Source organism: Microcystis ichthyoblabe FBCC-A1114, from assembly GCF_050500245.1.
Lineage (GTDB): Bacteria > Cyanobacteriota > Cyanobacteriia > Cyanobacteriales > Microcystaceae > Microcystis > Microcystis ichthyoblabe_A.
Genome location: NZ_CP191408.1, coordinates 571,640 through 686,982 on the forward strand (window position 1 = coordinate 571,640; position 115,343 = coordinate 686,982).

At 43.1% G+C, this 115,343-nt stretch carries 98 protein-coding genes, 3 tRNA genes, 1 other RNA gene and 3 pseudogenes (2 of these 105 running past the window's edge); 58 read left to right on the forward strand and 47 right to left on the reverse strand.

Features of this window, described 5'->3' with window-relative positions; translation table 11 throughout:
- On the forward strand, positions 1 to 252 hold the 3' portion of the coding sequence (locus ACQY1Y_RS02665) for a Uma2 family endonuclease (protein ID WP_430013915.1). 390 nt of this gene lie to the left of the window's left edge; the window shows 252 of its 642 coding nt (coding positions 391-642); its start codon lies beyond the left edge, outside the window; its stop codon occupies positions 250 to 252.
- 35 nt (positions 253 to 287) lie between these two features.
- Here ACQY1Y_RS02665 and ACQY1Y_RS02670 read toward each other — a convergent pair whose 3' ends face one another.
- Complete coding sequence (locus tag ACQY1Y_RS02670) at positions 288 to 860, reverse strand: Uma2 family endonuclease (protein ID WP_159253408.1); 573 nt, start codon at positions 858 to 860, stop codon at positions 288 to 290.
- A gap of 209 nt (positions 861 to 1,069) precedes the next feature.
- Between ACQY1Y_RS02670 and ileS the strand changes: the two genes are divergently transcribed.
- From ileS to ACQY1Y_RS02685, 3 genes are all read left to right on the forward strand, one after another.
- Positions 1,070 to 3,928, forward strand: a complete 2,859-nt coding sequence (ileS, locus tag ACQY1Y_RS02675) for an isoleucine--tRNA ligase (RefSeq protein ID WP_430013916.1) — start codon at positions 1,070 to 1,072, stop codon at positions 3,926 to 3,928.
- 84 nt (positions 3,929 to 4,012) lie between these two features.
- Positions 4,013 to 5,122 (forward strand): DUF262 domain-containing protein, encoded by a 1,110-nt coding sequence (locus ACQY1Y_RS02680; protein ID WP_430013917.1) that lies wholly within the window; start codon positions 4,013 to 4,015, stop codon positions 5,120 to 5,122.
- A gap of 484 nt (positions 5,123 to 5,606) precedes the next feature.
- Positions 5,607 to 5,996, forward strand: a complete 390-nt coding sequence (locus tag ACQY1Y_RS02685; protein WP_002736705.1) for a RidA family protein — start codon at positions 5,607 to 5,609, stop codon at positions 5,994 to 5,996.
- Positions 5,997 to 6,036: 40 nt separating this feature from the next.
- Here ACQY1Y_RS02685 and ACQY1Y_RS02690 read toward each other — a convergent pair whose 3' ends face one another.
- From ACQY1Y_RS02690 to ACQY1Y_RS02710, 5 genes are all read right to left on the reverse strand, one after another.
- On the reverse strand, positions 6,037 to 7,917 hold the full coding sequence (locus ACQY1Y_RS02690) for a DNA-directed RNA polymerase subunit gamma (RefSeq protein WP_149975104.1): 1,881 nt from the start codon (positions 7,915 to 7,917) through the stop codon (positions 6,037 to 6,039).
- Between the two features lie 179 nt (positions 7,918 to 8,096).
- Entirely contained in the window at positions 8,097 to 9,602 is a 1,506-nt protein-coding gene (locus ACQY1Y_RS02695; RefSeq protein WP_430013918.1) for a WD40 repeat domain-containing protein, read from the reverse strand.
- A gap of 42 nt (positions 9,603 to 9,644) precedes the next feature.
- Positions 9,645 to 11,225 carry a photosystem II high light acclimation radical SAM protein gene (locus ACQY1Y_RS02700; RefSeq protein ID WP_190537227.1) on the reverse strand — a complete coding sequence of 527 codons (1,581 nt, stop codon included), beginning with the start codon at positions 11,223 to 11,225 and terminating at the stop codon, positions 9,645 to 9,647.
- A gap of 303 nt (positions 11,226 to 11,528) precedes the next feature.
- Positions 11,529 to 15,059 carry a chromosome segregation protein SMC gene (gene smc / locus ACQY1Y_RS02705; RefSeq protein WP_430013919.1) on the reverse strand — a complete coding sequence of 1,177 codons (3,531 nt, stop codon included), beginning with the start codon at positions 15,057 to 15,059 and terminating at the stop codon, positions 11,529 to 11,531.
- 173 nt (positions 15,060 to 15,232) lie between these two features.
- Complete coding sequence (locus ACQY1Y_RS02710; RefSeq protein WP_002771659.1) at positions 15,233 to 15,502, reverse strand: YciI family protein; 270 nt, start codon at positions 15,500 to 15,502, stop codon at positions 15,233 to 15,235.
- 321 nt (positions 15,503 to 15,823) lie between these two features.
- On the opposite strand from ACQY1Y_RS02710, the gene ACQY1Y_RS02715 reads away from it, so the two are divergent.
- Positions 15,824 to 16,426 carry a hypothetical protein gene (locus ACQY1Y_RS02715; protein WP_430013920.1) on the forward strand — a complete coding sequence of 201 codons (603 nt, stop codon included), beginning with the start codon at positions 15,824 to 15,826 and terminating at the stop codon, positions 16,424 to 16,426.
- Positions 16,427 to 16,445: 19 nt separating this feature from the next.
- Here the strand turns inward: ACQY1Y_RS02715 and ACQY1Y_RS02720 are convergent, their stop codons facing one another.
- Positions 16,446 to 18,182 (reverse strand): IS1634 family transposase, encoded by a 1,737-nt coding sequence (locus ACQY1Y_RS02720; RefSeq protein ID WP_430014637.1) that lies wholly within the window; start codon positions 18,180 to 18,182, stop codon positions 16,446 to 16,448.
- Between the two features lie 277 nt (positions 18,183 to 18,459).
- On the opposite strand from ACQY1Y_RS02720, the gene ACQY1Y_RS02725 reads away from it, so the two are divergent.
- On the forward strand, positions 18,460 to 19,032 hold the full coding sequence (locus ACQY1Y_RS02725) for a vanadium-dependent haloperoxidase (RefSeq protein WP_430013921.1): 573 nt from the start codon (positions 18,460 to 18,462) through the stop codon (positions 19,030 to 19,032).
- Positions 19,033 to 19,324: 292 nt separating this feature from the next.
- Here the strand turns inward: ACQY1Y_RS02725 and ACQY1Y_RS02730 are convergent, their stop codons facing one another.
- The 4 genes from ACQY1Y_RS02730 to psbU all read right to left on the reverse strand — a co-directional run bounded on the left by ACQY1Y_RS02730 (position 19,325) and on the right by psbU (position 23,985).
- Entirely contained in the window at positions 19,325 to 20,398 is a 1,074-nt protein-coding gene (locus ACQY1Y_RS02730; protein WP_069474661.1) for a glycosyltransferase, read from the reverse strand.
- Between the two features lie 9 nt (positions 20,399 to 20,407).
- Positions 20,408 to 21,511 (reverse strand): HEAT repeat domain-containing protein, encoded by a 1,104-nt coding sequence (locus ACQY1Y_RS02735; protein WP_430013922.1) that lies wholly within the window; start codon positions 21,509 to 21,511, stop codon positions 20,408 to 20,410.
- Positions 21,512 to 21,717: 206 nt separating this feature from the next.
- Positions 21,718 to 23,385 (reverse strand): L-aspartate oxidase, encoded by a 1,668-nt coding sequence (nadB, locus tag ACQY1Y_RS02740; protein ID WP_430013923.1) that lies wholly within the window; start codon positions 23,383 to 23,385, stop codon positions 21,718 to 21,720.
- A gap of 192 nt (positions 23,386 to 23,577) precedes the next feature.
- The gene (gene psbU / locus ACQY1Y_RS02745; protein WP_104395577.1) at positions 23,578 to 23,985 is read right to left on the reverse strand and encodes a photosystem II complex extrinsic protein PsbU; all 408 of its coding nucleotides are present in this window, start codon (positions 23,983 to 23,985) and stop codon (positions 23,578 to 23,580) included.
- 478 nt (positions 23,986 to 24,463) lie between these two features.
- Between psbU and ACQY1Y_RS02750 the strand changes: the two genes are divergently transcribed.
- The 5 genes from ACQY1Y_RS02750 to ACQY1Y_RS02770 all read left to right on the forward strand — a co-directional run bounded on the left by ACQY1Y_RS02750 (position 24,464) and on the right by ACQY1Y_RS02770 (position 29,494).
- Entirely contained in the window at positions 24,464 to 25,099 is a 636-nt protein-coding gene (locus tag ACQY1Y_RS02750; RefSeq protein WP_002735346.1) for a peroxiredoxin, read from the forward strand.
- 591 nt (positions 25,100 to 25,690) lie between these two features.
- Positions 25,691 to 25,993, forward strand: coding sequence for a ferredoxin (locus ACQY1Y_RS02755; RefSeq protein ID WP_430013924.1), 303 nt, complete (start codon positions 25,691 to 25,693; stop codon positions 25,991 to 25,993).
- 134 nt (positions 25,994 to 26,127) lie between these two features.
- Positions 26,128 to 26,212, forward strand: a tRNA-Tyr gene (locus tag ACQY1Y_RS02760).
- Positions 26,213 to 26,220: 8 nt separating this feature from the next.
- Positions 26,221 to 26,292: transfer RNA gene (locus ACQY1Y_RS02765), tRNA-Thr, on the forward strand.
- A 193-nt stretch (positions 26,293 to 26,485) separates the two neighbouring features.
- Positions 26,486 to 29,494, forward strand: a complete 3,009-nt coding sequence (locus ACQY1Y_RS02770; protein WP_430013925.1) for an alpha-mannosidase — start codon at positions 26,486 to 26,488, stop codon at positions 29,492 to 29,494.
- On the opposite strand, the gene psbN is transcribed toward ACQY1Y_RS02770, so the two are convergent.
- Positions 29,491 to 29,622 carry a photosystem II reaction center protein PsbN gene (gene psbN, locus ACQY1Y_RS02775; RefSeq protein ID WP_002761150.1) on the reverse strand — a complete coding sequence of 44 codons (132 nt, stop codon included), beginning with the start codon at positions 29,620 to 29,622 and terminating at the stop codon, positions 29,491 to 29,493. The two genes, ACQY1Y_RS02770 and psbN, sit on opposite strands and share 4 nt — an antisense overlap.
- Before the next feature lie 168 nt (positions 29,623 to 29,790).
- Here psbN and ACQY1Y_RS02780 point away from each other — a divergent pair, with 168 nt between their 5' ends.
- From ACQY1Y_RS02780 to ACQY1Y_RS02795, 4 genes are all read left to right on the forward strand, one after another.
- Complete coding sequence (locus tag ACQY1Y_RS02780; RefSeq protein WP_002775894.1) at positions 29,791 to 30,639, forward strand: carbonic anhydrase; 849 nt, start codon at positions 29,791 to 29,793, stop codon at positions 30,637 to 30,639.
- Positions 30,640 to 30,721: 82 nt separating this feature from the next.
- Positions 30,722 to 31,738, forward strand: a complete 1,017-nt coding sequence (gene glsA, locus ACQY1Y_RS02785) for a glutaminase A (RefSeq protein ID WP_002736106.1) — start codon at positions 30,722 to 30,724, stop codon at positions 31,736 to 31,738.
- Positions 31,739 to 32,128: 390 nt separating this feature from the next.
- Positions 32,129 to 32,488, forward strand: a complete 360-nt coding sequence (locus ACQY1Y_RS02790; RefSeq protein ID WP_430013926.1) for a YtxH domain-containing protein — start codon at positions 32,129 to 32,131, stop codon at positions 32,486 to 32,488.
- The gene (locus ACQY1Y_RS02795; protein ID WP_002735843.1) at positions 32,489 to 32,854 is read left to right on the forward strand and encodes a hypothetical protein; all 366 of its coding nucleotides are present in this window, start codon (positions 32,489 to 32,491) and stop codon (positions 32,852 to 32,854) included.
- A gap of 206 nt (positions 32,855 to 33,060) precedes the next feature.
- Here the strand turns inward: ACQY1Y_RS02795 and ACQY1Y_RS02800 are convergent, their stop codons facing one another.
- Positions 33,061 to 35,478: a COR domain-containing protein gene (locus tag ACQY1Y_RS02800; RefSeq protein WP_430013927.1), complete on the reverse strand. Its 2,418-nt coding sequence runs from the start codon at positions 35,476 to 35,478 to the stop codon at positions 33,061 to 33,063.
- A gap of 574 nt (positions 35,479 to 36,052) precedes the next feature.
- On the opposite strand from ACQY1Y_RS02800, the gene ACQY1Y_RS02805 reads away from it, so the two are divergent.
- Both ACQY1Y_RS02805 and ACQY1Y_RS02810 read left to right on the forward strand, forming a co-directional pair.
- Positions 36,053 to 36,859, forward strand: a complete 807-nt coding sequence (locus tag ACQY1Y_RS02805; protein ID WP_012266581.1) for a TPM domain-containing protein — start codon at positions 36,053 to 36,055, stop codon at positions 36,857 to 36,859.
- A 444-nt stretch (positions 36,860 to 37,303) separates the two neighbouring features.
- Entirely contained in the window at positions 37,304 to 38,008 is a 705-nt protein-coding gene (locus ACQY1Y_RS02810; RefSeq protein ID WP_103111668.1) for an LmeA family phospholipid-binding protein, read from the forward strand.
- Positions 38,009 to 38,396: 388 nt separating this feature from the next.
- Here ACQY1Y_RS02810 and ACQY1Y_RS02815 read toward each other — a convergent pair whose 3' ends face one another.
- The 3 genes from ACQY1Y_RS02815 to ACQY1Y_RS02825 all read right to left on the reverse strand — a co-directional run bounded on the left by ACQY1Y_RS02815 (position 38,397) and on the right by ACQY1Y_RS02825 (position 41,364).
- The gene (locus ACQY1Y_RS02815) at positions 38,397 to 39,635 is read right to left on the reverse strand and encodes a DUF445 domain-containing protein (protein ID WP_430013928.1); all 1,239 of its coding nucleotides are present in this window, start codon (positions 39,633 to 39,635) and stop codon (positions 38,397 to 38,399) included.
- Positions 39,636 to 39,670: 35 nt separating this feature from the next.
- Positions 39,671 to 40,369, reverse strand: a complete 699-nt coding sequence (gene ubiE, locus ACQY1Y_RS02820; RefSeq protein ID WP_430013929.1) for a bifunctional demethylmenaquinone methyltransferase/2-methoxy-6-polyprenyl-1,4-benzoquinol methylase UbiE — start codon at positions 40,367 to 40,369, stop codon at positions 39,671 to 39,673.
- A 125-nt stretch (positions 40,370 to 40,494) separates the two neighbouring features.
- Positions 40,495 to 41,364, reverse strand: a complete 870-nt coding sequence (locus ACQY1Y_RS02825; protein WP_430013930.1) for an MBL fold metallo-hydrolase — start codon at positions 41,362 to 41,364, stop codon at positions 40,495 to 40,497.
- 135 nt (positions 41,365 to 41,499) lie between these two features.
- On the opposite strand from ACQY1Y_RS02825, the gene ACQY1Y_RS02830 reads away from it, so the two are divergent.
- Entirely contained in the window at positions 41,500 to 42,729 is a 1,230-nt protein-coding gene (locus ACQY1Y_RS02830) for a class I SAM-dependent methyltransferase (protein WP_430013931.1), read from the forward strand.
- Here the strand turns inward: ACQY1Y_RS02830 and ACQY1Y_RS02835 are convergent.
- The 5 genes from ACQY1Y_RS02835 to ACQY1Y_RS02855 form a co-directional block, all read right to left on the reverse strand.
- Positions 42,706 to 43,692 (reverse strand): DMT family transporter, encoded by a 987-nt coding sequence (locus ACQY1Y_RS02835; RefSeq protein WP_430013932.1) that lies wholly within the window; start codon positions 43,690 to 43,692, stop codon positions 42,706 to 42,708. The two genes, ACQY1Y_RS02830 and ACQY1Y_RS02835, sit on opposite strands and share 24 nt — an antisense overlap.
- A gap of 67 nt (positions 43,693 to 43,759) precedes the next feature.
- Positions 43,760 to 44,803 carry an AI-2E family transporter gene (locus tag ACQY1Y_RS02840; protein ID WP_430013933.1) on the reverse strand — a complete coding sequence of 348 codons (1,044 nt, stop codon included), beginning with the start codon at positions 44,801 to 44,803 and terminating at the stop codon, positions 43,760 to 43,762.
- Positions 44,804 to 44,832: 29 nt separating this feature from the next.
- Complete coding sequence (locus ACQY1Y_RS02845; RefSeq protein ID WP_043997319.1) at positions 44,833 to 45,693, reverse strand: shikimate dehydrogenase; 861 nt, start codon at positions 45,691 to 45,693, stop codon at positions 44,833 to 44,835.
- A 277-nt stretch (positions 45,694 to 45,970) separates the two neighbouring features.
- Positions 45,971 to 46,348, reverse strand: coding sequence for a hypothetical protein (locus ACQY1Y_RS02850; protein WP_002754350.1), 378 nt, complete (start codon positions 46,346 to 46,348; stop codon positions 45,971 to 45,973).
- Positions 46,349 to 46,596: 248 nt separating this feature from the next.
- On the reverse strand, positions 46,597 to 47,592 hold the full coding sequence (locus ACQY1Y_RS02855) for an amino acid ABC transporter permease (RefSeq protein ID WP_430013934.1): 996 nt from the start codon (positions 47,590 to 47,592) through the stop codon (positions 46,597 to 46,599).
- A gap of 85 nt (positions 47,593 to 47,677) precedes the next feature.
- Between ACQY1Y_RS02855 and ACQY1Y_RS02860 the strand changes: the two genes are divergently transcribed.
- From ACQY1Y_RS02860 to ACQY1Y_RS02870, 3 genes are all read left to right on the forward strand, one after another.
- Positions 47,678 to 48,193, forward strand: a complete 516-nt coding sequence (locus ACQY1Y_RS02860) for a single-stranded DNA-binding protein (RefSeq protein WP_024970685.1) — start codon at positions 47,678 to 47,680, stop codon at positions 48,191 to 48,193.
- Between the two features lie 243 nt (positions 48,194 to 48,436).
- Complete coding sequence (locus ACQY1Y_RS02865; protein WP_002736449.1) at positions 48,437 to 48,688, forward strand: UPF0175 family protein; 252 nt, start codon at positions 48,437 to 48,439, stop codon at positions 48,686 to 48,688.
- A 337-nt stretch (positions 48,689 to 49,025) separates the two neighbouring features.
- Positions 49,026 to 49,844 (forward strand): PEP-CTERM sorting domain-containing protein, encoded by an 819-nt coding sequence (locus ACQY1Y_RS02870; RefSeq protein WP_430013935.1) that lies wholly within the window; start codon positions 49,026 to 49,028, stop codon positions 49,842 to 49,844.
- 116 nt (positions 49,845 to 49,960) lie between these two features.
- Here the strand turns inward: ACQY1Y_RS02870 and ACQY1Y_RS02875 are convergent, their stop codons facing one another.
- On the reverse strand, positions 49,961 to 51,532 hold the full coding sequence (locus ACQY1Y_RS02875) for a Na+/H+ antiporter (RefSeq protein WP_430013936.1): 1,572 nt from the start codon (positions 51,530 to 51,532) through the stop codon (positions 49,961 to 49,963).
- A 135-nt stretch (positions 51,533 to 51,667) separates the two neighbouring features.
- On the opposite strand from ACQY1Y_RS02875, the gene ACQY1Y_RS02880 reads away from it, so the two are divergent.
- Together ACQY1Y_RS02880 and ACQY1Y_RS02885 are read left to right on the forward strand one after the other, a co-directional pair.
- Positions 51,668 to 52,207: a DUF3038 domain-containing protein gene (locus tag ACQY1Y_RS02880; RefSeq protein WP_430014638.1), complete on the forward strand. Its 540-nt coding sequence runs from the start codon at positions 51,668 to 51,670 to the stop codon at positions 52,205 to 52,207.
- Positions 52,208 to 52,336: 129 nt separating this feature from the next.
- A complete protein-coding gene (locus ACQY1Y_RS02885; protein ID WP_430013937.1) occupies positions 52,337 to 53,674 on the forward strand; it encodes a DUF4335 domain-containing protein in 1,338 nt (445 codons plus the stop codon).
- A 152-nt stretch (positions 53,675 to 53,826) separates the two neighbouring features.
- Here the strand turns inward: ACQY1Y_RS02885 and ACQY1Y_RS02890 are convergent, their stop codons facing one another.
- Together ACQY1Y_RS02890 and lexA are read right to left on the reverse strand one after the other, a co-directional pair.
- Positions 53,827 to 54,090 (reverse strand): TIGR02450 family Trp-rich protein, encoded by a 264-nt coding sequence (locus ACQY1Y_RS02890; RefSeq protein ID WP_430013938.1) that lies wholly within the window; start codon positions 54,088 to 54,090, stop codon positions 53,827 to 53,829.
- A gap of 129 nt (positions 54,091 to 54,219) precedes the next feature.
- Positions 54,220 to 54,834, reverse strand: a complete 615-nt coding sequence (gene lexA, locus ACQY1Y_RS02895) for a transcriptional repressor LexA (protein ID WP_002737392.1) — start codon at positions 54,832 to 54,834, stop codon at positions 54,220 to 54,222.
- Between the two features lie 904 nt (positions 54,835 to 55,738).
- Here lexA and nifJ point away from each other — a divergent pair.
- The 3 genes from nifJ to ACQY1Y_RS02910 all read left to right on the forward strand — a co-directional run bounded on the left by nifJ (position 55,739) and on the right by ACQY1Y_RS02910 (position 61,977).
- Positions 55,739 to 59,293, forward strand: coding sequence for a pyruvate:ferredoxin (flavodoxin) oxidoreductase (gene nifJ / locus ACQY1Y_RS02900; RefSeq protein ID WP_430013939.1), 3,555 nt, complete (start codon positions 55,739 to 55,741; stop codon positions 59,291 to 59,293).
- Between the two features lie 2 nt (positions 59,294 to 59,295).
- On the forward strand, positions 59,296 to 60,321 hold the full coding sequence (locus ACQY1Y_RS02905) for a dihydroorotate dehydrogenase-like protein (RefSeq protein ID WP_430013940.1): 1,026 nt from the start codon (positions 59,296 to 59,298) through the stop codon (positions 60,319 to 60,321).
- A gap of 447 nt (positions 60,322 to 60,768) precedes the next feature.
- Positions 60,769 to 61,977, forward strand: coding sequence for an ATP-dependent 6-phosphofructokinase (locus ACQY1Y_RS02910; protein ID WP_430013941.1), 1,209 nt, complete (start codon positions 60,769 to 60,771; stop codon positions 61,975 to 61,977).
- Between the two features lie 219 nt (positions 61,978 to 62,196).
- Here the strand turns inward: ACQY1Y_RS02910 and ACQY1Y_RS02915 are convergent, their stop codons facing one another.
- The 5 genes from ACQY1Y_RS02915 to ACQY1Y_RS02935 form a co-directional block, all read right to left on the reverse strand.
- Positions 62,197 to 62,412, reverse strand: coding sequence for a type II toxin-antitoxin system HicA family toxin (locus ACQY1Y_RS02915; protein ID WP_002738249.1), 216 nt, complete (start codon positions 62,410 to 62,412; stop codon positions 62,197 to 62,199).
- 2 nt (positions 62,413 to 62,414) lie between these two features.
- Complete coding sequence (locus ACQY1Y_RS02920) at positions 62,415 to 62,723, reverse strand: type II toxin-antitoxin system HicB family antitoxin (RefSeq protein ID WP_430014639.1); 309 nt, start codon at positions 62,721 to 62,723, stop codon at positions 62,415 to 62,417.
- Positions 62,724 to 63,337: 614 nt separating this feature from the next.
- Positions 63,338 to 66,967: a hypothetical protein gene (locus ACQY1Y_RS02925; RefSeq protein ID WP_430013942.1), complete on the reverse strand. Its 3,630-nt coding sequence runs from the start codon at positions 66,965 to 66,967 to the stop codon at positions 63,338 to 63,340.
- Between the two features lie 65 nt (positions 66,968 to 67,032).
- A complete protein-coding gene (locus ACQY1Y_RS02930) occupies positions 67,033 to 67,428 on the reverse strand; it encodes a hypothetical protein (protein ID WP_103111654.1) in 396 nt (131 codons plus the stop codon).
- Positions 67,429 to 67,454: 26 nt separating this feature from the next.
- Positions 67,455 to 67,877, reverse strand: coding sequence for a hypothetical protein (locus ACQY1Y_RS02935; RefSeq protein ID WP_430013943.1), 423 nt, complete (start codon positions 67,875 to 67,877; stop codon positions 67,455 to 67,457).
- Positions 67,878 to 68,362: 485 nt separating this feature from the next.
- Between ACQY1Y_RS02935 and rplS the strand changes: the two genes are divergently transcribed.
- The 7 genes from rplS to ACQY1Y_RS02970 all read left to right on the forward strand — a co-directional run bounded on the left by rplS (position 68,363) and on the right by ACQY1Y_RS02970 (position 72,137).
- A complete protein-coding gene (rplS, locus tag ACQY1Y_RS02940; RefSeq protein ID WP_002754314.1) occupies positions 68,363 to 68,725 on the forward strand; it encodes a 50S ribosomal protein L19 in 363 nt (120 codons plus the stop codon).
- A gap of 101 nt (positions 68,726 to 68,826) precedes the next feature.
- Positions 68,827 to 68,899 (forward strand) — tRNA-Trp (locus ACQY1Y_RS02945).
- A 124-nt stretch (positions 68,900 to 69,023) separates the two neighbouring features.
- The gene (gene secE, locus ACQY1Y_RS02950; protein ID WP_002737505.1) at positions 69,024 to 69,260 is read left to right on the forward strand and encodes a preprotein translocase subunit SecE; all 237 of its coding nucleotides are present in this window, start codon (positions 69,024 to 69,026) and stop codon (positions 69,258 to 69,260) included.
- Positions 69,257 to 69,874 (forward strand): transcription termination/antitermination protein NusG, encoded by a 618-nt coding sequence (gene nusG, locus ACQY1Y_RS02955; protein ID WP_002735925.1) that lies wholly within the window; start codon positions 69,257 to 69,259, stop codon positions 69,872 to 69,874. The genes secE and nusG overlap by 4 nt, the downstream gene beginning before the upstream one ends.
- Before the next feature lie 3 nt (positions 69,875 to 69,877).
- Entirely contained in the window at positions 69,878 to 70,303 is a 426-nt protein-coding gene (gene rplK, locus ACQY1Y_RS02960) for a 50S ribosomal protein L11 (RefSeq protein ID WP_002735897.1), read from the forward strand.
- Positions 70,304 to 70,358: 55 nt separating this feature from the next.
- Positions 70,359 to 71,072 (forward strand): 50S ribosomal protein L1, encoded by a 714-nt coding sequence (rplA, locus tag ACQY1Y_RS02965; protein ID WP_002737132.1) that lies wholly within the window; start codon positions 70,359 to 70,361, stop codon positions 71,070 to 71,072.
- A 141-nt stretch (positions 71,073 to 71,213) separates the two neighbouring features.
- Entirely contained in the window at positions 71,214 to 72,137 is a 924-nt protein-coding gene (locus tag ACQY1Y_RS02970; protein ID WP_430013944.1) for a bifunctional riboflavin kinase/FAD synthetase, read from the forward strand.
- On the opposite strand, the gene ACQY1Y_RS02975 is transcribed toward ACQY1Y_RS02970, so the two are convergent.
- The gene (locus ACQY1Y_RS02975) at positions 72,134 to 72,406 is read right to left on the reverse strand and encodes a hypothetical protein (protein ID WP_036386450.1); all 273 of its coding nucleotides are present in this window, start codon (positions 72,404 to 72,406) and stop codon (positions 72,134 to 72,136) included. The genes ACQY1Y_RS02970 and ACQY1Y_RS02975 overlap by 4 nt on opposite strands.
- A 6-nt stretch (positions 72,407 to 72,412) precedes the next feature.
- On the reverse strand, positions 72,413 to 72,931 hold the full coding sequence (locus ACQY1Y_RS02980) for a hypothetical protein (protein WP_430013945.1): 519 nt from the start codon (positions 72,929 to 72,931) through the stop codon (positions 72,413 to 72,415).
- Between the two features lie 253 nt (positions 72,932 to 73,184).
- Between ACQY1Y_RS02980 and ACQY1Y_RS02985 the strand changes: the two are divergent.
- The 3 genes and pseudogenes from ACQY1Y_RS02985 to ACQY1Y_RS02995 all read left to right on the forward strand — a co-directional run.
- Positions 73,185 to 73,334 (forward strand): annotated as a pseudogene (locus tag ACQY1Y_RS02985) (AAA family ATPase); the annotation flags it as partial.
- A gap of 128 nt (positions 73,335 to 73,462) precedes the next feature.
- Positions 73,463 to 73,753, forward strand: a complete 291-nt coding sequence (locus tag ACQY1Y_RS02990) for a hypothetical protein (RefSeq protein WP_430013946.1) — start codon at positions 73,463 to 73,465, stop codon at positions 73,751 to 73,753.
- Positions 73,754 to 74,024: 271 nt separating this feature from the next.
- A complete protein-coding gene (locus ACQY1Y_RS02995; protein ID WP_430013947.1) occupies positions 74,025 to 74,588 on the forward strand; it encodes a hypothetical protein in 564 nt (187 codons plus the stop codon).
- A 402-nt stretch (positions 74,589 to 74,990) separates the two neighbouring features.
- On the opposite strand, the gene ACQY1Y_RS03000 is transcribed toward ACQY1Y_RS02995, so the two are convergent.
- The gene (locus ACQY1Y_RS03000) at positions 74,991 to 75,395 is read right to left on the reverse strand and encodes a type II toxin-antitoxin system VapC family toxin (protein ID WP_016515662.1); all 405 of its coding nucleotides are present in this window, start codon (positions 75,393 to 75,395) and stop codon (positions 74,991 to 74,993) included.
- A gap of 6 nt (positions 75,396 to 75,401) precedes the next feature.
- Entirely contained in the window at positions 75,402 to 75,698 is a 297-nt protein-coding gene (locus ACQY1Y_RS03005) for a hypothetical protein (RefSeq protein ID WP_430013948.1), read from the reverse strand.
- A 254-nt stretch (positions 75,699 to 75,952) separates the two neighbouring features.
- Between ACQY1Y_RS03005 and ACQY1Y_RS03010 the strand changes: the two genes are divergently transcribed.
- A complete protein-coding gene (locus tag ACQY1Y_RS03010) occupies positions 75,953 to 76,237 on the forward strand; it encodes a hypothetical protein (RefSeq protein ID WP_002792456.1) in 285 nt (94 codons plus the stop codon).
- Positions 76,230 to 77,006 (forward strand): class I SAM-dependent methyltransferase, encoded by a 777-nt coding sequence (locus ACQY1Y_RS03015; RefSeq protein WP_430013949.1) that lies wholly within the window; start codon positions 76,230 to 76,232, stop codon positions 77,004 to 77,006. Before ACQY1Y_RS03010 ends, ACQY1Y_RS03015 begins: the two co-directional genes overlap by 8 nt.
- On the opposite strand, the gene uvrA is transcribed toward ACQY1Y_RS03015, so the two are convergent.
- Together uvrA and cysE are read right to left on the reverse strand one after the other, a co-directional pair.
- Entirely contained in the window at positions 76,963 to 79,875 is a 2,913-nt protein-coding gene (gene uvrA / locus ACQY1Y_RS03020; protein ID WP_002776102.1) for an excinuclease ABC subunit UvrA, read from the reverse strand. The two genes, ACQY1Y_RS03015 and uvrA, sit on opposite strands and share 44 nt — an antisense overlap.
- Before the next feature lie 97 nt (positions 79,876 to 79,972).
- Positions 79,973 to 80,746, reverse strand: coding sequence for a serine O-acetyltransferase (gene cysE, locus ACQY1Y_RS03025; protein ID WP_002754289.1), 774 nt, complete (start codon positions 80,744 to 80,746; stop codon positions 79,973 to 79,975).
- 157 nt (positions 80,747 to 80,903) lie between these two features.
- On the opposite strand from cysE, the gene ACQY1Y_RS03030 reads away from it, so the two are divergent.
- The 3 genes from ACQY1Y_RS03030 (at position 80,904) to ACQY1Y_RS03040 (ending at position 82,344) form a co-directional block, all read left to right on the forward strand.
- Positions 80,904 to 81,371, forward strand: a complete 468-nt coding sequence (locus tag ACQY1Y_RS03030) for a choice-of-anchor I domain-containing protein (RefSeq protein WP_430013950.1) — start codon at positions 80,904 to 80,906, stop codon at positions 81,369 to 81,371.
- Positions 81,362 to 81,655, forward strand: a complete 294-nt coding sequence (locus tag ACQY1Y_RS03035) for a choice-of-anchor I domain-containing protein (protein ID WP_430013951.1) — start codon at positions 81,362 to 81,364, stop codon at positions 81,653 to 81,655. Before ACQY1Y_RS03030 ends, ACQY1Y_RS03035 begins: the two co-directional genes overlap by 10 nt.
- A 251-nt stretch (positions 81,656 to 81,906) precedes the next feature.
- Positions 81,907 to 82,344, forward strand: a complete 438-nt coding sequence (locus ACQY1Y_RS03040) for a DUF29 domain-containing protein (RefSeq protein WP_002776095.1) — start codon at positions 81,907 to 81,909, stop codon at positions 82,342 to 82,344.
- Positions 82,345 to 82,821: 477 nt separating this feature from the next.
- Here ACQY1Y_RS03040 and ACQY1Y_RS03045 read toward each other — a convergent pair whose 3' ends face one another.
- The 3 genes from ACQY1Y_RS03045 to ACQY1Y_RS03055 form a co-directional block, all read right to left on the reverse strand.
- Positions 82,822 to 84,165: a TldD/PmbA family protein gene (locus ACQY1Y_RS03045; protein WP_430013952.1), complete on the reverse strand. Its 1,344-nt coding sequence runs from the start codon at positions 84,163 to 84,165 to the stop codon at positions 82,822 to 82,824.
- Positions 84,166 to 84,278: 113 nt separating this feature from the next.
- Entirely contained in the window at positions 84,279 to 84,854 is a 576-nt protein-coding gene (locus ACQY1Y_RS03050) for a DUF456 domain-containing protein (RefSeq protein WP_430013953.1), read from the reverse strand.
- Between the two features lie 2 nt (positions 84,855 to 84,856).
- Complete coding sequence (locus ACQY1Y_RS03055; RefSeq protein WP_002735204.1) at positions 84,857 to 86,326, reverse strand: TldD/PmbA family protein; 1,470 nt, start codon at positions 86,324 to 86,326, stop codon at positions 84,857 to 84,859.
- 184 nt (positions 86,327 to 86,510) lie between these two features.
- Between ACQY1Y_RS03055 and ACQY1Y_RS03060 the strand changes: the two genes are divergently transcribed.
- From ACQY1Y_RS03060 to ACQY1Y_RS03095, 8 genes and pseudogenes are all read left to right on the forward strand, one after another.
- A complete protein-coding gene (locus ACQY1Y_RS03060; RefSeq protein WP_002735666.1) occupies positions 86,511 to 86,975 on the forward strand; it encodes a hypothetical protein in 465 nt (154 codons plus the stop codon).
- 268 nt (positions 86,976 to 87,243) lie between these two features.
- Positions 87,244 to 87,634, forward strand: a transfer-messenger RNA (tmRNA) gene (ssrA, locus tag ACQY1Y_RS03065).
- Between the two features lie 9 nt (positions 87,635 to 87,643).
- Positions 87,644 to 88,810 (forward strand): pyridoxal phosphate-dependent aminotransferase, encoded by a 1,167-nt coding sequence (locus tag ACQY1Y_RS03070; protein ID WP_430013954.1) that lies wholly within the window; start codon positions 87,644 to 87,646, stop codon positions 88,808 to 88,810.
- A gap of 53 nt (positions 88,811 to 88,863) precedes the next feature.
- Positions 88,864 to 89,014 (forward strand): annotated as a pseudogene (locus ACQY1Y_RS03075) (pyridoxal phosphate-dependent aminotransferase); the annotation flags it as partial.
- A 120-nt stretch (positions 89,015 to 89,134) separates the two neighbouring features.
- Positions 89,135 to 90,127: a glycosyltransferase gene (locus tag ACQY1Y_RS03080; RefSeq protein WP_125730336.1), complete on the forward strand. Its 993-nt coding sequence runs from the start codon at positions 89,135 to 89,137 to the stop codon at positions 90,125 to 90,127.
- Positions 90,128 to 90,175: 48 nt separating this feature from the next.
- A complete protein-coding gene (locus ACQY1Y_RS03085; protein ID WP_024968556.1) occupies positions 90,176 to 90,850 on the forward strand; it encodes a class I SAM-dependent methyltransferase in 675 nt (224 codons plus the stop codon).
- Between the two features lie 61 nt (positions 90,851 to 90,911).
- Positions 90,912 to 91,655, forward strand: a complete 744-nt coding sequence (locus ACQY1Y_RS03090; RefSeq protein WP_133158918.1) for a glycosyltransferase family 2 protein — start codon at positions 90,912 to 90,914, stop codon at positions 91,653 to 91,655.
- 106 nt (positions 91,656 to 91,761) lie between these two features.
- A complete protein-coding gene (locus tag ACQY1Y_RS03095; protein WP_002735344.1) occupies positions 91,762 to 91,893 on the forward strand; it encodes a hypothetical protein in 132 nt (43 codons plus the stop codon).
- A 115-nt stretch (positions 91,894 to 92,008) separates the two neighbouring features.
- Here ACQY1Y_RS03095 and rsmH read toward each other — a convergent pair whose 3' ends face one another.
- From rsmH to ACQY1Y_RS03115, 4 genes and pseudogenes are all read right to left on the reverse strand, one after another.
- Positions 92,009 to 92,890 carry a 16S rRNA (cytosine(1402)-N(4))-methyltransferase RsmH gene (gene rsmH / locus ACQY1Y_RS03100; protein ID WP_159253363.1) on the reverse strand — a complete coding sequence of 294 codons (882 nt, stop codon included), beginning with the start codon at positions 92,888 to 92,890 and terminating at the stop codon, positions 92,009 to 92,011.
- Positions 92,891 to 92,920: 30 nt separating this feature from the next.
- Complete coding sequence (ilvA, locus tag ACQY1Y_RS03105) at positions 92,921 to 94,432, reverse strand: threonine ammonia-lyase, biosynthetic (RefSeq protein ID WP_430013955.1); 1,512 nt, start codon at positions 94,430 to 94,432, stop codon at positions 92,921 to 92,923.
- A gap of 35 nt (positions 94,433 to 94,467) precedes the next feature.
- Positions 94,468 to 94,677: pseudogene (locus ACQY1Y_RS03110) on the reverse strand (hypothetical protein).
- Between the two features lie 232 nt (positions 94,678 to 94,909).
- Positions 94,910 to 96,319 carry a protein kinase domain-containing protein gene (locus tag ACQY1Y_RS03115; protein WP_430013956.1) on the reverse strand — a complete coding sequence of 470 codons (1,410 nt, stop codon included), beginning with the start codon at positions 96,317 to 96,319 and terminating at the stop codon, positions 94,910 to 94,912.
- 627 nt (positions 96,320 to 96,946) lie between these two features.
- Between ACQY1Y_RS03115 and ACQY1Y_RS03120 the strand changes: the two genes are divergently transcribed.
- Positions 96,947 to 98,626, forward strand: a complete 1,680-nt coding sequence (locus tag ACQY1Y_RS03120) for a DnaJ domain-containing protein (protein WP_430013957.1) — start codon at positions 96,947 to 96,949, stop codon at positions 98,624 to 98,626.
- A 383-nt stretch (positions 98,627 to 99,009) separates the two neighbouring features.
- On the opposite strand, the gene ACQY1Y_RS03125 is transcribed toward ACQY1Y_RS03120, so the two are convergent.
- From ACQY1Y_RS03125 to ACQY1Y_RS03140, 4 genes are all read right to left on the reverse strand, one after another.
- Complete coding sequence (locus ACQY1Y_RS03125; protein ID WP_430013958.1) at positions 99,010 to 100,290, reverse strand: HhoA/HhoB/HtrA family serine endopeptidase; 1,281 nt, start codon at positions 100,288 to 100,290, stop codon at positions 99,010 to 99,012.
- Positions 100,291 to 100,647: 357 nt separating this feature from the next.
- A complete protein-coding gene (locus tag ACQY1Y_RS03130; protein WP_430013959.1) occupies positions 100,648 to 102,231 on the reverse strand; it encodes a serine/threonine protein kinase in 1,584 nt (527 codons plus the stop codon).
- A gap of 580 nt (positions 102,232 to 102,811) precedes the next feature.
- A complete protein-coding gene (locus ACQY1Y_RS03135; RefSeq protein WP_430013960.1) occupies positions 102,812 to 103,816 on the reverse strand; it encodes a serine/threonine protein kinase in 1,005 nt (334 codons plus the stop codon).
- Between the two features lie 231 nt (positions 103,817 to 104,047).
- Entirely contained in the window at positions 104,048 to 104,815 is a 768-nt protein-coding gene (locus ACQY1Y_RS03140; protein WP_110580364.1) for a DUF6816 family protein, read from the reverse strand.
- Positions 104,816 to 104,850: 35 nt separating this feature from the next.
- Between ACQY1Y_RS03140 and era the strand changes: the two genes are divergently transcribed.
- The 5 genes from era to ACQY1Y_RS03165 all read left to right on the forward strand — a co-directional run bounded on the left by era (position 104,851) and on the right by ACQY1Y_RS03165 (position 109,412).
- A complete protein-coding gene (era, locus tag ACQY1Y_RS03145; RefSeq protein WP_430013961.1) occupies positions 104,851 to 105,807 on the forward strand; it encodes a GTPase Era in 957 nt (318 codons plus the stop codon).
- A 180-nt stretch (positions 105,808 to 105,987) separates the two neighbouring features.
- Complete coding sequence (locus ACQY1Y_RS03150) at positions 105,988 to 106,665, forward strand: uracil-DNA glycosylase family protein (RefSeq protein WP_193979988.1); 678 nt, start codon at positions 105,988 to 105,990, stop codon at positions 106,663 to 106,665.
- Between the two features lie 3 nt (positions 106,666 to 106,668).
- Positions 106,669 to 107,214, forward strand: coding sequence for a 16S rRNA (guanine(966)-N(2))-methyltransferase RsmD (gene rsmD, locus ACQY1Y_RS03155; protein WP_149106465.1), 546 nt, complete (start codon positions 106,669 to 106,671; stop codon positions 107,212 to 107,214).
- A gap of 511 nt (positions 107,215 to 107,725) precedes the next feature.
- Positions 107,726 to 109,030 (forward strand): threonine synthase, encoded by a 1,305-nt coding sequence (gene thrC / locus ACQY1Y_RS03160; protein WP_002750866.1) that lies wholly within the window; start codon positions 107,726 to 107,728, stop codon positions 109,028 to 109,030.
- 106 nt (positions 109,031 to 109,136) lie between these two features.
- Positions 109,137 to 109,412, forward strand: coding sequence for a MoaD/ThiS family protein (locus ACQY1Y_RS03165; RefSeq protein WP_130758501.1), 276 nt, complete (start codon positions 109,137 to 109,139; stop codon positions 109,410 to 109,412).
- Positions 109,413 to 109,801: 389 nt separating this feature from the next.
- Here the strand turns inward: ACQY1Y_RS03165 and ACQY1Y_RS03170 are convergent, their stop codons facing one another.
- Positions 109,802 to 110,269, reverse strand: coding sequence for a DUF29 domain-containing protein (locus ACQY1Y_RS03170; RefSeq protein WP_016514586.1), 468 nt, complete (start codon positions 110,267 to 110,269; stop codon positions 109,802 to 109,804).
- 210 nt (positions 110,270 to 110,479) lie between these two features.
- Here ACQY1Y_RS03170 and ACQY1Y_RS03175 point away from each other — a divergent pair, with 210 nt between their 5' ends.
- The 3 genes from ACQY1Y_RS03175 to ACQY1Y_RS03185 form a co-directional block, all read left to right on the forward strand.
- Positions 110,480 to 113,242 carry a class I SAM-dependent DNA methyltransferase gene (locus ACQY1Y_RS03175; RefSeq protein WP_430013962.1) on the forward strand — a complete coding sequence of 921 codons (2,763 nt, stop codon included), beginning with the start codon at positions 110,480 to 110,482 and terminating at the stop codon, positions 113,240 to 113,242.
- A gap of 190 nt (positions 113,243 to 113,432) precedes the next feature.
- The gene (locus tag ACQY1Y_RS03180) at positions 113,433 to 114,596 is read left to right on the forward strand and encodes a pyridoxal phosphate-dependent aminotransferase (RefSeq protein ID WP_430013963.1); all 1,164 of its coding nucleotides are present in this window, start codon (positions 113,433 to 113,435) and stop codon (positions 114,594 to 114,596) included.
- Between the two features lie 305 nt (positions 114,597 to 114,901).
- Positions 114,902 to 115,343, forward strand: the beginning of a protein-coding gene (locus ACQY1Y_RS03185; protein WP_016514798.1) for a fatty acid desaturase. The gene runs 596 nt beyond the window's last position; 442 of the gene's 1,038 nt are visible here — the first part of the coding sequence; it begins with the start codon at positions 114,902 to 114,904; its stop codon lies beyond the right edge, outside the window.

Below are 115,343 nucleotides of genomic sequence, written 5' to 3' on the forward strand. Positions count from 1 at the left end.
GCTATAGAAGTGGATTTTACTTCTCTGACTGATGTAGCAGCTTATCAATTGTTGAAAATACCCGAATTGTGGGTTTATCGTCGGGAAGAATTAAAAATATATCTGTTCAGAGAAGACGGTTATCAAGAAAGCGAAAATAGTCGTCTCTTTCCCGATATAAATATCAAGAAACTTTTCCCCTATTATGTTGAATTAGGCTGGAATCAAGGTTCTAGTCTTGCCTTACGTCAATTTGAAGCTTTAGAGAATTAGGGACATAAAAGTGCGATGTCAAAAAAGAATTGTAATCATACCAAACCGGGGACTTTGCGATAGATAGAAGCGATCGATCCCCGGAATCCTACACTGGTGAATTCTACCTCATCCCCGGCTTCATAGATCTGTTCTTGCCAAACTCCCGAATCCTCGCGACGGTGACATTCAATTTTCCTCTGGTTTTGATGAATAAGAATGTATTCTTTTAGGGTGGGACAGGTTTGATAATCGCTGAATTTATCACCCCTATCAAAGGATTCCGTAGATTTCGATAATACTTCAATAATCAGAACGGGATAGAGAATAAAATCATCGGTATTGTTAATCTCTCTCTCGTCACAAACCACCGCAATATCGGGATAATAATAACAATTTGCCTCCTCTAACCGGACTTTGATATCGGAAGTGAGAACAAGACAGGGACTATCATCGAGATGATTACCTAAAACCTTGGCTAAATTGGCCGATAAAACGATATGCGGCTTTTTTGCGCCTACCATCGCATAAATCCGTCCTTTTCGGTACTCGTGCTTGATCGGACTGACTCTTTCCCCTTCTAGATACACTTCTGGAGAGACATAAAAAAAATTAGGATTCGTCACCATCGTCCTCATGCTCCCTATTCTCGAATAACTAAATTATAGCCTTTGGGAATCATCGCTCTTGGACACAATCTCGCTAGACTTATAGATCAATGATTGTCACTTGTAATATTTATATTACAGTTATGTGACAGACTAGAGATAACGACTCTCAAAGGGACGTTATTTAGGAATGAATCCCGAAAACGATTGATATCCATAGGTTTGCTAGAATGTCCAACGCTAAAAGTTACAAAGATACCGTTAATTTGCCTCAAACTGACTTTGATATGCGAGCAAATGCCAGTAAACGTGAGCCAGAAATCCAGAAATTCTGGCAAGATGAGCAAATATACGAGAAATTAGCGCAAAATAACCCCAAAGAATTATTTATTCTCCACGATGGCCCCCCCTACGCTAACGGGTCCCTGCATATCGGTCATGCTTTAAATAAAATTCTCAAAGACATTATCAATAAATATAAACTGCTGCAAGGCTACAAAGTGCGCTATGTGCCTGGTTGGGATTGTCACGGGTTGCCGATTGAACTGAAGGTTTTACAAAGTCTCAAAAGCTCGGAAAAAGAGGGTCTAACCCCTTTGAAATTACGTCAGAAAGCCCACGATTTTGCCCTTCAAACGCAAAAAGAACAGTGTGAAGGTTTCAAAAGATATGGAGTCTGGGGAGACTGGGAAAATCCCTATTTAACCCTACAACCTGAATACGAGGCCGCTCAAATTGCCGTATTCGGAAAAATGGCCCTAAAAGGTTATATTTATCGGGGACTAAAACCGGTTCACTGGAGTCCTAGTTCTCAAACCGCTTTAGCTGAGGCAGAATTAGAATATCCCGAAGGTCACACTTCCCGCAGTGTCTATGTTGCTTTCCCAATTACGTCAGTTTCAACCCCGGTTTTAAGGCCATTTTTGCCTAATTTATCCGTGGCTATCTGGACGACTACCCCCTGGACTTTACCCGGGAATTTGGCCGTCGCATTAAACCCAGAATTAAACTATTCAGTGGTGGAAACTAGCGAGTCTAATTATCTAATTGTAGCGACGGATTTAGTCGAAAAATTAGCCGACACTTTGAACAGGACTTTGACGATTAAAGCAACGGTTAAAGGTCTGGAATTAGAACATACTAAATACCGTCATCCTTTGTTTGACAGAGAAAGTGCGATTCTCATCGGTGGGGATTATGTCACCACTGATTCCGGCACCGGATTAGTTCACACGGCCCCCGGCCATGGTCAGGAGGATTATATCGTCGGCCAACGTTACGGTTTACCGATACTTTCTCCCGTGGATGATAAGGGAAATTTCACCGCAGAAGCGGGACAATTTGCGGGTTTAAATGTCTTGAAAGATGCTAATGAAGCAATTATTTTAGCACTGACAGAAAAGGGTGCCTTACTCAAAGAAGAAGCATACCAGCATAAATATCCCTACGATTGGAGAACCAAAAAACCGACAATTTTCCGCGCAACAGAACAATGGTTTGCTTCCGTGGAAGGATTCCGGGAATTAGCTTTAGATGCAATTGATTCGGTGCGTTGGATTCCTGCAACGGGTAAGAATCGCATCACTTCTATGGTTAGTGAAAGAAGCGATTGGTGTATCTCTCGTCAGCGCAGTTGGGGGGTTCCTATTCCTGTTTTTTATGACGAAGAAACGAATGAACCTCTGTTAACCGAGGAGACGATTAATCACGTTCAAGCTATCTTCGCAGTCAAGGGTTCTAATGCTTGGTGGGAGTTATCCGTAGAGGAATTATTGCCTCCCAGTTATCGCGATAATGGTCGCAGTTATCGCAAGGGAATGGATACTATGGATGTGTGGTTTGATTCTGGTTCTAGTTGGAATGCGGTGGCTAATGCTCGACCAGAATTAAGTTATCCTGCGGATATGTATCTAGAAGGATCGGATCAGCATCGGGGATGGTTTCAATCGAGTTTATTAACCAGTGTCGCTGCTAATGGTATTGCTCCCTATAAAACGGTGTTAACTCACGGTTTTGTTTTGGATGAACAGGGACGAAAAATGAGTAAATCTCTGGGTAATGTCATCGATCCCAATGTGATCATTAATGGTGGTAAAGACCAGAAAAAAGAACCTGCTTATGGGGTGGATGTGATTCGGTTATGGGTGTCCTCGGTGGACTATACCAATGATGTGAATATCGGTCAAAATATTCTTAAACAGTTGGTAGATATCCGTAATAAAATCCGTAACACTGCCAGGTTTTTACTGGGGAGTTTAAATGATTTTGATCCCCTTAAGGATGCGGTAGCTTATGAAGAGCTACCGGAGATTGATCGCTATATGTTACATCGTATCTCGGAGGTGTTTACGGAAGTTACGGCAGCTTTTGAAAGTTTCCAATTTTTCCGCTTTTTCCAGACGGTACAGAATTTTTGTGTTGTCGATTTATCTAACTTTTATATCGACATTGCTAAGGATCGTTTATACATTTCTGATCCTAATTCTTTCCGTCGTCGCAGTTGTCAAACAGTTTATGCTATTGCCTTAGAAAATCTCGCTAAAGCGATCGCTCCTGTCCTGTCTCATCTAGCGGAAGATATCTGGCAATTTCTCCCCTACAAAACTCCTTATTTATCGGTATTTGAGTCAGGATGGCTAAACATCGATCCTGCTTGGAATAATCGCGAATTGGCCGATAAATGGGCCAAATTCCGGCAGCTACGCACCGAAGTTAATAAGGTGATGGAAACTGCCAGAAATGATAAGGCGATCGGTGCTTCTTTAGAGGCAAAAGTTTTACTTTATGTTCCCGATGAAACCTTACAACAGGAGTTAGAATTATTCAACAATTGTGATAGTTTAACGGGGAATAAAGTTGATGAATTGCGTTATCTATTTCTCTCTTCCCAAGTGGAATTAGTTAGTGATATTAGCGCGATTCAAACCGCAGAATATAAAGGAGAATCGGACTTTGTTTCGGTGGGAATTGTCAAAGCAGACGGCGAAAAATGCGATCGCTGTTGGAATTATTCCACTCAAGTGGGAAAATTTGCCGATGATCCCACTATTTGCGAGCGCTGTAATGCCGCTTTAAAAGGAGAGTTCTAAGCTAAATTAAAAGGGTGCTTTATTGTCGAATAAAGTACCCTTTTAACTGTGAAAATTTTATAGATATTAGGACGGATAAAAATTATGGTTAATTATCTCAGTCAAGAAGAGAAATTACTAGCAGCCGAAGAAGAAAAGTATCTAGAGGAAGAAGATGATGTGGATTTTCCTCCTGCGGATATTATTGCTTACAATGAGCAGCGATCCTGCTCTGATCTAGTTAGAATGTATCAAAAAAAACAATTGGTTATCGATCCAGATTTTCAAAGAGATGTGGTATGGACTGATCCACAACAAACTCGTTTTATTGATAGTTTAATGAAACAGTTACCGATTCCTAGTATGTGTATTAGTCTTGACTATAAGACAGATAAACGCTATATCATCGATGGATTACAACGAATTAGTACCATCGTCAAATTTTTAACTACTGAAAATTGGAGGCTATCAAAATTAGCTGATGTAGATTCGTCTATTTCTGGAAAAACAGTTGAGGAAATAAAAACTCAGCATGAAGAATTATATGAACGCGTAGAAAATATGACTATTCCCATCACCATGATTCGCTATGACTCCAGCAAAAAAACTCATAATAATTATATTTTTAACATTTTCCATCGCTTAAATACCGGTGGAGTAAAACTCAATAATCAGGAGATCAGAAATTGTATCTATAATGGCGAGTTTAATAGTTTTTTAAAAAAATGCGCTCAATATGAAAACTGGCTTTTGCTGATGGATCGAAAGCAGAAAAAAGCATCTCGGTTTGAAGATGAAGAATTAGTGCTTCGTTTCTTTGCTTTTTATGATGGATACCAGAACTACAAGGGGAAATTGACCAGATTTTTAAATGATTATATGTATAAACATAGATTGGCTCATGAAGATTTTATTCAAGATAAAGATGAATTATTTAAGCAAACTGTTGACTTGATTTATGATAGAATCTTCAAAGAGGAACCTCTCAAAACCAGTAAAGTTATTGCTGAGGGAGTTCTGTTAGGAGTTGCCAAAAATTTAGATACTTTAGTCAATCTCTCCAATGGTGAATTACAAGACAAGTATTCTAGATTAATAAAATCTGAACCATTTTTGACTAAAAATTTAGCTAGTGGTATTTATCAAAAAGATAAGGCTTTAGAGAGAATTAATACATCTATCAAAATTTTTTCATCTACTGGTAATGATTACTAAAGATTATTTACTCAAGACGTTAAACTGGCTTGATCAACTCTATAATGACCCTACAGCTGATAATCAAAAAACTTCTTCTTATTCCAAACTAGCTCTTATAGAATTATGTGGCTGGATCGAGGAAACTATGGATGATATAGTTTTAAGATGTGCTAAACGATGCTTAAAGTCCGAAGCTAACAAAAAATTCATCGATAAGACTATTAGTGGTACTCATAGTTTTGAATATGAACCTTTTAGAAAAATGTTGATGATGGTTATTGGTTTAGCAACATTAGAAAAAATCGAAAAAAAGTTAGAAAAAACTGGTAAAATTAGTGCTTTAAAAGGTTATCTTGGTAATCTAAAAGATAGTCGCAATCGAGCGGCTCATACTCATACTAAAGGTACTTTGAGAACTTATGACGCTCCTTCTAAAACTAAACCTGATTTTGATAAAATATATGGTTTGTTAAAAGAGTTAGATGCAGAATTGCAACGTCATATGAATAATCAGGTCATCCGTACTGATAAAGCTCCGGCCCCTGTGGGTCCCTATAATCAAGCGATCGCCGCTCCTGGTCCTTTTCTCTTTGTTGCGGGACAAATTCCCCTAGATCCCGTCACGGGTGAAATCGTCTCCGGGGAAATTAGCTCCCAAACCGAACAAGTTATGGCCAATCTAGAGGGCATTTTAACCGCTGCCGGGGCTAATTGGTCAAATGTGGTGAAAACTACCGTCTTTCTCTCGGATTTAGCCAATTTCGGGGCGATGAATCAAGTTTATGCCCGTTATTTCCCCCCGGAAACTGCCCCGGCCCGGGCCTGTGTGGAGGTGGCCCGTCTTCCCAAAGATGTGCTAGTGGAAATAGAATGTATTGCCGCTTTAGCCTAAAAATTAAGGTGGGCAATGCCCACCCTAACCTAATCTCTCTCTAGACCACCAAAGCCTCTAGAATCGTCTTATTGTAGATAATTCGCCCTACAGTAGTACGCACATACTGAGAAATTATCTCACCATCCTTCTCGCGGGTTTTGCGCTCCCGATAATATTTCCAGATGCTGCCATCGGGGAGAGTTTCCGTTTCCAGGACTTCCTCATCGGGTTTATTGGTTTTCACCTTTTCTCCCACTGGTAAACGCAACCACACAGAAGCGTGCAGATCCACCAATCCCTGATCAAAAGAGCGAATAGCGTCATCCATGCTGGCGAAATAACGACCCCCACCCTTTTGGGCCTTGGGATTTTCGGCCGTGAGATAATAACAACCCAAAACCATATCCTGAGAAGGGGCAACAATCGGGCGACCGGTCGCCGGTGAGAGAATATTATGACAGGCCAACATCAATAAGCGCGCTTCCGATTGTGCCTCCAGGGAGAGGGGAATATGTACGGCCATTTGGTCCCCGTCAAAGTCGGCGTTAAAAGCGGGACAGACGAGGGGATGTAACTGAATCGCCCGGCCCTCCACCAATATCGGTTCAAACGCTTGAATGCCCAAACGGTGCAGGGTAGGAGCGCGGTTTAACATCACCGGGTGTCCCGTGATCACTTCATCCAAGACGTGCCAAACATTGGCATCCCCCCGTTGGATCATTTTCTTGGCTGCCTTGATATTATTGACGATGCCTAATTTAATTAAACGATGAATAACGAAGGGTTGGAACAATTCGATCGCCATTTCCCGGGGTAAACCGCATTGATAGATCTTCAATTTCGGACCGACAACGATAACCGAACGTCCCGAATAGTCAACCCGTTTACCGAGGAGATTTTGACGGAAACGCCCCTGTTTACCCTCGATAATATCCGATAAAGACTTCAGGGCGCGATTATTCGCCCCCACCACCGTGCGACCGCGACGACCGTTATCAATTAAAGCATCGACGGCCTCCTGTAACATCCGTTTTTCGTTGCGGACGATAATTTCGGGGGCGAGAATTTCTTGCAGACGGGATAAACGGTTATTGCGGTTAATCACCCGACGGTAGAGATCGTTCAGGTCAGAGGTGGCAAAACGGCCGCCGTCCAACTGCACCATCGGGCGTAAATCGGGAGGAATCACGGGAATTACGCTTAAAACCATCCATTCTGCCTGAGAACCCGTGGCGATAAAGTTATCGATTACCCGGAGACGTTTAATTAATTTTGCCCGTTTTTGCCCTTTACTTTCGACAATTTCCGTCCGCAGTCTTTCCGCTTCTTCTTCCAGGTTAATTTCCTGTAAGAGTCTTTGGATAGCCTCGGCCCCGATACCCACTTCAATGCCGACTAATTCCGAATCCTCCGCGTAGATTTCTTCTTCGATCTCTAACCATTGATCTTCGCTGAGGAGTTGTTTATAACTAAGATTGCCTGCGTTACCCGGATCGAGAACCACATAGGCATTAAAATAGACGATCTGCTCCACGTCCCGCAGGGGCATATCGAGCAGGATACTGAGATAACTGGGAATACCTTTGAGATACCAAACGTGGGTGACAGGGGCAGCTAATTTGATAAAACCCATGCGATGACGACGTACCCGGGACTCGGTGACTTCTACCCCGCAACGTTCACAGACAATTCCCCGGTGACGGACGCGTTTGTATTTACCGCACCAACATTCCCAGTCTTTGGAGGGGCCAAAAATTTTCTCGCAGAATAACCCATCCATTTCCGGTTTGAGAGTCCGATAGTTGATCGTTTCTGGTTTGGTTACTTCTCCGACGACTTGACCGTTAGGTAGGGTTCTTTCTCCCCATTGCCGAATTCTATCGGGGGACGCTAAACCGATTTTGACGTAATCAAATCTTTGATCTGTTGGAGTCTTCATTCTGAATTTTTTACTATGGGTAATGATCTGGGATAAGCGATCGCTCTCGCGTTCTCGATGCCCCGATGACAACTATTGGGCAGAAACGACAATTAACTCAGTCACTTTTTCTTGGGGTCAAACTGGCCCGATCGAGTCCGGGACATTACATTATACAATTTTTCTAGTTCGATCGACCATTAAGTGATATTTTCCCAGATGGTGATGCTGCCGTCGGCCGCGGCCGCTGCTAGGTGACAATAATCGGGGCTGAGAACTAAACTGGAGATCGGCGATGATCGCCCATTGTCGGTGCTGAGAGTTGCGATCGCCTGTTGAGAATTGGCTAACCAGATTTTAATCTCTCCGTCGGTTCCCCCGGTAAATAACCACTGACCCTCCTCTGCAAATACCAAGCTTGTCACCTGACCATTATGGGCATTTATCACCCGAATTGGCGCAAAATGACCGCTTTTCTCTGGGTCGTATTGCCAGATTTTCACCGTCCCATCCACACAACCGGCGGCAATAATCTGACTATCGGCAGCGATCGCCAGACTCTGCACCGAAGAAACGTTACCGGATAGGACGGCGATTTTTGCTCCCGATCCCAATTGCCAGAGGGTGACAGTGCCATCACCCCCAGCTGCGGCGATAAAATCTTGATTAGGAGCCACTGCTAGGGCATAAATTGCCCCCAGACTGTCATAGGAGCTAAATTCTTCGGTTTCCTGCTCTAAATTCCACTGTTTTAGGGTTTGATCGTAACTACCGCTCACCAAAAAATGCCAACGGGGGGCAAAATCTAGGCCGTGAATCGAACCGAGATGACCGAGGAAAATTTGATTTAATTCCAGATTACTGCCATCCCTGGCTAAAGTCCATAATTTAACGGTTTGATCGAATCCCCCCGTCGCTAGATGATAATCGCCGTTTCCGGTGACTGCTAGGGCTAAAATGCCCTGATCATGAGCTTCCACCGTATTAATCAGGGTTCCCCTCGCAAAATCCCAGATTTTTAGGGTACGATCCCAACTAACGCTAATTAAAAACCGTTGATCCTCGGTAATTGCGATCGCTGTAATCATTTCCCGATGGGCGCTCAGACGGCGATAATAGTGCCAATGGGGGACAGGGGGGGAAGTGGGAGTTAAATTAAGGGTAGGTAGGGTGATTTGTGGCTCATTTTCCGCTTTTATGGCGTTAATATCTGCTGATTCTTCCTTAAGCGGCAAAATCTCTCTTTGTAAGCGACTGTAGGATTTTTCCAGATGTTCGATGCGTTCCAGCAGCCCGTTACGGTTGATATATTGAATAATTTGATTGTATGACTGTTCGAGGACGAGAATATTCTCCTCTAATTCTGCGATGGCACTGGCGTTATCCCTGGCCACCGAGGGAGTGAGGGACTGTATTTGGGCCGATAAAGCTTCTTTTTCTTCTTCCCACTGCTCCTGTAAATGACCGGTTATCTCGGTTAAGCGTTGAAGTTGCCTGGTTCTTTCTCGGAGACGATTGAGAATATTTAACCCGAAAGTCACGACTAGGAGGAACAAAGGCAAAAACCCCGCACCCATGGCGATAAGGGTAAGCAGGGTTAATCCTAGGGCGATATATTCCGCTAATTCTAGCCCATGGAGGCGATGGTCGGTCATTTTGCAGTTACCGGTAAAGGGATTTTGATCATCTCCTGATTTCAGACTCATGGTAACGCTAATTGCCGCCTTCGGATTGACTAAAATTAATTTTTAAGCAGGAGTTAAGACTTTTTTCTTAGTTTCTATCGGTGCGGTTAAAGCGGACTCTAAATCGGCCTTCCCTAGTCTTGCTTCCAAGATTTTCAGCACTTCCCGTCCAAAATCATCGGGATTTTGTCGCCATGCTTGCAGACAAACTTCGCCAAAGAATGACCCCAAAGGTTCGGGATTCCAGAGCAGTTTTTTGGCTGTCCAGGGCATTAAACTCATGGGATCATAGTCGGGTTTAATAATTTCCTTTTTGAAGGCGTATTCTTCTAGATGGGTGTGGGGTTGTAGTCCGATAAAAAAGATGGCTGGTTCCACTTTATCGACTCCAAAAATATTTTCTAATTCCCGATGATAGGTGATAGTTTGACGAATAGTTTCTAGGGTTTCATCAATAACATTAAAGGAATAATTTACCGAAACTAGATCATTAAAACCTGCCGCTTTTAAGTCTCGACAATTTTGCAGAACTGTCCGCAAATTATAGCCCATACGCATTTTTCGGACTAATTCCTGAGAACCACTGGTGATGCCGATTTCAAAGTAGTTCATGCCTGTTTTTACCATTAAATCGCACAGTTTTGGGGTAAGATTATCGGCGCGAATATAGGCAGCCCAATGGATATCTTTCATCCCATCGGCGAGGATTTTTTCTAATAGTTCTTCTACATCGTTGATAAATTTTCTGGTGGGGATAAATTGGGCATCGGTAAACCAAAAATTGCGAATGCCGCGGTCGTATAATTGGCGCATTTCCTTAACTACTTCATCGGCGGGATTAATGCGTACTTGTTTCCCTTCGACGACGGTATAGATGCAGTAGCAGCAGTTATGGGGACAGCCGCGCTTGGTTTGTACCCCGATATAAAAGTCGTTTTCTTGGAAATAGTAGGAAAATTCCGGCCAAATACTGGCGATGTAATCGTAGTTACAAGCGGATTTTTCTAAGGGGGTGGGGGATTCGTGGATTAAACGCGGCCGGGGTGTGGTTTCTCCGACCACATAACAACGTTCATCGCTAAAGTCCCGGCCGGAGAGGAATTTTTCTAGCAGGGTTTCCCCTTCTCCCACTGATACAATTGTTCCTGTGGGCAGTTTGGTTTTTAGTTGTTCGTAGAAAACACTGACGGCACCACCCCCGACGATAACTCGCGCTTCGGGATGGTATTTTCTGGCCCGCTGCAACCCTCGGCGAATTAGTCCCTGATTGCGCCATAATTCCCCGTAGTAGGCCGTTGTCACCTTTAAACCCCCTAAAGCACCTCGCAGCTTGATTAGGGGGTTTTTAGCGTAGTAAAATTCAAAGGCGTTTTGTAGGGGATTACCACCGCGACCACCGACGGGGGCATATATTTGAATATCCCGCCAGGAGAATACTAGCAGGGTGGGCTGAAATTCGTCAACACAGCGATCGAGTGCCTGGTTAAAGTCTAAGGGGGGGACGGTGCCAAGGTCAAAGATCCTTTGTTCGATGTCGGGGAAGAGTTTATGAACGTGGTCGGAAAGATAAACCACACCGATGGGGAAAATGGGGTTACAGGGGAGTCTAACGTAGAGGATGCGTTGTGCTTGCGGTTGAGTCATGAGATTTCTGAATGGGACGGGGACGCATTCTGAGTAATCTTAATATAACTTAACTTTGCTGGGCTTGTCTGGCAGTTATCAGTTATCAGTTATCAGTTATCAGTTATCAGTTATCAGATGTGAGTTTTCAGTTCACTGTTTACTGAAAAGCTTCCCACACCCCACACCCCACACCCCACACCCCACACCCTACACCCTACACCCTACACCCCACTTCCCACACCCCACACCCCACACCCTACACCCTACACCCTACACCCCACACCCCACACCCCACACCCCACACCCCACTTGCGTCTAAGGTTAAACTTTAATTCCTAGTACCTGTGTATGGGTTCCCCGTGCTTGGGTGACACCGATGGTTCTTTCCGATGCTTCAATCATCGGCCGACGCAAACTAACAACAATAAATTGGGCTTGTTGTGCTTGTTTTTGAATCATTTTGGCCAATTTCTCCACATTTGCCCCATCTAAAAACATATCCACTTCATCAAAGGCATAAAAGGGAGAAGGACGATATCTTTGTAGGGAAAAAATAAAGCTTAAAGCGGTTAAAGATTTCTCCCCCCCAGACATGGAACTTAATCGCTGTACGGGTTTTCCTTTCGGATGGGCCACCAGATTTAAGCCACCATTAAAGGGGTCATTTTCGTCTTCTAGTTGTAAGTAACCGTCGCCATCGGACAGGGTGGCAAATATACTCTTAAAGTTTTCGTTAACGGCAGTAAATGCTTCCTGAAAAGCATTAAATCTGAGGGTGGTAAAGTTTTCTATGCGTAAAAGTAGTTCGGTTCTTTCTCCCTCTAGAGTTTGCAGTTTTTCTGATAGTTCATCTAATCTCTCTTTAGTTTTTTGGTGTTCTTCTAAAGCTAACATATTCACAGGTTCTAAAGCTGCTAATTTCTTTTGTAACTGCCGAATATCGCTTTGAATTTTCTCGAAATCTCGCTCGCTTTCAGGAATTTCAGGCAAGGGATTGGGTAAGTCGCTTTCTAGTTGACTAATTTCTGTCTGTAAAGTGGTTAGTAATGCTCGTCTTTCCTCTTGATTGTTGACTAACTTCTCCGATTGCCAGATAGCCTGTTGTTGTTGGTTTTGTTGTTGTCGCAAAACTGTCTCTAATTGGTCTCTTTTTTGCTTGGTTTCCCCTAGTTGTTGCGATAATTGCTGTAAAGCTTGATTGATTTCTAAAATATGGTGATCAAGTTTTTCTATCTCCAGATTACCGATATTTCTCTGATTAACTGCATCGGTAATTATTTTCTCAATCTCAATAATTCTATCCGCAGACTCTTGACTTTTTTCCTCTAGTCTGATTTGTTGACTTTGTAAATCTTTTAACTGTTCGCGGACTGTAGCGAGGTGATTTTCTTGGGTTTGTAACTCTAATTCTTGAGCGCGAATTATTCCCTGTACCTGTTGCCATTCGCTATGGGTATGATTGGCCTCTAAAGCAGTTAATTTCTCCTGTTCTTGCTGTAAGGATAACTCTAACTGAGGAATTTCTCTGGTTAATACTTCTAACCGTTGACGAGAAATAGTCATTTCCTCTTGCTGTCCCGATAATTGACGGGTTAAATCCTCTTTTTCTGTGGTTAAACGTTCTAAATCCTTGCTTAATTGTTGTAGAGATAATTGATTTTCCCGATGACTTTGACGGGTTTCGGTTAACTGTTGGGTTAACTGACTGATAAGATTATTAACTTGAGTAATTTTTTCTTCGTTGCGGGTAAGAATGCGATCGATTTCTGCTAATCTTTCCCGTAGAGATTCCGCTTCACTAGACTCCTTCGGAGAAATTTTACCAAAACGCAGCCCTGATCGCGTCGGTTGGCTGCCTCCAGTCATAGCGCCAGTCATCTCTAATAACTCGCCATCCAAAGTAACGATGCGATATTGATTGATATAATAACGGGCAGAATCTATATCCTCGAAAACCACCGTACTGCCAAAAATATAGTTAAAAACCTCCCGATACTGGGATTGAAACTTAACTAAATTCACCGCTAAATCCAGATAACCCCGCGCGTGACGCAGAGAGGAAATATCCTGGGGACGGGGAGGACGAATTTTATTCAGGGGTAAAAAAGTGGCCCTACCGATGCGACGCTGTTTTAGTAAGGCAATTCCGGCAGCCGCAACGCTATCATCTTGGACGACTACATGACCTAAACGACCTCCGGCGGCGATTTCCAGAGCAATTTGATAACGTTCTTCTACTTCGCCCAATTGTGCCACTAATCCGCAGATTCCGGGCAAATCTGACTGTAATAATATTTGAGTGGCATAGGTTCCCTGGGCCTCCTGTTGCGCTTGCTTAGTCGCTTCCAGTTTATCTAATTCCCTCTGTTTGTCCCGTTGTTCCTTGAGCAGACGTTTTTGGGTGTCCTGACTGATAACGCGATTTTGTTCAGCAATGGTGAGTTTTTGGGCTAAATTTTGGATATCTGGTTCCGATTGATTAATTTTTTGTAATATTTCTTGACTTTCTTCTGTTTTTGTGCTAATAACTTGCTCTAATTCTTGCAGACGTTGACCAGCTTCTACTATATTAGTTTGCAATCGAGCGCATCTTTCGGTCAATTGGGCCCGTTGGCTACGGTAGGGGTTTAATTGTTCCTGAAGACGGGTAATATTGCGGGAAAGGTCACTTTGTTCTTTTACCCAAGCTTCTGACGCTTCCGCGAGACTACTTGCTTGCAGACGATAGTTTTCTAGGGTTTCCCTTGCGGTTTGGGTTGTCCGTAGGAGATTGGGTAAAATTTCAGTTTCTAAACGGCTTTTTTGGGCAGTAATCTGATTTAATTCGAGATTGTAGCGATTAATTTCCTCTGAAAGCCTGTTTTTCTGTGCCTGAGATTCTTTTTCGAGGTTTTCTAACTCTTTTTGTCGTTGTTGCTGTTGTTGTCGTTTGGCCTGTTGACTCGCTAATCGGGAAGTCAGGGACAGGTGTTCATCTTCCCCGAAAGCTTTAACCTGTTGATTGAGTTTCTCTAATTCTTGACTATTTTGGGCGATTTGTTCGGATAAATTGGCGATAGTCTCCGTTAAAACCTGTTTTTCCCTTTCCCCAGCTTGAATTTGTCCTTGTAATTGCTGGCAGCGCTGCTGGAGATTTTGCCAATGGAGGACAATTTCCCATTGTTGCTTTTCTTGGACTTGGGCCTTGAGTTTTTGGTATTTTTCGGCTTTAATGCGATCGAGTGCTAATTTCTCCAGAGATTTTTGCAATTCTGTGGCAATAATTTGGCAGCGTTCTTCTCTTTCTTTAACCGAATCGATATTCTCCTTAGTTTTCTCAATTTTGCGGTCAAATTCGGCTACTCCTGCCAATTCGTCGATAATTTCCCGTCTTTCCTTGGCATTCATGCTGATAATTCGGGTTACGTCCCCCTGTAACACCACGTTATACCCTTCGGGATAGATGCGTAAACGGTTTAATTGGTCGTGAAGTTCGCTAACCGTACAGGTTTCCCCATTGATATAGTAGGTAGAAGTATAGCTGCCACCCTTAGCCACTTTTAAGCGTCGGGAAACCGTCCAATCCCTATCGGTTGCGTCAGGAATATCGGCAATATCAAAAGTCACCGAAACACTCGCTTCTGAGCTATGACGTTGACTGTTATAGCTATGATTGACTAAATCTGGTAATCTTTCGGCCCGCATTCCCTTGGAAGTAGCTAATCCCAAGCAAAATAGCAATGCGTCGAGAATATTCGACTTTCCCGAACCATTTGGACCAGAAACCACCGTAAACCCCGGTAAAAAGGGTATAGGAGTCGTTCCCCCGAAGGATTTGAAGTGTGAGAGTTCGACCTTTTTGATGTAAACCATGGCAATAAGCAAAAAGTAGGCAAGCTATCAGCTGTCAGCTGGAATCGATAAGGGATAACTCCGGTTTATCCTTGACAATATCCTCAGACTTGACCGGAGATGAGTTTGATTAGTTGCGTAGTTGGAAAATTTTATGACAACACCCTTATAGAAAAATATAGCTGATAGCCCCCTTAGATGGCTTGAATCCATTCCTTGACTTGGTACTCTGTCCAGATGCCATTTTGCCAGTAGGGATCCGCTTCGATTAATTCTCGCACTTCCGACTCGCTGGCTGCCTGATAAATTGCGAAAACTTGGCTTAAATCTGCCGTTGGTCCGATAGTAATGAGAATTCCCCGTTCTTTCTGTTGATTTAATCCCTCTAGATGCGCTTGACGATAGGGTGCGCGTTTTTCCAGCACATTTTCACAATAACTACCCCAGACAACAAATTTCGGCATATTTGACCTGTACTCTCTTGATCTGTTGCTATTCTACGATCGAATCGTCAATCAGACTAAATCGCTATAGAAAAGTGGCAAGTGGCAGGTTTTTCGGTTATCAGTAAACAGTCATCAGTGAACTGAACAGTCAAATCTGATAAGTAATAACTGCAATAGTTAATTTTTGTAAAAAGTAGTTGACAAATTGCCAGTGCTTTAAAGTGGGATTTACGTCACTTAACTTCTTGTTAATAGCCTAAACTTCTATGGTTACTATTGAAATTATTCAATAGACTGGGGCTGTTAAGTCAAAGTTGCGATATTAAAGGAGGTAACGATATGAACGTAATTATCGAGTGGAATGACGTTTTTTTAGAAACTATTCGGAAAATTGGTGGCGGTCCGACACCGATTGCCCGGGCGGGGGCGATGTTACAGGTGGCGATGTTTAACGCCATTAATGCCCTTTCGGGGAATTTATACAGTCCCTATCCTAGCAATTTAAAGTTAAAGCCTGATCCCGGTACTTCTCCTGAAATAGCGGCGGTTTATGCGGCCCATCGTATTCTTAGCCGGATTTATGTCAATCTGACCATGACTTTTAATACTGCTTTGGATACATCCCTGCAAAGATTAAACGTGGTTAAGATGTCCGATGCCGATACCAAAGGTAAAACCTTTGGGCAGGCCGTGGCCGATTCCATTCTCACCCTGCGTCAGAATGACGGTTCTGACCAACCTCCCCTGTATAAACCGGGTAATCAGCCGGGGGATTGGCGACCGACAGGATCCGGGGATGCGGTTGCCCCCCAATGGCCGGACGTGACTCCCTTTGTCATGACTTCTGGGAGTCAATTTCGGCCGCCCTTTCCGGGTAACTATGCTAATAACTGGACTTCCCCGTTGACAAAAGGCCATAACCTATGCTGTAGGAGGGATTAAGAGAATTTCCGCCGCCCCGTTACTGGGTACAAATCAGGGAAACTCCCAATAAATCTAACGCTTTTTGTTGCAGTTGGGTCGGTCGAGTTATCTTAGAAAAACGATAACTTCCCTCCCTAATCGTACATTCCACTGTATTCAAGCAAATTGTCCCCAGGTCTTCCAACAAAGTCCGAAAGCTATGCACAGGGAGGTTCTCTTGATTCCGTTTTTTTCTCTCTTTAGACTGAGCGGATTCACTGCGACTCGCTTTAATCACATTCAGAGAACCATCATCAATTTCTTCATCCTCAAATAACAAAGGAGCCAAGCACTGTTTTAAATGCCATTCCACATAATAAGCCAACATACATAAAAAGATATGAGCTTTGACTCTATCACCCTGATAATGATATATAGGACGTACCTTTAAATCAATTGACTTATAACAGCGAAATGCCTCCTCCACTTGAGACAAACTTTTATAAGCTTTAACCGTCGTCGCTGCATCCATCAAAGTTGACTCCAGAGAAGTTCTTAACACATACACACCATCCAAAGCCGTTTCTTGAGCGATTAATTCCCGCTGACGCTGATAAGAAAAGCCTTCCTCTGTTATCTCTAAGTTATAGTATTTATTGACCTTAAACTGATTAAGAACCTTGCCCACTCTCAAAGCTATCTTATCTTGACCCTTTAAAGCTCTTTTCTCCCTTTGAGTCGCCTGAACAATCAAATCTAGTTCCTTCTCTACCGCTTCTAATAATGCCTCTCTTTGTAGTTGATTTTTCTGGGCGATTAAGGGATTCCGACAAGCAATTAATCTTTCATCGGGATAATCTTCACTCTCAAATTCCACCAAGTTTACCTGATCAAATAATCCTAATTGAATCACTTCTACCTCAGCCAGTTTCCGAATTTGAGGCTTAGTTAAACCAGTAATATAGTCTAATCCTTCTATGGGTTTTACTAATTCGTTGATTTTCGAGTTGGTTAAAATTCCTCTATCGCTTACCCAGACAACATTCTCAATCCCCCAACCCTTTCTGACTTTCTCAATTTGTCCGCTTAAAGTAGCACCGTCTGAAGTGTTTCCTTCAAATACTTCTACCGCTATCGGACAACCCTTAGCTGAACAGAGCAGACCAAAAACTATCTGAGTTTTCCCTTTCTTTTTATCTCGGTTATAACCATATTTTCCCAGTTCACAACCATTTCCTTCTAGGTAGGTAGAAGTGACATCATACAAGACTAATGTTCCTGATTCTAAGTGTTTAATTGCTAGGTGCTTCTCAATTTTCTCTTGTTTTTCTAATAACCAATCTAAGGCGTTATATAATTCGTCTTCATCGGCTTTCTCTAAGTCTAACAATTGTCCTAAACTCTGACTACAAGTCTCGCTATTAAACCCTCTCGCTGTGGCTAGTTTCGATTTAGGATTGATGATTCTTGCCACAATCATCGCCACCACTAAGTTTCTGATTCGTGAGGATTTTTCACTGATTATTTTATCTAAACCTAATTTTTTAATCGTCTCTAAAATAGCCATTACATGACCATGAGGAAGACTTCTAATCACTTCAAAATGATTGGGAATGCCTTCAGTCATGGACAGTGTTGCGCCTTTAAGAGCCAGTTTCAGATTGTCGATAATATCATCGGGTAATTTTGAGAGATTCGCCAGGGTTCTTTTTTTGACTTGATCTCCTTCTCGGTAGGACTCCCGAAGAAGAACGGCGGGGGGGGAATTACGGTTAGGAACTTTTTCTATATACATGGCTATCATTCTAGCAAATAGAGAGAATTCTTGTCCATTAAGAAATGTTACAAATTACATGGGTACATTAAGAAAAGTTAAGGGGCGTATCCATTGATGGATAAGGGTTTTCGGCTATTATAGTATATATGTATGGGGGAAGTTCAGTAATAAAATCGACCTTCTCCGTAGTCCTGAATATGCGGCCCAGTTTAACGAAGTCAAACTGTTAGGGGCGGCCAATTCCTCTGCGCGTACTGCTGCACAGACTAGAATTGCCTTTTTCTGGGCGAATGATGTGGATGGAACCTATAAACCCCCCGGCCATCTGTTCCGCATTACCCAAATTGTTGCCCAACAAAGAAATTTATCTCTACTGGAAACAGCGCGTTTATTTGCCCTAGTGGGTTTAGTCATGGGTGATGCCGCTATTGTCGCGTGGGATGCTAAGTACCGGCTGCCGATTAATCTCTGGCGACCGGAAACAGCGATCCGTCTGGCCGATCAAGATGGTAATCTTTTAACCGAAGCTGATCCCAATTGGCAACCCCTATCAATTAATACCGCCGGTCAGCGTTTTAGTCCCGCTTTCCCTGCCTATGTTTCTGGTCATGCCACTTTTGGGGCGGCCCACGCTGGGATTATGCGTAATTTCTTTGGTACTGATAACGTCACTTTTACCGCCGACACGGACGATCCTAACGCCGAGGGGATTAAACGCACCTATAATAGTTTTAGTTCGGCGGCTTTGGAAAATGGTCGCAGCCGTGTTTATCTGGGAGTTCACTTCCAATGGGACGGTGACCACGGTTTCTGGTCGGGTACACAGTTGGCTGATTTTGTCTATGCCAGAGTTTTACAGAGAGTTTAGGTAGAGTAATCGATAAACTACGCCTACCCATTAGTTTGAGGTAGGCGTTTTTGGCTCTTCTAGGTTCTGTGTGATAAGTTTAATACCAATTCTCCAAAGTCTGACTACAGAAGTTTAATCCCCCTAAATCCCCCTTAAAAAGGGTGACTTAAATTCGATGTGTAGTTTTCATTTAGAGAAATGGTATAACTTATCATAGGATCGATCAATCTTTGTGTTCTTTGTGTCTCTGTGGTTGATCCCGAACCCTTCTGGGATAAAGATTTAACCAGACTAAACCAAGAGAGCCTATTTATTTTTGACTGCGAGCAAAAATTTCTTCAAACCAATTAATAGCTCGATTTCCTAAAGCTTCTAGGGAATATTTTTGCTCCACTACTGCACGACAAGAATATCGATCGATCCGGTCTAAATTTTTAATTCCCGTAACTAATCCCTCGATACTATCGGGTTCAACTAAAAAACCAGTTTTTCCATCTTCAATAATTTCTACCGGACCACCACGACCATAGGCAACTACGGGAACACCACAGGCCAAAGCTTCAATAGCTCCGTTACCAAAAGCCTCAACCCAGCGCGGGGTCATCAACAGGCCAAAACAGTCCCCTAGCTCTTTTTGTAGGCTCCTGGTGGGCAAAAACCCACGATAATCGACTAAATCGAAACTATAGTTATCCTGTAAATTTTGCCAGTAGAGAGGATCGGAAATATGACCGAAAACGCGTAAAGGTACGCCCAACTGTTGACAAGCGGCGATCGCATCTTCTAGAGCTTTTTCCGGGGCAATCCGTCCCACCCAGGCCAGAGAGGGGGACGGATTGGCCCGAAACTGATACAAAGATACGTCTAAACCATTAGCCAAACAGCGATAGGGGGGAGATATTGAGAAAGTTTCTGCTTGGACGACGGTGTGAAAAGCGAGTAAATGGGGAAAACTGCGGTAGGTTTTTTGAATAATATGATCCATCGCCAAAGAAACGGAAGCCATGCTGACTAAATGGGCGACGGGAGTAGCAAAAAAAGGAGTGAGATAAAAAGGGAGCCAATCGTAGGCAAAATTAACAATTAAATCGTACTCATTTTGTACCTGTTGGGCGTAGTGCCACATATTGGCCAAAACGGCATTTTCGGGCATTAAAATCGGGGCTTCCCTGCCTTGACTTTGGGCGGAAATCTGGGCATTTCCTGCTATAGTAATCAAGGGGATATCATGCAATTGCGAGGCTTCTGGAGCCACTACCCGCACCGCGTACCCTTGCTTATTCAGAGTGCGAGCGAGATTATAAATAGTTAGTTCTACGCCACCGCCGTCCCCCGATCCCAAAAATCCCACGGGGGTGGAGATAAATAACAGTTTTCGACTCAATTTTGCACCTCAGTTGGGTGTAGTTTCGGTGAAGGTCGGTGTGGTGTCGGTGAAGGAAGTATCCTGTACATCGTCATCTTCTGGTTCACCAGTAGTTTCTAGGGGAGCAATATCTAAACGGGGAGCTAATTGCAGATTTAACTGTCTAACTGCCCAGCGTGCTGTTTCTTGCACTTCCTCATCGGGATCATCGAGGGCATGACAAATTAATTGACTGATCTGAGACATGATATCGTAGAGTCTGGTTAAATCCCGAATGGCATTTTTCCGCACCTGGGGATTTTTATCCTGGAGAGAGATAGCCAAAGCTTGGTTCATCGGTCGCAGGGAGCGGGTGCAGATTTGAGCGAGAGCTTCTAGGGTTAAACTGCGTTCGTAGGAATCTCCATCCACCATGCTATCGACTAAAGGCTGCATTGCCCTAGAATCGGACACCTGTGCCAGCTTCCAAACCGCCCTTCTACGGGTACGGGGATCGTTATCGCGAAGACTTTCAATTAAACGCAAGATTAAATCTACGTTCGGGATGCGGGAGGTAGCTTGTACGGGCAAAGAAGGGTCGAAATCCTCGTCACCACTGCCATTAATGTCACTGTCAGTTTTGGTGTCTGCGCCGAAGGGATTGCCATTGCCCCTGGAAAAGTTGTCGAGTGGGTTTTTAGGATTGGCGTAAGTTGTCTTTTCGCGCCGTTTTGAGGCTTTGCCCTTGGGACGATATTGGAAGAAAAGCGATAGTAAAGCTGCCAATAAAGCGATGGATAACAGGGCCGAGCCAGCAATTAATGGTATTGGTGAAGCCGCATTTTCGGCGCCAGCGTTGGCAGCCCTGGTGGTTTGACCTAGATACTTCTTCGTATTAGCGATCGCATTTTGAGCAGAGGGGTCGTTCGGAAGTTGTGCCAGAGCTTGTTGAAATTTTTCCACGGCGAGTTGATAATTCTTTTGGCTTTTGGCCTCGTAACCAGCTTTCATCAACTGCTCGTAAGTGGCGAAAGTCTGGGTTTGCTCTAACCCAGGTAAAGTTTGAGCGTTAACCTTGGATAAAACCTGAAAATCATGACCCCAACTGCTCACACCGATAGCTAACAACAATAAAAAATTAGGTTTGATCATAGAATTTATGTAACTGCTTGGGGGTTGGTAAAAGTATGATAGCCTAAAAGCTATAGATGAGAGGCACTCAACTCCAGAGATGGGTCATAGACTAGGATGATTGGGAAAAGCCCCCGGTCAGCGTCAGACCAATAGTGCCGCTGCTGGGATCGGAGATAGAGTCCACTGTTTAACGCTGAGGGATTATCTGTGAAAAACTGGCTCAATTAAGCTTGTACCGGAGTTTTGTGCCAGGTTCGGCCTTGAATAGTCGTGTGTAATTGCCAATTAGCTACGATTTCTGGATAATCGCCCCGATAGTGACCACCTCGGCTTTCTGCCCGTAATAAGGCACTTTCCAGAATTAAGTCGGCGATATCTAAAAGATTTAATGTCTCGATCGCTATTCTTATTTCTAACTGCACCGAGGGACACAAAAATAATTGTCCTTTGTCGGGGAGAAGATTCTGGAGAAATTGGCCTATCTTTAAGGAATGTAACTGTTGTTTCCACTGTTGCACCCGTAGGATAGCAATTTCTAACTCATTTTGAAATCGGCAAATTCCCGCATTTTCCCACATTAAAATCGGTAATTCTCTCCGTACTTTTTGCCAGTCTTCCTGTTCTTCCTGCCAGTTTTCCGCAATTTCTAAGGGTTTTTCGGGTCTTTCCCCCAGAAAGTTTTCTGGCTCCAGACCTATTGCAGCTAAACTTGCCGCAAAGACAATACATTCCAAGAGAGAATTACTAGCTAAACGATTAGCCCCGTGAACACCTGTACTAGCGGCTTCGCCGATCGCATACAAACCAGATAGAGAAGTGCGGGCGTTTAAATCTGTGGCCACTCCTCCCATCCAATAGTGAGCGGCGGGGGCGACCGGAATCACATCCTCAAACACATTAATGCCCCATTTTTGACAGATGCGGATAATATTGGGGAAACGATAACGCAGACGCTCCGGTTCGATTGGTCTTAAATCTAGATATACTTTGGCATGGGCGGGATCGTCGGAGGTTTTCTGCAAATGGCTAAAAATCGCCCGACTCACCACATCCCGGGGGGCCAATTCTCCGGCCCGATGATAATCGAAGACAAAACGCCGCCCCAGAGCATCAATTAAATGCGCTCCTTCGCCGCGCACCGCCTCACTAATTAAAAACCGCGGTGCCCCCGGCACAGTCAAAGCGGTGGGGTGAAACTGAAAAAATTCCGGGTCGCGAATCACTGCCCCAGCACGCCAAGCGAGGGCGACTCCATCCCCCGTGCTAACGGCGGGATTAGTGGTTTGGGCATAGACTTGACCGCCGCCTCCCGTAGCCAGAATGACTGCTTGCGCTCGCAGCCAACAGAGATGATCTTGATGGAGTAAACAAATACCTTGACAGCGTTGCCCTTCCGGGTCAAGCCAGAGTTTCAGGGCGATCGCTTGGGGAATAATGGTAATATTGGGCCGCTCGGTCACTTTTTCCATCAGGGTACTGACGATCGCTCTCCCCGTGCGATCGGCTGCGTGCAGCACCCTGGCCTGGGAATGGGCAGCCTCAAGAGTGCGGGCTAAGTCGTCTCCGGAGCGATCAAAACTAACCCCTAACCGCAGCAAATCAGCGATCGCTTGGGGGGCCTTCTCGACTAAAAACTGCACAGCATAGCGATCGCATAAGCCCGCTCCGGCTTTCAGGGTATCTTCTAAATGGAAAACGGGGGAATCTGCCGGGGAGGTGGCTGCCGCAATTCCTCCCTGCGCCCAATCACTAGCCCCAGTTTTTAAATCTTCTTTGGTAATTAAACCCACCTTTAAGTTAGGGGGTAAACACAGTGCGGCATACAATCCCGCCGCTCCCGATCCCACCACTAACACATCTTGATAACTCGGCAGTTGCGAGGAAACGACCATGTAGGAGTTAATTGATAAATTCTATTTATTCTAGCATTTCATTTCTCTATAGTTCTGGCAAAAATCCCCGGTTTTTAGCTTGGGGCAGTATGCCAGATTCTTTCTTTTGCCTCTTGCCTTCAGAAGCTGATCACTGAAAAAGGTGAGCGATCGCCCACCTAGAAATTTTTTTAAAACCGTAATTAACTAGATTTAGTAAACTCCGGGGTTAAAACGGTCATCACCCTCGATAAATTCTTTAGAAGGCTCAGTAACGGTAAATTTCTCCAGATTAGCCTGTAAACGCTCTTTTTGAGTATCCGAGAGTCCGGGGATATTGAGGACATCTTCCACTTCTTCGTAGGGGGCGTTTTTGATGATTTTACCGGCTAAATTGGGATAGAACCCTCTCAAGTCCCGGAAATCGCGAATATCACTGTTATTGAGGTCGATTTTCGCCCCAAATTCTGTGGTTAGTTTGGCATCAGCCGCATTTAAGACCGCCACGGGATGAGAGGGAAGGGTGATCGAGGTAAGATTGAGAGCTTGAGCGGGAACTTTGCCCCAAAAACTCCCGATAATCAAGGCAATTACCGCCAGCAGACGAACAAGATTCTTCATTGCAGTTGTGGTCTCCTAAAACCAAGGCAAATTAACGATCAGGACAAGAAATTAAGCCGTCAGCTTTCCGACTAGGCATAGGGTGGGTAGTTGAGATTTGCCACCGCAGCCTAGCTATTAGCTGAACGCTGATAGCTAGTTAAAAAAGTTATATCATGCCATTAGACCAGATCATAACCTAGTTTGCCCCCCTAGGGGAAGGGTTTTGCGGTTTTGGGGTTTGATCACAAAGAACAAGTTGGTTAGGACAATCTAAATCGCTAAAACCCTTTTCTGGCAAGGATTTTCCTGATGCCATCTGGCTGCTGCTACAGTTGAATTTCCCTATTTCCCTATTTCCCCACTTCCCCCATTTCCTCATTCCCCTATCCCCTAACCCAATTATTATAAATCCCTAAAATTATCGCTGACGAACAGCACTCCTATGGCATCATAGACTGTTGCTTGTCTTGAAATACATAATAAGGAAGACACAATTATGGCTCTCCAATTGGGTGATATCGTTCCAGATTTTACACAAGATTCTAGTGCAGGTCCGATTTCTTTTCACCAGTGGGTAGGAGATAGCTGGGTGGTGCTGTTCTCCCACCCGGCTGATTATACCCCCGTTTGTACCACGGAATTAGGTACGGTGGCTAGTCTTAAGTCAGAATTTGAGCGACGTAATGTGAAAGTGATCGCTTTGAGTGTCGATAGTGCCGAATCCCATCGGGGTTGGATTAATGACATCAACGAAACTCAAAACACTACCGTTAACTATCCGATTATCGCCGATGGCGATCGCAAGGTATCCGATCTCTACGGCATGATTCACCCCAATTCCCTCAATAATCTGACGGTACGTTCGGTGTTTATTATCGATCCCAACAAAAAATTACGTTTAACTATTACCTATCCTGCCAGCACGGGACGCAATTTTAACGAGATCCTGCGGGTAATTGACTCCCTGCAGCTCACCGATAACTATCAAGTGGCTACCCCGGCTAACTGGACCGACGGTGGCGATTGTGTGGTGGTTCCCTCTATTCCCACTGAAGAAGCTCGTAGCAAATTCCCCAAAGGAGTTGAAGAAATCAAACCCTATCTACGCATGACTCCCCAACCTAATAAGTAATTAGGGTTTGCTAATCGGTGAACCAGATACTGGAAAACTGACAATCCGAAAACCAAGAAATCGTCAGGGAGGGTTAGCCATCCGTTTTAACGGATGCTACCCCTGGCAACAGGGGATTTATCTCCCTATATCATTTATTGGTTTGATTGTCAATATATTTTTTCCTAGTTTCCCTAGATGTGTTAGCGGCAGTAGTGCCGAAAAGCAATTTCTTGGCTGGGTTAAAGACAATTCATCGACATCTATCTTAACCATAAGTTAAATTAATATTTAATAAAAATCGGCTCAAGACGAAAAAAACGATTAGCATTATAGCTCCAAATGCTTAGTAGTGGTTAGTTTAGCTAGATTGTAGAGGGATGAAATTATCTAGAGATCGAGCAAGTATCCTCAAGAATTCTGGGTTAGATATATAAGTAAATTTTATTTTAAGTTTATTTAAGACTGTCATTACTAATGCAAGGCTGAGTCAGGCAGATTTTCCCGTAGTATCAAAAATGAAACTCGCTCGCATCGTTCACTCTGAGGACGGGCGAGAGGCAATTGTAGAGACTGCCGCTTTCACTAGCATTTAATTAAGAGGAACAACCGATGCCAATTTATAAAGTCACCCTGAAAAATGAATCTGAAGGACTTAATGCTACAATTGAGGTTCCCGATGATGAGTACATTCTCGATGTAGCTGAAGAGCAAGGACTGGACTTACCCTATTCCTGCCGTGCGGGAGCTTGCTCCACCTGTGCAGGTAAAATTGAATCTGGTACTGTCGATCAATCCGATCAATCCTTCTTAGATGACGATCAAATTGAAGCGGGTTATGTCCTCACCTGCGTCGCCTATCCTACCTCTGACTGTGTGATCCTCACCCACAAGGAAGAAGACGCTTTGAAGTAATCTTCAAGATTATCAGAAAACTCCCATTAAAGCCATGGCTTTAACGGGAGTTATTTTATGGCTCAAAAATTTTTTTCCCTAAACACTTGTGGGTTTTAGCTAAGGGTGCTATGATTGTTAATCGTGGAATTAATGGGTCGGTGCCCGAGTGGTTAATGGGGGCGGACTGTAAATCCGTTGGCTACGCCTACGCTGGTTCGAATCCGGCCCGGCCCACCACGATCAATGCCCGTGTAGCTCAGTGGTAGAGCACACCCTTGGTAAGGGTGAGGTCATGAGTTCAATCCTCATCACGGGCTTTCTCTAAAACCCTCTCCCCAAAGAGGTTTTCTGCCTAATACTAGGTTTTTGCTTTCCCTGCTCATTCTCAATAAACCGTTGAAGGATGAGATTGAGTAAGTCTTCAGCAGTATTGCGTTAACAAAAGTTCTCTTCTAGGGCAATTAGTCCTCGATCGCCTAAAATAGTCAAAATTAACTTATTTGTTGGCTCATGTCTCCCCTCGACAACATCGCTAAACTGTCTCACCTCACCCGCAGAGATGTTCAGAAAAATTGGTTGATCGCTACAGCAGCGGGAAAACCAATTCAACCCGTCACCCTCAATGAAAAACAATACATTATTTGGCCGGCCGGCAGACAAATCCAATATCTAACTCAAAAAATTATTGTCCCCGAACATTTAGCCGGTTATCCTTTAGAGGGAATGGAACTGAGATTAATCCTAACTTGGTGGGCGGAAGATGTCAAAATTTATGTTAATAATCAATTTATCCAAGCAGGAGATCTCTTTGATTCTTCCACGCGCATTTTACTTTCTAACTCGGTCTCTACTGGTCAAGAAATTCTTGTTACTCTGCGTTTAGTCAGTCCCAATCATGATATTGGTGGTTTGATGAAATCCCAGTTAATCTATGAATATAGCCAAGCGATCGATCCTAGTTTTGTCGCTGATGAATTGACCATTCTCCATAATTATCTGCAAACTTTTTATCCTGAAAACTTAGCAGCTTTTACCGCTACTCTCGATAATATTGACTGGGATAATGTCACCAACAAAGATAGATTTAATCAATCCCTAGAATCAATTCGTCAATCCCTACAACCCCTCGCTCAACCTCTCAAAGAACGCAGTTTTCATCTTCTCGGTCATGCACATTTGGATATGGCTTGGTTGTGGCCGTTGGCAGAAACTTGGCAAGTGGCAAAAAACACTTTTATCTCGGTTTTAAACCTGCAAAAATATTTTCCTGCCCTCATATTTGGTCATTCTAGTCCCCTAATTTACGAATGGATAGAAAAACATCATCCTGACCTGTTTAAAGCAATTCTAGAGGCATATAAAGGGCAATCCTGGGAACTTTTGGGCGGGATGTGGGTAGAACCAGAAGTCAATTTAATCTCTGGGGAATCCCTATTTCGACAGCTGCTTTATGGACAAAAATATTTTCAAGAAAAATTTGGACAAATCACTAAAACTGCTTGGCTGCCGGATACCTTTGGGTTTCCCTACCAATTGCCACAAATTCTTAAATCCTTTGGCATCAAATATTTTGTAACTGGGAAACTACATTGGAATGATACGACTAAATTTCCCCACGGTTTTTTCTGGTGGCAATCTCCCGATGGCAGTAAAATTCTTTCCCTAATGTCTCCTCCTAATGTTGCCGGAGTTATGGATACTAACCCAATTATTATGACCGATCATGCTCTCAATTGGGAACGGCAAACCGGCTTAAAAGATATTTTTTGGCTGCCCGGTGTTGGCGACCATGGCGGCGGTCCGACTCGTGATATGTTAGAAGTGGCACAACGTTGGCAAAAATCTCCTTTTTTCCCCCAGTTAAAATTTAGCCAAGCAACAACTTATCTGGACAGTCTGGAGACAAGTAATCTTCCTATCTGGGATGATGAATTATATCTAGAATTTCATCGCGGTTGTTATACTAGCCACGCTGACCAAAAAGCCTATAATCGTTACTGTGAAATCCTCTTGTATCAAGGGGAATTATGGTCTTCTCTGGCTAATATCTTACTAGAGATTCCCTATCCGAAAGTTGAGATAGAATCCGCATGGAAAAAGGTTTTATTAAATCAGTTTCATGATATACTGCCCGGTACTTCGATCCCCGAAGTATTTAGGGATGCTAATCAGTTATGGCGGCAAGTTATCACCACAGGTGAAGCAATTTTAGATCAAGCTTTACAGGCAATTGCCAATCAAATTAATTTACCTAATCCCCCCCATCCCCAAGCAAAACCTTTTCTAGTTTTTAATTCTCTTAACTGGGAAAGATTTCAGGTTATCTCTTTAGCTATAGAATCTGTAAATTACTCAGTTTATGACTTAAATAATTGTCTCTGTCCTTCACAATTATCCCACAACAATCAGCTATTATTTCTCGCTGAAAATATTCCTTCTGTGGGTTATAAGTTATTTTGGTTAGTTCCCAATCAGCAAGCAGCCAAGCAAAATTTAACTAACTGCCAATTTACTTTAGATAATGGCTTGCTTAAAGTTACTATTAACTCAGAAACGGGGGATATAGATAGTATATTTGATATAATTAATCAAAAAGAAATCCTGCAAGCTGCTGGTAATCAATTACAGGCATTTAAAGATCAAGGACAATATTGGGACGCTTGGAATATCGATCCGAATTATCAACAATATACCTTACCTAAAACAGTATTAAAATCGATCGAATGCTTAGAATGTGGTCCCTTGCGCTGGCAGATTCGCGTGATCAGAAGTTTAGGTGATTCGCAATTTTGTCAAGATTATATCTTAGAAAAAGATGCTCCTATTCTCGAGATTAAAACTATTGTTAATTGGCAGCAAGAACATACTTTAGTAAAAACCGCTTTTCCTCTTACCCTAAACAGCGATTTTACCACCTATGAAATTGCCTGTGGTGCGATCGAGCGTGATCACGAACCAGAATCGCCAAAATGGGAAGTTTACGCCCATAAATGGGCGGATTTAACCGATACAGAGGCAAACTACGGGGTAAGTCTTTTAAATAATAATAAATATGGCTATGATGCTACTAACCAGCAACTGCGATTAACTCTGTTGAGAAGTCCCCGATGGCCCGATCCCGAGGCGGATCTGGGAAACCAAGAATTTACCTATGCAATATATCCCCATCAAGGTAACTGGAAAACGGCGAAAACTGTCCATCACGCTTGGCAGTTAAACTCACCTGTCAACGTTATTTTTATTAATAATTCTTCTCGATCAACCCAGTTGCCACCCGTGGCACAATGGTTAAAATTCTCGGCCGATAACTTAATTTTAATGAGTTTCAAACAAAGTGAAACAGCCTCTCGGGGTTGGGTAATGCGCGTTTATGAATGTCAGGGAGAAAACGCTGTTATTGATTGGCAAAATCAATTACAATTAACAATAAAAGAATCGATCGATGGTTTAGAAAGAGCGATCGATCCTATGGAGCAAATTTCTCCTTGGCAGATAGCCACATGGTTATTAAAGAATTAATCTTCGTGATCTTCAAAAGGATCGCTTAATTCTGCTGCCGGCGGTCCAAAAGCGGTATAAAGAGCTAAAGCGGTAATTCCTACCAAAGCGGCAGCGATCGAAATCCCCAAAATTGTTGCAGTTTCCATAGAATAAAATTTGCTTAGATACAGTCTGTATCTTATCTTAACAAAATATAACCGATCTCGCAGCCGATAACGATCGCTAATCTGGCCGGTTGCATTGCTGTTATCTCATGCCCGATAATGCTGAAAGGATCGACTCAATAGCGATCAAACTAAACCAGAAAAATTATTATGAAGAAACTCCTACAGGGACTAGAAAAGTTCCAGAGTGGTTATTTTGATGAACATCGGCAATTATTTGAGCAACTCTCCCACGGACAAAAACCGAGAATCCTGTTTATCACCTGTTCCGATTCCCGTATCGATCCTAACCTAATTACCCAAGCGGAGGTGGGGGAATTATTCGTAATTCGTAATGCGGGGAATATAATTCCTCCCTACGGAGCAACCAATGGTGGTGAAGGTGCATCTATAGAATATGCTATCAACGCTCTCGGCATCGAGCAAGTGATTATCTGCGGTCACTCCCATTGTGGAGCGATGAAAGGTTTGCTAAAATTGCAGAGTCTGGCCGATGAAATGCCTTTAGTTTACGATTGGTTAAAACAAGCAGAAGCCACTCGACGTTTAGTTAAGGATAATTACAAAGAATTAGAAGGAGAAGAACTGATCGAGGTGACAGTAGCAGAAAATGTTCTCAATCAGTTAAGTAATTTGCAAAGCTATCCAATTATTCGTTCCCGATTACATCAGGGTAAATTATCTCTACACGGTTGGATTTTTCGGATTGAAACTGGTGAAATTTTAGCCTATGATCCCATCCTACACGATTTTGTCGCTCCTCATAGTAAAATTGCCCATGCCGAAGCAGCAGACAATTTACCCTCTAGTCGTCATCTTCCCAATAGTCATCCCTTCAAGATTTCTGAGGATTATATCAGGACTCACGCGGAGGTAAAAAAAGCCACTCCTGCGGTTAATACTGTGGCCAAAAAGAATGGCTCCTCGACCCAAAAACCGGGCTATAATTATTTAGAACCCTCCCAAGCTGATCGCATTTATCGCGGTTCGAGAAGTTAATTAGGGATTACAGAAATTCTCTAGAGATGTGCTTATTAACGTCTCTAGAGTGGCAATTAAACGATAACTGCTATACTCCTCTATGGCTTCCCCAAAAGATTTTATTAGTCCCGTCAATTCCGAGCAAGAGTTAGTCTATCCTTTTCGGAACTATCTTAACTATCTTCACGCAAAATACTCTGATTTACAGACGGGTCATATCGCCGATTATATTCCGGAATTAGCCCTAGCAGCTCCAGAATGGTTTGGTATTTCCGTAATTAGCACTGATGGTCAGATTTTTGAGGTGGGAGACTGTCAGCAAACCTTTACAGTACAATCGATTTCTAAAGCTTTTGTCTTTGGATTAGCTCTAGAAGATCACGGAAGAGAATACGTTAATAGTAAAGTCGGTGTTGAACCCACCGGAGAAGCTTTTAACTCGATTATTCTCGATGAAAAAACCAATCGTCCCTATAATCCTATGGTTAATGCTGGTGCGATCGCTACTACGGATTTAATCACCGGACAGAATGCCACGGAAAGGCTAAAACGTATTTTAGAAATGTTTAAACGCTATACGGGTAGGGATCACGAGATTAATGTCCCCGTTTTTCTCTCGGAAAAATCTACCGGCAATCGCAATCGGGCCATGGCCTATCTAATGCTAAATTTTGGCATGGTCAGCGATAAAATTGAAGAAACCCTCGATCTTTACTGTCAACAATGCGCCATTCTCGTCCATGCTCACGATTTAGCCCTCATGGCTGCTACCTTAGCTAATGGAGGTGTCAACCCAATCACAGGAATACGGGCGATCGATGAACACTACGTTCAAGATGTGATCAGTGTTATGCTTACCTGTGGAATGTACGACGCTTCGGGAGAATGGGCCTATCGAGTAGGATTACCAGCAAAAAGCGGTGTCGGTGGCGGAATTACGGCAGTAGTCCCCCATCAGTTGGGAATTGGGACTTTTTCGCCCCTTTTAGATGAAAAAGGCAACAGCATCAGAGGAGTGAAAATTTGTCAAGATATTTCAGAGGATTTTGGTTTACATTTATTTAATGTGGCTAAACCAGAACGAGATTTGAAAACGTGGCTTGAAGGCAATAGTTGATATTGATAGCTGTCCCCGACAAGAGCGCCTAACGGCCCTGGGAAATTAATTTGGCCAGAGGTCTGTGGAAAAAATTTCAGAAACCTCTTGACAAAAGCAGTGGGTTGTGTGTAATATGAATATTGTGTGAGGAGTATAAGTTCAGCATAAGAAGAACCTTTGGGGTCGAAACACGGCAAGACTCCCAGAGGTTCTTCTTTTTCACTTCCTTATTGGCTCAAAGTCAGCCATAAAATCAGGTTTTTCCCGATCGCTAGTTTTTTCTCAATTTATCCCTTCTAGGTCTGTTTTTCTTTACCAAGAGCAACAGGTCAAAATTTTTGCCGAAGAAACTGCACAAGAGAAGTGTAATTGCTCGTAAAATTGGGAATTAAGTACAAGGGCAATCCTATGGCAGATAACAATAACGGTAACGGTGGCTTATTCGTCGTCGGGGTTTTAGTGGGCAGTGCGATCGGGGCAGTGGCGGGTTTATTAGTAGCGCCCAGATCTGGAAAAGAAACCCGTCGAATTCTGCGAAAATCCGCCCAGGCTTTGCCTGAATTAGCCGAAGATCTGACCACGACGATGCAATTGCAGGCCGATCGCCTATCGGAATCGGCCCGGCGTAATTGGGATGATACTTTAATCAGATTAAAAGAGGCGGTGACAGCCGGAATCGAAGCTAGTCAAAGTCTAGCCACAGACAATCCCTCCCCTGACTCGCAAGAATCCCCCCAAGGCGATAATCAACACTCGAATCACTATTAAATGACCGAACCTATTTTCTGGCTAGGATGTTCTTTACTGCTAGTCGCCGTTAGTTTAACGGCGGTTTTCATCGCCGCTTTACCTGCCCTGCAAGAGTTAGCCCGGGCAGCCCGCAGTGCCGAAAAATTATTCGATACCCTCCATCGGGAATTTCCCCCGACTCTAGAAGCAATTCGCCTGACAGGGGCGGAAATCAGCGAATTAACCGACAATATCGATGAAGGGGTCAAAAGTACCCGCCAAGTTGTCCAAGGAGTCGATCGCAGTCTCGGTAGTGCTAAAGCTGGTCTTAGCAAGCTTGATCGTGGCAGCCGTCGCCTCCTGATCGGTTTTAAAGTCGCTTGGAATACTTGGAAACGCAGTTAAGGAGATGGGGCAGTGGGGTGTAGGGTGTGGGGTGTGGGGTGTGGGGAAGGAAACCTCTTTCATCTGTGGGGGTGAAAATTTTTTCATCGGGACTGACTCCTGACTCCTGAATCCTGAATCCTAACCCCACCAACAAACTTTTTCAGCAAACCCTAAATATTTGTAAACTTTTTCGTCTAAGTTACCTTTCTGTGGTAAGCAAATCTTTACTGCTCCGATTTGGGGGTTTCTTGGGGGGTGTCATCGTTGTTGGTTTTTGGTTCTTGTCCTTTAAAAGTAGGGATAAATCGCGACAAAACTTCAAAAAGCTGATTAAAGGTCGTTTGATTGATTTTACCCGTCAAGAGCAATAACACAAAGACAATAAAAGCAAAGATAAAAATAATTGTCAAAACGCTGGTAATATGCTTTGAATCTGGCACAAAATGGGCAATCACCGCAACTATACAAGCAACCACAGCTAAAACCAGCAACAAAGCGAGACTAGGTTTCAGGAGATTGGGAGTTTCTGGCGTTTTGGGACTCATAGGGCGATTTTCTCGGCTTTTGCGGCTACGTTCCTCCCTTATATCGAGATCTCTTGCTCTTTCTGTCTTAGATTCCACCCCTTCTAAGATATCGCGGATATTATATTTGCCGCGCAAACCGGGGAGAATTGCCTCCACGCTGCCTTGGTGATCGAGTTCTATCAGATGGAGATAATCGACGGGAACTTCTACCCCGGTGGGTTGTTCCCCTTGCAATTCTCGAATCACTAACCTTTCCTGTACGGCTAAATTAGGGATAGTAGCGTGAATTTTGTCAAAATCTGTCTTAATAATAGCTAAAAGCGCACTAGCACGGGAACCCTGGGCTTTTATGCTGATGTAGTTATCTTCCTCGTCGGCACGCACCAAAGCTTTATTAAGATCCATTGTCAGAACCACACCACTACGCCAACGCATGGTTTTATAGATCATCTGGTGATTACGGACGATAAAGCGGGAAATAATGCTACCGGGCAGGATATCATAACGGTACTGGAAGTGTAAAGGTGCGTTTTCGTAGATATCCACATCCGGTTCATCGATGGGTAGAAGATCGGTGATTAGATAGCGATCGGGACTGTAACCATCAAGGGGAAAACAGAGTTCAAATTTTCCCATCAAATCCATCAAAAATCCGCGTTTATTTTCGGGATAACGTTGGGTTTGTTTGAGAATATTTTCCAGATCTGGCAGTGAAAGAATGCCCTTTTTTTGCACCATCAAATCGTGATTATTGAGAATATCATAAACACCGCTAGTTACCCATTCCGGGTTCAGGACATTGGTTTCATTCAGTCGCGGATCATCTTGGTAGTTGAGGACAATACCGAGATCGTGGAGAAACTGCACTAAACTTTTTTGATCGCTGGCCTCTTTAATCTCGGCTGTCTGACACATTTCCTGATACTTTTCGTAGGAAATAAAGTCATAAGTCTTTTGCATCGCTTCTAGTTGAGTTTTGATCTCAAACCAACTATTAGGCAATAAATCTTTGATATGGGGAATAGCATCGATTTGAGAGGCGATTTCCTGTACAAGTTCCTCGATTCCCACACCGGTTTTACAGGAAGTGGCGATTAGCTTGGTGATTTGGGGATATTTTTTCCGGAGGGTGCGGATCTTAACTTGCGGGGGATTTTCATCGGCACAATTACCCACGATAATCACGGGAGAATTGCCTCCGTAGGTTTCAATGAGTTTTAACCAGTATTCCAGACGGTTTTGCTGTTCATTTTTGCGGTTGTCGAGGACAAGCAGATAAAGACTGCGTTTAGTCAGAAAAAACTGATGGGTGGTTTGCATCACTTTCTGACCGCCAAAATCCCAGATATTGAGGCGAATATCGGGTTTTTGGGGCAGTGGCCACCTTTCAATATTAATGCCGGGGGTCTTGGGTTCTCCGGAATTAAAGGTATTGTGCAGTAACCGCTTTAACAGGGAAGTTTTCCCCACATCCCCCTCCCCCACCAATAAAACTTTAAGCTCATTAAGAGGGCGTTTAGCTTTATTCTTGAGATAATTAAAAATCGCCTGCGGATTGCCATCATCCAATATTGTTTTACCCCATCCCTGACGAATAATTTCCGGGGGAACGTTGGTAATCGGGTTATTTTCGAGGACTAATCGCTTCAGGTTGACTAGGTGAGTGAGCGCTTCTGGAATCTCCCTGATTTGGTTACTGTAGAGATAGAGGTATTGCAGGGAGGTGAGGTGAGCGAGCGCCTCTGGTATCTCCCTGATTTGGTTATTGCTGAGGTCGAGGATTTGCAGGGAGGTGAGGTGAGCGAGTGCTTCTGGTATCTCGCTGATTTGGTTACTGCTGAGATAGAGGCGCTGCAGGGAGGTGAGTTGAGCGAGCGCTTCTGGTATCCCCCTGATTCGGTTAATGCTGAGGTTGAGTTCTTGCAGGGAGGTGAGTTGAGCGAGTGCTTCTGGAATCTCGCTGATTTGGTTAAAGCTGAGGTTGAGGAGTTGCAGGGAGGTGAGGTCAGCGATTTCGGGGGGAATTTCTGTTAAGTTTTTGATGGACAGATCCAACTCCCCCGCTCTTTCGTCTTTTGCCCGTTGAATCAACTCTAATACTTCCTGTGCTGTCATTGACCATCCCCCCGCTACTATATTTACTCCATTTTGGCAAAAGATCCAGTTAATGCCACTGGTTGAGACCTCATCAGCTTGAGTTGAGTTTCTGGAGAGTGAACTGAAAACTCGCATCTGATGACCGATAAGGGACTTGCGTGGGAATAATATCCTAGCCAGAAAATCGCTCTGTAGAAGAATCAGGCCGGCCAGATGGCATATTATCAAAGTGCAAGTCCCTTAGCTGCGGGGACTCTCAAAGGCTCTCCCCCTACTTAGGGTGATCAGCAAACCTGGGCGATCGGAGGGCGCAGGTTCCTTGCGCCCCTACAGTAACGGATTTTGTCCACAATGTAGGGGCGAACTGCGTTCGCCCAAAAGGTACATTAATGTAGGGGCGAACTGCGTTCGCCCAAAAGGTACATTAATGTAGGGGCGAACTGCGTTCGCCCAAAAGGTACATTATCAAAGCGCAAGTCCCTAACTGGGTGACTAAAGTTGAGAATTCCCTTAAGATAAAGTAAATAAGTGTAAAGAAACTGAAAGTTAGCCTACACCCTTGCTGAAAAAATTCTCATTGTCTAGAAGTGCTATGCTCAATCGTTTTTGCCGAGGAATCTCGATCGCTCTTGTAATTGGTGTCATTAGCTGTCTGGGTTGGATTATCTGCCCAAATCAAGCTCTAGCGGTGAATAATCCCGAATTACTGCCCAATCAAGCCACTCCGATCGTTGATTTAGCCAATTATCTACCCGCAAAACAGGAAGAGGCATTAATCCGAGATATCGAGACATTTCAAGGGGAAACCGGCTGGAAAATGCGAGTTTTAACCCAATATGACCGCAGCCCCGGCCGGGCAGTGATTAATTTCTGGGGATTAGATGATAAAAGTATTCTCCTAGTGGCCGATGGTCGCGGCGGTAATCTACTATCTTTTAGTATTGGTGATGCCGTCTATGAATTTTTACCCCGCACTTTTTGGATCGAATTACAGGCCCGTTTCGGTAATATGTATTTTGTTCGGGAAAATGGCGAAAATAATGCGATCGTACAATCCTTGGACACGGTAAAAGGCTGTTTAGTTAAGGGTGGTTGTGCGGTGGTCCCCGGTTTACCGAGGGAACAGTGGATTTTAACTTTAATTACCTCAATTGTCGGCGGTTTAGTCTTCGGTTTTGCCGGTATTCCTCGCAAAGAAGGACAGGTTTTCGCTTGGCAATGGGTTTTAATTGTCTCTCCCCTCTGGTTTATCCTCTTTGTTGCTTTTGGCATCGGACCGGTGGTTACTCGCACCAGTGAATTACTGCCCCTTTTCCGCAATTTAATCGGTTTTGCCCTCGGGGTTTTAGTCGCCTATCTTTCCCCTCGTTTTAATTCCCTCAACGCCTCAAAAACCTAAGAATTAGGGGCTTGTCAGTGATCAGTGATCAGTAATCAGAAAGTAGCGAAGTTTTTACCTATAACTGATACCAAATCCAGTTATTAAGTTGTTGGTTATAATTAAATTAAAAATGAATTTTAGGTTCGATCCCCCCTTAATCCCCCCTTGATCCCCCCTTGATCCCCCCTTGATAAGGGGGGTGCCGATCCCCCCTTCCCCCCTTGATAAGGGGGGTGCCGATCCCCCCTTCCCCCCTTGATAAGGGGGGCATCTGATAATTTTTAACGCCTACCTAGTTAAAAACTGATTATTTATTCCCTTTTGCCTTTTGCCTTTTGCCTCTCCTCATAACTCGCCTCTACTCAACGGATTTAGTATGATAGCTGACGGCAGCCCCTCATGGTTCGATCGATCTAGCTCTGTTACAATTAGAAACATTGTGGAGTGAGTGAGATAACGTTTATGTGGGTCAATACTCAAAGTGAGATTATTAGTAAGGTTTTGCCGCCAGCAGTACGTCTGTTCTTAAGAACGCAAGTAGAACAGATAGAAGATTTAGAAATGCAGCTGCAAGGTCATGATCGGCAAATTTTGCGCGGTTATATCCCCGGGGTATTTTTAGCCGTAGGAAAAGCGATTTATCAAGGTTTACATCTGGGTAAAGCGCAATTAAGAGGGGAAAATATTCGTCTTAATATTGGGCAGGTTTTGCGAGGGAAACCCCTAAAAATTTTGGAACCTATTCGGGTTAGCGGTGAGGTGGAAATTAACGAGCAGGATTTAAATAATTCGATCGCCTCGACTATTTTGGTTAATGCTTTTGCCGATTTACTAATTTTTTCCCTAGAAAATAACGGAATTGTTAACGCCAGAGAAATTATCTCACAACAGCGTTTTAACTGGAAAAATGTTCTCTTAAATCAGGGTTATTTCTCTCTTCTCGGCCATAGAGAAACGGGTGCAGAAGTAATTTTTAGCGCTGATATTACCCTAGAAGATGCTCGCACTTTAGGGATTAGTCCCCGACAATGGCAAGGTTTAGCCCCAGATTTATCTATTGATTTGCAACCTTTTACCGTCGATTTAGGCAAAGATGTGGAGATTAAATCTTTTATTCTCGACGATCAAACTCTTTTCTGTCAGGGAAGTTTTTTGATTTTACCTTAAAAATAAACGGGATGATTCCGGTGGGTTAACTTAGTTTAACCCACCTAATTAGGGCTTGCTGAATAAAGGTGAAATGTAGGCAAGGTAAGGGTTTTGTGGCTTTTCTCGCGAAACAGGTGCAAGATTTTGAGAGAATCGTGCTTCAAAACCTTGCGTCTTCATCGGCCCGCGTCCTGTAGGGGCGAAGCATTCGGATAAAAAATCTACGGTTTCACCGATAGGTTATTGCCCGAATGCTTCGCCCGTACTTTTTGCCGCAAACCCTAATTAGGGCTTGCTGAATAAATCTAAAAACCTTGTTAGATTAAGGCTTTTTCAGGGGGAAAATTCACACCCCACACCCCACACCCTGCCCCCACCAACAAACTTTTTCAGCAAACCCTAATTATTACCCCGGATTCTGTGCAATTAAAATAATTGTTTGCATTAGTCCGACTAGAAGACCGAGAATCCCACCAAGATTAACAATTCCCTGTAATTCCTGTTTAACAATGCCTTGAATAGCATTTTCCAGATCGGCCGGGGAAGTGGCATTTACCCGATCGCGGATCACTTGATCGATGTTGAGAATTGGGATAATTTGGGCGACTAATTTCTCTAAATCTTCCTCTAGATAACGCTCTAAAATTAACGCTAACTCTTGACTAATTACCCCTAATGATGTAGTCATTGACTCCGAAGATTGCAGACGATTAATAATTAAATTAGCGATTTGATCCCAGTCGATCGTTTGTCCAAAATCTTGCAGAAATTGTTCGCCACTTTCTTGAATATAAATTCGCACCGTATCCCTAGTGGTTTTACGCAATTGTCTGACGGTGGAGATAGGTAAATTTTGTAAAGAGATACTTTTTAACCAGTCTTTCAGACGATTACGCATCTCTAAAGATAGTAATAATTCTTTGATTCTGGTATTAGCTAAATCCTTTTCATCAAGGCAAAAAGTGCGTAAGCGAGCGAGGGCATTGCGTAAACCGAATAAATTGGCTACTACCCAATAGGTTCCACTGGTTTTTTCTCGAAATCCTTCATCGATAACTTGAATATTGCGATCGGTTAAAAAATCGATTAAAGCTAGACGGATAACATCAGCAGGTAGGACGGTTTCTAATAGCCAATCGGAGAATTGTCGCGCCTGTTGTTCACTGAGAGAAAATTCTAAGACTAGGCGATCAAAAATTTGATTGATCTGTTTTTCTAAAAAGTCCTGCCGTCGGGCTAAAACTTTTAGTAATCTCGCTAAAGATGCCCCGAATAAATCGTGAAGAATCGCCGCCAAAATCTCGGCGGTTTTTGCTTGCCGATCGCCTTTTATTTGTTTTAAAGCTAATTGTAACAGCCAGAGTATCGCCCCCTGTACCCTTTCCGTGTCGAGGAGTCGTTTAGCCAGTTTTTGTAGTTCCTCGGGGGTTAACAGGGAACCCATGATCGTATCCGATACCCGGACAGCTAATCGATCTTGATTGCGAGGAATTAGCCCCGGAGTGAAGGGAAGAGGACGCTTACCGATATAAATCGCCTTGTAGGGACGAAATAGCATTTTTATGGCTACATCGTTCGTAAAATAGCCAATAATTGCCCCCGCGATCGGCGGTAATATCCATGTCCAAAGAGTAGGGAGATTCAATTTAGCAGCAAAAAATAAACGGAAATGTCAGTAGGTTATTTCTTCAAGACTAACACTCCCATCAGTCCTGCTAGGAGTGGATAGTGAACAGCGCTGGAAAATCCCGACTGATAGCCTAATTTTACCTGTTCTGGGCCCATGGGAAAGCGATCGATACTGGGACTAATATAAGCGTACTGGTCAGTTAAACCGTAACGCTCGGCAGCGGGAACGACGATATGATCGAGATACCAGTTTTGGAATAGTTTGGCGATGGTTTGGGTGGGTTGATGGAAGTCCAGAATCGCCGCTTTAGCACCCGGTTTGAGGACTCGGTATAATTCCCCCAAACATTGGGCAATATCGACCACATTGCGTAATCCATAGCCGATAGTGGCACAATCAAAGCTAGAATCGGCAAAGGGTAAATTGAGGGCATCCCCTTCCATCCAGTTAATATTAGTGGCGCTAAAACGTTGACGGGCGATTTTTAATTGTTGTGGGGAAAAATCTAGTCCGATCACTTGGCCGGTTTTACCCACTTGTTTTGATAATAGGTTAGTCAGGTCGCCGCTGCCACAACAGACATCGAGGGCAAAGTCCCCTTTTTCGGGTTGACACCATTTGACTGTCATTAATTTCCAGATATGGTGTAATCCTAAACTTAATTCCTGATTGAGGCGGTCATATTCGGGAGCGATCTGATCAAAAATTGCTTGTATTTCTGTGGAGTTAGGTGAGGATTGATTGGACATTTTTATAATATAGCACCAGAGAAAATCCCAGATGAAGTTATATCATTCTATCCTATCTCCGCCCACGGGGATAAGCTGTTGACCATCTACAGCAGTTATCTTCATGGTGAGAACAGTAGCTTAGGTTACGCTTCATCTATCCGAGAACCTTCCGGTCGTAATTTGATCGAGAGTCCTTCCCGGGCGAGAATAGTTTGAGGCAGAATCTTTCTTACCTGTTCCCCAATGCGATCGAGAAAATCGTCATTATGGGCGGGATCGTGATGAAATAGAACTAACTGCTTAACTTGCGCTGCCTGGGCGATTTTGACTGCCTGTTGCCAAGTGGAATGACCCCAACCCACCTTAGAATACTTAGGATCGTTGTATTCCTCATCGGTGTAGGTAGCATCAATAATCATCACATCCGCTTGCCAGGCCAAAGCCAGAACGTTATCATCAAAGCGATCGGGAAAATGTTCGGTATCGGTAATATAAGCTGCCGATAAACCCTGCCAATTTACCCGATAACCCACCGCTTCCCCGGGATGATTTAAAGGACGGGTTTCGACGGTGAAATCGGCACAGTAGAGGGTTTTGCCCATTTCTAGATTATAAAATTCTAAATCAGCCCGCATAATCTGCAAAGGCACGGGAAAATTAGGGTGTGACATCTGATCGTGTAATCTTTGCTTGATGGTTACTCCGTTGGCAGAGGGAATCCCATAGATTTTAAAAGTATTGCCCCTGATAAAAGCGGGGATAAAAAAAGGAAAACCCTGAATATGATCCCAATGGGAATGGCTGAAAAATAAATGGGCTTTCACTGGACTTTCTGTCATCAAAGACTGTCCTAGGATGCGTAACCCCGTACCACCGTCGAAGATTAATCTTTCTCTACCGACTTGCATCTCGACACAGGAAGTATTACCACCATAACGAACGGTTTCCGAACCTGGACAGGGAATGCTCCCCCGCACTCCCCAAAATTTGATCTGGAAGCATTTGTAGGGCATATTAGAAGCTCCTCTACTTGTGCTAATAGGCTAATAGTTAGATTAGCACTCTTCCACAATTAAGTCTGTGACCTGATGACAAGCACGATGATTTACGATATTGGAAAAGGATTATAGTTTTCGGGAAAGCAAGGTATGGATTTACAGAAATTCTTAGAAAAACTGCCCCAACAGTATCAGGATTGGGGATCGGCTTTAATGTCGCCTATTTCCGAGCAATTAACCCTTTTAAGCGAAAAAACCGCCTCTTATCCTGATCGCAATCTCTTTCCCCTGCTCAATCTAGCCGTTGCCTGTCTGCAACCGGACGAGGTTTACTGTCAGGTGGGTTGTTTTCGTCGCGGTAGTTTAGTCGCCGCTTTCTGGGATAATAGCGATCGCTGCGGTTATGGCGTGGAAGCTTTTTTTAAATACGATCCATCGGGAGAAAAGCTAACTATATTATCTGAGGATTTGGAGGATTTTCAACTATCAGAACAGATATTTTTAAGCGATCAAGAAACGGAAAACTTTTTCGATGATCTGGAAGAATTAAACAGTGAAGAAAAGCTGGGAGTTTATTACTACGATGCCGCCGAAGACTATCGATCCCTCTTCATCTCGTTACTTTTCGCCAAAAAATTCTGGTCTGATTCCGCTTTAATTATCATCAATAAATGTCAGCATCCTGCTCTCCAACAGGCCATAAAAGATTTTACTAAAACCCATCCCCAAGCTCAGATAATTTTAGATGATCAAGTAGCTAATCACGGTTTGCTTGGTTTGACAAATATTTGTTTATTAGCTTGGAATGCTCCCCCAGGGATAACAGCGCTAAAATCCCCGAAAAAACTGGTTTTAAATGTGGGTTGCGGTCCCTATAATCCCGAAGCCTTACCCCAACTATTCCGCGATGGCAATTGGCAAGAAATTCGCCTCGATATCAATACTGCTGTTAACCCCGATATTTTAGGAACGATTACCGATTTAAGTGCCGTTCCCGATAACTGCGTCGATGCGGTTTTTTCTAGTCATAATCTAGAACATATTTATCATTACGAAGTTCCCATCGCCCTAGGGGAATTTAAACGCATTCTTAAACCCGAAGGCTTTTTAATGATCGTAGTTCCCGATATGCAAACCGCCGCCGAATTTGTCGCTAGAGGCGATATGGAAAATGAACCTTTATATATTTCTCCTGGAGGTCCCGTGCGGGCTTTATGGATGTTTTACGGCATGGGAACAGAAGTCCCCGGAATGCCCTATATGGCTCATAAAACAGGTTTTACTTCTCAAAATCTTAACCATAAATTACAAGAGGCAAATTTTGCCAGAGTCGAGGTAATTCGCAGGGAATTTGATTTAGTTGCTTTTGGGTATAAGTGAGGAAAGATTAGCAAAAATTGCCCGCACTTGTGGGGATATTTTTTCCCTTTGATTGATTAAATAAATACTAACGAGGGTTAAAGATACCCCCACCCATTGCAATACACTTAACATCTCACCGAGGAATAAATTCCCGAAAGTGAGGGCAAAAACCGGAGTTAAAAAAGTCAAAGAACTTAAACTGGTTAAATTGCCCTTGGCGGCTAAATAAAAGAATATTCCATATGCGATCGCACTACCAAAAATCGTGGCATAACTTAAAGCTAACCAACCATTTAAATCTACATTTTGCCATTGATGGGATTCGGTGAAACCTGAAGCTAAAAATAGCGGCAATCCTCCTAAAATCATGTGCCATCCGGTGGCGCTGACGGGATCCGCATGACGACAGACAAACCGGATTAACACTGTTCCCACCGCCATGGATAGGGAAGCCAAAAGCATCAGCATTTCGCCGCTATTTAGTAATTCCTGCCAGCTAAAGTCAATATTTACCGCTTTTTGTCCAAAAAAGTCATAAAACCATTGATCGGGCAAGCCGATTAAACTAATTCCCCCAATCCCTAAACCCAATCCCAACCATCCCCAGACACCGATAACTTCTTTAAATAGCCAACTGGACATTAAAGCCACCGCTAGGGGTTGGGAGTCAATAATTACCGATCCTAACCCCGCCCCGGTGCGATTTAACCCCAATGCCAGAAAACCTTGAAAAAGAGTGGCATCCATGAGAGCAAAAAGGGCAATCCATAGCCATGCTCGCAGGGTTTTGGGCTGAGGACGACCTAAAAACCAAGCTACCATTAAAACTAACATTCCGGCGGGAACAAGGCGAATTGCCGCCATAAATAGGGGGGTAGTATGGGGGATAACACCCTTCATCGCTACCATCGCTGTTCCCCAGAGAAAAAACGGTGAGATAAATAAGAGGGGCGAGGATTTCTTTAAATCTAGGTTTTCCATAGGTAGCGATCGAGTGTTGTGGATAACAAATTTCTCTAATTGTATAGTAGAAACTGGGGATCGGCTCTTAATTCTCCTGACTTTCTTTTAACTGATTTTCCTCTAAATCTGTTATTGGTTTTTCTTCCCCGTAACTGATCCAGATCGCAATCATTCCGGCAATAGGAATGGAGAGAAAAATACCTAATAATCCCGCAATTCTTTCGCCGATAAAGAGGGATAAAAATAAAATTACCGGGTTTAATTCTAGGGCATTGCCCATAACTTTAGGGCGAATAATATTATCTTGAATTTGTACCAAGACAACACAGACAATAAAAGCTTTAACGGCAATTGTTAGTCCTTGGGAGGTAAAAGTCAAGATAGTTACCAACAAAATGCCCAGGGTTGCCCCGATACCCGGGATAGCATCGATAACACCAAGAATACCCGCTAAAATTAGCCCATATTGAATTCCCAATAGGGAAAAACTTAAGAAACTCGTCACCGATAAAAAGAGCATTAATAACAGTTGCCCGCGAATAAATCCCAGAAAACTTTGTCGAAAAGACTTGGCAAAACGCTCCCGGTATGCTGGGGGGAGAAGTTGCAAAAAACTTCGCCAGAGTTTATCACCGTCGATGAGCATATAAACACTGATCACCGCCCCGAAAACGCCGGTAAAGACACTGGAAAAAACTCCTTGTACGACCGATAAACCTGTGGCTAAACCAGTTTGTAGGGTTCCCACCATTTTATTCCAATCTAATCGATCGAGAAAGTCTTGAAAGGGTAAAAAATCTTGTTGACCCAGGGCATCGGTAAGATTGAATATTAGTCCTTTCCCCTGACTAACTGCTTCTAATCCTATGCCTGTGACTAATCTAAATAGGAGGATAAAAGCTACTAGGGTGGTAATAGCAATGGCTAGTCCTCTCGGTAGATAACGAGATAACCAAACCACGGGATAATTTAATAGAGCGGCCAGGACTGCCGAACCAGTAAAAATAGCGATTGTCCCGTAGAAATAGTTAATTAAGATAATCAGACTCCAGCCACAACCAAATAATAATAGATAGCGCACTAGAATCGAGTTATTCAGAGTTTTCCAAAAGGAGCTAGAAGGGGTCATAAATCAAGCCAGAAATAGGATTTTAGCATTTAGAATTGTTTTAACAAAGCTTCCCGCATGACCGAGACGGGGACGGGTTGACCTAACCAGATTTCTAGTGCGATCGCTCCCTGATTAACTAACATTTCTAACCCATCAATAATTCTTATCCCTCTAGTCCGGGCCAACCGGAGAAATTTGGTCGGCCGGGGATTATAAATTAGATCGTAGGCGATCGCCGATGAGGGCAAAAGGTCTAATAATTCTAACTCAACAGGGGATTGTTCGCCCTGGGGGGACATTCCGATGGGGGTAGAATTAATCAGAAGTTCTGTGGTGGGTAGCAGCCCCTCTAATTCGTCCCAGCCATGCACTTCTAGGAGGTCATAGAGGCTGGTATTCGCCCAACTTTCTTTAAAAGGATCTAATTTCTTTTGATTGCGTCCTACCACATGAATTTTGCCACAGCCCAACTGGGCGCAAGCCACCACTACCGCCCGGGCAGCGCCGCCATTACCTAAAATAACTGGATTCACCCGACTCCAATCTTTGTCAAGGGATTTCAAGGGTGCGAGAAAGCCATCCACATCGGTATTCGTTCCCTGCCAGCCAGTTTTCGTGCGCCAGACGGTATTAACTGCGCCTACTAGCCTTGCTTTCTCGGTAATTTGCGATAATAAGGGAATAATTGCTAATTTATGGGGAATTGTGACGCTAAAACCCTCTAGATCGATGGCGGACAAACCAGCGATCGCAGTTGCTAAATTTTCCGGGGCGATCGGTAGGGGAAGATAGACATAATTTAGCCCCAAGGCATCGATAGCGGCATTGTGCATGGGGGGAGAAAGAGTATGGCCGATGGGATCGCCGATTACGCCTAATAACTTGGTTTTTCCGTTAATAATGGTCATAAAAAAGGTGGGCTTTCCCCACCAAAGTTTAATCTCAAGGGTAGCCAATGCTCACCTTACTATAGTAGGGTTTGCTGAAAAAGTTTTTCCTGGGGGCAGGGTGTAGGGTGTGGGGTGTAGGGTTTTACCGATTTTGAGGGGGTCAATTACCTAATTTTCAGGGAAAAAGTCCAGGGATTTTTCCCCCGATCACTCCCAGATCCATTACTTTTTGATGGCCAAAAGGTCTAAAAGTTTTACCCAACAAGGTTTTTAGATTTATTCAGCAAACCCTATACTATTTCTTGATTTCGCGGGCCATTTTCAGGAAAGGATTGATATTGTCATCGTTAGCGCGACGAACGTTATCATTAGCAGCGTTAGCCTTACTATTAGCCTCGGAAGTAGCCGATTTTGCCACAATACCGTTATCGGTGACTTTGCTGACTTCCATAGAAGAAATCTGTTTAATCGATTCGCCACCCTTTTTATTCGAGGCAGTTTTCGGGAAAGTACGTCGGATCGTGATCGGTGTCCGCATAAAGTCGATATTACCGAGAGTTTTAGCGTCATCGGGTTCCAAGTAAAAAGCCTCTTTCGGTTCCGGTGCGCTCATATCCATCGGTTCATCGACGTATTTCGTCTTATTGCCAAACAGGCCAAAGAATCCAGCCATTTTCTCGCTCTCCTAAATAAATATATTTACCATAAATTGCTGCTGATTGTTAAATCATATCAATATTTATGACAAAAAGCCAGGTAGCCATCTATCAGTTATCAGTTATCAGTTATCAGTTATCAGATGTGAGTTTTCAGTTCACTGATTACTGTTTACTGTTTACTGGACGGCTACGCCGTGCCTTTGGCAACACTGAAAAGCTTCCCACACCCCACACCCCACACCCCATCACCCCATCACCCCAATCAACGCTGTTCTAACCTATGACTGGCTAGGGACATAGAATAACAGAAAATCCAGTAAATAAACGCCAAAAATAGATAAACCTCTGGATAATCGCCGATAAATTTCGGATTAGCTAAAACCGAGCCTGCCATACCCAAGAGGTCCACCAGCCCCACGATCGCCAGTAGAGAAGTATCCTTAAATAAACTGATAAATTGACCAACAATAGCGGGAATGACCGCTTTTAAAGCTTGGGGTAGAACGATCAATAATAAAACGAAAATCGGTTTTAAACCCAAAGCCCTGGCCGCTTCAATTTGACCTTTGGGAATCGCTTGTAAACCACCCCGAACATTTTCGGCCAGATAGGCTGCTGCAAAAAGGGTAAATCCGGCGATCGCTCTGATCACCCGTTCTGGTCTGGTCCCGGCGGGTAAAATTAAAGGTAACATCACCTGAGCCATGAATAAAATTCCCAACAAAGGTAAACCGCGCAATAATTCGATATAGCCAATAGATAGCCAACGAATTGCCGGTAATTCACTCTGTCTCCCCAGGGCCAATAATACCCCCAAGGGAAAAGATAAAATCATACTGGCGATCGCTACTAATAAAGTTAAGATTAAACCACTGAGATCATCGAGGGGAATTGTCGTTAAAAATAATCCCCCCAATAGTAACCAAGCAATTAAAGGTAAAGTCAATAACCAGAGCAATCCCCACCAGCGTTGGAGAAAAGCGGGGCAATTGGGGAAGCGACCCCGGTTTAATTGCCAAGAAAACAGCGATAAAGCCGCAATTATCGTTAAAATCAGCCAAATTCGCCATATTGACTGTTCTGGATAACGACCGACCACAAATAAACCGAGATTTTCCGTCACTACAGCCCATTTTGCCCGATTTATCGCCCAATCGAGAAAACTTAAGCCCCCCCAGAGGCTGAGAAATAGACCCGCAAGGGTTAAGATGACGTTGTACCAAGTGTTAAAGAGATTTTTTCTTAACCAGAGTCCCATAAAATTCCCCAACCTCCCCAGTGGTGATCCTTGTACTTTTTCAGTACAATGGTGCTATTAGAAAAATTCAGACTGATTTTCGACCATGAACAGTTGCATTTTAATGGCTAAAATTGTCCGTCGTCCCGAATTACGTTATACCCAAGATAATCAAACTCCCTACGCTCAAATGTTAGTCGAGTTTTCTCCCAATCGTGCCGAGGCAACCCCAGCTAATTTAAGGGCCGTAGCTTGGGGAAATTTGGCCTCAGAAGTTGCTCAGAACTATAATGAAGGCGATCGGGTAATTTTAGAAGGTCGTCTCTCCATGCAGACGATCGATCGTCCCGAAGGTTTTAAGGAAAAACGGGCCGAATTAGTCATTAGTCATCTCTATCATCTTGACGGCAGCGTGAGTAGCGGTGAAATGACGGCCCCGACTCCGGAAAAAGTCGTGCCAATCAATACCCACAAATCGAATAAAACCCCGGTGGAAAAACCCGTCGCACCTGTCTCCCCCGGGGACTTTGAATACGACGCATCCTATGAACTTTCTAATCCTTCCGCTTGGCAACCTAGCGACACATCGGTGGAGGAAAATTTAGACGATATTCCTTTCTAAGTACCCCAACAGAATTAATGGCTCTTCTCGATTTTGTCTGATAATTTTTGCTTATGGAATCGTGAAATGCTGATCGGGCAAGACTTTCAGCACTATTTTGACGTTCGGCGATGCTCATTCGAGCCGAGGAAGAAACTATCAGTATAGACCTCGTTTTCACACAGAAACCAGAAGAGCCAAAGCTTTAACTGAGATATGGCAGGCTAGAGAAAATAATAAGTATTAGCGCGTGAGGATGTCTTAATGCAAATTACCCTGAACCTACCGGATAACCTCAGCCAAGCCGAAACCTTTAACCAAGGCGACTGGCTCCGGGAGATTGCCATTGCGCTGTTTCAGCAAGAGCGGATTTCCCTCAGTCGCGCCAGTAAAATTGCCGGGATGGAAGTCATGGACTTTCAAAAACTGCTGGCAGATCGCGATATTTGTGTTCACTACGATGTAGAAGACTTTGAGCAGGATGTTCAACATCTGCGCGATCGAGGCTGGCTATGATCGTGGTCAGCGATACCTCCGCCCTTGCCAATCTGGCGATCGTCGATCATCTCTGGTTGCTAGAGTCAATTTACCAAACCGTGTTAGCGAAATTTTGAACCCTATTACCGAATCTGACACACCGCGCCACAATCCCTCACGGAAGGCGATCGGTCGCCTGAGAAGCAGTAAAACAGGGGAAAATACCTGAAACTCTTTCCCCTATGAATCCCTAAGCTAGGGAGAAGAATATAAAGATTTATTAAATTGTAGTTTTTGATACAGTTGTGGGGGGGGGAGTGTGTACCGTCAAAGTTGTTCCTCGTCGAATGTAATTAGCAAAAAGACAATTTTAAACATGAAAAACCGAATTTTTTTCCTGATGACTGGACTCGCCGTCAAAGTGCCAGTTGCTGCTGGAACAGTATTTATAACTTTAGAAACGATTGGCTTACAATCAGTAAATGCGGCTGTTTTAGCACTGAATTCGTCATTAGATTTACAAGCTACAGCCGACGCTGGAGGTGGATTAGTGACCGATACTGACTCCTACAGTCAGGGAAATACAATAAATCCTTTAAGTGCATCAGTCAGTGCCCTCGCAACTTCTGGTACAGCTTCGGTTTTATCTAAGGCAACAGCAACTGCTTCATGGCTCAATACCTCTCAAGGTCAGGTAGTTTTCTCTGACGTGGGCTGGGAAACATTTAACTCTAATGGACAGGCTACACTTTTCGGTGGTACAGACTGGACTTATACCTTTTCTTCCGATACAGATGGTATTTTTACTCTTGACTATAATATTCCTGTTTCTACTGACACAACAAGTAGTTTTGGCTTGAATGGCTTTAACTTTATTTGGTCTGGCTTTGAAGGTGGTGAATTTTTAAATTTAAATTCATCTGGCACGTTGACACGAACAATTACAGCGGGAGACACTTTCACTGTTAATATCAAAAATCAAGCCAATATCTTCTTCGGTGGTAATTTAACTAGGAAGGCATTTATGGACGGGATTTTTACGTGGAATATACAGACGACTACCGTTCCAACCGTTCCCGAACCCTCTACCATCCTCGGCCTCCTCACCCTCGGCACACTCGGCGCAGCTTCCACCCTCAAGCGCAAACTAAAACCCTCCCAATCCACTGAAAAAGAAACTACAAAAGTCTCCTAAAATCCCCCATAAAACCCCACAAAAACCCCTTCATTAATTGGAGGGGTTTTTGTCATAAAACCCAGTCGTTGATCGTTAGGAGAATTGAGATTGATTGTATATACCCCAAAGTAGTCCTACTGATCAGTAATTTTACTTTCAGCGAGAATTTCTTGGAGGACGGGGGATAAATTGCTAGTTAAACGGCCGGCTCGAATAAATTCAGCGTAGGTATCAGCTTCGATATCTAGGAGGGTTTCCCGAAGTTGTTCCATTGTTAATAGCTGTAATTGGGGATAACTATCGTTGAGAGATTGAATTTCCGCTTCTACGGTCTTTAACTTTTCTTTGACGAGATGCTGCTCATAACTAAAAAATTCGGGGGCAACATCGGGAGATTTATCTAACTTAGAAAGATAGTCTAAAACTCTTTTTAAAGCTACCCGTCGGGCTAAAAGTTCCGCATAGTTTTCTCGAATTGGTTGATCACCGATCAAGTCTAATCTCGATAGGAAAGTTTGAATAGTTAATCCCTGAACCAACAGGGTAAAGAGAACAACTCCGAAGACGATATCGATGATATCCTGACGATTGGGAAAAATAACCGGCACACTTAAAGCTAGGGCAATAGAAACGGAACCGCGCAAACCTCCCCACCATAAAACCGTTTTTTCTCGCCAATTAATTTTAGTTTCCATCAAGGCATTACTAACAGTTGCTAAAGCAAAGGTAGCCAGAAAACGGGCCGCTACCACGGCGGCGATCGTGATAAAAATTAAATTGAGATTATCGGCTAAACTGGAGAGACGAATCTGATCGCCGATGAGGAGAAAAACGATCGAATTGACAAAAAAAGCGAGAAACTCCCAGAATTGCGTGACTAATAGGCGGGTACGGGGACTCATACTAATTCTAGAGCCAAAATTACCTAAAATAATCCCCGTAGTCACCACTCCGATTACCCCCGAACCCCCGAACTCCTCGGTTAATAAATAAGCACCGTAGGCGGACACAAGAGTTAAAGACTGTTCCACTAGGGGTAAATCGAGACGTTGAGTCAGATAGGAAATACCAAAACCCACTAAACAACCCACTGCCACCCCGATACCGATAAAAGCCGCAATCCGGCTAATGGTTGTCTCTAAGGATAGACCACTAGCACCGAGGGGAATTTCCACCAAAAGAGCGAAAGCGACGACAGCAACCCCATCATTAAATAAGCTTTCCCCTTCCAAAAGCACGGTGAGGTTTTTACTGGCCCCTAATTCGCGAAAAAGAGCGACAACAGCGACGGGATCCGTAGAAGAAAGGCTTGCACCCACTAATAATGCCGTAAATAGGGGTAAATTGGTCAATTCATCTAGGGTAAAACCAACCCCGAAAATCGAGATAATTACGCCGACAATAGCGAAAAGACTGACGGGAATCCAATTATCCTTCAGATCTCGCCAGCGCGTATTCCAAGCGGCTTCAAATAGCAAAGGGGGCAGAAAAATTTCTAGAATCAGTTCGGGGGATAGGTTCACCAGACGGATATCGATAAAAGCTAAACCTAAACCGACTATCACTAACAATAGGGTGTAAGGAATTTGGCGAAACCAGCTAAAAATCCTCGAAACCGTGGCCACACTCAGGGAAACGGACAAAACAATTAGAAATTGTTCCAAATTTTGCTTAATGACTTCATCAGTAGCGGATTCTAAACTCATTGGGTGGGAGGCAATCGGTGAGCGGACGTGCAAGAAAAGAACAATCTAAATTATTATTACACTTTAGAACCAGTGATTTTTTCTCCTAAACCCAAGTTTTTCTGCTGGCAATTCCTTTTATCTATGTCCTTGACTATGCCTCAGTCTGCCGAGTCCTCCACGGGTGAGGATTTACCCCTAGCTATCTCACCCAGTAACGAGCAGTTAGAGAGTATTAATAGCTATTTAAACCTGATTTTGGCGGCTTTAGTCTCTCTAGCTAATTTAGACTCCGAGTCTATCACCCAAGCAGCCCAAGAATTAGCCTTAGATGCAGATACAAGCGATCGCCTAGTTGCCCACCACTGGCAACCCCAGTCAAAACTTTCCCTCGCGGACATCCGTTCTCTAGTTCTCCTCCTCTGTCATTTGGCCCAAAAAAAGCAAGAGTTAATCCGTCGCGCTGTAATTCTCTTGGAACAAGTGGGAACTCAAGGACAAGAACCAGTTAAAACCACACTTTTGGGCAATTATATTGATAATTTTCGCTTAAAATACCCAGAAATATCGGAAAATAATCTCATTGATTCTAGCCTAACTTCCCTAGCCTGGAAATTATTAATCGATTTATTGTTCTACAGCAGCCCCCGCAGTCATCTCCTTCTCTGGCACACCCTTTTAGCAAGTCAAAAATAAAAAGCCTATCAGGAGTCAGTATTCAGGAGTCAGTATTCAGGAGTCAGTATTCAGGCGATTATTTTTTATTTATTCTTCCTAGTTCATAATTCATAATTCATAATTTATAATTCCCACCGATAACTAAAAATGAGTAATCTAATTCGCAAATATACACCTCCCACCTGTACCCTAGAAATTTGGGGAAATAGTTCGCCTCTAGCGGTTTGGTTAGGTAAAAATGTCTTAAACGATGCCCACTTTCAATTGCGCTTTGATGATCCTAGATTGAGTGAGGAAAAACAGGTGACGATCAAAGGCGATCGCACACAATTACAACTACTAGGGGAAATTGTCGCTAATTATGTGCAGAATTTACTCTCTAGTCCCGTTTCTACCCTCTCTTTCGTGGCTAGTGGTTCCCCCGAAAGCCATCTCCCCTCCTTACCCTCTCTCCGTTGTCAGGGACTTCTGCAGCATCAATTATTTTTAGGTTCCCTGCTAACCGATCAGGATAAACAGGAGATCGAATTAACCACATCGCAATTATTCGATCTAGCCAATGCTTTAGGGGAGTATAACCATGAAAGCCCCCTAATACCCCCTTTAATTCGCCAGAAAACCCGAAAAAATGCCCTGATCTGGACGGGATTAATCGCCTCAGCCCTAATAACTATCGGGGGAATAGCGATCGCATTTTATCAACAGCAACAAGTGGCCAACAATGATTTAACCATCGATCCCAATAGTGCCAAGATTCCCCAACCCTTGCCAACGCTGCCTTTACCCCCCACGGGAACAGCCGCCCCAAACCCGCAGTTACCGGCAAATTTGGGCAATAAAACCCCTTTACCGCCACCGCCCCCCGTGGGAACCGTTCCAGCCCCAGTTCGTCCCTCTAGCGTCCCCCTGGTGATTCCGCCGTCCACTTTACCGCCGCCACCAGTCACAGGTTCGCTTCCCGGCGGCACGGCGATCGTAATTGAACCGAATAATCAGAACATCCCGATTACTGCCCCCCCCGTCACTGGCGCTCAGGGTACAAATGCACTGGCAAATCTTCCCCCCACCACGATGAATCCGAGTCCAGCACCGCCAAAATTGCCCAATTTACCGCCTATAAGCCCTGTTAACCCCGAAAATGTCAATTTAGACCCCAAACCGTCCACAAGTACCGCTAAAGCCCCAGAGACGAACTTACTAGATACAATTCCCCAAGTGGCAGAAACCAGAGAATATTTTCAGTCCCGTTGGCAACCCCCGGAAAGTCTTAAGCATACTCTAGAGTACCGTTTGGTCTTAAATCAGGATGGTTCCCTAAAACAGATTATTCCCCTGGGACAGGCGGCGAAAATCTATCTCGATCGCACTAATATGCCCCTGCTTAATCAACCTTTCGTTTCTCCCCTCGATATCTCTGGTAATCCCCAATTGCGTCTAGTTCTTGGTTCTGATGGTACGGTGCGGACTTTTATGGAACAGCAATAGGGGACTTGCGTGGGAATAATATCCCAATCGATCGGAGGGCGCAAGCTTTGCGCCCCCACAGTAACGGATTTTGTCCACAATGTAGGGGCGAACTGCGTTCGCCCAAAAGGTACATTATCAAAGCGCAAGTCCCTAGGCTGTACTGCATTTAATTAACAAATAATCTCGTCGGTGCTGTCGGGTTGGTTCATTTCCGTTAGAGTTTGCCAACCGGATTGCCAGAGATTCGAGTCTTGCAACTGTTTAGCATTAATCCAGAAGCGGACAGTCGGATCGCAGGAAGCGACTAATTCAGCAAAAACCCATTGACCGCGATTTTGACGATTGACCACTTGAAAATGTCGCCAGCCCCATGTTTTTTGTTTTGCCGTCCATTTTGACCCCAAGAGATGGGGATACTTCTGTTTTTTGGGCATAAAAGTTAAAACACCTGAGTGCGGGATAGGCTAAAACCCTTATATTATCCTAGTTTGCCAACCCGATTCTTTTCCAGAAGCCAAGGAGAGGAAAAATGATCGGGGCGCTTAAGTGCGCCCCAGTTTTGGCTAATAACCGCGCCAAACACCAACCAAAACCCCTTGCACCTGTACTTGTTCAGTATTGGCTGTAATTGGTTGATATTTTTGATTGGAGGGTTGGAGAGTGATGATTTCGCCTTCTTGGTAGAAACGTTTTAAAGTAGTACCGTGGCCTTCGACTCTAGCGGCGACGATTTCCCCATTGGACACCCCTTCATTGCCGGTGAGAGAACGCATAATCACCAGATCCCCATCGGCAATATGGTCCTCGATCATACTGTCTCCGGAAACGCGCAGAGCATAACAGTCTTGACTGCGTTGCAACAGGTTAGAAAGATCGAGTTTTTCTTCCACATCGGTGAAGGGTTCCACTAAACCACCAGCAGCGATCGCACCCAGAACCGGTAAACCTTGCACTGGTTGTTTAAGAATCCGCAGGGTGCGTGCTTTTCCTTCTGTCCAATCAATATAGCCTTTGGCGCGTAAACGTTCTAAACGGCTTTGAATCGGTGCGGGAGAGCGTAAATTCATTGCTCGCATCATTTGCCGGATGGAAGGGGCGTGCTGAGTAGTGCGAATGTACTCAATTAGCCAGTCGTACAACTCCTGTTGCGCTTGAGTAAGGGATTCGAGGTTAGTCATGATCTATTTTCCTATCCTTGGGTTAAGATAATTTGTACTTTAGTTCATTTGTGTTTAACCTAGTACATCTTAACTTCATCGGCTGACTAAATCAACTGGTTATTAGATCTCTTGCAAAAATCAAAAATTGTCGTGCTTGGTTAGGAGACTCCGAGACAGCCTTGAATCAGTTATCAGTTAGGGACTTGCGTGGGAATAATATCCCAATCGATCGGAGGGCGCAAGCTTTGCGCCCCTACAGTAACGGATTTTGTCCACAATGTAGGGGCGAACTGCGTTCGCCCAAAAGGTACATTATCAAAGCGCAAGTCCCTTATCAGTTATCAGATGCGAGTTACAGCGTTTCTCAGATAGATGAGGTTCGTTCTTGCGGCTACCATACTTGATTAGCAAGGGTTAATCTGTACTTCACATTTACGAGAAAGGCCGTATCGGTTCACTGATTACTGATTACTGTTCACTGATAACTAAAAAGTCTCCCTTCTCCCCACTTCATAATTCATAATTCCTTCTCCCTGTTCATAGACAGTCTTAACGAGTAATTTAGATAGTCAACAGCTTATCTTCTGACCTAGCACTTTTTTTTTAAAAGTATCATTAATTTTTATCTCAATTCTGAATATTAATTAACCCCAGGGTCGGTTGCTGGCAAACTCAGCAGCGTATTAAGAAAAAATAACGAATTGCTAGAAAGCCCAGAATCTGGATAATGATCGAGGTGGAGACAGAAAAATTGCTCTACTTAAGCCTGTCTGCCGTAAGCGTCCAATAGTAGATAGGGAGTCAAAAGCGACGCTCAAGAAAATCCTTCGGTTGTCAGGGAAACGAGAGGATATTTAGTGCGAAATTGAGCCGTAAAAAAACTTAAAATCCCGACAAATATCGTAAAAACTAAGGGGAACACATGACCACAAAAACCTATGCAACCATAGATGGTAACGAAGCTGTTGCACGCGTTGCCTATCGTCTCAGTGAAGTGATCGCTATTTATCCTATCACTCCCTCCTCGCCTATGGGTGAATGGTCCGATAGTTGGGCAGCCGAACGGAGAGCTAATCTCTGGGGAACCATTCCTTCCGTAATCGAAATGCAGAGCGAAGGTGGGGCAGCGGGAACCCTGCACGGAGCGCTACAAACAGGCTCTTTAACTACTACTTTCACTTCCTCCCAGGGATTATTATTAATGCTCCCCAACTTCTACAAAATTGCGGGGGAATTAACTTCTTCAGTAGTCCATGTGGCAGCCCGTGCTTTAGCAGCCCAAGGGTTGTCAATTTTTGGGGATCATAGTGATGTTATGTCTGCCAGAAGTACGGGTTGGGCTATGTTAGCGGCTAATTCCGTTCAAGAAGCTCAAGATCTGGCGGCTATTGCCACAGCTACCACCCTAGAAACGCGGCTTCCTTTTCTGCACTTTTTTGATGGTTTTCGTACCAGTCATGAGGTGCAAAAAGTCGAATTAATTAGCGATGAAACTCTCAAAGAACTGATCGATGAAGACCTAATTATTGCCCATCGTCAAAGAGCTTTAACTCCCGATCGACCGGTGTTACGAGGCACGGCACAAAATCCCGATGTTTATTTCCAGGCAAGGGAAAGCGTCAATCCTTTCTATCATGCTTGTCCCGATATCACTCAAAAAATTATGGATCGTTTTGCCCAATTAACAGGACGGCAATACCATCTCTATGAATACCACGGTGCGCCCGATGCCGAAAGAGTGATTATGTTAATGGGATCGGGAGGGGAAACCGTCCATGAAACCGTCGATTATCTCAATCAAAATGGGGCGAAAGTTGGGGTTTTAAAAGTTCGTCTCTATCGTCCCTTTGCCGCCGAAAAATTACTGGCAGCTCTGCCCACCACGGTGAAAAAAATAGCCGTTTTAGATCGCTGTAAAGAACCCGGTGCTGGGGGCGATCCGCTATATTTAGACGTGGTAAATGCCTTTATGGAAAACTACGAAGGCAAGCTGCCGAAAATTGTGGGAGGACGCTACGGTTTATCTTCCAAAGAATTTACTCCAGCCATGATTGCTGGCATATTTGATAACTTAAGTCTCGACAAACCGAAAAATCACTTCACTATTGGTATCGTTGACGATCTTACCTTTTCCAGTCTGGAATATGACCGCAGTTTTTCCACCGAACCAGACAAAGTAGTGCGGGCGGTTTTCTACGGTTTAGGTTCCGATGGTACGGTGGGAGCTAACAAAAATTCAATTAAAATTATCGGTGAAGATACTGATAATTATGCCCAGGGTTATTTCGTCTATGATTCCAAAAAATCTGGCTCCGTCACCGTTTCTCACCTACGCTTTGGTCCGGAGCCGATTCGCTCTACCTATTTAATCACCGATGCTAACTTTATCGCCTGTCATCAGTGGGAATTTATCGAACAATTTGACCTGCTAGAAACCGCTAAATCGAACTCAATTTTTCTCCTCAATAGTCCCTATCCACCGGAGGAGGTGTTTAGTCACTTACCCCGCCATCTCCAGCAAACTATCATCGATAAAAATCTGCAAGTTTATACGATTAATGCCACTCAAGTAGCCAAAGAAGCGGGGATGGGCAGTCGGATTAATACCGTGATGCAGGTGTGTTTCTTTGCCCTAGCGGGGGTTTTGTCGCGGGAAGATGCGATCGCACAAATCAAAAAAGCTATCCGCAAGACCTACGGCAAGAAAGGCGAAGAAATCGTGCAGATGAACATTAAAGCCGTGGATTCTGCCCTAGAACACCTCTATCAAGTCTCAATTCCCGCCACTGTCACCCCTGAAGCTTTTGAATTAAGACCACCAATTCCCGAAAGCGCACCCGCTTTCGTCCGAGAAGTCCTCGGCAAAATTATCGCCCGTCACGGGGATGAATTGCCCGTTAGCGCCCTTCCCAACGATGGGACCTATCCCACCGCCACTAGCCAATGGGAAAAACGCAATATTGCCCAAGAAATCCCCGTTTGGGATGCGGATGTCTGTGTTCAGTGCGGTAAATGCGTTCTTGTTTGTCCCCACGCCGTTATTCGCTCGAAAGTCTATGATGAGGCCGAATTAGCCACGGCCCCGGAAACCTTTAAAGTCGCGAATGCCAAGGATCACGACTGGAAAGGGCTAAAATTCACCATCCAAGTGGCCGCCGAAGATTGTACCGGTTGCGGTCTCTGTGTTGATGTTTGCCCCGCTAAAAACAAATCGCAACCACGTCTAAGAGCGATTAATATGGCTCCCCAATTGCCCCTGCGGGAACAGGAACGAGTTAACTGGGATTTCTTCCTTAATTTGCCTAATCCAGACCGATTAAGCCTAAATCTCAATAAAATTAACCATCAGCAAATGCAGGAACCTCTCTTTGAGTTTTCCGGCGCTTGTGCCGGTTGTGGTGAGACTCCCTACGTTAAATTAGTCAGTCAGCTATTTGGCGATCGCATGATAGTAGCTAATGCCACCGGTTGTTCATCTATCTACGGAGGTAATTTACCGACAACACCCTGGGCAGTTAACGCCGAAGGTCGCGGGCCGGCCTGGTCGAATTCTCTCTTTGAAGATAATGCCGAATTTGGCTTAGGATTCCGAGTTTCCATCGATAAACAGGCAGAATTTGCCGCAGAACTGTTAGCAACCCTTGCTAGTGAAATCGGAGAAAGTCTAGCGGCAGATATTCTCAATTGTCACCAAGTGGATGAAGCGGAAATTTACGAACAACGGCAACGGGTAGAGGCCCTAAAATCCCGTTTAGGGGAATTAACCCCGACCACGCAGGTGAAAATGTTGTTATCCGTGGCCGATTATCTGGTCAAGAAAAGCGTCTGGATTGTCGGGGGTGACGGTTGGGCCTACGACATCGGTTATGGTGGCTTAGATCACGTTTTAGCCAGTGGTCGCAATGTCAATATTTTGGTCATGGATACGGAAGTTTACTCGAATACGGGCGGCCAGGCCTCGAAAGCTACTCCTCGCGCTGCCGTAGCTAAATTTGCTTCTGGTGGCAAACCCAGCCCGAAAAAAGACCTCGGTTTAATGGCCATGACCTACGGTAACGTCTATGTGGCCAGCGTGGCTATGGGGGCAAAAAACGAGCAAACTATCAAAGCTTTCCTAGAAGCGGAAGCTTATAACGGGCCGTCGTTAATTATCGCCTATTCTCACTGTATTGCTCACGGGATCAACATGACCACCGCCATGAACCATCAAAAAGAAGTGGTGGAAAGCGGTCGCTGGTTAATGTACCGTTATCATCCCGATTTAGCTAAAGAAGGCAAAAATCCCCTGCAATTGGACAGCCGTGCGCCTAAACTTACCGTAGCGCAAACTCTCTACTCGGAGAATCGCTTTAAGATGTTGGCCACCAGTAAGCCGGAGGAAGCTAAACGTCTGCTCAAAGAAGCACAAGCAGATGTGGATACGCGCTGGCAAATGTATCAGTATTTAGCAGCAAAAGGTACAGGGAGCAACGAATAGTTATGAATCTACACACTACTTACATGGGTTTACAATTGCGATCGCCGCTAGTCATCGGTGCGGCCGCACCCTTGAGCGAGGATATCGACAATATCAAGAGAATGGAAGACTTCGGAGCCGCTGCCGTGGTTTTACACTCCTTTTTCGAGGAGCAGATTAAACAGGAAAGACTGGCTCTACACCATCATTTTACCCACGGAGCCGAGAGTTTTGCGGAAGCTTTGACTTATTTTCCCGAACCGGAGGTTTTTCACGTTGGTTCCGACGAATATCTCAACCATATTCGCAAAGCCAAAGAAATGGTCGATATTCCCATTATTGCCAGTCTCAACGGTGAGACCTCTGGGGGATGGTTGGAGTATGCCATTCAAATTCAACAAGCGGGCGCTGATGCTTTGGAGTTGAATGTTTATTATGTTCCCAACGACCTAGAATTAACCGGAAATCACGTCGAACAAAACTATGTTGATATCCTCAAAATTGTCAAATCGGAGGTATCAATTCCCGTCTCGATGAAGTTAAGTCCCTACTTTAGCAATACGGCCAATATGGCTAAACAATTAGCGGAAGCAGGGGCCGATGGGTTGGTATTATTTAACCGTTTCTATCAGCCGGATATCGACTTAGACACCTTGGATGTTCACCCTAATATTATCCTCAGTAATCCCCAAGCAATGCGTTTACCCCTGCGCTGGATTGCCATGCTTTACGGTCGTGTAGCGACGGATTTTGCCGCTACCAGTGGTATTCATAACGCCATCGACGTGATCAAAATGATGATGGTAGGGGCAAAAGCGACCATGTTAGTTAGTGTTTTATTACGCCACGGTTTGGAGGAAATTACCAAGATCGAACAGGGTTTATTGCATTGGTTGGAAGAAAATGAGTACGAATCGATCGAGCAGTTAATTGGCAGTATGAGTCAAATGAATTGCCCAGATCCGACTGCTTTTGAACGGGTACAGTATATGAAAGCCCTGCAAAGTTACGAACCTGTTTGGAAACGTTTTCAAACCACCAGCAAATAAAAGTGGGAAGCTTTTTTCAGTTATCAGTTATCAGTAATCAGTAATCAGTGAACTGAAAACTTAAGTAGGTAGGCGTTAAAAATTATCAGACACCCCCCTTATCAAGGGGGATCCCCCCGCCTATCGGCACCCCCCTTATCAAGGGGGATCCCCCCGCCTATCGGCACCCCCCTTATCAAGGGGGGCAGGGGGGATCGGCACCCCCCTTATCAAGGGGGGCAGGGGGGATCGGCACCCCCCTTATCAAGGGGGGCAGGGGGGATCGACACCCCCCTTATCAAGGGGGGCAGGGGGGATCGGCACCCCCCTTATCAAGGGGGGCAGGGGGGATCGAACCTAAAATCGATTTTTAATTTAATTATAACCAGCTACTTAACTGAAAACTGAAAACTTACATCTGATCACTGATAACTGATAACTGACAAAAAAATCCAGGAGGATATAACTATGAACGAGAATCAAAGGAAAAAAATCGGTATTCTTACCAGTGGTGGCGATTGCCCGGGGTTAAATGCGGTAATTCGTGCCGTGGTGAAATCATCAAAACTCAAGGGTTGGGATGTGTACGGCATTCCCTACGGGACCGACGGTTTTATGCAGATTGCCGAGGGGAAATATCACCCCCAAGATTTGATCCTGACTCAGCATGGCTATAACCTACCCGGGGTCTTGAAAGGATTAGACGTTTTGCAGTTTCTTAGTGGTAGTGTTTTGGGTTCTTTGAGCAAAGGACATCCCGAAAACCCAGAAATTGCCACGAAAATCCTGCAAGGATACGAAATGCTGGGATTAGATGCCCTGATCGTCGTCGGGGGCGATGGGAGCATCGATATCATCTACGATCTCGCCCAGAAAGGCAATTGGAATATTATCGCGGTTCCCAAAACCATCGATAATGACGTTCCCTATACGGAATGGGCAGTCGGTTTTACCACTGCCGTCGATATCGTTACTCAAGCTTTGTATGATCTCACCTTTACCGCCGCTAGTCACGAAAGGGTGATGATTGTGCAGGTGATGGGTAGAGATGCCGGTCATCTAGCTCTTCATGCTGGGATTGCCGGGGGGGCCGATGCGATTTTTATTCCCGAATTAACCCCGGCTCTCACTCCCGCAATTATCGACGGTTGTTGTCGTCATTTGGCACAATTACGCGCTCAAGGTCGTAAATTCGCTCTCATTGTGATTTCTGAGGGTGTTAAAAACGAAGATAACCAAAAAGAGAAGTATATTGCCGATTATTTAGAAAAATTAATATTTGACAAAACTCGCTCTTTGTGCGTTACCGATCCCGTCTTCTGTTATCTCAATTCCATGGATGTGCGGGCCATGTCTTTGGGACACCTGCAAAGAAGTCGTCCTCCTTTGGCCATGGATCGACTGTTAGCCACGGCTTTCGGCATTAAGGCCGTAGAATTAATCGAACAGGGTAAACTCGATCGCGTGGTGATTTGGCGCGGGGGACAAGTGCGTAGTCTGCCCCTGAAACCAGTGATCAAAATTATCAAACAATGTCATCAAGAGCATCGCTGTGCCTATCCCGTTGATCCTGATGGTTTTATTGTGAAAACAGCCCGTTCTTTGGGAATTTACCTAGGGGAAAATCCCACGACCGAGACGGCAGTAGTTCCGCAAGCTGTGGAGGCGTTGGTTTAGTTATAATAAAGCGAGAAGGGTTGCTCATACTTTCTCGCTTTATTAATTGGTTAAGATATTTAATTCTGCTAATTTTACTTGCAATAATTTACTGTATTTTATGGCTTTTCTCAGTAATCTGTCATCGGTGGTTAACAATACGTCTATTCTAGCATATTCAGCGCAAGCGATATGAAAAGAATCATAAAGATCAAATCCTAAATATATAACCAATACTGTTTAACTGTTGTCCCATTCTTCATCACTAATACCCGCTTGTTTGAGAATTTCCTTAACTAAATCTGTAGAGATTTCTTGATTTCCATGAGGGTTAGGGATGCGAATTTTATGTTGACCCTTTTTCATAAATTGATGTTTACTACCAGAAAAAGGCCCTGTGTAACCTAAAGCTTTCAATTTTCTGATTAATTTTCTGCGAGAAATTGCTGATGGCATAACTAAACTTCTGCAACTGTTGTAACTTTAATTTCTAATCCATCTATGATAGGTAAAGGGTCGCCATCTTGTAATTTTAAAATGATCCATTCTTCTAGAACTTCTAGTAAGTCTTTACGGCATTCTTCAACGGTCAATCCATTTCCCCAAACGCCTTGAAAGCCTTCTATTTCAGCAAACCAAGTACCGTCATTTAGCCTTTTGTATTGTGCTTTTTGTAAAGCTTTTTCACAATAATTGAGTAAGATCATTTTCTTCTCTAAATCTCCATAATATGTAACTATATTATCACTTCTCCTCACCAATCCCATCACACAAATGTCTATCCTCCTCCTTAACGCCAGAATTAGGATTGTGCAAATAAACCCGCACCCAATCGCAACTACGCCCCATTAAAGCGTTTAAGTCCTGCATTGTCCTACAATCTTTCTGTATTGTCCTACAACTCTTCTGCATCGCCCTATAATCCTTCTGTATCCTCACAAAGAAGTCTAAACCAAGATTAACGGGATTTTAGGATTAACTGGATTATTTACTTGGAAACTCCTGACAATCTTTTAAGATTGAGCATCCTGAAAATCCTCTAATCCTCAAAATCCTGATACTGACGATTTACCCCCAATCCCATCACACAAACCCCTATCCTCCTCCCTGACACCAGAATTAGGATTGTGCAAATAAACCCGCACCCAATCGCAACTACGCCCCATTAAAGCGTTTAAGTCCTGCATTGTCCTACAATCTTTCTGTATTGTCCTACAACTCTTCTGCATCGCCCTATAATCCTTCTGTATCCTCACAAAGAAGTCTAAACCAAGATTAACGGGATTTTAGGATTAACTGGATTATTTACTTGGAAACTCCTGACAATCTTTTAAGATTGAGCATCCCGAAAATCCTCTAATCCTCAAAATCCTGATACTGACTATTTACCCCCAATCCCATCACACAAACCCCTATCTTCCTCCCTAACACCAGAATTAGGATTGTGCAAATAAGCCCGCACCCAATCGCAACTACGCCCCATTAAAGCATCTAAATCCCAACCATTGCTTCCATTCCACAGTTTAATTGTGTTATCCCAACTACCAGAAGCTAAAGTCTTACCATCGGGGCTAAAACTTACGCTAGTGACAGACCTATCATGCCCAGTGAGAGTATGAATTTCTTTTCCTGTCTCTACATTCCACAGTTTGATTGTCTTATCATCACTACCGGTCGCTAAAGTCTTACCGTCACTGCTAAAATTCACGCTAAAGACAATGCTATTATCCCCAGAGAGAGTGCGGATTGCTTGACCTGTTGACCCATTCCACAGTTTGATTGTCTTATCATCACTACCGGTCGCTAAAGTCTTACCGTCACTGCTAAAATTCACGCTAAAGACACTGCCATTATGCCCTTTTAAAGTGCGGATTGCTTGACCTGTTTCTACATTCCACAGTTTGATGGTCTTGTCACCACTACCGGTCGCTAAAGTCTTACCGTCAGGGCTAAAACTCACACTATAGACATAGCCATTATGCCCAGAGAGAGTACGGATTTCTTGCCCTGTCTCTATATCCCACAATTTGATTGTGTTATCCCAACTACCAGAAGCTAATGTCCTGCCGTCCCTGCTAAAACTCACGCTAGTAACAGGTTTATTATGCCCTTGGAGAGTGCGGATTTCTTGCCCTGTCTCTACATTCCACAGTTTGATAGTCTTGTCATCACTACCGGTCGCTAAAGTCTTCCCATCACTGCTAAAATTTACGCTAAAGACACTGCCATTATGCCCTTTTAAAGTGCGGATTGCTTGACCTGTTGACCCATTCCACAGTTTGATAGTCTTGTCATCACTTCCAGTCGCTAAAGTCTTACCGTTACTGCTAAAACTCACGCTAGAGATAGGTTTATTATGCCCTTTGAAAGTGCGGATTTCTTGCCCTGTCTCTATATTCCACAGTTTGATAGTCTTGTCACCGCTACCAGTCGCTAAAGTTTTACCGTCACTGCTAAAGCTCACGCTTCTGACAAAGCTATTATGCCCAGAGAGAGTGCGGATTTCTTGCCCTGTCTCTATATTCCACAGTTTGATAGTCTTGTCACCGCTACCAGTCGCTAAAGTTTTACCGTCACTGCTAAAGCTCACGCTTCTGACAAAGCTATTATGCCCAGAGAGAGTGCGGATTTCTTGACCCGTCTCTACATTCCACAGTTTGATTGTATTGTCACCACTACTGGTCGCTAAAGTCTTACCGTCTGGGCTAAAACTCACGCTAAAGACACTGCCATTATGCCCTTTGAAAGTGCGGATTTCTTGACCTGTCTCTACATTCCACAGTTTGATTGTCTTGTCATCACTTCCAGAAGCTAATGTTTTACCGTCCCTGCTAAAACTCACGCTATAGACAATGCTATTATGCCCTTTGAAAGTGCGGATTTCTTGACCTGTCTCTACATTCCACAGTTTGATTGTCTTGTCATCACTTCCAGAAGCTAATGTTTTACCGTCCCTGCTAAAACTCACGCTAAAGACACGGCTATTATGCCCTTTGAAAGTGCGGATTTCTTGACCTGTCTCTACATTCCACAGTTTGATTGTCTTGTCATCACTTCCAGAAGCTAATGTTTTACCGTCCCTGCTAAAACTCACGCTAGAGACACGGCTATTATGCCCTTGGAGAGTGCGGATTTCTTTCCCTGTCCGAATATTCCAAAGTTTGATTGTGTTGTCACGACTACCAGAAGCTAATGTCCTGCCGTCCCTGCTAAAACTCACGCTAGTGACACGCATATTATGTCCTAGTAAGCGATTATGTTCACTTTTTCTGTTGAGAAGTTTCTGCAAAGTATTCATTACTACCCTATCATATGCGTGTTGATTTTGCAGGGTTTTACCCGCTTTAATTGCTTCGACGAAAGCTTCCAACTCCTTATGTTCATTAAACAGAGACACAGAAGAAAAGCCGCGAGAGTGTGCTAGATTGAGTTCTGCTTGTTGCGTTTTTTGCCAAGCCATCCAACCTAAACTACTACTAATTATAACCGCTACCAACGAAACCGCCGTAATCCTTCGCGCTGTTCTAATTTTTTCATTTTTTTGTCGTTCAGCTTGACTAATACTCGCCTTAATAAACTCAATCGCCAAAGCCTCTAAATTAGGCAGAGAATTATTCTTTTGAAATTCAACAATTTTAGCTAACTTAGAACCTCCCCAAAGCTCACTACTCGCTTTTACTGCATCTTGCTTCTGTAAATCATCCCACTGTTTTGCATCAGCATATAAACGACTTCTGAGAACAATTATCTCCTCTTTTTCTCGAATTAAATTCTGTAACACTTTCCAAGAACGTAATAACGCCTCATGTGCCACCTCAACCGTTGCTTTCCCGTCTTCTCCCTTACTCACCAAAAGACGATTATCTATCAATTGATAGAGAACCTCCCTTTGCATTTCCTCCTGTTCAAAACTCGATTTATCCGCCCTTCTGCTAACCGCTTCTTTCCCTTCTAAACTAATTAACTCTAGAAAAATTTCCTCTGCTGCTTTCCGTTGCTGTTCATTAAATTGACTATAAATTTTATCCGCTTGTTTTTCTAGCGCACCCGTTACCCCACCAATCTCTTGATAAGTCTTAATATTTAAAATCCGCTCTTGAATATGATCTTTTTCCCACAATAAATCTAATGTATATTGTAACAGAGGTAAAGAGCCAGCCTGTTCATAAAAATCCGCAATAATTTGATTAATTAATCCCTTTTCAAAGATTACCCCATTTCTCGCCGCTGGTTCAGCAATAGCTAATCTTAACTCACTTTCATCCATATCCGTTAACATCTTGCTATACTGATCATGGATTTTTCCTAAACTGGGATAAGGACTTAATTTATCTAAAAAATCCGCCCTTATCGTCATCACAATTTTAACTAAACTATCATTCTTTTCAATTAATTTAATCAAACTTTTAATGAAAATATCTCTTTCCGTATTCGGTGTACGAGTAAATAATTCCTCAAATTGGTCAATAAAAATAAACCATAAATCAGAATTATTTTTTAATCCTTCAACCACCTTAATTAAAGTATCTTCCTTAACAGCTTGTGCTAATTTCGCTTGGTATTGTTTATATCTATTTGCCAAAAGACAACCATAAAAAGACTCAAAGGGATTAACATCAGGAACAAAAGTTAAATTAACCAATTTATTCGCGCCAAAATTATCCTTTAACTTAGGAATTAAACCCGCTTGCACGAGAGAAGACTTACCACTTCCCGACGCACCTAAAAGCAATAAAACATTCTTTTGCTTTAAATAATCGGTTAACTCAACAATCCAATTATCTCGACCAAAAAACCTATCCTTATCATCTACTTCAAACTTCCTTAAACCCAAATAAGGTGAACCCGTAATTAAAGTTTGAGCCTGAATCTCAACTCCTGACTTTTGGGTGATAATATATTGATTGATTACACCCCCACTAATATCACCTGCAATTCCCTTAAATTCACCATCACCAATAAGACCTTTAACATCACCCCCTATTTCTAAATAATAACTTTTATCAGTCATTTTTGCTACCCCAAAATTATTCTTTTCAAGTTAACTTTAAATTACAGTTTTAGAATTAGCACTCTTTAAGGACTTCCTACTAAACCAAACAATTTAGCCAAACCGCCTAAAATCGTTACAATTAAAGCAACTAAAATCCCTCGACTGACAAACTCTTGATTCTCTAAGCGCTTTTCCACGCCATCATTTTTTCCCTCTAGACGCTTCTCAATACCATCAATTTTTCCCTCTAGACGCTTCTCGACACCATCGATTTTTTCCTCCAGACGCTTCTCGACACCATCAATTTTTTCCTCCAGACGCTTCTCGACACCATCGATTTTTTCCTCCAGACGCTTAATTTCACCTTTAACTTCACTAAGTTCAATCTTAATATCAGTAACATCTTTTTGAAGATTATCTAACTTTTGATTGATTTGAATTAGAAAATCTTTAAGTTCTACCTCAACAGTAATTGACATAAATTTCCCTCCTAAATAATCCTCAACTAATTAATGTTCTGACTAATATTTCCACCACTAATATCTCCTGCAATTCCCTTAAAAGTACCATCTCCCACCATTCCTTTAATATCATCACCAACATTAATATTATACTTACCTGCGGCAAATTCTTCAGGTTTTAATTGCTTGAGTAATGCTTCTGCTGTCTTAATAACCTCTGCATCTCTATCAATTTTTGCTTCAAGTAACTCTTCTTTGAGCAGTGTTTTTACCCCCTCTGAATCTGGTTTTTTCTCATGTTTATCGACGATATCACTATCATCTGTTTTCCCTTTTTCTGCAAATTTCTTCTTAATCAACGCTTTTAAACCCTCATAAGCATCCTTAACCGCTGTTCCTGCCGTATCCTTAGCAGCAGCAACCGCACCAGCAGCCAACGCAGCGAGAATTAGAGAAATCGGTTCCATTGCCTGAGACTCCAAATTAGATATTGCTGACTCAATCTTAGATCAAAGCAAAGTATCTGACGCGATTATGGCGCAGGTATTGGGCGCAAATGGCTTGCTCGTCGGGGTTGTTGGCTACTACTATAAGCTGGACGTGGGGGACTTGCTTGGGAATAATATCCCAGCCAGAAAATCGCTCTGTAGAAGAATCAGACCAGCCAGATAGCATATTATCAAAGCGTAAGTCCCTTAGCTGCGGGGACTCTCGAAGGACTTCCCCCTACTTAGGGTGATCAGCACACTTGAGCGATCGGAGGGCGCAGGTTCCTGGCACTTCTACAGTAACGGATTTTGTCCACAATGTAGGGGCGAACTGCGTTCGCCCAAAAGATACATTATCAAAGCGCAAGTCCCTAATCCCGTTTAGAGCATATTTCATTTAGACGAGAAAGGCTGTACTTAAAAAAATATGGTATGATGAGAAATTGTCAGTTTTACGAAAGCCAATGAAAACGGAAGAGATTATCAAATCAATCGAAGCCGAGTATCTCAAGAGCGATCTGCCCATTATCCATGTCGGTGACACGATCCGGGTAGGGGTGCGAATCGTTGAAGGAGATAAAGAGCGGATTCAGCCCTACGAGGGTATTGTCATCGCCAAACGCCATGGCGGTATCAACGAAACGATTACAGTACGCAAAGTCTTCCAGGGTGTGGGAGTAGAAAGAGTTTTCCTGCTCCACTCGCCCCGGGTTGCCAATATCAAGATCATCCGTCGTGGTAAAGTACGCCGGGCGAAACTCTACTACCTGCGCGATCGGGTTGGCAAAGCCACCAGGGTCCAAGAACGTTTCGATCGCCCCCTCTAAAAAATTTCCGGCGACAGCCTAACCAAGAAAGTTGCTTAATCGCCAACAACTACGCTATAATAAATAAAGGCCTTAAAAAAGCCCAATAGTTTAGCGAATGGGCGCTCTTAGTTCAGTTGGTAGAACGCAGGTCTCCAAAACCTGATGTCGGGGGTTCAAGTCCTCCAGGGCGCGTTTGGTAATCACCAAGCCGATAATTGCAAAGGACATGATCTAAATGTCTGGGGGTTAGTGTGGGTTGTCCGGTGAAAATGATAAGTTAAGGATAGCTTGAGTATCATTTTAAGGAGTAGCGATCGTGGCCAAAAAAGAAACCCTAGAAAAAGACGCGAGCGACAAGAAAGAGGGAAGCTCCTTTCAGGTCAAGGAATTCGTCAATGAAACCAAAGAAGAACTCGCCAAAGTCGTCTGGCCTTCCCGTCAGCAACTTTTGAGCGAATCGGCGGCGGTGATGTTAATGGTGACTTTGGTAGCCACTCTCATCTATCTAATCGATAAATTCTTTGCCTGGGGTGCGGGGAAGGTGTTCCCATGAATCTAGAAGAAGAGCAGTTTCCCGAAGAACTCAATCTTAGCGGCCTACCGAAAAAACCCCGTTGGTATGCCGTGCAGGTGGCTTCCGGTTGTGAGAAACGGGTCAAAGCTAATTTGGAACAGCGCATCCACACCCTCGATGTGGCCGATCGCATTCTGCAAGTTCAGATTCCCCAAGCGGCCACCGTCAAAGTCCGCAAGGATGGTTCACGGCAACACGGTGAGGAAAAAGTCTTCCCCGGTTATGTCCTGATCAGAATGATCATGGATGATGACGCTTGGCAGGTGGTCAAAAACACCCCCCACGTGATCAACTTTGTCGGGGCCGAACAAAAACGCCACTACGGACGCGGCCGCGGTCACGTCACCCCGCTACCCTTGAGTATGTCAGAAGTTGATCGCATCTTCAAACAAGCTCAGATTCAAGAACCCGTCGTCAAAATCAATATGGAAGTTGGCGATCAAATCTTGGTTCTATCCGGTCCATTTAAGGACTTTGAAGGGGAAGTGATCGAAGTTAGTCCCGAGCGCGGCAAACTCAAGGCCCTGCTCTCCATTTTTGGTCGGGATACCCCGGTCGAATTGGAATTTAATCAAGTCGAAAAACAAAACTAAACCATGGCTAAAAAAGTCGTCGCAATTATTAAACTAGCTTTACCTGCTGGTAAGGCTAACCCTGCTCCTCCGGTCGGTCCTGCTTTAGGTCAACACGGGGTGAATATTATGGCGTTTTGTAAAGATTACAACGCTAAAACCGCCGATCAGGCTGGGATGATCATCCCTGTGGAAATTTCCGTTTTTGAGGATCGGAGTTTTACCTTTGTCCTCAAAACTCCCCCCGCTTCCGTTCTCATCCGTAAAGCGGCCGGTGTAGAAAGAGGTTCCAACGAACCTAACAAGAAATTTGTCGCCACCATTACCCGCGACCAATTACGCGAAATCGCCCAGACTAAAATGCCCGATCTTAACGCTAACGACATCGAAGCGGCCATGAATATTGTGGCAGGAACGGCCAGAAATATGGGTGTCAAGATCTCAGACTAAATCTTATTACGGGGAGAAGTTAAGCTTCGTTATTACCCAAGGAGCAACAAATCAGATGGTAAAAAAAGTTTCACGACGTTTGCGAGATGCCCAGGCTAAGGTAGAAAATAAAGCCTACGAGCCATTAGAGGCACTAACATTATTAAAGGAATTAGCGACGGCGAAATTCGACGAAACCGCCGAAGCTCATATTCGTTTAGGTATCGATCCTAAATATACCGACCAACAACTGCGGACAACGGTAAGTTTACCCAAAGGAACCGGACGCACGGTGCGGGTAGCGGTGATTACTCGCGGGGAACAGGTGCAGGAAGCGAACAATGCTGGGGCCGATATCGTTGGTTCAGAAGAATTAATCGAAGAAATCGCCAAGGGGATGATGGATTTCGAGGTGTTAATCGCCACCCCCGATATGATGCCGAAAGTGGCTAAATTAGGTCGTCAACTCGGTCCACGGGGTTTAATGCCCTCACCGAAAGGGGGAACCGTAACCACGGATTTAACGGGGGCAATCTCTGAGTTTAAAGCGGGTAAATTAGAATTCCGGGCTGATCGCACCGGGATCGTTCACGTTCAATTTGGTAAAGCTTCTTTTAGTGCTGAGGATCTGTTAGTTAATTTGAAAGCTTTACAGGAAACGGTGGACAGAAACCGTCCTTCCGGGGCAAAAGGTCGTTACTGGCGCACAGTTTACGTTTCTTCCTCCATGGGGCCATCGATTCAAGTGGATATTAGCTCCCTGCGGGATCTGAAATTAGCCGAAGGTTAATGACAGTTATTTTTCTTTGAAAAAGCCTCCAAGGGATTGGGGGCCTTTTTTGGCTTGATCGCCCGATTGATATAAAATCAAAAGGCTACACTCAAGATTAATCGCTTGAATTATTCTCTTGTATCTGTTCTTAAAGCCAGCGTGTGGATTGTAGATTCCCCTAATACCCGTATTTTAGCCCCTAGTGCGATCGCTCTTGGTAACTTTGATGGTTTGCACCTAGGTCATCAAACCGTCCTACAGCCAATTTTTCAGGATGAACCCGCTTATCCCACCGTTGTTAGTTTTACTCCCCACCCGCGGGAATTTTTTACGGGGGAAAAATGGCAGTTATTAACTCCTCTAGGGGAAAAGGTAGAGGTTTTAGAGAATTTAGGCGTTAAACAATTAGTTTTACTGCCTTTCTCTGCTCAATTAGCTTCCCTGACTCCCTTGGCTTTTATCGAACAGATTTTAGTAGCAAAATTACAGGCTAAATCGATCAGTGTTGGTCAAGATTTTCGCTTCGGTTATCGTCGTCAAGGTACAGCGGAAGATTTATTACAGATCGCCTCTCAATTTAACATTAAAGTCGAGATTGTTGCTTTAAAAAACTGTGGGACGGGTCGAATTAGTAGTTCCCTAATTCGTCAAGCTTTGGCAGCAGGAAACGTTGAGCAAGCCGGACAAATGTTAGGTCGTCCCTATAGTTTAACCGGTCGCGTGGTCGTCGGGCAACAACTGGGCAGAACATTAGGTTTTCATACCGCTAATCTACAGGTTCCTCCCGATAAATTATTGCCGCGACTGGGGGTTTATTGCGGTTGGGTGCATCTCGATGGTTCTCGCTTACCAGCAGTTATGAATATCGGTTATCGTCCCACGATCGAGGGAAAAACTATCAGTGTGGAAATCCATTTATTGGATTGGTCGGGCAATGTATATGATCGTATTTTAACGATGGATTTAGTGCAATTCCTGCGACCAGAACAGAAATTTAATTCTCTCGATCGATTAAAAAATCAGATCGAGATAGACTGCGATCGCTCTCGGTTAATTTTAACTTCTGTAACCGACAACTTCTAATATTTTTGATATTCTCTTTCTACTTTACCCACCGCTTTCAATAAAGGAGAATCGAGGGGATCGATCCAATCAGCTACTTCTCGCGCTAATCCTAGGGTAACAATGCCTTGAGACGGTGGTAATTGACCAGCTAAAGCCTGACTTTTGATGGTTTTTAGGACAGAAATTAAACCCTCAATCCGAGTCGATCTTTCTGTTTTCGGCATCTGTTCGGCCACGGTAATAGCTTGGTCAATTGATTGAATTAATTCCCTCATGTTCGTTTCCATAATATTCTAGCGACAGGAAAGAGATGTAACCGTTATTGCTCGCCCCTCTCCCCATTGTATATTGGCATCTCGCGAGTCTTTAATAAAAGTTTGCTGACCACCACCGGGATAACAATCAGCCGGATTCTGGGGGGCGACAATTCCTTGATAAACCGTTGTTCCCGCAGGTAAAGTCACCGATACTACTTTGGTCGCTTGATTGGGAGGATTCCACTTTTGATCGAGGGCTAAATTTCTGATCACCTCCACATTGGTGGTATATTGATCCGTGGTTAGAAAACGACCTTTTTTGTAATTTTCGTCACTATAATAACGGAAAAAAGTCTGGGGTTTTTCTAGGGTAACTGCCTGACATTCACTATTGCGAAAAGTGATGGCAAGATCTGGAGGGAGTGGACAGGAAGGAGCCTGATCTTGAGCCAATATTTTCCGAGAATTGAAAGTCAAATTTTCGGGTAAACTATTGGTTAATGTACTGGCAGCGATTCCTAAAACAAGACTAAAAACGAGTGAACTGGCTTTCATCTTCACTGATTAAGAGAAATTCTTCTCGATTTTACCGTACTGAACCGACTTAAAATCTTGATTTCGCCCACTGGCAACAATTCTTAACTAATTTTCTCCATGATCCCAACCCTAACCCTGATTAGCTCCCTAGCAGAAAATTTCCCGCCATTGTCTGTCAACTTTCCTCGCTAGTGTGGGCAAATTGGGAAAAGAATCGTTAAGATAAAAAAAATTAACATTAATCTTCTTGACAAGATACCCCATCTGTACTATGAGAGACGCTATTGATATTTTGATGGAAAATTTGAGCCAGAGCATCGTCGGCCAAACCGAATCGATTCGCATTGTGCTGGTGGCCTTACTCAGTGGTGGCCACGCTCTCCTGGAAGATGTACCCGGAGTTGGCAAAACCCTCTTAGCTGACAGGGGGACAAGCAAGCTGAAAAGCTTATGTAGCACGGAATACAGATACGGACTCCAAAAAAAGATAAGTCATATTTACCATATATGACCTAAATAACGAAAATGATAAGTGAACTATACCAGAAAGTGTTAGAAAATGAACTGGGACGAGCCAGATATCTACTGTTGTTAATGATAGTTGGAACCTTGCAAATACTAAAGCAAGCTAAGTTAGAGATATTAGCAGAAGCACTGCCAATACCAATCCTGTTTGAGAGTCGGAGAAAAAAACTAAAAAGATTTTTAAAACTGGAAATTCTGAATATTGAAAAAAATCTGGTTTCTCTGCTTAAAAGAGATGTTAAAACAGCAGGAGAGATTCACAATAAAAGGATTAGTATATATTGCCATAGACCGAACGAGTTGGGGAGCAATTAATATCTTGATGGTGAGTCTAATTTATGACAAGAGAGCCATCCCAATCTATTGGGAGATATTGGATAAAAAAGGAAGTAGTAATCTCGAAGAACAGCAGCGAGTATTGGGGAAAATATTGACGGTGCTATCAGGTCATAAAATCCTGGTGTTAGGAGATAGAGAATTTTGCTCGGTCAGTCTTGGAAAGTAGCTTCAGAAGCAGAGTTTATACTTTTGCTTAAGACAAAAACAAAGTACAAGTGTCAAGACAAAAGAAGGAATTTATCAAGAAATGAGAGAGTTAGGTTTAAGTCCAGGAACTCAACTATTTTTGAATGATGTCAATATTACAAAAGAGCAGGGATTTGTCCAGTTTAACTTAGCTGGTAAGTGGAAAAAAAACTATGGGGGTTTTCAAACAAAAGAACCTTGGTATATTCTGACAAATTTTGGAGATTTAGAGACGGCAATAATTGCCTATCAAAAAAGATTTGATATTGAGGAGATGTTCCGAGATTTTAAGTCGGGAGGCTATAGCTTAGAAGGTTCTCAATTAGCACCGCAATACTTATCAAAGCTGATAATTGTTATAGCTATCGCCTATACAAGTGCCACACTACAAGGTAAAAAAATTAAGGATATGGGAATCCAAAAATATGTCACAAGACCTGAAAAAAGATATAAAGGTCAACGCAGACACAGCAGTTTTTATGTGGGTCAACATCTCTATCATTGGCTCCAGCTACATCAAATGTTCCCAAAAAATATAGAAGAGCTAATGCAAATTAGCCGCTATCGGTTGAAGGATTACATCAAAGGACAAAGAGCGATATCGCTTGCCCTATCTACCTTCTAGCTCGCTTGTCCCCATCTCAGGCTTCCTCCCACTTTCCTGCTGCTAGTAAGTTATGAAGAAAATAGTAATTTTCTTTCGTTGTTGCCATGATATAGCGCACCTAAATGAAATGTAAAAACCCTCCGTTTGCCGTCTTGCTACACTTGACTTCTAGAGCCTACCCGTTCACAAATCAATTAGGCGCACTATATATGGACTCCTTATCTTTATATTTGTTCTGATCACTTACAATATCTCAGTTAAACGACAATTCAGAAGCGGGTGCGGCAGGACTCGAACCTGCGACTCGCTGCCTAGAAGTGCGATCGCCGATCTCGTAGGGTGCGTTAACATAGTGTAACGCACCCCTTTACTGACTCAAGCTGTTAAAATATGTCGGATGACTTAAAGATTGTGTTCAATTTATAACTCTACCCAATTCTCTAAACTTAATCCTTCAACCCTCAATAAATCACTGTCATTAGAAACAACAATTAAACTTTTAACTATAGCAGTAGCAGCAATTAAAATATCTTCTGTTTGTATGGGTAATCCTCTTAATCTAAGATGAGCATGAATTTCGGCTGCTTTTTCTAAAATAGCTAAATCATCTAATAAAATAATTTGATAATCCTGACAAAGTTGGTTAAATCTTTCTCTTTGTTTAGGTGCAGCAACTGCCAAAAATCCCCTCTTAATTTCAAAATAAGTAATGCAACTGATAAAGATACTTTTTCTTTGAGCTTTGACATCTTCAATTTTTTGATAAATTTCAAGATTACGCTTAATGATCAAAGAGACGATATTAGTATCTAACAAATAACTCATAATTATCTATTTACGCTTAATTGCTTCATCGAAAATAGCCATTTGTTCAGGAGTAAAATCGCCGCCAATTTTTGACAGGATTTCTGTGGACATAATAAAGCTACAATGCTCTTTCAATTCCGCCTCTGACATAGTGTTAAATTCATCAAAAGGTAAATTTTTTTCAAATAATTCAACCAAATGTTTCACTATTTCTGAATAATTAAGCTCCTCTTTAAAGAAAGGACGGTCTTCCATTAAAATAGAAACAACTTGCTCAACTCTCTTAATCATTGATTTTTGTCTGACATCAGTTGATAACATATTTATGCCTCCAGTAAATTTTCAATAATATTTATCAACTGCCAATATATCAAGTTTCTCGTGGTTATGCAACATCGTGAGTTCGATCTCGAAGAGAAGAGATCGGCGTAACGGTGTCTTGAGTGGGATGTATCACCATTCTCATCGGATGGTGGTTTCTGCGATGTCGAACCTGTTTGGGGTGAAGATGTCTTTATGGTTAAAAGACCCCAGGGGACGCACCTTGTCAGACGAGGACATATCACACTATCCTTATGATAGTAGTAACCTTAGCCGAAACCATGAAAACAATTAGTTTTAAAACCCATGTAGGAGAAGATGGAACATTACAAATATCTTTACCGCCTGAACTTAAAACTACAGATTTAGAAGTTACCTTAGTTTATCAGCCAATATCTCTAAAAGAAAAAGAAGAAAAAACTACATTTAGCCAATGGCAAGAAGGCTTTTTTGAAGAAGTAATTGGCGGTTGGGAAGGTGAATTATTAGTAAGAGAAAAACAGCCAGATTATGAGGAAAGAGCGATCGAGAATGATTAAGGATAAAAATCAGCAAACCTATAGAGACCCTAGTATTGTCGGTTATTATGCCCAATTAACCGCGCTACAGCCGGCAGAAAAGACAATTTTAACCCTGCTGCAGGAGCGTTTATCAACGATGAAAATGCTTGATTTAGGGGTAGGTGCGGGACGGACTACGAAGTATTTTGCCCCTCTTGTGGGAGAATATATCGGGGTTGATTATTCTGCGGAAATGATCGCCGCTTGTCGTCAAAAATTCCCCCATTTAGTCTGGCAAGTGGCCGATGCTAGAAATCTAGAACAATTTGCGGATAATTATTTTGATTTTATTCTCTTTAGTTTTAATGGCATTGATTATATTTCCCCTGCTGACCGTTTTCTAGTTTTAGAGGAAATTAGCCGCATCGGTAAAGCGGGCGGTTATTTTTGTTTTTCTAGTCATAATCTTCAGGGAATTATCCCAGAATTCGATTGGAAAAAAAAGATTAGTTTCAATCCTTTTAGTAGCTATGTCAATTTAGTCATCTGGGTGATTTTGCGGGCCTGTAATCCCTCTCTTAGCTACGAACAGTTATTGACTGCTGACTATGCAATTATTCGGGATGAACCCCATAATTTTCGTCTGCAAAATTATTACGCCACCCCCAAAGAACAATTAAGACAGTTAAGGTCTTACTTTCAAGAGATTAAAATTTATTCTTGGAAAACCGGTCAGGAAATTAACAGCGAACAAGAGTTAAATACTAATCTTGATCATTGGCTTTATTATCTCTGTGTTCTTCCCTAATATTATCCCGCTTTTTTGGGGGATATTGAAGTAATGCTTGGGCAAGATAATGACCAGTGTAGGATCTTTCACATTTAGCCACGGTTTCCGGTGTTCCCACCGCGATTAATTCTCCTCCCTTGTCCCCTCCTTCCGGTCCCAAATCAATAATCCAATCGCTACAGCGAATCACGTCGAGATTATGTTCGATGACGATAATCGAATTACCTTTATCGACCAATCTTTGTAACACATCTAAGAGATGATGCACATCATAAAAAGATAAACCCGTAGTCGGTTCATCAATCAAATATAGAGTTTTTCCCGTGGCCCGTCGGGATAATTCGGCCGCTAATTTCACCCTTTGTGCTTCCCCACCGGATAAAGTGGGAGCGCTTTGGCCAAGTTTACAGTATCCTAAACCCACATCCACGAGAGTTTGTAATCTGGTGGTGGCCCGGGGGACATTTTCAAAGACTTTTAATGCTTCCTCGATCGTCATATCTAAGACATCGGCGATCGAATAACCTTTATACTTAACCTGTAGGGTTTCCCGATTATAACGCGCCCCTTTACACACATCACACTGCACATAGACATCGGGGAGAAAATTCATCTCGATGACGTTTACCCCTTGGCCTAAACAAGCTTCACAGCGTCCTCCCTTAACATTAAAAGAAAACTGCCCCGCTTTGTAACCCCTAGCTTTTGCTTCGATGGTTTCGGTGAAAATCTCGCGAATAATGTCAAAAACCCCCGTATAGGTGGCAGGATTAGACCGAGGGGTGCGTCCTATCGGTGATTGGTCAATGACAATTACTTTATCAACCGCGTCCAATCCTTCCACTTTCTCTAATTCTTTGGGGAAGGGAGTTAAACGGGTTAAATGATGTTGTAAAGCTGGATATAATAACTCATTAATTAGGGTGGATTTGCCTGAACCAGATACTCCTGTAATCGAGACTAATTTTCCTAAAGGAATCGTTACATCAATATTTCTTAGGTTATTCTGATGGCAATTTTTTAAAACTAAAGCGTTACCATTTCCCACTCTTCTTTGGGGGGGAGTTTCAATAACTTTGCGTCCCGATAGGTAGGCTCCTGTTATCGATTTTTTCGACTTTAAAAGGGTTTTAAAACTGCCTTGACAGATGATTTCTCCGCCATGAATGCCGGCTTTTGGACCGATATCGACCACATAATCGGCTGCCCGAATCGTTTCTTCATCGTGTTCGACGACGATTAAAGTATTACCTAAATCTCGCAATCTTTGCAGGGTTTCTAACAGTTTACTATTATCTCTTTGGTGTAATCCGATGCTAGGTTCATCGAGAACGTATAATACTCCTGTTAATCCCGAACCAATTTGAGTAGCTAATCGAATTCGTTGGGATTCTCCCCCAGATAAGGTCATCGCTGGTCGATCGAGGGTAAGATAATCTAATCCCACATCGATTAAAAATTGTAGTCTCGCTTTGATTTCTTTGAGAGCTAATTCTCCAATTAATGCTTGTCTTGGGGTTAAATGACAATCATTAATTCTCTGCAAACAATCCCGAATCGGAACTCCGGTAAAATCCGTGACCGTATATTCTCCCAAACGTACTGATAAAGCTTCCGGTTTTAATCTTTTTCCGTGACAAACTTCACAGGTTTGGTTAACAATATATTTTTCTAGTCTTTGTTTAATAACTTCCGAGGTGGTTTCTTGATAATTTCTATCTAAGATATTGATAACTCCGGCAAATTCTCGATAGTAACCGCGACCAGTATCGTAACGGTAATCATCTTCAAAATAGATCGGTTCTTTACTCCCATAGAGAATGATATCCTGCTGGGTTTTTGTTAGTTTCTGCCAAGGAGTTTGAATTTCAAAACCTAAAGCTTGCCCTAAACCGTAGAGGAGAGAAAGATAGTAGGAATTATCCTTATCTGACCAGGGGGCAATAGCAGAATAAACCGGCTGTTTTGGGTCTGGAATGACTAAATCTGCCGAAAATTTCCGTAAACTGCCCAATCCGTGACAGTTGGGACAAGCACCATAGGGAGAATTAAAAGAGAATAAACGGGGGGATAATTCCTCCATAACTGCCCCGTGTTCGGGACAGGCAAATTTTTCAGAAAAGACAATTTCTTTGGTAACTTCGGGATTATCTTCGTTATTTTCATCGAGAATTTCCACAATCGCTACACCGTCGGAATGCTTTAAACAAGTGGTTAAAGAATCCACTAATCTTTCCTGTAAACCCTCTTTTTTGATCAGGCGATCTATAACAATTTCGATATCATGAAGATGTTTTTTATCTAACTCGATGCCCTCGGATAATTCTACTACCTTGCCGTCAATCCGCACCCGGGCAAAGCCTTGGGAGGCCAAACTAGAGATTAATTGCTTATGGGTGCCTTTTTTGCCGCGAATTACTGGAGCTAAGATTTGAAAACGGGTTTTATCGGCTAATTCCATCACTCGATCGCACATTTGATCGATGGTTTGGGGGGCAATATTGCGATCGCAATGGGGACAATGGGGTTCACCGGCACGACCGAACAATAAACGCAAGTAATCGTAAATTTCCGTTACAGTTCCCACACTAGAACGGGGATTGTGGGAAGTGGATTTTTGGTCAATGGAAATAGCCGGACTTAAACCCTCGATCGCATCCACATCGGGTTTATCCAATTGTCCCAAAAATTGACGCGCGTAGGCGCTGAGGGATTCCACATAGCGGCGCTGTCCCTCGGCAAAAATAGTGTCGAAAGCGAGGGAAGATTTGCCCGATCCCGAAACTCCCGTAAAAACAATCAACTGATTGCGGGGTAATTCGAGATCAACATTTTTGAGATTGTGTTGTCGGGCGCCACGAATACGGATTGAGTCAGTTTGAGCCATCGGACGGTGCCAAGTAGTCCTAAACAATCATAGCCTTGACGAATGGGTTTCAGCTACTAAAAAACCAGTCTTCTATCATATCAGAAGATTATCGGGGTTAAACCGCTCTTTCGAGAAACTCGCGCAGATCTCGATCGGCCCCAGGACCACAGCTAGGACTCGCTTCTTCTTCTAAATGGGCTAAAACTGGGCAATTAATCCGATAATCTGGTTCTTTTGACCGTTCTAGCTGCAATTCGTACACTTGTTTTTCCAGTTGTTCAATACGGTCCACCAAAGCGCGAATAGCCACCGCTTCCGAGTCGAGTAAATCACCGTGTTCGAGGGGTTCCACCCGCGTCCCAGCGCGATAGATTAAACGACCGGGTACACCAACAACGGTACAATCGGCGGGAATATCCCGCAGAACCACAGAACCAGCGCCGACGCGAACGTTATTACCCAGATAAATATTACCTAAAACCTTAGCCCCAGCGCCGACGACCACATTTTCCCCTAGAGTCGGGTGACGTTTACCGCTTTCTTTCCCCGTCCCTCCTAAAGTAACTCCTTGATAGATGAGGGCATAATCACCGACAATGGCGGTTTCTCCGATGACCACTCCCATGCCATGGTCGATAAAAACACCCTGACCAATTTGGGCGCCGGGGTGAATTTCAATACCAGTCAGAAAACGGGCAAGATGGGAAATTAAACGGGGAATAAAGGGAATCCCGATGTGATATAGCCAATGGGCGAAGCGATGGCACAGTAAAGCCTGTAATCCAGGATAACAAAACATTACCTCTAACCAGTTGCGGGCAGCGGGGTCACGTTCAAAAATGATCTTGAAATCGGCTAGGAGAATAGATAACACGAGTCTTGATTCCATATTGATCGAGCTTATACTAATCCATGTTATCACTCCGGTAAATGAGCCGTTCAACTAAAAAGCGATCGAATAACCCGTTTTCCTAGTTCGCTTTTACTGTCCTTGGCCAAATTTTGAAGATATCCCTAATTTCCCTCTTGTTTAATCTTCCTTTAACTTGGGACTGAAAAAAGGGGTTAACAGCGTTGCCATCAAAAATGGTATCGTGGCCATGGAAGCTAGTCAGATTACCAATAAGGGCAGTGTGGTTTTTTTCAATACTAATGGTGTCTTTGAGAGTCAGGTGACTGTGGGCACTTTACCAGATATGTTAACCTTCACTCCTGACGGTAATCGGGTTTTGGTCGCTAATGAAGGGGAAGCGAAAGGAGGGATCAATCCCAATAGTTCCGTTAGTATTATTGACCTTAGCATCAGTGTTCTCAATGCCACGGTCAACACTGCCACCTTTACCGGTTTTAATGGTCAAAAGAACACTTTAAGAAATCAGGGAGTCCGCATTTTCCCCGGTCAAACGGTTTCCCAAGATGTGGAACCAGAATACATCACCGTTTCCGACAATGGAACCACTGCGTGGGTGTCTCTACAGGAAAATAATATCGTCCCTATACTTTTGTGGGAATAGAAAGGGCTGGCGGTTTCATGGTTTATGATATCACCAGCCCTAGTCATCCTTTCTTTGTTGATTATATCAACGATTGGCAATTAGGCGATATCTCTCCCGAAGGATTATTATTTATTCCCGCTGCCGATAGTCCCAATGGTACTCCCCTGTTAATTGTGGCCAATGAAGTGAGTCGTAATCTGGCGATTTATTCCGTTGAACCCGTACCCGAACCTAGCGCAGTTTTAGGATTGCTAACCATCGGATTAGCTGGTTATAGTTTGAAAAAAAGAGGGTATTGCTAATTAGGGTTTGCGGCAAAAAGTTTTTCGTGGGGGGTGGGGTGTGGGCTTCAGCGGTGAGCCTGTCGAACCGCCGGGGTCAATTAGCTAATTTTCAGGGAAAAAGTACCTTAATTTTCCCCCCGATCACTCCCAGATCTGATATACTTTTTGAGAAAAAAAGTCTAAAAGTCTTAGCCAAAAAGGTGTTTAGATGTATTCAGCCAGCCCTAGATAGAGAGCCATTTAAGTAATTTTCTATGGAGAGTTAAATTATGTCGTCAACTGCCTACGAAACTGATTATAATCAATGGCTAAAAGAGACGGTAAAACATTTACAAGAGCGCAATTTTGAGCAAGTGGATTGGGATAATTTAATTGAAGAAATCGAGAGTATGGGAAAAAGTGATAGACGAGCTTTAATGAGTCTGTTAACCCGTCTTATCGAACATCTTTTAAAGCTGGCTTATTGGCAAGAAGAAAAAAAACGGTCAGGTAATCATTGGGCGGCAGCAATAGTCAATTTTCGCGCCCAAATTCAGCAGCGTTTAGAAGATAGTCCCAGCTTACGGCCAGAATTAGCAGCCATGTATGATAAATTTTATCCAGTGGCGATTAAATCGGTTTCTCAGCTTTTTTCCCTTAATTCAGACGCTCATATATCCCTCGAACAAACATTAGATGATAATTGGTTTCCCCCAGCGGAAAAATAGTTCTTAATTAGGAGTAATACTAAAGCTGAATAAATGTGAAATATAGACGAGATAAGGGTTTTAGTGTCCTGTTTTGCTCTCACAGGTGCAAGATTTTGAGAGAATCGTGCTTCAAAACCTTGGGTCTTCATCGGCCCGCGTCCTGTAGGGGCGAAGCATTCGGGCAATAACCTATCGGTGAAACCGTAGATTTTCTATCCGAATGCTTCGCCCGTACTTTTTGCCGCAAACCCTAATCAGTTTTTAATAACCAGATTTATACTAAATCCGTTGAGTAACTCACAGAAAACGGGTTTCTCGGAGAAACCCGTTTTCTACTCATGCAAAAGACAAAAAGGGGAATAAATAATCAGTTTTTAATAACCAGATTTAGTATAATTTGCATAGTCAACAGCTTACCCACGACTATAAAATTAACATCCATCTTGCGGGGGTATTACCCTGGTTAATACCCCCTATTTTTGGTCTGGTATAGTGTTAAGCTTCTCCTGTGATTGATAAACCCTCTACCCAAACGTAGGGACAAACACCACTGGGAGTAATAACTGCTTCCGGTTCCAGATAAACAATCGATTTCAGCAGTGTTAAAATATCCCCGGCTACGGTAGCGGAATCGATGCTAACGCGCTCATTTTTGTTCACTAACCAACCATCAAAGGGCAAAGAGAAGGAACCTTGTAGAGAATTAACTCCCGCATGAAGTGCCTGTAAACTATCAATTAACACCACATTTTCTGCTGTTTCCAAAGAATAGCTTTTTGGTTGATTAGCACTAGCAAAAACGTGATAAAAATGGGGACTAACCGTTACTTTTGACCCAATGTTACCGTTGCCAGTTGGTTCCGTATTCATCCGTTTAGCGGTAATCGTGCTATGGAGAAAATTACTCAAAATCCCCTCTTTAATTAATTCCACACGACGGGTGGGAGTGCCTTCACTATCAAAAGTTTCTGCGGCAACATTAGCTGGATGGAGGGCATCATCGCACAAATTTAAGGCAGTAGCGGCGATTTGTGTTCCTAGGGATTCAGGAGTAGAAAGACTCTGTTTATCAAGGACATTTTGGGCATTAAACAGATTAGAAAATGCTCCCATTAGACTCAAAAAGGCGCGGGGGGCAAAAACCACCAAATATTTACCCGTGGTAATCGGTTGATAGTCCAGATGGCTAACAGTTTTGGTAATCGCTTCCTCGATACAACCATCGATATCTAATTTTTCCAGTCCTGGACTCACCCGAAAAGCACCGGCGCTGCGGGGTTTTTTGCCTTCCTGTTCGGTTTTGGTGTATAAATACACACTGGCATAACTACGCGCTTCCTGACGCATTGCCCCCTCGCTATTGAGATAAAAACGTCTGACCTGCTGTTGTCCCAAACCGTTATAGGGAACACTGGCAATAGCTGGATGGGCTGCTAGTAACGATTTTTCGGCGGCTAATAACTTATCGACGAGAGTGGATACAGGTGCTTGATTAGACATTTCGCTGGCCACTTCTGTGGTAGGTGCGGTGGCAGCGGGACTAAAATCGGGGACATTTTCCTTAACGCCAAAAAAGCTGGCTTCTTGGGCGGTTTTCAGGGCTAATTGCAGTCCCACCGGGTCCACATCGGTGGTAGAGGTGACACCGACTTGATTATCCCGATTCCAGACGCGAACGATAACGCTGGAACGATTGGAAGCTTGTACCTGTTTCGGTTCCCCTTGAAACACATCCACATCGGTTTCATCGACCGAGGAACCATAGATGTCGTATTTAGCAATTCCTAAAGCTTGGGCGCTAGAATTAGCGATTTGGGCGATATCTTCAACTTTTGGCATAGATTTGGTCAGAAATGAGATGAATGTAGAATTGAGCGGTCAGCCATCAGCAGTCAGCTAGATAAAAGTGATATTTATCAGAAAAATGGCTGATTAATTGAAAAACAAAGAACTCAAATCTGAAAACTGAAAACTGATAACTGGTAACTGATAACTGAAGAGAGATTGGGCCAAGTAGTGACAATAAAGACGATAACAGCAGCCGTAGCCAGCATAGCTTTGGCAACGTGACCGATAACCGTACCGACGACGATACCGACACAGACTTTTAGGGATTGTTGCAAACGGGGGGTTAATTCCAAATCGCGACGATAGGCGTATTCTCCGACAAAAGCCCCGACCACAGGACCGACAAATAAGCCGATAATCGGGCCGCCAATGGGTAAAGCCGGTAAAAGCCCGAATATTCCCGCTAATAAACCCACTACTAGCCCGATTTGACTCCAATTGCTCGCCCCAACTTTTTGGGCGCCGAGATAACTAGCGAGGAATTCCACCCCCAGACTGAGGAGAAGGATAACAAAGGCCACGGCTAAAGCGACCCCCATCCCTGCGAATTTGGTGACAAAACCCCACACCACCATGGCGATTAAAATCAAACTCATGCCGGGGACAGCGGGCAGCAGTTCGCCAATTATCCCCACTATCATGATGGCGATGAGGAAATAGTAGAGAATTACTAAAGCCATGATTAACGACCGCCAACGGTAATAGAATCGACTTTTAAATGGGGTTGACCAACGGTGACATAAACGCTACCACTGACGGAACCGCAAAAACCCGCCGCTAGTCCTAAATCTTGGGAACACATAGAGATTTTATTCATAATCTCCTTAGCTGAACCGATTAAAGTCGCGCCTTTCAGGGGTTTAGTCAGGTTGCCGTTTTCGATAAGATAAGCTTCCTCGACAGCGAAATTAAATTCACCGGTCGCCCCCACACTACCACCGCCCATTTTTTTACAATAAATGCCTTTATCGATGGAATTAAAGAGATTATCGAGGGTATATTCCCCGGGGGCGATGTAGGTATTCCGCATCCGACTAGCGGCGGCATAGGTGTAGTTTTGACGGCGACCGCTACCCGTGCGCGGATGGCCGGTTTTAATTGAACCGGTGCGATCGGCAATGAAGTTTTTTAGGATACCATTTTCAATGAGGAGAGTACGCTGGGCCGGCATTCCCTCATCGTCCATATCGATAGTACCGAAAGCTTTATCGGATAATCCTTCGTCCCAAGCCGTCAGATTTTCGTGGGCGATTTTTTCGCCTTTTTTATCGAGAAAGGGCGTGGTTTTTTGCTCAATTTGCGTAGTTTCTAGCAAATGGCCACAAGCTTCGTGGAAGATAACGCCGCCAAATTCATTGGCCATGACGATGGGATAACTGCCAGATTCTACATAGTCAGCGTAAAGCATTTTACCCGCCGATTCGGCCACTTCTGCCGCCGATTCCTCGGCATTCCACGTCCGCAGAAAATCGGGATTACTGGTACTACCCACCCGTTTACCAATGCTAGAACGATTGGTCCCATCGGCACAGAGGAGATTATAGCCCACGGATTGGGTGAGGCGAATATCCCGGGCAAAAGTGCCATCACTAGCGGCAACTAAAATTTCTTGCCAATCGCGAAAATAAGCGGCGCGACGAGATTGGACGTGAGAGGCTTTCTGATTGAGGTGAACGTTGGCAGTTAGGAGAATATCACCCATTTCTCGCAAAGAACTGCAATTATTCAGCCAAATATCTTTATTTTTGACCGTGGCATAATCCCGGAACATTTCCAGATTGATTTCGGGAATATACGCGTTAGGACTGGGTAGGTTTAAACCGAGAATCGATAAACCTTTTTCTAGGGCATTTTTTAAGCCTTGGAAGCTTAAATCGTTGGTACTGACATAACAATCGGCTTTACCGCGAAAAAGGCGGATTCCTGCCCCTGTAGATAGTTTCGGTGAGAGACTGGTGATGCTGTCATCTTCGGCTAAACAACTGATATAGTTGACTCTTTCCAGGAAAAATTCGATAAAAGTCGCCCCGGCAGCCCGTCCCAGTCCCAGGAGAGTGGACAAAGGGGCCGCCCAAGAGCTATCAAAGCGCTCCAGACTAGGATTATATTTCAGGGTGGGGAGTTCTTTGGAGATGAGTAGAGTGGGTGACATAAAGCTCGTTTATCAGTTAATCTGCTGGTTTCTAGTCTAACAGTTCTCAGTTTTTTCCGTCTTGGGGTGGGTTAGCGTGGCCCAACCCAGCTAAACTTTTCTCCTTCATATCTCTTCATAAAAACCTTGATTCGATCGCTGATCGCCCGCAAGATTAAATAAAGAGCGACTCAGGATTAAAATAATGGCCACAGCGACACAATTCTTAAACATTTCTGACTTGACAAAAGATGATTATTGTGTATTCGGTTTAGCGATTTGTTTTCTCAAACAGGAGGGAGAATTAGAAAAAGTGGCGGTGTTAGAACCGATTCCCTCGGCAGCCCTAGAGGCAATTGTCAAAGGAATTCCCACTTCCTACGAATTTGCCCGCGCCATGAGTTTAGGAGAGGTATTTCAGGACGATAATCCTCAAATACCCAGTAATTTCCCCGATAATGCCCAATTATGCGAGAATTTTGTCGAAAGGGCGATTGCTGCAACTCGCACCTATAAAAATCAACCCCACCTACAAGGGTTAATCCCCTTGGGCGGCCAAAAAGACGATTTAAACTTTTCCCTAGAGAAAAAACGCATCTTGAATGCTGTTCATGTGGTGCGGACGGAGGATAACGTCAAACAACATTCTCACACCCACAAGGTTTTGTAATCAAGTTTAGTTCGGATTAGGGAAATTTTGCCGTTTTCCCTGATTCCGAACTTAGGTTATCGCAGTGGAGCAATAGCTGCTCAATTAATTGTTTAGTCTCTGGTGATACTAATCGAGGTCAAATATAGGATAATTTCCCCAAAAATCAGCGATAAAAACCTTTTTTCCCATCTAGACTGGCTCTGAAGACTGGGAAGCTCGGAAAAATCCCAATTGAGCCACAATTAGCTTAATCAAAAAATGTGCTATAATCAGAATGTAAGCACAAGGGGCCGTAACGGTTTCGACAGGTTAGCGAAAGCTCCCCCGTGATACAGGTCGAGAGTGAGTCTCCTCTCGTAAATCAAAGGCTCAAACAAAAAGTAAATGCGAACAACATCGTTCCTTTCGCTCGTAAAGCCGCTCCTGTAGCTGCCTAATAGTCTCTAATCGACTCGAGCATTCATAGTTTGACTCCGTTAAGGACTATGGATAAACCCCCAACGGATGCCACGTTTAACTTTCTCTAGTTAGTTAACCGTCTAAGCTTTAACTAGAGCATCCCACTGTCCGGGATAAGTGACAGTCCCCGTTTCGAGGGTAATCGAAACTAAACCTGTGAATGAACGGACAGTCAATACCTAATTTGGACAGCAGTTCGACTCTGCTCGGCTCCACTGATTAGTTTAATGAAAAACCTTCTCTCCCGCATGGACGGGGTGCAAACGCCGATTATTCCCGTGGTCGGTCAATTAATTAAAGCGAACCCCGGCACTATTTCCCTAGGTCAAGGGATTGTTTCCTATTATCCACCCCAGGAAGCGATCGAATCTCTATCTTTATTCTTAGCTAATCCCAAAAATCATCAATATCAATCTGTGGCGGGAATTACCCCCTTATTAACAGTAATTCGGCAAAAACTAGCCGAAGATAATCGGATAGAAATCAGCGATAAACAGGCAATTTTTGTGACGGCGGGCAGTAATATGGCTTTTATGAATGCTATTTTAGCCATTACTTCCCCAGGGGATGAAATTATTCTCAACACTCCCTTTTATTTCAATCATGAAATGGCCATAAAAATGGCTGATTGTCAAGTAATTTTGGTCACCACAGACAAAAATTATCAATTGCATCCGGCTGCCATTGAAGAGGCAATCACGGCAAAAACTAAGGCAGTGGTGACGATTTCTCCTAATAATCCCACGGGAGTAGTTTATCCAGAAAATACCCTAAGAGAAGTCAATCGAATCTGTCAAAAAAAGGGCATCTATCACATTCATGATGAGGCTTATGAGTATTTTACCTATAACCATGCTCGCCACTTTTCTCCGGCGGCAATTGTTGGTAGTGAAGCCTGGACTATTTCCTTATTTAGTCTCTCAAAAGCCTACGGTTTTGCCAGTTGGCGCATTGGTTATATGGTAGTACCAGAACATTTATCTGAGGCGATTAATAAGATTCAGGATACTATTTTAATTTGTCCGCCGGTGGTTTCGCAATACGCGGCCCTAGGGGCGTTACAGGTGGGTAAAAGCTATCCTTTAGAACAGTTGAAAACCATCAGTCAAGTTAGAGAAATTTGCCTGAATGCTCTCGAATCAATCGGCGATATCTGTGATGTTGCCACTGCGGAAGGTGCTTTTTATTTTTTCCTGAAAATTACCACAGACAAGAATGATTTTCAGTTAGTTAAAAGTTTAATCGAGCGGCAGCGGGTGGCGGTGTTACCCGGTTCAACTTTTGGGATAACAGAAGGCTGTTATTTGCGTCTTGCCTACGGTGCTTTATCTCCAGAAACAGCTTTAACGGCAGTAGAAAGATTGGTAAAAGGACTGCGTTATTTTAGTCAGTGATTTTGAAGAATAAATACTGGCTTTCTTTCTTGGTTTTTACTTTACCACAACTGATGAAAAACCTTCTTTCGCGCATGGATGGGGTGCAAACGCCGATTATTGCCGTGGTCGGTCAATTACTTAAAGCGAAGCCTGGTACTATTTCCCTAGCTCAAGGGATTGTTTCCTAATTATCCACCCTGGGAGGCGATCAAATGTATTTCTTGAGACTAGGGGTTTGGCTGGCTGGTTTCCATAATCAGAATTGCTGACCTCTGGAGGGACAATTGACGGCAAAGCGCTTTTGATCTAGACTAGGGGATGCGGAATGCTCTGGCCTGTAAGATGCAAACAATCTATTTTTATGCCCCTGGCGAAATCAGACAAAAAAATATCAAGGAAGACCAGACTCTATGGACAGGCGATCATAGCAATTTTACGGCTTGGATAGCCCAAACCTACTTTCATCTTAAACAAGCCGGCTTTCCCTGTGAAATAGCCAGAGAAATCCCAGAGCAAGGAATTTTAATCGCCGACCGAGATACCCTAGATAATGACTATCCTTTGCTAGATAAGGTCATGTTAATTTGTGTCAAAAGCGACAAAGAATATCACCCTTCGGCTCACCTACACATTGTTTATAATCCGTCTAGTTGGGAGAAGGTTAAGGACTCTATTTGGAACCCCTATCTAATTAGTCATTGGCCGATGCCAGGGTTAGTTCCCAGAGATAGGGAACGGAACACCCTAGTGGAGAATATTTCTTACATTGGCACCAGGGGTCAGTTGGCACCGGAATTAAGGTCGGAAGCATGGCCAGAGTCTTTGGCTACTCTCAATTGCCATTGGATGCCGATTTGGGATAGATTTCAATGGAACAATTATACTAATCTAGATGTGATTGTAGCCGCGCGTAGTTTTGATTCTCGAAATTATCCTAATAAAGGTTCTATTAAGCTAATTAATGCTTGGCACGCGGGTGTTCCCGCTCTTTTGACTCCAGAGTTAGGCTTTTTAGCAGAAAGAAAGACGGAGTTAGATTTTATTATTATTCACTCTCTAGAGGAGGCAATTGAAGCAGTTCGTCGTCTGAAAAGTTCTCCAGAACTTTATCAAAAAATGGTTGAAAACGGTTATGAGAGGGCGAAAGAACACACAATTGAAACCACTTTAAATCAATGGATGTCTTTTTTCAAAGATGTGGCTTTTCCCACCTACGACCAATGGTCTGCTTTAAGTCAATTTGAAAAAAGATGGTTGTTCAGTCAGCGATATTTAGCTTTCAAATACGACAGATTTAAACACAAAATAAACAACCTTGGCAAGTCAAAAGCATAATTCAATTCTCGATCAATTATTTCTCCTTCGTGTAAAAAATAGTTTATCATGACCAACTCTCCAGACATATCTCATAATTTAGACCCATATTTTCTGAATTCTCGCACTAGGTTTGACCTAATAGAGTTAATACCCTATACTCCCAAAAGTGTTCTTGAGGTGGGTTGTGGTATTGGTAAAACTGGCAAAGCTATTGTGGATAAATATGGCAGTAAGGTAATAGGAATTGATCTTAGCGCTGAGGCGATTGAAGTAGCAAAACGACAGGGTTGTTGGGAAAAATTAATTGTTTGTGATCTGGATCGAACTCCTATCCCGATGGAAATCGAAAATTACCGTTTCGACTGCATAATGTATCCCGATGTTTTAGAACATTTGAAAAGTCCTTGGAACATCATTAAAGCCCATCTTGATCTCCTAAATCCAAGTGGTGTGATGATTGCAAGTATCCCTAATATTAGACATATCTACGTCATGAAGGATCTCCTGTTTAAAGGTAATTGGACTTATACAGAAATGGGTATTCTCGATAGAACTCATCTTCGATTTTTTACCAAAAAGACGATGATTAATCTTTTTGAACAAGCAAATTTAAAAGTGACCTGTATTAAACCTAGATCCTTTTCTGGTCCTTCGTTGCTTAAAAGTATCAATCGCTTAAATCATCATCTCTTAGAAGAATTTTTAACGGTTCAATATCTAATTTGTGCTTGCAGGAAATAAGTTCAGAAACATGAAAAACCTTGTAATTATTTCATTCTGGTGTGAGCGGAGTATTAAACCTTTGCTCCACTTACTTAAACAGCTTCAACGTATTGAGTCGGGTTGTCTCTTCGATATCGTGGTCGTCTGTAATGCCAACAGTTTGGGTAATATACCTGATTTACCTCAATTAGATAGCCAAAAAGTCAAGTATTTAATACGAGAAAATACAGGATTTAACATAGGTGCATGGGATTATGGTTGGCGACATTTGCCTCCTTATGACTATTATTTATTTCTTCAAGATGACTGTTTTATTGTCCGTCCGCTCTGGTTAAAAGCCTTTGTTGATCGATTCTGTCAATCTCCCCAAATAGGACTTCTAGGAGAAAGTTTAAACTGGGAATGTACTTGGGAAGAACTGGTGCGATCTAGTTATAATCAAATTAATCGGGATCATTTACTGAATGGTGAACCCATTAAAAGAGTTGATTTTTACCGACATTTTTTAGAGGAACATAAAATCCCTGAAGGGGAAACTGCCGAACACTTACAATCAATTATTATTTTTACATCTCGCTCCATTTTAGAAAAAATAGATGGGTTTATACTTGGCAAAAACTATGGGGAAGCGATCGCATCTGAAATTGCCATTTCTAAAAAGGTTCAAGGGTTAGGCTACCAAATACAAACCGTAAACCCTGATAGCTGTTATCATTATATTGCCCATCCCCAATGGTTTAGACGAAAAAGAAGGCTCGATCGATGGCTCTATACAGTTCGATCGAAAATCATCCCTATTTATAGGCAAGCTACAGATAACTAGGTTATTTGTTGTTTTATGAGTGACAACGCATCTCGAATAATTGACTCTGACTATCGAGATAGTTCCACCCTGGCTTTCCTGGGTATTGTGCTGAAAATATTCATTAGTGGGTCATTTGTTACAAAAACGGAAGTTAGATACCCTGTGGGACAAGCTTTTGAAGCAGACTTTATCTCCAGAAACAGCTTTAACGGCAGTAGAAAGATTGGTAAAAGGACTGCGTTATTTTAGTCAGTGATTTTGAAGAATAAATACTGGCTTTCTTTCTTGGTTTTTACTTTACCACAGCCTTTTTTCTCAAGATAACGACTCCCTAAAACCAGATAGTTTGTACCTCACCATTAAGATAACTGCTATAGGATAACCTCTGATTCGATCTTTTGGGCTATTCTTAGTTTAGCCGAACGAGAACGGGGATTTTTAGCCTGTTCTTCTCGGCTGGGAATAATCGGCTTTTTCGTGATAATTTTCAAGGAATTATCTTCGCGAAAGCCATACTTGATCAGACGATCTTCTAGACTATGAAAACTGATCATAGCGATAATTCCCCCGGATTTTAGCCAGTGGGGGGCTTGATTTAACAATTGTTGCAGAGAATCTAATTCTTGATTAACAGCGATGCGTAGGGATTGAAAAACCCGCGTTGCCGGATGAATACGTCCATAACGGTAACTAGCGGGGACAGAACTAGCGATGACAGCCGCTAATTCTGTAGTGGTAGTAAAAGGACGTTTTTGGACGATCGAGCGAGCAATAGGACGAGATAAACGTTCTTCTCCGTATTGATAAAAAAGATCCGCTAATTCTTTCTCCTGCCAATGGTTGATAATATCGGCTGCCGTCAGGGATTGACAGCGATCCATCCGCATATCTAAGGCTGCCGTGTGGCGAAAACTAAAGCCGCGCTCGCTCTGATCGAATTGGGGAGAACTGACTCCTAAATCGGCGATAATGCCATCAAAACTGCTATTTTGTCCATTATAATCGGCGAAGTTCCCCCACCAGAGGGTTAAACGGCTATCTAGATAGGGGCCAAGACTAATTTTAGCGGCTTCTAGGGCGCTTTGATCGCGATCAATGGCGGTTACTTTCGTTTCGGGATGAGCTTCTAAAAGCAAGCGGCTGTGTCCACCACCCCCTAGGGTAAGATCGAGATAATGCCCCCCGGGTTGAATATTTAAGCCGGCGATTAATTCTTGACTCAAAACGGAAATATGGGGAAAATCTTGATTCATCTGTACTGATAACTTCCTAAAAATGGCGATTTAACCTAAAAATAACTGATAGGCCCGGTTTTGACTTTCATCCCAATAGCGATAGCCGAGAGTATCGAGAAAAGCTTGCCATTGATTCATTTCATCGGGGGGGACTTGTATGCCCACGACGATGCGCCCGTAATCGGCCCCGTTATTGCGATAATGGAAAACGCTGATATTCCAGTGGGGACTCATGGAGGCGACAAATTTCATTAAAGCCCCCGGTCGTTCGGGAAACTCGAAACGATAAAATAATTCATGGTCGGCTAAATGCGATCGCCCTCCCACCATGTGGCGCAAATGCAATTTAGTCAATTCATCATCACTAATATCGAGGGTTTTAAAGCCACAAGCTTCAAAACTCTCGGCTAATTTCTTGGCATCGCTGCGATTTTCGATCTGGGCGCCGACAAAAATATGTGCTTCTTTTTCATCGGCAATACGATAACTAAATTCGGTTAAATTGCGTTTGCCGACACATTCGCAAAAACGCCGTAAACTGCCCGGTTGTTCGGGAATAGTCACAGCATACAACGCCTCGCGCCGTTCCCCTAATTCTGCCCTTTCCGCCACAAACCGCAGACGATCAAAGTTCATATTCGCCCCACAAGCCACAGCAACGAGGGTTTTATCCTCAATTTCTTCTCTTTCTACATAAGCTTTCGCTCCTGCTACCGCTAACGCCCCCGCAGGTTCTAAAATCGAGCGTGTATCTTGAAAAACATCCTTAATCGCGGCACAGATATCATCCGTATCCACGAGGATAATCTCGTCCACATACTGCTGACAGAGACGAAAAGTCTCCTCTCCCACCTGGCGCACCGCCACCCCATCGGCAAATAATCCCACTTGAGACAAACGCACCCGATAACCGGCTTTTAGGGATTGATTCATCGCGTCTGAATCCACAGGTTCCACCCCGATAATTTTAATTTCTGGGCGTAAACGCTTGACATAGGCGGCAATACCTGATATTAAGCCACCGCCACCAATAGCGACAAAAATGGCCTCGATCGGTTGCTGATATTGTCGTAAAATTTCCATACCGATCGTACCCTGGCCGGCGATTACCTCCGGATCATCGAAGGGATGGATAAAAGTTAAGCCTTTTTCCGCTTCTAACTGCCGCGCGTAGGTGTATGAATCATCGTAGGTGTCACCGTGCAGGACGACAATTCCCCCCCGGGCTTTTACCGCGTCGATTTTGACTTGGGGAGTGGTGACAGGCATAACGATAATCGCTTGGGTTCCCAATTGCCGCGCTCCCAAAGCGACTCCCTGAGCATGATTTCCCGCCGAGGCAGCAATTACACCTTTTTGTAACAAATCCCTTGACAAATACGCCATTTTGTTGTACGCGCCGCGCAGTTTAAAAGAGAAAACTGACTGCATATCCTCACGCTTGAGTAAAAGCTGATTGTGCAAGCGTTGGGAGAGATTGGGGGCAAATTCCAAGGGGGTTTCTTGGGCGACATCATAGACGCGTGCGGTGAGGATTTGAACCAGGTAATCGCAGTACATTATTCTTTTTTGGCGGTGGGGATTGGCAAGTCAGGCTAGGATCCAGAATAGATCATCGTCGGTCCGGTTCGCAATAAAGAGCTATCATACTGAATCCTTTGATCATTTTCAACTTTTTCGATGAGTTTTCCTAGTCCGTAATCCTCTAGGATTTATGCAATTTTTTCAAATTCGGCAATGATAATCTTAATGGCAATCAGCTTTTGATCCTCGTCTAATACATAGTTTTTGGTAATTTCTAGCATTTGGAGTTTACCCTAAAATTTCTCTAGATTATTATTGATAAGCTGAATCGTGAGCGGAATAGGTATATCGGTTGGTAGAGAAAAGATAAGCAATTTACAGATAAAGATAGCGGTATCTTTCTGTTTTTTGGTCGGCAAATATCTTCTCCTAGAATTGTGCCAGTTTTGTTATCCCTATTTTACAGGATAGGAGGGTGGTGGTTTATGCTTGCCTAACGCACCCGACTGGACTTTAGATTTTACATTTTGCAAGTCTCCACGCGAGAGAATAAAATAAAGACCCAGTTCCACCACCAACTCCTCCCCAATTCCACAAATCAAAGATTCGGCATGGTAGATGTCCTCTAGGTGCATTTATATCGAAAATAGCTCTGTCGTATCTAATGTTTTTATTATCCTTTCGCCATCCTATAATCAAACCGAAGTCATCCCAGAGCTTATCATTATATTGTTGACCATTATTAAGCTGATCAAATAGTTGTTTTTGAATCGAAAAGCCAAATTTTTCTTGGCTATAATTTAACCATAGTTGATCAATTATTTGTAAGTCTTCACAAGGAAAAATATCTATATCTTCAACTCTTAAAAATCCATGTCTGTTACAAATTCTCAGCATAGTTTCAAAAGTTATTATATCCGCTTCTTTCCATTGCTGCCGTTTTAATAAATCCTCTAAGTTCCGATAATCGATTCCCTTGGCGCTTTTAAGCTGGATAGATGGGGAAGTTTGCGTAATAGTTGTCTGGGGTATAGAGACTGATGTTTTTATCTGCAAAGCTTGCAACACTTCCGAGGCGGATTGATAGCGTTTTTTCGTGCCGAACTCGATTAATTTATCCAGAATATTCCCTAACTCATTACTAACAGGATTATTAACCAACCACTGTCGCCATACCCATTGGTGTTCCCCCCCATCGAATAAATCAAAGGGAGATATTCCGGTTAATAAATAAAGGCAAGTTATACCCAAACTATACAAATCACTGGCATTAACTGCCTTGCCATTTCCCTGTTCAGGGGCAATATATTCGGCAGAACCGATAATTGTTCCTGTAATGGAACGATTTAAATGACTGACAAATTTTGCTGCGCCAAAGTCCACTAAAATCAATTTATTATCGCTTTTTCTGCGAATAATATTTTCGGGTTTAATGTCGCGATGAATTACTTGTTTACTATGAATAAATTCTAGAATCGGTAAAATCTCTGACAAAAGATGTTTAATTTTAGCTTCGTTAAATACTCCTTCCTGTTTTAATTCTTGTTCTAGATTTTGTCCTTCGATATATTCCTGTACGAGATATTGTCGCCCGTCATTAGCGGTAAAATAGGCGTAAAGTTCGGGGATTTGTGGGTATCTTCCCAAACTATCTAAACGAATCGCTTCTTCTTTAAATAATTCTGCTGCTTTTTGTAAAGTTCCTGTTCCCTGCGCTGACGGGAAAAATTGTTTAATTACACAATAGGGTTTTGAGGGTTTATCCTCATCTATCGCTTGAAATGTCTTGCCAAAACCCCCTTGACCGATTAATTTTAGCGCTCGATAACGTTCTCTGAGCAGTAATTGAGAACCGCACTTATGACAGAATTTATCCGTGGGGGTGTTTTGGTGCGAACAATCGGGATTGAGACAGAGACTCATAGCCGTTTGACAAGTGTGGGAAGATTAACCCCTATTATAGAAAAAGAAAGCAAGCTAGAGCGACTCTAGTGGGCAAATTTTCTGATAATTCGCTGAAAATAAGGTGACAGGTATGGTCAATTCACAACCCGCTATACTTTTTCGGTACCACAATTTAGCCATTTTGTCAAAAAAATTTTGACTTTGCAACAAAACTACACAAAAATTAGATCAACGTTGTTGGGGAAAAAAGGGATAATTGGCGAAAGTGTTTGGTTTTGCTCAAGGGAAAAATCTAGATTTAGTAAGGGTTTTAAGACAACCTAGACCATAAAAACCCTAAAAATTACAACAAGAACCATCATAGCATAATGGAAAATTGTACCAGAATCGCTGGAAGTATTGCAATCTCGTAAATAAATAAAAATTATTCTCAATAAATTCTTAAGTAAAAATAAATATTACCGATTGTAAATTTAAATATTTTTAAGCATTGAAGCTATTTATATATAAAATACTTATCATTTTTCCTGATTGCCTCTGACTTTTCCCTCCCCAGAGTAATTTTGGGGAGTCAGTCGTCGATACCAAACTAGGCTAAACTCTATAGGAGAAACCCGATGACTAACTTGATTATTTCGCAAAAATATGGCTAAAAAGCTCGATTTTGTTATTCCCGCCGTCGGTGGAGTCACAGGAGCCAATTTATCTGCTTGTCTGGGAAATATTGGCTTAGTCGGCGGATTTGGCGGTATAAGCGTCGGTTTAGTGGGAATGACGGGGATTGGCATCCTGACAAGTTCGGCAATTTATGCCAGTCTGCAAGGACTAGAAACAAACGATCACAATGTCGGGTTAGCTTTGGGAATAGGAAGCCTTGGCGGAATCGGTATCTACTCTACCTTTGGGGGTGTGGGAGTCGCGGTTAAAGGTACAGCTTTCGGTGTTGGTGTCGGTTCTATGGCGATCGCTGGCGGACTAGTCGGGTTAGGAATCTACGGACTGATGAAAATGTTATCTCCCACCTACTCCGACAATAATTTTTATAGCAATCTAGAATTTTTTGATCGCATTACTAGAGAGTACGAAGAAGCTTTATTTTGGCAAGAAGTTACGGGGAAATATGAAAATCTAGAGGCAGAATTACAGCAACTGTTGGAAGAAGTATCTGTTCAGGAAAATCAACAGTTATATTCTACAGAAATTACTATTCCAGAGCGTTTATCTTGGCAGTGTTTCCAAACTCTTAAAGGTCATCAGGCAAATATTGGGGCGATCGATGTTAGTCCTGATGGTAAAATTATTGCTAGTGCGGGAGAAGATCAAACCATAAAACTTTGGCAGCGAGAAACGGGTAAATTAATTTATTCCTTTGTGGGAGTTAATGAACCGATCCAAACTCTGGCGATAAGTCCTAACGGTAAATCGATTATTGCTGGTGGATTAGATGGCAGAATTAGTCAGTGGCAATTAGACACTAAGCAGTATAAAAGTAGTTTTTTCGCTCGTGTCAATGCTCCCCATAGCCATGATGGTGTCATTTTACAATTAGCTTTTGCTGCCAATGAAAGATTTATTGTTAGTGCTAGTAACGACAAAACTCTGCGAATCTGGGGTTATCATACAGGAGAATTAAAGCGAACTTTAATCGGTCATGAGGAGGCAGTTAATACCTGTGCTATTAGTCCCGATAGCCAAATTATTGCTAGTGGTAGTGATGATAAAACTATTAAATTATGGCGATTTGATCATAGTTATGCTTATCAAACTTTTATCGGTGACAGGGCAGCCGTTAACAGTTTAGCTTTTAGTAATGATGGTCAATATCTAATTAGTGGTGGTAGTGATAAAGTGATTAAAATCTGGGATATAAAGACAGGAGAAATTATTAAAAGTTGGCAGGCACACGAGCAGGCAATTATTAGTATTGCTATTAATCCTCATCGCCATTTAATTGCTAGTGCTTCCCGAACAGAAATTAAAATTTGGCAAGGACAAACAGGAGAATTAATTAAAGTTTTACGGGGAACTGCTCCCTTAAAATTTAGTCCTGACGGTCAATTTTTAATTACAGGTAGTTATGGAGGTAAGGTAAAAATATGGTCAGAAATGTTAGGAGAATTAGAAATATTACCCTCAGATTCCGAGGATTGGTGGGAGGTTTTAGATGTTTCTAAGAATGCCAGTTTTTCAGAAGTTAAACAAAGATATTATCAGCTTGCTCGTCAGTATCACCCCGATCACAATTCCTCCGCCATGGCGATTAAAATTATGCAAAAAATTAATCGAGCTTACGAGCGGTTTTTATTTTCTATCTCCCAACAGTAAAATTGTCAGCGTAGGTTCAAGTATTTAACTATCTTTCGATTCTCCCTTAATCCCACCTTAATCCCCCCTTAATCCCCCCTTGATAAGGGGGGTGCCGATCCCCCCTTGATCCCCCCTTGATAAGGGGGGTGTCGATCCCCCCTTGATAAGGGGGGTGTCGATCCCCCCTTGATCCCCCCTTGATAAGGGGGGTGTCGATCCCCCCTTGATCCCCCCTTGATAAGGGGGGTATCTGATAATTTTTAACGACTACCTACTTATCTCACCATTAAGATAAATGCTATAATTATTCGATTCAAGAGCCAAAAGTAAAACCAGAAATATAGAGAGCTTACTAACAAGCTCTCTATAAAGTTTAGGTCTTTTACCACTTATCTTCCAGACTAAGATCTGTTAGCAGTATTCAAGCTACCCACTTGAATATTCAGATTAATTTTTTGTCCTTCCCGGCTAATTTCTACGGGTAAATTATCGCCGATTTGAGTATTAGCCACAATTTCCTGAACTGCATCGGGATCGGTGACATTCTTACCACCTACAGACTTTAACACATCACCCGATCGCAATCCCGCTGCTGCGGCAGGAGAATCTCTCATCACCCGCACTAACAAGACACCAGAATCATCGGGGATAGTCCAATTATCAGCCATGGGACTATCGGCTAATTGTTCTTTTACCTCTGGGGTTAACTGTACCATTTGAACACCGAGATAGGGATGTTCCACCTTACCCGTGGCGATTAATTGTTCAGCGATTCTTTGGGCAGTTTTAATCGGAATAGCAAAACCTAAACCCTGGGCATTTTGAATGATAGCAGTGTTAACTCCGATAACTTCTCCCCGAGCATTTAACAAAGGTCCGCCGGAATTTCCGGGGTTAATTGCCGCATCGGTTTGCAGGAAATCCACCCGTTTATCACTAGCACCAATTTGGGAGCCATTGCGTTCCTTGGCGCTAATAATCCCCGTGGTGACAGTGTTATCTAATCCCAAAGGATTACCGATAGCGATCGCCCATTCTCCCACCTGTAAACTATCAGAATTACCTAATTTAACCGTGGGTAAATTGCTCGTTTCCACCTGTACCACTGCCACATCAGTTAAAGGATCACTACCTAAAACTTTGCCATCGATAGTGCGACCATCTTTGAGGGTGACAGTCACCTTATCTGCTCCCTCGACAACGTGAGCATTGGTGATAATTTTACCGTCATTACTGATAATAAACCCGGAACCTGTACCCCTTTGAACTTGTTTTTCTCCTCGCTCGGGTATTTGGGAACCGAAGAAGCGACGGAAAACAGGATCGTTAGCAAATTCCGAAAAATCACCGCCTCCATTGACTTCCCTAGAAGCATTAATTCTTACCACCGCCGGCCCCACTTCTTGCACCACAGAAGCGACAAAATTGGTGGGAATAACCAGAGACGAGGGAGCGGCTGCGGCTGCTGTGGAGGGGCGAGGATTATTGGTAGCGGTGGCAATATTTTGGGCTAATTCTAGAGGATTTTGGCTGTAGGCGTAGGTGGCACCGATACCTAACCCGGCACCCAAAACCAGTAAGGAGGAATAGGCAAAAAGTTTTTTCATCGCAGAAGATTTGGAGCGTTTGGGATTACCTTCGTTGCTCGGGGAAATATTATCGTTAAAAATATTGCGAGTCATAGTTTTTATTGTTTAACCATTTTGAGAAGGGAATAAAAGTCAGTCCTAATAATCGTGGGTGTGAGAGGAGTGTTTTGGAAAACGGCTTGGGACTGACTATCTCTAATCTAGGCGGGGGATATGAACTTACTGTGACGCAGACATGAACTTTTGATTGCAAGCTCATTGTTTTATAGTTTTTGACAGCTATAAGCATTAATACGCATGGCACAAGTGAGATGCTCCTCAGCATAATAGACTCACTACTATGGCACAATTTAGTTTTTGGGTTGCATTAATTAACTTAATCTAGGGAAGATAACAATAGAAAAAACGGAATTGTGAGGATAGTTTTATGTTTTGTTAGCCTTTGGAATGCTAGAGAAGACCCAATAACCAACCGCTTGCTAAACCACTTAAATTTGTAACAGCAAGAATCAGAAAAATATTGAAATGACTAAAGTTTTTCTTATCTAAATTGATTGTAGTATAAACCTGAATAGATAATATTACTATGATCATTATTCCCATTACAACAAAATTGTCACGAAATATAAGACTGAGAGTAATACAACCTATCAATCCAGGAAAAACAAAGGACAAGAGAGTATGAAACCAAGCCGTATCTTTCCAGGGATCAAAAATTGAAGTTTTCTCTGAGAGCCAAAACACAGCCCTAGCTACAGCTCCAGCCACAACCCCAGTCGCAACCCAAGCCACAACCACACCCTCAGACCCATACCCAGCTAGAGTGCTAGCCCACAACAGAGCCAGAGCTCCAGCCCAAGCCAGAGCCAGAGCCACAGCCCAAGCCCAAGCCCCAGCACCAGCCACAGCCCAAGCCAGAGCCCCAGCCCAAGCCACAGCCACAGCCACAGCCACAACTTGCCATCGTGCTGAACTGGCAGCTAAACCGTAACCAAATAGACCATAAACAAGAAACACACCGATTAACCAATCCCAGGGAAGAGCTTGGAGTTTTTTCTGAAGAGAATTTTCAGAAGGTTTTGGGTTAACAGGGGCTTTTGTTTCAGCCCTTTTTGGTTCTTTCCTTGGCTGTGGGGGATTAACTATTTCTTGACGATATTGTTTTGGTACAGGAGGCGGTGGTAATTCCAATTGTTGAAGCCAATCGGACATGGACTGAGGGCGGTTTTCTTTTTCTAAAGCCATGCCCAGAGTAATGGCTGTGTTAAGATGATCACTTAAATTAGGATTAATTTCTTTCGGTGATGTTAAAGGATGATTATCCCGGCGTTCCATTGAGGTAGTCGGTTTTTGTCCGGTGACAGCATAATAAAAAGTAGCCGCAAGCGTATAAACATCGACACTAGGTTTACGATTACTTGTAATGTTTTCTAAAGCTCTATCTTGACTTTGAAAGTGTTCTACAATCTGTTCATAGGGGGCAAAATACAAATTAGCTCCTGAATTTGTGGAACTACTACCAGCCGGAATAATCTCTTTAGCAATGCCAAAATCAATCAAGATAGCATTCCCATTGGGTTGAATCATAATATTGCCAGGGTGAGCGTCTCGGTGTACCATTCCTGCTTGATGAACTGCCTCTAATGCGCTGCCAATTTGCCGAATATATTTTAAACATTCCGCTTCCGATAATTTTCCTTGAGTTTTCACCCTTTCCATCAAAGTTTGACCCTGAATAAAATCCATCACCAAACAGGGAACTTGACCTTCAGTAAAAAAATCGGAAATACGGACGATATGGGCATGGGGAGTCTGGGAAAATTTGGCTAACTTGCGCCCTTCCGCCTCAAATTGTCTAACATAATCCTCGTATTCCGTATCTCTTTTCTGCAAAATATCAGGAGTTTTGATCACCACTTCCATGGTGAGTTGGCGATGACGTGCTTTATAGGTCAGGCCAAAACCTCCCCGTCCCAAGACCTCAAGGATCTCGTACTTGCCATTGTGGAGGAGTTGTCCCGCTTGCCAAACCATAGAATTTTGCAATAGTTGTTTTTATCATACCAAAAAATCTGCTTTTGTCTCAAAATTGGCTTATGTTTTGGTATTTGAGTTTGTAGGGGCGAAGCATTCGGATAAGAAATTTACGGTTTCAGCGATAGGTTATTGCCCGAATGCTTCGCCCTTACGGGAGTTTGGTGGTGCTTAAGTTTACACCAATGGCACGTCTTGCATCCCATTGTGGTTAGTGAGTTTATCGAACTGCAATCGCCTTTGATCCCCCCTTAATCCCCCCTTGATAAGGGGGGTTTGATCCCCCCTTGATCCCCTTGATAAGGGGGGTTTGATCCCCCCTTGATCCCCCCTTGATCCCCCCTTGATAAGGGGGGTTTGATCCCCCCTTGATCCCCCCTTGATAAGGGGGGTTTGATCCCCCCTTGATCCCCCCTTGATCCCCTTGATAAGGGGGGTTTGATACCCCCTTGATCCCCCCTTGATCCCCCCTTGATAAGGGGGGTTTGATCCCCCCTTGATCCCCCCTTGATAAGGGGGGTTTGATACCCCCTTGATCCCCCCTTGATAAGGGGGGCATTTGATAATTTTTAACGCCTACCTACTTAGGAGAAGATGGGGGAGAAACTGTCGGAGTTGGTTGAGGTGTAAACTTTTGCTTCATCAATTCTGGTACACCTAAAGCCGTTAATAAAGTAGCAATCGCCGCGACACCAGCCCACACTAATGTCCAATTAATAACAATGGGTTGAGATATTTTAAATTGTTCTGGTTTGGGAATAGACAAACCTAAATCCTTAAACCATGCTTGCACTGACTGAGGACGTTTATCTGCGTCTAATTCCAATGCCCAAAGAATGGCTTTGTTGATATTAGGGCTGATTTTTGAATTGTAGGTTTTCGGCTCAATTAAAGGCGGATGATCAATTTTTCGAGTCATCGCATCTTTTCTAGTCATCGCATTCACTGGAATTTTACCCGTTAAAAGCTCGTATAACACGGCTCCTAAACTATAAATATCGGTAAAAGCTCCGCGTTTATTATTAAGAAAATAACACTCAATAGGCGCAAAACCTGAGGCTAATTCCTGGGTACGAATTTTGGTTAATTCCTCATCAAAATCTAAGGCTAAACCAAAATCAATTAAGACCGCTTCTGGTTTACCAGTCCGAATCATAATGTTACCTGGTCGAATATCTCGATGCAGAAAACGGCGACTATGTACCACCATTAAAGCCTGTCCAATCTGCTCAATGTAGCGTAAGGCTTCTTTTTCTGGTAAAATTTTTGTTGATCGCCGATCTAAGGTCGTCCCATCAATATATTCCATAACCATGCAGTTAGCTTTACCCTCTGAAAATAACTCTTTAACTCGCACGATATGAGGATGATCACAACCTTTTAATTTACTCGCCTCCTGCCAAAAAAGTTTCTGTAAACGCTTAGACTCCCACAATTTAAAACCCACATCCCTGGGCGTTTTGATCACCACTGAATCACCATTGCGATCGCTGGCTCGATAGGTAATGCCAAATCTTCCTTCACCCAATACTTCCTGAATCCTGTACTGGCCATCTTTAATTTTCTTGCCCAGATCCCAAACCATTAACTCCTAGCTCCTCTGCTCACAAACATTAATTAAACTTATTTTAATAGCGATGTCATTTTCCTAGAAGTATAACCTAATGTGGTGTTAACGACCGGCGACCGGCGACTGGCGACCCAATTAGATAAATTTGACCTAATCTTAGGTTTTATGGCTAGGATTATCTCTTGTCTTTTTTCTCCTCCTGTCTCCTCATCTAAGGGAAGATTTTTGATTTTTACAGGATTTCTATTAATCTTTCAGCAATTCTAAGCGATAACGATACAAAGCTACAGGACGATTCGGCGCTTGGAAAAAATCCGGCGATTGGGGAGAAAGATAAATGGCTGTCACCTGATCGCCTAGAATTTTATTAGGAGATAATAACTGATAGGCGGTGGTGGTTTCCACCTCATTAAGATAAGTATTGGTTTCTCCCCGGAAAATTTGTTGACTAATTTCTGTGGCAATAAATTGATTTTGGCTAGGAGTTTCGCTATTTCTGGCAATTACGGTGGAAATTAGTTGATGAGCGCCGCGTAAAAAGGTAATCTGACGATTGGGATTATTAGGGTCAGTTTTTACGGATAATACCGATTGATTACCTAAATAGGCGCGACTAATTGCTAAACCATTAAAGGATCGATCGGCCACAATTGATGGTTTACTGATAATAGTGGATAAAAAGGCAGCATTTATCGGTCTGGAAATAGCTTTCTCGATGAATCTCACCGGAAACTCGATCGATTTTTCTAGGTAACGACGATTACTTTCAAAACCAGGTGTGATAATCTGGGGAGAAAGAGGAGCGGTTAAATCGATTAGGGTACTGGTGACAGTCCAACTGCCCACCATCCAATCGGGATAAACTAAATCTCCACTGGCAAAACTAACCACTGGTTTAGTCATCCAGCGAGGATAATTAGTTAAGCGATCGCTTAAATTTCCCGCTATAGATAATTCTAAATGGTTACTACAGCCTAGAATTAATACTAACAAGAACAAAATTATCCTTTGCATGGGTAAAAATATTTTTTAAGTAATATTCTTTAATTATGAACGATTTGATCAACTCCCAAGCCTTTAATCTCGATTCGGCAGTAATTCCCATCGCACCCACTGGTTTTAAATCGGGTTTTATTGGCATTATTGGTCGTCCTAATGTGGGCAAATCTACCCTGATGAATCAATTAGTGGGACAAAAAATCGCCATTACTTCCCCCATCGCTCAAACTACCCGCAACCGTTTACGTGGCATTGTCACCGACGAGCGCTCCCAGATGATTTTTGTCGATACCCCCGGCATTCACAAACCCCATCACGAATTAGGCAAAGTTTTAGTTAAAAATGCCGAAAACGCCATAAATTCTGTAGATTTAGTTTTATTTGTTGTCGATAGTAGTAATTTTTTGGGCAATGGCGATCGCTATATTGCCGATTTACTGACTAAAAACCAAACTCCCACGATTTTAGGGCTAAATAAAGCCGATCAGCAACCGGAAGCCCCGGAGCCTATCGACGATAGTTATCGCACCTTAGCGGCGGAAAATAACTGGCCTCTGCTCAAGTTTTCGGCACTGGAGGGGACGGGAATCGAAGAATTACAAAATCTGTTAATTGATTCCCTCGAAGTCGGTCCCTATTACTATCCCCCCGATTTAGTCACCGATCAACCGGAAAGGTTTATTATGGGCGAATTAATCCGCGAACAGATTTTACTGCAAACCCGTCAGGAAATTCCTCATTCTGTGGCGGTGGTGATTGAACGCGTCGAGGAAACTCCCGCTTTAACCAAGGTTTTTGCCGCCATCAATGTGGAACGAGCTTCCCAAAAAGGGATCGTCATCGGTAAAAATGGCAGTATGTTAAAAGCGATCGGCTCTTCCGCTCGATCGGCTATTCAAAAGTTAATCGCCGGGGAGGTATATTTAAAATTATTTGTGAAGGTAGAACCGAAATGGCGACAATCTCGCTCACTTTTAGCAGAATTTGGCTATCGCACCGAGGAGTGAATTGGGTTGTAGGGTGTGGGGTGTGGGGTGTAGGGTGTGGGGAGAAGCTTTTTTCAGTGTTGCCAAAGGCACGGCGTAGCCGTCCAGTAAACAGTAAACAGTAATCACTGAACTGAAAACTCACATCTGATAACTGAAAACTCACATCTGATAACTGATAACTGATAACTGATAACTGAAATGACCGATATTAAAACCCTAATTAAACAGGTACACCAAGAGGCAAAAAAAGAGGATTTTCCCATCGATACCCTGATTTACCAAGAGGCAAAAAAAGACCCCTTTGAACCAGTTTTATATGCTGGGAATCTTGCTAGTCAGTTATGCTTTTTTGGCCGGGATTTAGGACGAGATGAAGTGTATGCAGGACAACCTTTGATCGGGGCTGCCGGTAGAATGGTAAGAGAGGGATTTTTTCAAGCTTGGCAGGGGAGAAAATCTCATGATCGTCAAGAGTTATTATCGGTGTGCGATCGAATTTTCTTGACTAATACAGTTCCCTACAAACCTCCGGGTAATAAAGCTTATTCTGGGGAAGTGAAAGATCGTTTTCGTCCATTTATAGAAAAACTGCTCGTTTTTTATTGGCAAGGTGATCATATCATTCCCCTTGGTACGGAAGCTTTTAAATGGTTTGAACCCTACGGTAAACCCAGAGAAGTAGATAAATTCTATCTTGATAAAGAACGCTTTACCAAAAAACTCCTAGTTACCCTTACCGCTACTGATGAAGATGGATTAAAACAGCAAAAGAAAGTGACTTTATTGCCTCTCCCCCATCCTTCTCCTCTCAATCAAAGATACTATGCTCTTTTTCCTGATTTATTACAAAAAAGATTAACTGAATTTGCCTTTTAACTAATGAGAATTTACGGCAATCGTCCCATAAAAACCCTAGCAGGACAATTAACCCGTCCGACGACAGCAAGGGTCCGAGAAGCTTTATTTAATATCTGGCAACATAAATTATCTGGCTGTCGTTGGTTGGATCTTTGTGCGGGTAATGGTTCCATGGGTGCGGAAGCTTTATGTCGAGGTGCGAGTCTAGTAATCGGAATTGAACAATCAGGACGCGCTGGCGAAATTATCAAGGAAAATTGGCGCAATTTAGCAACTTCTCCCCAGCAATTCCAAGTAATTCGGGGGGATGTGCTGACAAAGTTAGCCACTTTAGCGGGGAAAAGTTTTGATTTAATTTATTTTGATCCTCCCTACGAAAGCGGGTTATATTTACCGGTACTAACTGCCATCTCTCAATCTAATTTATTAGATTCTCTGGGGGAAATTGCCGTGGAACATAATCCCAAATCTTGGCAAGCAATTAATCTAGAAGGTTTAACCATTTGTCGTCAAAAACGCTACGGCAATACTACGTTAACTTTTTATCAAAAAGCAGTTATCTCCTGACCACTGACTTGAAAGAGGGTGTAGGGTGTGGGGTGTGGGGTGTGGGGAGAATAAATAAAAGCAATCTCCTGACTCCTGCCGGAAATAGTCAATTTTATTGGGCAGCCTAGAAAAATTATTATTTCTCAACAAAATCACATAATTTGTCACTTTTCTTGACAATTATCCTGAGCAACCCGAGAAACTTTCTGGCAACCGCAGTTAATCGCCCCCTGTTTAAGCTATTTAAAGAAAAATCAGAGCTTATTTCGATAAAATTCGCAGTAAATAGGCTATAGCCTCCTAAAAAACTTAAATCCCTTCTCCTAGTCCTTTTTTTGACCTAAAACTACCCCGAAGTTTCCTGACACGGCAGCCGAACTCTCTCCCCTTAACCCTTGCTGCTCCCCAGAATATCACCTATTTTTGGTATAAATTTATACCCGACTATTTTTATCGGGTATATTTGACACCAAGATTTTGCCGGTGATAGGATGTGTGTAGATTCAGTTGACGGCAAGACAGGAAAATCATGACCCTAGCGACAAACATCAAAACCTCAAAATTCATCCCCACCTTTACCCGCTTGGTTTCTAAGGAAGGAGGGACTTCTTACCCTCTGAAAGCGCTGAATATCTGCGAAGAAACCTTTGCCCCCCTAGAAGTGGACTACGATTACGACCTCATCCGTCGTACCGTTACCAGAGAAAGCATTCAAGCAGGTCCCAATTCCATCTGGCGCTATCGTTCCTTTTTGCCGGTGGAAAGTGAAAATCCTATCGATGTGGGTACGGGTATGACTCCCCTAGTTAAATCCCACCGTTTAGCCCGGCGCTTGGGTCTAAAAAATCTCTACATTAAAAATGATGCCGTCAATATGCCCACTCTCAGCTTCAAAGATAGAGTGGTATCCGTCGCCCTTACCCGGGCCAAAGAATTAGGTTTTACTACCGTTTCCTGTGCTAGTACGGGAAATCTCGCCAATTCCACCGCCGCTATTGCTGCTCACGCCGGTTTAGACTGTTGTGTTTTCATTCCCTCCGATTTAGAAGCGGGTAAAATTCTTGGCACCCTAATCTATAATCCCACGGTAATGGCAGTTAAAGGCAACTACGATCAAGTTAACCGTCTCTGTTCAGAAGTGGGCAATACCTACGGTTGGGGTTTTGTCAACATCAATCTGCGTCCCTACTATTCCGAAGGTTCCAAAACTTTAGGCTTTGAGGTGGCTGAACAATTAGGCTGGAAACTCCCCGACCATATTGTCGCACCTTTAGCCAGTGGTTCCCTCTTTACCAAGATTTATAAAGGCTTCCAAGAATTCGTCAAAGTCGGTTTGGTGGCAGATAAAGCAGTGCGTTTTAGTGGCGCTCAAGCGGAGGGTTGTTCCCCCATTGCCCAAGCTTTCAAGGAAGGACGGGATTTTGTCGCCCCAGTTAAACCCAATACTATCGCCAAATCGATCGCTATTGGTAATCCCGCCGATGGTGTTTATGCCCTTGATATTGCGCGTAAAACCGGCGGTAATATTGAATCCGTCACCGATGCCGAAATTATCGAAGGTATTAAACTTTTGGCAGAAACGGAGGGCATTTTCACGGAAACCGCAGGCGGTACAACCATCGCCGTCTTGAAAAAATTAGTAGAAGCGGGTAAAATCGACCCCGAAGAAACCACGGTCGTTTATATCACTGGTAATGGTCTAAAAACCCAAGAAGCGGTACAGGGTTATATCGGTGAACCCCTGTTAATCGAACCGAAATTAGAAAGCTTTGAACGGGCCCTGGAACGTTCCCGCACCCTCGAACGCCTCGAATGGCAACAGGTTCTCGTCTAGAATTGATGTTCAGGGATGATGGGGCAATTATCCTCTTGCCTCATCTCCACAAGCAATTTAAATTCGCGCGCAGCTTACTGTCCTTTCCACTTTTTCCTTGATATCTATGGCTGTAAAAGTTCTCATTCCTACTCCCCTGCAAAAATTTACAGAAAATAAGGCTACCATCGAGTGTAGTGCTAGTAGTGTCGGTGATTTAATCGAATCCTTAGAAGCAAGTTTCCCCGGTATTAAGGCCCGCTTATGCGATGAAGAGGGCGCACCCCGGCGCTTTTTAAATTTCTACGTCAACAGTGAAGATATTCGCTTCCTCAATGGGACAAAAACCCCCTTAAAAGATGGCGATGAAGTCAGTATCGTTCCTGCGGTGGCTGGAGGTTAACCTCCCCATAAGTTTGTTTTCCGTCAATTGTAATTAAACCCCTAGAAAGTGATGTTTTCTGGGGGCTTTTGTTCAGGTAAGTTTTAGTTAGGGTTTGCTGAATAAATTTGAAATGTAGGCAAAGTAAAGGTTTTGGGGCTTTTCTCGCTCCCACAGGTGCAAGATTTTGAGAGAATCGTCGTTCAAAACCTTGCGTCTTCATCGGTCCGCGTCCTGTAGGGGCGAAGCATTCGGACAATAACCTATCGGTGAAAAGGTAGATTTTCTATCCGAATGCTTCGCCCCTACTTATTCAGCAAACCCTAGTTAGGGTTGCCAGAAAAACCTAATCTTTGTGTCCTTTGTGCCTTTGTGGTTGTTCATATTATTATAAGCTGAGACACATTTGGTCAATTGCCATAGAAGTTCTCATCTAAGATTTGCTCTGGCAAGAAAGGACAAATTTGAGGATAATCATTTTCTGGGGGAATCCGAACACCAAATTGAGCAAGTTTCCCTTCCTTAATTGCCACTTGACGAGCATCTGGATAAGCTTCCTCGATAGCAGTTTCTAGATAGGATTTCAGGGAAGGAGTATCGCGTAAGTTTTTCTCAATTCGCTGGCGATGCTCAATAATAGAACAATACCAGCTATCTTTCATGGATGGCGGTGCGTCGTGCTGTACTTTTAATTTGAGCAAGTGAGCCAAAAGAATCATCAAATTACTTTCTAAAGTTCTTTTTTCCGATTTTCCCAACTCGGTTAACTCCTCAATTAAGTTATCAGTATCCAGTGCGGCAAATTCCCGCTTCTGTAGGTGGCTAATTGTTGTTGCGAGCCATACTTGAAAATCTTGTTCGTAGAGAGTTTTGGACATAGCGATAAGTTGTTCCTTCGAGTCAATAACTAGATTGGTAACTAAGCGGCTACAATTCTCAAGGCGTTACTAATTTCTAGCTTCCCTTGTAGTTTACCAAAAAATCACCTAAAATGGAAACTATCTGTATCCCTTGCTGACTGCATCTGGCTCCCTACACCATTTTCTAGTATCTTTGAGCAAACCCGCGAAAGATAAGGAGTTAAAACTATGCCTTTAAGTTGGAATGAAATAAAAAATCGCGCCATCGCTTTTCAAAAAGAGTGGGAAGGAGAGACTTCAGAAAAAGCAGAATCTCAGTCTTTTTGGAATGATTTTTTTAATGTCTTTGGCATTTCACGGCGTAGGGTAGCTAGTTTTGAGCAACCGATAAAAAAAGCCGATAATAAACAGGGTTTTATTGATTTGTTATGGAAAGGAACGATTTTAGTTGAGCATAAATCGAAGGGAAAAGATTTAGAAAAAGCCACACAACAGGCTAAGGATTATTTTCCCAATTTAAAGGAACATGAGTTACCGCGTTATATTTTAGTCTCGGATTTTCAACGGTTTAAATTATATGATTTAGATTCGGGCAATCAATGGGAATTTGAATTAAGTAATTTTGTTGATAACGTTCATTTATTTGATTTTATTGCTGGTTACGAAAAGCGAGTTTATAAAGACGAAGACCCCGTTAATCTTCAAGCTGCCGAGTTAATGGGAAAACTTCATGATTGCCTCAAAGAAATTGGTTATATGGGGCATAATTTAGAAGTTTATCTAGTGCGTTTATTATTTTGTTTATTTGCCGATGATACGGGTATTTTTAATAAGGGGATTTTCTGGGAATATATCGATCTACATACCAAAGAAGATGGTAGTGATTTGGCGATGCACATTGATGCTATTTTTCAGGTTTTGAATACACCAGAAGAAAAAAGATTAAAAAATCTCGATGAAAATTTAACTCAATTTCCCTACATAAATGGCAAGTTATTTGAGGAGTCATTACCCCTAGCGGCTTTTGATAGCAAGATGCGAGTCATGTTATTAGAAGCTTGTGCTTTTGATTGGGGAAAAATTTCCCCTGCTATTTTTGGCTCTATGTTTCAAGCGGTAATGAATCCAAAAGAACGACGCAATTTAGGGGCGCATTATACCTCCGAGAAGAACATTCAAAAGGTGATTAAACCGTTATTTTTAGATGATTTACACAGAGAATTTGAGAAGATTAAAGGCAATCGCAATAAATTACTAGAATTTCAGAAAAAGATTGCTAATTTATATTTTCTTGATCCTGCCTGTGGTTGCGGCAATTTTTTAATTATTACCTATCGAGAGTTACGCGATTTAGAGATTTTGGTGTTACAAGAGTTAGATAAATTAGATAAAACGGGGCAGTTAGTAACAGATATTAGTACCATTATTCAGGTAGATGTCAATCAGTTTGCTGGTATTGAATACGATGAGTTTGCGGTGAGGGTGGCTGAGGTGGCAATGTGGTTAATTGATCATCAGATGAATATTAAAGTTAGTAATACTTTTGGTCAGTATTTTGTGCGTTTACCATTAAAGAAATCGGCAAAGATTGTTAATGGAAATGCCTTACGGATTGATTGGGAAGAACTTATATCAAAAGAGAAGCTCAATTTTATTTTAGGAAATCCTCCTTTTGTGGGGAAACAGTTACAAAATGCCGACCAAAAGGCTGACATGAATCATGTTTTAGGCGAAGTTAAAGGAGCAGGTGTTTTAGATTATGTGACGGCATGGTATATTAAAGCGTCTGAATTTATTCAAAATAGTTTAATTCGTTGCGCTTTAGTTAGTACAAATTCTATTTCTCAGGGTGAACAAGTTGGTGTTCTTTGGCAAGAGCTTTATCAAAAATATAAAATAAAAATTCATTTTGCCCATCGAACTTTTAGCTGGAGCAATGAAGCAAAAGGAAACGCCGCAGTTCATTGTGTTATTATTGGCTTTGGAAGTTTTAATATAACAACTAAAATCCTATTTGATTATGAAGATATTCAAGGTGAATCATTAGTTGTTCAGTCGAATAATATTAATCCTTATTTGGTTGATGGAAGTGACATCATTATTAATAACCGAAGTTTTCCCTTATCTAATGTTCCATTAATGCGTTTTGGTAGTATGCCAAGAGATGGTGGTAATTTTATTTTTACAGAACCAGAAAAAGAAGAATTTTTTAAATTAGAGCCGAAGGCAGAAAAATGGATTAAACCTTATACAGGAGCGCAAGAATTTATTAATGGTTATAGTCGCTACTGTCTATGGTTAGTTGATATTTCTCCCAGGGAATTAAAGACATTACCAGAAGTCATCAAAAGAGTAGATAGGGTTAAAAATTTTAGATTAAAAAGTAAAGCTGCTGCTACTCGTAAATTTGCGGCGACACCTACTCTATTCTGTCAAATAGCACAACCCGACACGAATTATTTACTTGTTCCCCGTGTCTCATCTGAAAGAAGAAAATATATTCCGATAGGTTTTATGAATAAAAATGTGATTGGTAATGATCAAGTTTTATTAATTCCTAATGCCAATCTATATTTATTTGGTATTCTTACTTCAGAAATGCACATGGCATGGGTTAAATATGTCTGTGGCAGATTAAAAAGCGATTATCGTTATTCAAAAGATATTGTTTATAATAACTACCCCTTTCCAGAAAATATCACCGACAAACAAAAACAAACCGTCGAAACTTGCGCTCAAGCTGTGCTGGATACTAGGGTAAAATATCCCGATAGTAGCCTTGCGGATTTATACGACCCTTTAACCATGCCTCCCCACTTGCTCAAAGCTCACCAAAAACTTGACAAAGCTGTTGATTTGTGTTATCGTCCCCAACCCTTTACCAGTGAATTAAACCGTATTGAATACCTCTTTGAACTCTACGAAAAATTAACCGCTCCCCTACTCCCTACCAGCAAACAAAAACCCCCGAAAAGAAAAAATCCTCAATAACGAAGGCAAAAGGCAAAAAGCAGCTTTGTTCTCCCCATCACCCCATCACCCCACACCCCATCACCCCACACCCATCCCTAAGCGCCGCAATTCCGGAGATTATATAAAAAAACACCCAGAACAATCGGGGTGATGGACAATACTAAAGGTTGTGTAGGTCATCAGAAAAGCCCTTTCAGGGTAAAATACTATGAAACTAGCGTCACGAGTCAATCAAGTCACCCCCTCCCTTACCCTAGCTATCGACTCTCTGGCCAAGGAAATGAAGAAAAACGGCGAAGATGTCTGTAGTTTTAGCGCCGGGGAGCCAGATTTCGACACACCCACTCACATCAGAGCTGCCGCGAAAAAGGCCCTCGATGAGGGAAAAACTCGCTACGGACCGGCTGCCGGGGAAGCGGGGTTAAGAAAAGCCATCGCCGAGAAATTGCTGCGGGATAATCAACTAGCATACAATGCCGATAATGTCATCGTTACCAATGGGGGTAAACAGTCTCTCTATAATCTAATCATGGCGTTAATTGAAGCGGGGGACGAAGTGATTATTCCCGCACCCTACTGGTTGAGTTATCCTGAAATGGTGACGTTAGCGGGAGGAACATCGGTTATAGTCAACACTAGCCTAGAGAATCAGTATAAAATCACCCCCGAACAGCTAGAAGCGGCAATTACACCGAAAACTAAATTATTTGTTCTCAATTCTCCCTCTAATCCCACCGGTATTGTCTATACTCCCGAAGAAATCGCAGCTTTAGCAAAAATTGTGGTTGAAAAGGATATTTTAGTGGTTTCTGACGAAATCTACGAGAAAATCCTCTACGATGGCGCAATTCACCGCAGTATCGCTTCTTTTGGTCCGGAAATCTTTCAGCGCAGTATTATTAGTAATGGTTTTGCTAAAGCTTTCTCGATGACGGGGTGGCGCGTCGGTTACATAGCAGGACCGGTGGAAATTGTCAAGGCTATGACTAAGATCCAAGGTCATAGTACCTCTAATGTCTGCACTTTTGCCCAGTACGGTGCGATCGCTGCTTTAGAGAGTCCCCAAGATTGCATCGAGGAAATGGTCAAAGCTTTTAGCGAGCGCCGACAGTATATTTTAGAACGAGTGCGAGCAATCCCCGGACTCAATTGTCCTACTCCCAACGGTGCTTTTTATGTGTTTATCGATATTAGTCAAACTGGTTTAAAATCCCGGGATTTTTGTCAGAAACTCCTAGAAACCCAAAAAGTAGCCGCTATCCCCGGTATTGCTTTCGGTGCTGATGATTGTATTCGTCTTTCCTATGCTACAGACCTAAAGACGATTGAAAAAGGATTCGATCGCATTGATCAGTTCATCGGCAGTTTGTAGGATGATTACTTTATCTGTTAGGGTGAATTTTGTTCGCCCTTTTTTTGGGTTTTAACGGACTTGAACTATAAAACAGGGAATGTACTTCCTAACGACCCTTCTGGGGACTTTCCCTAGGGGCTTTTGTTAAGTTACATTAAGCCCTACAATAAAATTCCAGTGAGTTAGACGAAATTCGCTCGATCGCTTGGTTTTATCTGCTCCTAGCTGAGATAGAGAAAAGATAGCGCACCGAGAAACAGAAAACTTGAGCTACTCAAGCCTTCGTCAATACTGCCCTGTTATCCATCTTAAGTTATAACCTAGTGTCCCAAACCCTACCTAAACCTGCCCTAAAAAGAGAATTTTTGCCATTTACCCTACAGGATATCCGTCTAGCTATCCCGGCCCGTTGCTTCCAATCAAGCGTTTTTCGCTCTTTAGCCTACTTTTTTTTTGATATTGGCATCATTACCCTGCTTTACTGGATAACTTACCAGATTAATCAAGCATGGTTCTTCCCCCTTTTTTGGTTTATGCAGGGAACCATGTTTTGGGCCTTATTTGTCGTCGGTCACGATTGCGGTCACGGTTCCTTTTCCCGTTATCGTTGGTTAAATAACTTAATCGGTCATCTCAGTCATACTCCTATTCTCGTACCTTTCCACGGTTGGCGCATCAGTCATCGCACCCATCACGCTAATACTGGCAATATCGACACCGATGAAAGTTGGTATCCCGTCACGGAAACCCAGTATAACAATATGG

Bases quoted from the DNA above. Each gene is read 5' to 3' on its own strand.
- ACQY1Y_RS02670 (WP_159253408.1), bottom strand. From the start codon at position 860: ATGGTGACGAATCCTAATTTTTTTTATGTCTCTCCAGAAGTGTATCTA.
- ileS (WP_430013916.1), top strand. From the start codon at position 1,070: ATGTCCAACGCTAAAAGTTACAAAGATACCGTTAATTTGCCTCAAACT.
- ACQY1Y_RS02680 (WP_430013917.1), top strand. From the start codon at position 4,013: ATGGTTAATTATCTCAGTCAAGAAGAGAAATTACTAGCAGCCGAAGAA.
- ACQY1Y_RS02685 (WP_002736705.1), top strand. From the start codon at position 5,607: ATGAATAATCAGGTCATCCGTACTGATAAAGCTCCGGCCCCTGTGGGT.
- ACQY1Y_RS02690 (WP_149975104.1), bottom strand. From the start codon at position 7,917: ATGAAGACTCCAACAGATCAAAGATTTGATTACGTCAAAATCGGTTTA.
- ACQY1Y_RS02695 (WP_430013918.1), bottom strand. From the start codon at position 9,602: ATGAGTCTGAAATCAGGAGATGATCAAAATCCCTTTACCGGTAACTGC.
- ACQY1Y_RS02700 (WP_190537227.1), bottom strand. From the start codon at position 11,225: ATGACTCAACCGCAAGCACAACGCATCCTCTACGTTAGACTCCCCTGT.
- smc (WP_430013919.1), bottom strand. From the start codon at position 15,059: ATGGTTTACATCAAAAAGGTCGAACTCTCACACTTCAAATCCTTCGGG.
- ACQY1Y_RS02710 (WP_002771659.1), bottom strand. From the start codon at position 15,502: ATGCCGAAATTTGTTGTCTGGGGTAGTTATTGTGAAAATGTGCTGGAA.
- ACQY1Y_RS02715 (WP_430013920.1), top strand. From the start codon at position 15,824: ATGAACGTAATTATCGAGTGGAATGACGTTTTTTTAGAAACTATTCGG.
- ACQY1Y_RS02720 (WP_430014637.1), bottom strand. From the start codon at position 18,182: ATGTATATAGAAAAAGTTCCTAACCGTAATTCCCCCCCCGCCGTTCTT.
- ACQY1Y_RS02735 (WP_430013922.1), bottom strand. From the start codon at position 21,511: ATGATCAAACCTAATTTTTTATTGTTGTTAGCTATCGGTGTGAGCAGT.
- nadB (WP_430013923.1), bottom strand. From the start codon at position 23,385: ATGGTCGTTTCCTCGCAACTGCCGAGTTATCAAGATGTGTTAGTGGTG.
- psbU (WP_104395577.1), bottom strand. From the start codon at position 23,985: ATGAAGAATCTTGTTCGTCTGCTGGCGGTAATTGCCTTGATTATCGGG.
- ACQY1Y_RS02750 (WP_002735346.1), top strand. From the start codon at position 24,464: ATGGCTCTCCAATTGGGTGATATCGTTCCAGATTTTACACAAGATTCT.
- ACQY1Y_RS02755 (WP_430013924.1), top strand. From the start codon at position 25,691: ATGCCAATTTATAAAGTCACCCTGAAAAATGAATCTGAAGGACTTAAT.
- ACQY1Y_RS02770 (WP_430013925.1), top strand. From the start codon at position 26,486: ATGTCTCCCCTCGACAACATCGCTAAACTGTCTCACCTCACCCGCAGA.
- psbN (WP_002761150.1), bottom strand. From the start codon at position 29,622: ATGGAAACTGCAACAATTTTGGGGATTTCGATCGCTGCCGCTTTGGTA.
- ACQY1Y_RS02780 (WP_002775894.1), top strand. From the start codon at position 29,791: ATGAAGAAACTCCTACAGGGACTAGAAAAGTTCCAGAGTGGTTATTTT.
- glsA (WP_002736106.1), top strand. From the start codon at position 30,722: ATGGCTTCCCCAAAAGATTTTATTAGTCCCGTCAATTCCGAGCAAGAG.
- ACQY1Y_RS02790 (WP_430013926.1), top strand. From the start codon at position 32,129: ATGGCAGATAACAATAACGGTAACGGTGGCTTATTCGTCGTCGGGGTT.
- ACQY1Y_RS02795 (WP_002735843.1), top strand. From the start codon at position 32,489: ATGACCGAACCTATTTTCTGGCTAGGATGTTCTTTACTGCTAGTCGCC.
- ACQY1Y_RS02800 (WP_430013927.1), bottom strand. From the start codon at position 35,478: ATGACAGCACAGGAAGTATTAGAGTTGATTCAACGGGCAAAAGACGAA.
- ACQY1Y_RS02805 (WP_012266581.1), top strand. From the start codon at position 36,053: ATGCTCAATCGTTTTTGCCGAGGAATCTCGATCGCTCTTGTAATTGGT.
- ACQY1Y_RS02810 (WP_103111668.1), top strand. From the start codon at position 37,304: ATGTGGGTCAATACTCAAAGTGAGATTATTAGTAAGGTTTTGCCGCCA.
- ubiE (WP_430013929.1), bottom strand. From the start codon at position 40,369: ATGTCCAATCAATCCTCACCTAACTCCACAGAAATACAAGCAATTTTT.
- ACQY1Y_RS02825 (WP_430013930.1), bottom strand. From the start codon at position 41,364: ATGCCCTACAAATGCTTCCAGATCAAATTTTGGGGAGTGCGGGGGAGC.
- ACQY1Y_RS02830 (WP_430013931.1), top strand. From the start codon at position 41,500: ATGGATTTACAGAAATTCTTAGAAAAACTGCCCCAACAGTATCAGGAT.
- ACQY1Y_RS02835 (WP_430013932.1), bottom strand. From the start codon at position 43,692: ATGGAAAACCTAGATTTAAAGAAATCCTCGCCCCTCTTATTTATCTCA.
- ACQY1Y_RS02840 (WP_430013933.1), bottom strand. From the start codon at position 44,803: ATGACCCCTTCTAGCTCCTTTTGGAAAACTCTGAATAACTCGATTCTA.
- ACQY1Y_RS02845 (WP_043997319.1), bottom strand. From the start codon at position 45,693: ATGACCATTATTAACGGAAAAACCAAGTTATTAGGCGTAATCGGCGAT.
- ACQY1Y_RS02850 (WP_002754350.1), bottom strand. From the start codon at position 46,348: ATGGCTGGATTCTTTGGCCTGTTTGGCAATAAGACGAAATACGTCGAT.
- ACQY1Y_RS02855 (WP_430013934.1), bottom strand. From the start codon at position 47,592: ATGGGACTCTGGTTAAGAAAAAATCTCTTTAACACTTGGTACAACGTC.
- ACQY1Y_RS02860 (WP_024970685.1), top strand. From the start codon at position 47,678: ATGAACAGTTGCATTTTAATGGCTAAAATTGTCCGTCGTCCCGAATTA.
- ACQY1Y_RS02865 (WP_002736449.1), top strand. From the start codon at position 48,437: ATGCAAATTACCCTGAACCTACCGGATAACCTCAGCCAAGCCGAAACC.
- ACQY1Y_RS02870 (WP_430013935.1), top strand. From the start codon at position 49,026: ATGAAAAACCGAATTTTTTTCCTGATGACTGGACTCGCCGTCAAAGTG.
- ACQY1Y_RS02875 (WP_430013936.1), bottom strand. From the start codon at position 51,532: ATGAGTTTAGAATCCGCTACTGATGAAGTCATTAAGCAAAATTTGGAA.
- ACQY1Y_RS02880 (WP_430014638.1), top strand. From the start codon at position 51,668: ATGCCTCAGTCTGCCGAGTCCTCCACGGGTGAGGATTTACCCCTAGCT.
- ACQY1Y_RS02885 (WP_430013937.1), top strand. From the start codon at position 52,337: ATGAGTAATCTAATTCGCAAATATACACCTCCCACCTGTACCCTAGAA.
- ACQY1Y_RS02890 (WP_430013938.1), bottom strand. From the start codon at position 54,090: ATGCCCAAAAAACAGAAGTATCCCCATCTCTTGGGGTCAAAATGGACG.
- lexA (WP_002737392.1), bottom strand. From the start codon at position 54,834: ATGACTAACCTCGAATCCCTTACTCAAGCGCAACAGGAGTTGTACGAC.
- nifJ (WP_430013939.1), top strand. From the start codon at position 55,739: ATGACCACAAAAACCTATGCAACCATAGATGGTAACGAAGCTGTTGCA.
- ACQY1Y_RS02905 (WP_430013940.1), top strand. From the start codon at position 59,296: ATGAATCTACACACTACTTACATGGGTTTACAATTGCGATCGCCGCTA.
- ACQY1Y_RS02910 (WP_430013941.1), top strand. From the start codon at position 60,769: ATGAACGAGAATCAAAGGAAAAAAATCGGTATTCTTACCAGTGGTGGC.
- ACQY1Y_RS02915 (WP_002738249.1), bottom strand. From the start codon at position 62,412: ATGCCATCAGCAATTTCTCGCAGAAAATTAATCAGAAAATTGAAAGCT.
- ACQY1Y_RS02920 (WP_430014639.1), bottom strand. From the start codon at position 62,723: ATGGGATTGGTGAGGAGAAGTGATAATATAGTTACATATTATGGAGAT.
- ACQY1Y_RS02925 (WP_430013942.1), bottom strand. From the start codon at position 66,967: ATGACTGATAAAAGTTATTATTTAGAAATAGGGGGTGATGTTAAAGGT.
- ACQY1Y_RS02930 (WP_103111654.1), bottom strand. From the start codon at position 67,428: ATGTCAATTACTGTTGAGGTAGAACTTAAAGATTTTCTAATTCAAATC.
- ACQY1Y_RS02935 (WP_430013943.1), bottom strand. From the start codon at position 67,877: ATGGAACCGATTTCTCTAATTCTCGCTGCGTTGGCTGCTGGTGCGGTT.
- rplS (WP_002754314.1), top strand. From the start codon at position 68,363: ATGAAAACGGAAGAGATTATCAAATCAATCGAAGCCGAGTATCTCAAG.
- nusG (WP_002735925.1), top strand. From the start codon at position 69,257: ATGAATCTAGAAGAAGAGCAGTTTCCCGAAGAACTCAATCTTAGCGGC.
- rplK (WP_002735897.1), top strand. From the start codon at position 69,878: ATGGCTAAAAAAGTCGTCGCAATTATTAAACTAGCTTTACCTGCTGGT.
- rplA (WP_002737132.1), top strand. From the start codon at position 70,359: ATGGTAAAAAAAGTTTCACGACGTTTGCGAGATGCCCAGGCTAAGGTA.
- ACQY1Y_RS02975 (WP_036386450.1), bottom strand. From the start codon at position 72,406: ATGGAAACGAACATGAGGGAATTAATTCAATCAATTGACCAAGCTATT.
- ACQY1Y_RS02980 (WP_430013945.1), bottom strand. From the start codon at position 72,931: ATGAAAGCCAGTTCACTCGTTTTTAGTCTTGTTTTAGGAATCGCTGCC.
- ACQY1Y_RS02995 (WP_430013947.1), top strand. From the start codon at position 74,025: ATGAGAGAGTTAGGTTTAAGTCCAGGAACTCAACTATTTTTGAATGAT.
- ACQY1Y_RS03000 (WP_016515662.1), bottom strand. From the start codon at position 75,395: ATGAGTTATTTGTTAGATACTAATATCGTCTCTTTGATCATTAAGCGT.
- ACQY1Y_RS03005 (WP_430013948.1), bottom strand. From the start codon at position 75,698: ATGTTATCAACTGATGTCAGACAAAAATCAATGATTAAGAGAGTTGAG.
- ACQY1Y_RS03010 (WP_002792456.1), top strand. From the start codon at position 75,953: ATGATAGTAGTAACCTTAGCCGAAACCATGAAAACAATTAGTTTTAAA.
- ACQY1Y_RS03015 (WP_430013949.1), top strand. From the start codon at position 76,230: ATGATTAAGGATAAAAATCAGCAAACCTATAGAGACCCTAGTATTGTC.
- uvrA (WP_002776102.1), bottom strand. From the start codon at position 79,875: ATGGCTCAAACTGACTCAATCCGTATTCGTGGCGCCCGACAACACAAT.
- cysE (WP_002754289.1), bottom strand. From the start codon at position 80,746: ATGGAATCAAGACTCGTGTTATCTATTCTCCTAGCCGATTTCAAGATC.
- ACQY1Y_RS03040 (WP_002776095.1), top strand. From the start codon at position 81,907: ATGTCGTCAACTGCCTACGAAACTGATTATAATCAATGGCTAAAAGAG.
- ACQY1Y_RS03045 (WP_430013952.1), bottom strand. From the start codon at position 84,165: ATGCCAAAAGTTGAAGATATCGCCCAAATCGCTAATTCTAGCGCCCAA.
- ACQY1Y_RS03050 (WP_430013953.1), bottom strand. From the start codon at position 84,854: ATGGCTTTAGTAATTCTCTACTATTTCCTCATCGCCATCATGATAGTG.
- ACQY1Y_RS03055 (WP_002735204.1), bottom strand. From the start codon at position 86,326: ATGTCACCCACTCTACTCATCTCCAAAGAACTCCCCACCCTGAAATAT.
- ACQY1Y_RS03060 (WP_002735666.1), top strand. From the start codon at position 86,511: ATGGCCACAGCGACACAATTCTTAAACATTTCTGACTTGACAAAAGAT.
- ACQY1Y_RS03070 (WP_430013954.1), top strand. From the start codon at position 87,644: ATGAAAAACCTTCTCTCCCGCATGGACGGGGTGCAAACGCCGATTATT.
- ACQY1Y_RS03080 (WP_125730336.1), top strand. From the start codon at position 89,135: ATGCAAACAATCTATTTTTATGCCCCTGGCGAAATCAGACAAAAAAAT.
- ACQY1Y_RS03085 (WP_024968556.1), top strand. From the start codon at position 90,176: ATGACCAACTCTCCAGACATATCTCATAATTTAGACCCATATTTTCTG.
- rsmH (WP_159253363.1), bottom strand. From the start codon at position 92,890: ATGAATCAAGATTTTCCCCATATTTCCGTTTTGAGTCAAGAATTAATC.
- ilvA (WP_430013955.1), bottom strand. From the start codon at position 94,432: ATGTACTGCGATTACCTGGTTCAAATCCTCACCGCACGCGTCTATGAT.
- ACQY1Y_RS03115 (WP_430013956.1), bottom strand. From the start codon at position 96,319: ATGAGTCTCTGTCTCAATCCCGATTGTTCGCACCAAAACACCCCCACG.
- ACQY1Y_RS03120 (WP_430013957.1), top strand. From the start codon at position 96,947: ATGGCTAAAAAGCTCGATTTTGTTATTCCCGCCGTCGGTGGAGTCACA.
- ACQY1Y_RS03125 (WP_430013958.1), bottom strand. From the start codon at position 100,290: ATGACTCGCAATATTTTTAACGATAATATTTCCCCGAGCAACGAAGGT.
- ACQY1Y_RS03130 (WP_430013959.1), bottom strand. From the start codon at position 102,231: ATGGTTTGGCAAGCGGGACAACTCCTCCACAATGGCAAGTACGAGATC.
- ACQY1Y_RS03135 (WP_430013960.1), bottom strand. From the start codon at position 103,816: ATGGTTTGGGATCTGGGCAAGAAAATTAAAGATGGCCAGTACAGGATT.
- ACQY1Y_RS03140 (WP_110580364.1), bottom strand. From the start codon at position 104,815: ATGCAAAGGATAATTTTGTTCTTGTTAGTATTAATTCTAGGCTGTAGT.
- era (WP_430013961.1), top strand. From the start codon at position 104,851: ATGAACGATTTGATCAACTCCCAAGCCTTTAATCTCGATTCGGCAGTA.
- ACQY1Y_RS03150 (WP_193979988.1), top strand. From the start codon at position 105,988: ATGACCGATATTAAAACCCTAATTAAACAGGTACACCAAGAGGCAAAA.
- rsmD (WP_149106465.1), top strand. From the start codon at position 106,669: ATGAGAATTTACGGCAATCGTCCCATAAAAACCCTAGCAGGACAATTA.
- thrC (WP_002750866.1), top strand. From the start codon at position 107,726: ATGACCCTAGCGACAAACATCAAAACCTCAAAATTCATCCCCACCTTT.
- ACQY1Y_RS03165 (WP_130758501.1), top strand. From the start codon at position 109,137: ATGGCTGTAAAAGTTCTCATTCCTACTCCCCTGCAAAAATTTACAGAA.
- ACQY1Y_RS03170 (WP_016514586.1), bottom strand. From the start codon at position 110,269: ATGTCCAAAACTCTCTACGAACAAGATTTTCAAGTATGGCTCGCAACA.
- ACQY1Y_RS03175 (WP_430013962.1), top strand. From the start codon at position 110,480: ATGCCTTTAAGTTGGAATGAAATAAAAAATCGCGCCATCGCTTTTCAA.
- ACQY1Y_RS03180 (WP_430013963.1), top strand. From the start codon at position 113,433: ATGAAACTAGCGTCACGAGTCAATCAAGTCACCCCCTCCCTTACCCTA.